General features: G+C 64.3%; 96 protein-coding genes and 1 pseudogene (1 of these 97 running past the window's edge). 30 read left to right on the forward strand and 67 right to left on the reverse strand.

The features are described 5' to 3' along the window. The 13 genes from U873_RS0123330 to U873_RS0123390 form a co-directional block, all read right to left on the reverse strand. Nucleotides 1-481, reverse strand: partial view of an ABC transporter substrate-binding protein gene (locus U873_RS0123330; protein WP_025130538.1) — the 5' portion only. It extends 479 nt beyond the left edge of the window; only the first 481 of its 960 coding nucleotides appear in the window; the start codon lies at nucleotides 479-481; the stop codon falls past the left edge of the window. Beyond that, complete coding sequence (locus U873_RS0123335) at nucleotides 478-1266, reverse strand: ABC transporter ATP-binding protein (RefSeq protein WP_025130539.1); 789 nt, start codon at nucleotides 1264-1266, stop codon at nucleotides 478-480. Before U873_RS0123335 ends, U873_RS0123330 begins: the two co-directional genes overlap by 4 nt. Before the next feature lie 41 nt (nucleotides 1267-1307). Continuing rightward, nucleotides 1308-3437: a TonB-dependent siderophore receptor gene (locus U873_RS0123340; protein WP_025130540.1), complete on the reverse strand. Its 2130-nt coding sequence runs from the start codon at nucleotides 3435-3437 to the stop codon at nucleotides 1308-1310. 152 nt (nucleotides 3438-3589) lie between these two features. Continuing rightward, nucleotides 3590-4972, reverse strand: coding sequence for a PepSY domain-containing protein (locus tag U873_RS0123345; protein WP_025130541.1), 1383 nt, complete (start codon nucleotides 4970-4972; stop codon nucleotides 3590-3592). Nucleotides 4973-5081: 109 nt separating this feature from the next. Then, nucleotides 5082-7214, reverse strand: a complete 2133-nt coding sequence (locus U873_RS0123350; RefSeq protein WP_025130542.1) for a TonB-dependent copper receptor — start codon at nucleotides 7212-7214, stop codon at nucleotides 5082-5084. A gap of 88 nt (nucleotides 7215-7302) precedes the next feature. Further along, complete coding sequence (locus U873_RS0123355; RefSeq protein ID WP_025130543.1) at nucleotides 7303-7713, reverse strand: DUF2946 domain-containing protein; 411 nt, start codon at nucleotides 7711-7713, stop codon at nucleotides 7303-7305. Nucleotides 7714-7768: 55 nt separating this feature from the next. After that, on the reverse strand, nucleotides 7769-8263 hold the full coding sequence (locus U873_RS0123360; protein ID WP_029978591.1) for a copper chaperone PCu(A)C: 495 nt from the start codon (nucleotides 8261-8263) through the stop codon (nucleotides 7769-7771). Between the two features lie 49 nt (nucleotides 8264-8312). Next, the gene (locus tag U873_RS0123365) at nucleotides 8313-8711 is read right to left on the reverse strand and encodes a DUF2946 domain-containing protein (RefSeq protein WP_025130545.1); all 399 of its coding nucleotides are present in this window, start codon (nucleotides 8709-8711) and stop codon (nucleotides 8313-8315) included. Between the two features lie 100 nt (nucleotides 8712-8811). After that, on the reverse strand, nucleotides 8812-9102 hold the full coding sequence (locus U873_RS0123370; RefSeq protein WP_025130546.1) for an addiction module antidote protein: 291 nt from the start codon (nucleotides 9100-9102) through the stop codon (nucleotides 8812-8814). 3 nt (nucleotides 9103-9105) lie between these two features. Continuing rightward, nucleotides 9106-9408, reverse strand: a complete 303-nt coding sequence (locus U873_RS0123375) for a type II toxin-antitoxin system RelE/ParE family toxin (protein WP_025130547.1) — start codon at nucleotides 9406-9408, stop codon at nucleotides 9106-9108. Between the two features lie 182 nt (nucleotides 9409-9590). Next, a complete protein-coding gene (locus tag U873_RS0123380) occupies nucleotides 9591-10319 on the reverse strand; it encodes a cobalt-precorrin-6A reductase (protein ID WP_025130548.1) in 729 nt (242 codons plus the stop codon). Then, on the reverse strand, nucleotides 10316-11413 hold the full coding sequence (locus U873_RS0123385) for a cobalt-precorrin-5B (C(1))-methyltransferase (protein ID WP_025130549.1): 1098 nt from the start codon (nucleotides 11411-11413) through the stop codon (nucleotides 10316-10318). Before U873_RS0123385 ends, U873_RS0123380 begins: the two co-directional genes overlap by 4 nt. Before the next feature lie 90 nt (nucleotides 11414-11503). Then, nucleotides 11504-12718: a bifunctional cobalt-precorrin-7 (C(5))-methyltransferase/cobalt-precorrin-6B (C(15))-methyltransferase gene (locus tag U873_RS0123390; protein ID WP_025130550.1), complete on the reverse strand. Its 1215-nt coding sequence runs from the start codon at nucleotides 12716-12718 to the stop codon at nucleotides 11504-11506. 131 nt (nucleotides 12719-12849) lie between these two features. Here U873_RS0123390 and cobG point away from each other — a divergent pair, with 131 nt between their 5' ends. Genes cobG through cobJ form a run of 4 tightly spaced genes read left to right on the forward strand, consistent with a single transcriptional unit; the run spans nucleotide 12850 to nucleotide 17240 of the window. Continuing rightward, nucleotides 12850-14190, forward strand: coding sequence for a precorrin-3B synthase (gene cobG, locus U873_RS0123395; protein ID WP_025130551.1), 1341 nt, complete (start codon nucleotides 12850-12852; stop codon nucleotides 14188-14190). Further along, nucleotides 14183-14809 carry a precorrin-8X methylmutase gene (locus U873_RS0123400; protein ID WP_025130552.1) on the forward strand — a complete coding sequence of 209 codons (627 nt, stop codon included), beginning with the start codon at nucleotides 14183-14185 and terminating at the stop codon, nucleotides 14807-14809. The genes cobG and U873_RS0123400 overlap by 8 nt, the downstream gene beginning before the upstream one ends. Further along, nucleotides 14806-15540 carry a precorrin-2 C(20)-methyltransferase gene (locus U873_RS0123405; RefSeq protein WP_177330304.1) on the forward strand — a complete coding sequence of 245 codons (735 nt, stop codon included), beginning with the start codon at nucleotides 14806-14808 and terminating at the stop codon, nucleotides 15538-15540. Before U873_RS0123400 ends, U873_RS0123405 begins: the two co-directional genes overlap by 4 nt. Then, entirely contained in the window at nucleotides 15540-17240 is a 1701-nt protein-coding gene (gene cobJ / locus U873_RS0123410) for a precorrin-3B C(17)-methyltransferase (protein WP_025130554.1), read from the forward strand. Before U873_RS0123405 ends, cobJ begins: the two co-directional genes overlap by 1 nt. A 74-nt stretch (nucleotides 17241-17314) precedes the next feature. On the opposite strand, the gene U873_RS0123415 is transcribed toward cobJ, so the two are convergent. The 16 genes from U873_RS0123415 to gcbA form a co-directional block, all read right to left on the reverse strand. Beyond that, nucleotides 17315-17758 carry an SMI1/KNR4 family protein gene (locus U873_RS0123415; protein ID WP_025130555.1) on the reverse strand — a complete coding sequence of 148 codons (444 nt, stop codon included), beginning with the start codon at nucleotides 17756-17758 and terminating at the stop codon, nucleotides 17315-17317. Continuing rightward, nucleotides 17755-18300 carry a CPCC family cysteine-rich protein gene (locus U873_RS0123420; RefSeq protein ID WP_025130556.1) on the reverse strand — a complete coding sequence of 182 codons (546 nt, stop codon included), beginning with the start codon at nucleotides 18298-18300 and terminating at the stop codon, nucleotides 17755-17757. The genes U873_RS0123415 and U873_RS0123420 overlap by 4 nt, the downstream gene beginning before the upstream one ends. A 10-nt stretch (nucleotides 18301-18310) precedes the next feature. Beyond that, nucleotides 18311-18763 carry a hypothetical protein gene (locus tag U873_RS0123425; RefSeq protein WP_025130557.1) on the reverse strand — a complete coding sequence of 151 codons (453 nt, stop codon included), beginning with the start codon at nucleotides 18761-18763 and terminating at the stop codon, nucleotides 18311-18313. Between the two features lie 36 nt (nucleotides 18764-18799). Further along, entirely contained in the window at nucleotides 18800-19396 is a 597-nt protein-coding gene (locus tag U873_RS0123430) for a MarC family protein (RefSeq protein ID WP_022642054.1), read from the reverse strand. Between the two features lie 63 nt (nucleotides 19397-19459). Then, a complete protein-coding gene (locus U873_RS0123435; RefSeq protein WP_025130558.1) occupies nucleotides 19460-22246 on the reverse strand; it encodes a hybrid sensor histidine kinase/response regulator in 2787 nt (928 codons plus the stop codon). Between the two features lie 99 nt (nucleotides 22247-22345). Further along, nucleotides 22346-23635 (reverse strand): phosphoribosylamine--glycine ligase, encoded by a 1290-nt coding sequence (gene purD / locus U873_RS0123440; RefSeq protein WP_025130559.1) that lies wholly within the window; start codon nucleotides 23633-23635, stop codon nucleotides 22346-22348. A gap of 168 nt (nucleotides 23636-23803) precedes the next feature. Beyond that, complete coding sequence (gene purH, locus U873_RS0123445) at nucleotides 23804-25411, reverse strand: bifunctional phosphoribosylaminoimidazolecarboxamide formyltransferase/IMP cyclohydrolase (RefSeq protein WP_025130560.1); 1608 nt, start codon at nucleotides 25409-25411, stop codon at nucleotides 23804-23806. A gap of 82 nt (nucleotides 25412-25493) precedes the next feature. After that, complete coding sequence (gene fis, locus U873_RS0123450; RefSeq protein ID WP_003186237.1) at nucleotides 25494-25814, reverse strand: DNA-binding transcriptional regulator Fis; 321 nt, start codon at nucleotides 25812-25814, stop codon at nucleotides 25494-25496. Beyond that, on the reverse strand, nucleotides 25811-26824 hold the full coding sequence (gene dusB / locus U873_RS0123455; protein WP_025130561.1) for a tRNA dihydrouridine synthase DusB: 1014 nt from the start codon (nucleotides 26822-26824) through the stop codon (nucleotides 25811-25813). The genes fis and dusB overlap by 4 nt, the downstream gene beginning before the upstream one ends. A 196-nt stretch (nucleotides 26825-27020) precedes the next feature. Beyond that, nucleotides 27021-28340, reverse strand: a complete 1320-nt coding sequence (locus U873_RS0123460) for a DUF3426 domain-containing protein (RefSeq protein ID WP_025130562.1) — start codon at nucleotides 28338-28340, stop codon at nucleotides 27021-27023. 30 nt (nucleotides 28341-28370) lie between these two features. Further along, nucleotides 28371-29249: a 50S ribosomal protein L11 methyltransferase gene (gene prmA, locus U873_RS0123465; protein ID WP_025130563.1), complete on the reverse strand. Its 879-nt coding sequence runs from the start codon at nucleotides 29247-29249 to the stop codon at nucleotides 28371-28373. Between the two features lie 246 nt (nucleotides 29250-29495). After that, a complete protein-coding gene (gene accC, locus U873_RS0123470) occupies nucleotides 29496-30857 on the reverse strand; it encodes an acetyl-CoA carboxylase biotin carboxylase subunit (protein ID WP_015633996.1) in 1362 nt (453 codons plus the stop codon). A 17-nt stretch (nucleotides 30858-30874) separates the two neighbouring features. Continuing rightward, the gene (gene accB, locus U873_RS0123475) at nucleotides 30875-31333 is read right to left on the reverse strand and encodes an acetyl-CoA carboxylase biotin carboxyl carrier protein (protein WP_025130564.1); all 459 of its coding nucleotides are present in this window, start codon (nucleotides 31331-31333) and stop codon (nucleotides 30875-30877) included. Between the two features lie 24 nt (nucleotides 31334-31357). After that, nucleotides 31358-31813 carry a type II 3-dehydroquinate dehydratase gene (aroQ, locus tag U873_RS0123480; protein WP_025130565.1) on the reverse strand — a complete coding sequence of 152 codons (456 nt, stop codon included), beginning with the start codon at nucleotides 31811-31813 and terminating at the stop codon, nucleotides 31358-31360. A gap of 324 nt (nucleotides 31814-32137) precedes the next feature. Next, complete coding sequence (locus U873_RS0123485; RefSeq protein WP_025130566.1) at nucleotides 32138-34099, reverse strand: methyl-accepting chemotaxis protein; 1962 nt, start codon at nucleotides 34097-34099, stop codon at nucleotides 32138-32140. Between the two features lie 53 nt (nucleotides 34100-34152). Beyond that, nucleotides 34153-35823, reverse strand: a complete 1671-nt coding sequence (gene gcbA, locus U873_RS0123490; RefSeq protein WP_025130567.1) for a diguanylate cyclase GcbA — start codon at nucleotides 35821-35823, stop codon at nucleotides 34153-34155. 291 nt (nucleotides 35824-36114) lie between these two features. On the opposite strand from gcbA, the gene U873_RS0123495 reads away from it, so the two are divergent. From U873_RS0123495 to U873_RS0123515, 5 genes are all read left to right on the forward strand, one after another. Next, nucleotides 36115-37182, forward strand: a complete 1068-nt coding sequence (locus tag U873_RS0123495) for a DUF2333 family protein (RefSeq protein WP_025130568.1) — start codon at nucleotides 36115-36117, stop codon at nucleotides 37180-37182. Between the two features lie 3 nt (nucleotides 37183-37185). Continuing rightward, nucleotides 37186-37722 carry an NUDIX hydrolase gene (locus U873_RS0123500; protein WP_025130569.1) on the forward strand — a complete coding sequence of 179 codons (537 nt, stop codon included), beginning with the start codon at nucleotides 37186-37188 and terminating at the stop codon, nucleotides 37720-37722. Between the two features lie 197 nt (nucleotides 37723-37919). Then, a complete protein-coding gene (locus U873_RS0123505; RefSeq protein WP_025130570.1) occupies nucleotides 37920-38291 on the forward strand; it encodes a translation initiation factor Sui1 in 372 nt (123 codons plus the stop codon). A gap of 222 nt (nucleotides 38292-38513) precedes the next feature. Beyond that, a complete protein-coding gene (speA, locus tag U873_RS0123510; protein ID WP_025130571.1) occupies nucleotides 38514-40427 on the forward strand; it encodes an arginine decarboxylase in 1914 nt (637 codons plus the stop codon). A gap of 323 nt (nucleotides 40428-40750) precedes the next feature. Further along, nucleotides 40751-41626 carry an alpha/beta hydrolase gene (locus tag U873_RS0123515; RefSeq protein WP_029978595.1) on the forward strand — a complete coding sequence of 292 codons (876 nt, stop codon included), beginning with the start codon at nucleotides 40751-40753 and terminating at the stop codon, nucleotides 41624-41626. On the opposite strand, the gene U873_RS0123520 is transcribed toward U873_RS0123515, so the two are convergent. Further along, complete coding sequence (locus U873_RS0123520) at nucleotides 41620-42966, reverse strand: MATE family efflux transporter (protein ID WP_025130573.1); 1347 nt, start codon at nucleotides 42964-42966, stop codon at nucleotides 41620-41622. The genes U873_RS0123515 and U873_RS0123520 overlap by 7 nt on opposite strands. A gap of 84 nt (nucleotides 42967-43050) precedes the next feature. Then, nucleotides 43051-43344, reverse strand: coding sequence for a hypothetical protein (locus tag U873_RS0123525; protein ID WP_025130574.1), 294 nt, complete (start codon nucleotides 43342-43344; stop codon nucleotides 43051-43053). A 203-nt stretch (nucleotides 43345-43547) separates the two neighbouring features. Here U873_RS0123525 and U873_RS0123530 point away from each other — a divergent pair, with 203 nt between their 5' ends. The 5 genes from U873_RS0123530 to U873_RS0123550 all read left to right on the forward strand — a co-directional run bounded on the left by U873_RS0123530 (nucleotide 43548) and on the right by U873_RS0123550 (nucleotide 47992). Beyond that, nucleotides 43548-43853: a MazG-like family protein gene (locus U873_RS0123530; RefSeq protein WP_025130575.1), complete on the forward strand. Its 306-nt coding sequence runs from the start codon at nucleotides 43548-43550 to the stop codon at nucleotides 43851-43853. Next, nucleotides 43850-44599, forward strand: coding sequence for a methyltransferase (locus tag U873_RS0123535; protein WP_025130576.1), 750 nt, complete (start codon nucleotides 43850-43852; stop codon nucleotides 44597-44599). Before U873_RS0123530 ends, U873_RS0123535 begins: the two co-directional genes overlap by 4 nt. Before the next feature lie 11 nt (nucleotides 44600-44610). Then, a complete protein-coding gene (locus tag U873_RS0123540) occupies nucleotides 44611-45219 on the forward strand; it encodes a DUF4136 domain-containing protein (protein ID WP_025130577.1) in 609 nt (202 codons plus the stop codon). A 41-nt stretch (nucleotides 45220-45260) separates the two neighbouring features. Continuing rightward, nucleotides 45261-45818, forward strand: a complete 558-nt coding sequence (locus U873_RS0123545) for a DUF4136 domain-containing protein (protein WP_025130578.1) — start codon at nucleotides 45261-45263, stop codon at nucleotides 45816-45818. 176 nt (nucleotides 45819-45994) lie between these two features. After that, complete coding sequence (locus U873_RS0123550; RefSeq protein WP_025130579.1) at nucleotides 45995-47992, forward strand: pilus assembly protein TadG-related protein; 1998 nt, start codon at nucleotides 45995-45997, stop codon at nucleotides 47990-47992. Here U873_RS0123550 and U873_RS0123555 read toward each other — a convergent pair. Both U873_RS0123555 and U873_RS0123560 read right to left on the reverse strand, forming a co-directional pair. Continuing rightward, entirely contained in the window at nucleotides 47977-50745 is a 2769-nt protein-coding gene (locus U873_RS0123555) for a PAS domain-containing sensor histidine kinase (protein WP_025130580.1), read from the reverse strand. The genes U873_RS0123550 and U873_RS0123555 overlap by 16 nt on opposite strands. Continuing rightward, entirely contained in the window at nucleotides 50742-51179 is a 438-nt protein-coding gene (locus tag U873_RS0123560) for a TadE/TadG family type IV pilus assembly protein (protein ID WP_025130581.1), read from the reverse strand. The genes U873_RS0123555 and U873_RS0123560 overlap by 4 nt, the downstream gene beginning before the upstream one ends. A gap of 74 nt (nucleotides 51180-51253) precedes the next feature. On the opposite strand from U873_RS0123560, the gene U873_RS0123565 reads away from it, so the two are divergent. Continuing rightward, nucleotides 51254-51724 (forward strand): prepilin peptidase, encoded by a 471-nt coding sequence (locus tag U873_RS0123565; protein ID WP_025130582.1) that lies wholly within the window; start codon nucleotides 51254-51256, stop codon nucleotides 51722-51724. 126 nt (nucleotides 51725-51850) lie between these two features. After that, complete coding sequence (locus U873_RS0123570; protein WP_025130583.1) at nucleotides 51851-52642, forward strand: response regulator transcription factor; 792 nt, start codon at nucleotides 51851-51853, stop codon at nucleotides 52640-52642. Nucleotides 52643-52690: 48 nt separating this feature from the next. On the opposite strand, the gene U873_RS0123575 is transcribed toward U873_RS0123570, so the two are convergent. From U873_RS0123575 to cpaB, 8 genes are read right to left on the reverse strand one after another with little or no spacing between them, the layout of a single operon-like run. Then, complete coding sequence (locus U873_RS0123575) at nucleotides 52691-52957, reverse strand: DUF3613 domain-containing protein (RefSeq protein WP_025130584.1); 267 nt, start codon at nucleotides 52955-52957, stop codon at nucleotides 52691-52693. A 2-nt stretch (nucleotides 52958-52959) separates the two neighbouring features. Next, a complete protein-coding gene (locus U873_RS0123580; protein ID WP_025130585.1) occupies nucleotides 52960-53694 on the reverse strand; it encodes a tetratricopeptide repeat protein in 735 nt (244 codons plus the stop codon). Between the two features lie 10 nt (nucleotides 53695-53704). Next, nucleotides 53705-54586: a type II secretion system F family protein gene (locus U873_RS0123585; RefSeq protein WP_025130586.1), complete on the reverse strand. Its 882-nt coding sequence runs from the start codon at nucleotides 54584-54586 to the stop codon at nucleotides 53705-53707. 1 nt (nucleotide 54587) lies between these two features. Next, nucleotides 54588-55469 carry a type II secretion system F family protein gene (locus U873_RS0123590; RefSeq protein ID WP_025130587.1) on the reverse strand — a complete coding sequence of 294 codons (882 nt, stop codon included), beginning with the start codon at nucleotides 55467-55469 and terminating at the stop codon, nucleotides 54588-54590. Nucleotides 55470-55485: 16 nt separating this feature from the next. Continuing rightward, nucleotides 55486-56760: a CpaF family protein gene (locus tag U873_RS0123595; RefSeq protein WP_025130588.1), complete on the reverse strand. Its 1275-nt coding sequence runs from the start codon at nucleotides 56758-56760 to the stop codon at nucleotides 55486-55488. Further along, entirely contained in the window at nucleotides 56757-57944 is a 1188-nt protein-coding gene (locus U873_RS0123600; RefSeq protein WP_025130589.1) for a pilus assembly protein, read from the reverse strand. Before U873_RS0123600 ends, U873_RS0123595 begins: the two co-directional genes overlap by 4 nt. Continuing rightward, nucleotides 57941-59191 (reverse strand): type II and III secretion system protein family protein, encoded by a 1251-nt coding sequence (locus U873_RS0123605; RefSeq protein WP_025130590.1) that lies wholly within the window; start codon nucleotides 59189-59191, stop codon nucleotides 57941-57943. The genes U873_RS0123600 and U873_RS0123605 overlap by 4 nt, the downstream gene beginning before the upstream one ends. Before the next feature lie 19 nt (nucleotides 59192-59210). Further along, the gene (cpaB, locus tag U873_RS0123610; RefSeq protein WP_025130591.1) at nucleotides 59211-60146 is read right to left on the reverse strand and encodes a Flp pilus assembly protein CpaB; all 936 of its coding nucleotides are present in this window, start codon (nucleotides 60144-60146) and stop codon (nucleotides 59211-59213) included. Between the two features lie 332 nt (nucleotides 60147-60478). On the opposite strand from cpaB, the gene U873_RS0123615 reads away from it, so the two are divergent. From U873_RS0123615 to U873_RS0123625, 3 genes are read left to right on the forward strand one after another with little or no spacing between them, the layout of a single operon-like run. Further along, nucleotides 60479-60685, forward strand: coding sequence for a Flp family type IVb pilin (locus tag U873_RS0123615; protein WP_025130592.1), 207 nt, complete (start codon nucleotides 60479-60481; stop codon nucleotides 60683-60685). A 55-nt stretch (nucleotides 60686-60740) separates the two neighbouring features. Then, nucleotides 60741-60947: a Flp family type IVb pilin gene (locus U873_RS0123620; RefSeq protein ID WP_025130593.1), complete on the forward strand. Its 207-nt coding sequence runs from the start codon at nucleotides 60741-60743 to the stop codon at nucleotides 60945-60947. A 57-nt stretch (nucleotides 60948-61004) separates the two neighbouring features. Continuing rightward, a complete protein-coding gene (locus tag U873_RS0123625; RefSeq protein WP_025130594.1) occupies nucleotides 61005-61418 on the forward strand; it encodes a response regulator in 414 nt (137 codons plus the stop codon). Between the two features lie 166 nt (nucleotides 61419-61584). Here U873_RS0123625 and U873_RS0123630 read toward each other — a convergent pair whose 3' ends face one another. From U873_RS0123630 to U873_RS37280, 3 genes are all read right to left on the reverse strand, one after another. Then, complete coding sequence (locus tag U873_RS0123630) at nucleotides 61585-63261, reverse strand: ShlB/FhaC/HecB family hemolysin secretion/activation protein (protein WP_025130595.1); 1677 nt, start codon at nucleotides 63259-63261, stop codon at nucleotides 61585-61587. A gap of 192 nt (nucleotides 63262-63453) precedes the next feature. Next, nucleotides 63454-64788: a collagen-like triple helix repeat-containing protein gene (locus U873_RS0123635; RefSeq protein ID WP_256244804.1), complete on the reverse strand. Its 1335-nt coding sequence runs from the start codon at nucleotides 64786-64788 to the stop codon at nucleotides 63454-63456. Next, nucleotides 64785-64973 (reverse strand): hypothetical protein, encoded by a 189-nt coding sequence (locus U873_RS37280; protein WP_256244806.1) that lies wholly within the window; start codon nucleotides 64971-64973, stop codon nucleotides 64785-64787. Before U873_RS37280 ends, U873_RS0123635 begins: the two co-directional genes overlap by 4 nt. Before the next feature lie 559 nt (nucleotides 64974-65532). Between U873_RS37280 and U873_RS0123640 the strand changes: the two genes are divergently transcribed. Then, complete coding sequence (locus U873_RS0123640) at nucleotides 65533-65982, forward strand: DMT family transporter (RefSeq protein ID WP_025130597.1); 450 nt, start codon at nucleotides 65533-65535, stop codon at nucleotides 65980-65982. Nucleotides 65983-65990: 8 nt separating this feature from the next. On the opposite strand, the gene U873_RS0123645 is transcribed toward U873_RS0123640, so the two are convergent. Both U873_RS0123645 and U873_RS0123650 read right to left on the reverse strand, forming a co-directional pair. Then, a complete protein-coding gene (locus tag U873_RS0123645) occupies nucleotides 65991-66845 on the reverse strand; it encodes a MaoC family dehydratase (protein ID WP_025130598.1) in 855 nt (284 codons plus the stop codon). A gap of 2 nt (nucleotides 66846-66847) precedes the next feature. Continuing rightward, entirely contained in the window at nucleotides 66848-68200 is a 1353-nt protein-coding gene (locus U873_RS0123650; protein ID WP_025130599.1) for a 3-oxoacyl-ACP reductase, read from the reverse strand. A 133-nt stretch (nucleotides 68201-68333) separates the two neighbouring features. Here U873_RS0123650 and U873_RS0123655 point away from each other — a divergent pair, with 133 nt between their 5' ends. Further along, nucleotides 68334-69611 (forward strand): acetyl-CoA C-acetyltransferase, encoded by a 1278-nt coding sequence (locus U873_RS0123655; protein WP_025130600.1) that lies wholly within the window; start codon nucleotides 68334-68336, stop codon nucleotides 69609-69611. Nucleotides 69612-69693: 82 nt separating this feature from the next. Here the strand turns inward: U873_RS0123655 and U873_RS37680 are convergent, their stop codons facing one another. Together U873_RS37680 and U873_RS37685 are read right to left on the reverse strand one after the other, a co-directional pair. After that, a complete protein-coding gene (locus tag U873_RS37680; RefSeq protein ID WP_371261346.1) occupies nucleotides 69694-70461 on the reverse strand; it encodes a methyl-accepting chemotaxis protein in 768 nt (255 codons plus the stop codon). A 90-nt stretch (nucleotides 70462-70551) separates the two neighbouring features. Then, a pseudogene (locus U873_RS37685) lies at nucleotides 70552-71640 on the reverse strand (cache domain-containing protein); the annotation flags it as partial. A gap of 454 nt (nucleotides 71641-72094) precedes the next feature. On the opposite strand from U873_RS37685, the gene U873_RS0123665 reads away from it, so the two are divergent. Beyond that, on the forward strand, nucleotides 72095-72991 hold the full coding sequence (locus U873_RS0123665) for a PA4780 family RIO1-like protein kinase (RefSeq protein WP_025130602.1): 897 nt from the start codon (nucleotides 72095-72097) through the stop codon (nucleotides 72989-72991). Between the two features lie 169 nt (nucleotides 72992-73160). On the opposite strand, the gene cueR is transcribed toward U873_RS0123665, so the two are convergent. The 3 genes from cueR to U873_RS0123680 all read right to left on the reverse strand — a co-directional run bounded on the left by cueR (nucleotide 73161) and on the right by U873_RS0123680 (nucleotide 76499). Beyond that, nucleotides 73161-73565 carry a Cu(I)-responsive transcriptional regulator gene (gene cueR / locus U873_RS0123670; RefSeq protein WP_025130603.1) on the reverse strand — a complete coding sequence of 135 codons (405 nt, stop codon included), beginning with the start codon at nucleotides 73563-73565 and terminating at the stop codon, nucleotides 73161-73163. Next, nucleotides 73562-75958 (reverse strand): heavy metal translocating P-type ATPase, encoded by a 2397-nt coding sequence (locus U873_RS0123675; RefSeq protein ID WP_025130604.1) that lies wholly within the window; start codon nucleotides 75956-75958, stop codon nucleotides 73562-73564. The genes cueR and U873_RS0123675 overlap by 4 nt, the downstream gene beginning before the upstream one ends. 157 nt (nucleotides 75959-76115) lie before the next feature. Further along, nucleotides 76116-76499, reverse strand: coding sequence for a hypothetical protein (locus tag U873_RS0123680; RefSeq protein ID WP_025130605.1), 384 nt, complete (start codon nucleotides 76497-76499; stop codon nucleotides 76116-76118). 145 nt (nucleotides 76500-76644) lie between these two features. Here U873_RS0123680 and U873_RS0123685 point away from each other — a divergent pair, with 145 nt between their 5' ends. Beyond that, nucleotides 76645-76842, forward strand: a complete 198-nt coding sequence (locus tag U873_RS0123685; protein ID WP_025130606.1) for a heavy-metal-associated domain-containing protein — start codon at nucleotides 76645-76647, stop codon at nucleotides 76840-76842. A gap of 93 nt (nucleotides 76843-76935) precedes the next feature. Continuing rightward, complete coding sequence (locus tag U873_RS0123690; protein ID WP_025130607.1) at nucleotides 76936-78132, forward strand: multidrug effflux MFS transporter; 1197 nt, start codon at nucleotides 76936-76938, stop codon at nucleotides 78130-78132. A 1-nt stretch (nucleotide 78133) separates the two neighbouring features. On the opposite strand, the gene U873_RS37000 is transcribed toward U873_RS0123690, so the two are convergent. From U873_RS37000 to U873_RS0123705, 3 genes are all read right to left on the reverse strand, one after another. Next, nucleotides 78134-78310, reverse strand: coding sequence for a hypothetical protein (locus tag U873_RS37000; RefSeq protein ID WP_177330305.1), 177 nt, complete (start codon nucleotides 78308-78310; stop codon nucleotides 78134-78136). Nucleotides 78311-78453: 143 nt separating this feature from the next. After that, nucleotides 78454-79467, reverse strand: a complete 1014-nt coding sequence (locus tag U873_RS0123700; protein WP_025130608.1) for a zinc-binding alcohol dehydrogenase family protein — start codon at nucleotides 79465-79467, stop codon at nucleotides 78454-78456. 30 nt (nucleotides 79468-79497) lie between these two features. After that, nucleotides 79498-79791 (reverse strand): putative quinol monooxygenase, encoded by a 294-nt coding sequence (locus U873_RS0123705; RefSeq protein WP_025130609.1) that lies wholly within the window; start codon nucleotides 79789-79791, stop codon nucleotides 79498-79500. Nucleotides 79792-79909: 118 nt separating this feature from the next. Between U873_RS0123705 and U873_RS0123710 the strand changes: the two genes are divergently transcribed. After that, complete coding sequence (locus tag U873_RS0123710; protein WP_025130610.1) at nucleotides 79910-80818, forward strand: LysR family transcriptional regulator; 909 nt, start codon at nucleotides 79910-79912, stop codon at nucleotides 80816-80818. Between the two features lie 134 nt (nucleotides 80819-80952). Next, a complete protein-coding gene (locus tag U873_RS0123715) occupies nucleotides 80953-82329 on the forward strand; it encodes an MFS transporter (protein ID WP_025130611.1) in 1377 nt (458 codons plus the stop codon). A gap of 61 nt (nucleotides 82330-82390) precedes the next feature. On the opposite strand, the gene U873_RS0123720 is transcribed toward U873_RS0123715, so the two are convergent. The 3 genes from U873_RS0123720 to U873_RS0123730 all read right to left on the reverse strand — a co-directional run bounded on the left by U873_RS0123720 (nucleotide 82391) and on the right by U873_RS0123730 (nucleotide 85724). After that, a complete protein-coding gene (locus U873_RS0123720; RefSeq protein ID WP_025130612.1) occupies nucleotides 82391-83344 on the reverse strand; it encodes an adenosine deaminase in 954 nt (317 codons plus the stop codon). Nucleotides 83345-83524: 180 nt separating this feature from the next. Continuing rightward, nucleotides 83525-84490 carry a 2-oxoglutarate and iron-dependent oxygenase domain-containing protein gene (locus U873_RS0123725; protein WP_025130613.1) on the reverse strand — a complete coding sequence of 322 codons (966 nt, stop codon included), beginning with the start codon at nucleotides 84488-84490 and terminating at the stop codon, nucleotides 83525-83527. 151 nt (nucleotides 84491-84641) lie between these two features. Further along, on the reverse strand, nucleotides 84642-85724 hold the full coding sequence (locus tag U873_RS0123730; protein WP_025130614.1) for a BMP family ABC transporter substrate-binding protein: 1083 nt from the start codon (nucleotides 85722-85724) through the stop codon (nucleotides 84642-84644). Nucleotides 85725-86050: 326 nt separating this feature from the next. Here U873_RS0123730 and U873_RS0123735 point away from each other — a divergent pair, with 326 nt between their 5' ends. Then, entirely contained in the window at nucleotides 86051-87139 is a 1089-nt protein-coding gene (locus U873_RS0123735) for a calcium:proton antiporter (RefSeq protein ID WP_025130615.1), read from the forward strand. On the opposite strand, the gene U873_RS0123740 is transcribed toward U873_RS0123735, so the two are convergent. The 4 genes from U873_RS0123740 to U873_RS0123755 form a co-directional block, all read right to left on the reverse strand. Next, the gene (locus U873_RS0123740; RefSeq protein WP_025130616.1) at nucleotides 87136-88143 is read right to left on the reverse strand and encodes an SUMF1/EgtB/PvdO family nonheme iron enzyme; all 1008 of its coding nucleotides are present in this window, start codon (nucleotides 88141-88143) and stop codon (nucleotides 87136-87138) included. The genes U873_RS0123735 and U873_RS0123740 overlap by 4 nt on opposite strands. Before the next feature lie 110 nt (nucleotides 88144-88253). Beyond that, complete coding sequence (locus U873_RS0123745; protein ID WP_025130617.1) at nucleotides 88254-89612, reverse strand: 8-oxoguanine deaminase; 1359 nt, start codon at nucleotides 89610-89612, stop codon at nucleotides 88254-88256. A 204-nt stretch (nucleotides 89613-89816) separates the two neighbouring features. Continuing rightward, nucleotides 89817-90500, reverse strand: coding sequence for an SDR family oxidoreductase (locus U873_RS0123750; RefSeq protein WP_025130618.1), 684 nt, complete (start codon nucleotides 90498-90500; stop codon nucleotides 89817-89819). 25 nt (nucleotides 90501-90525) lie between these two features. After that, nucleotides 90526-90876, reverse strand: coding sequence for a MerR family transcriptional regulator (locus U873_RS0123755; protein WP_025130619.1), 351 nt, complete (start codon nucleotides 90874-90876; stop codon nucleotides 90526-90528). Nucleotides 90877-90958: 82 nt separating this feature from the next. On the opposite strand from U873_RS0123755, the gene U873_RS0123760 reads away from it, so the two are divergent. After that, nucleotides 90959-91381, forward strand: coding sequence for a hypothetical protein (locus tag U873_RS0123760; RefSeq protein ID WP_025130620.1), 423 nt, complete (start codon nucleotides 90959-90961; stop codon nucleotides 91379-91381). 33 nt (nucleotides 91382-91414) lie between these two features. On the opposite strand, the gene U873_RS0123765 is transcribed toward U873_RS0123760, so the two are convergent. From U873_RS0123765 to U873_RS0123790, 6 genes are all read right to left on the reverse strand, one after another. Continuing rightward, nucleotides 91415-92341, reverse strand: a complete 927-nt coding sequence (locus U873_RS0123765; RefSeq protein ID WP_025130621.1) for an ABC transporter permease — start codon at nucleotides 92339-92341, stop codon at nucleotides 91415-91417. Then, complete coding sequence (locus U873_RS0123770) at nucleotides 92341-93447, reverse strand: ABC transporter permease (RefSeq protein ID WP_025130622.1); 1107 nt, start codon at nucleotides 93445-93447, stop codon at nucleotides 92341-92343. The genes U873_RS0123765 and U873_RS0123770 overlap by 1 nt, the downstream gene beginning before the upstream one ends. Nucleotides 93448-93458: 11 nt before the next feature. Continuing rightward, nucleotides 93459-95024, reverse strand: a complete 1566-nt coding sequence (locus U873_RS0123775; RefSeq protein WP_025130623.1) for an ABC transporter ATP-binding protein — start codon at nucleotides 95022-95024, stop codon at nucleotides 93459-93461. A gap of 531 nt (nucleotides 95025-95555) precedes the next feature. Further along, nucleotides 95556-96137 carry a YigZ family protein gene (locus U873_RS0123780; protein WP_025130624.1) on the reverse strand — a complete coding sequence of 194 codons (582 nt, stop codon included), beginning with the start codon at nucleotides 96135-96137 and terminating at the stop codon, nucleotides 95556-95558. Nucleotides 96138-96151: 14 nt separating this feature from the next. After that, on the reverse strand, nucleotides 96152-96814 hold the full coding sequence (locus U873_RS0123785; protein ID WP_025130625.1) for a TetR/AcrR family transcriptional regulator: 663 nt from the start codon (nucleotides 96812-96814) through the stop codon (nucleotides 96152-96154). A 165-nt stretch (nucleotides 96815-96979) separates the two neighbouring features. Further along, entirely contained in the window at nucleotides 96980-97900 is a 921-nt protein-coding gene (locus tag U873_RS0123790; RefSeq protein WP_025130626.1) for a LysR family transcriptional regulator, read from the reverse strand. A gap of 124 nt (nucleotides 97901-98024) precedes the next feature. Between U873_RS0123790 and U873_RS0123795 the strand changes: the two genes are divergently transcribed. Beyond that, nucleotides 98025-99374 (forward strand): aspartate aminotransferase family protein, encoded by a 1350-nt coding sequence (locus U873_RS0123795; RefSeq protein ID WP_025130627.1) that lies wholly within the window; start codon nucleotides 98025-98027, stop codon nucleotides 99372-99374. A 75-nt stretch (nucleotides 99375-99449) separates the two neighbouring features. Next, a complete protein-coding gene (locus U873_RS0123800; protein WP_025130628.1) occupies nucleotides 99450-100943 on the forward strand; it encodes a CoA-acylating methylmalonate-semialdehyde dehydrogenase in 1494 nt (497 codons plus the stop codon). The last annotated feature ends 154 nt before the right edge of the window (nucleotides 100944-101097 follow it).

Raw genomic sequence — 101097 nt, forward strand, 5'->3', positions numbered from 1 at the left:
AGGTGTCATCGAGGCTGGCGGGCGGGCGCTGCATGACGAAGGCGCAGGACTCGGTCAGCTCATAGACATTGATCCCCAGGGGCGCCAGGGTCTGTGGGGTCAGGTCGCCGCCGACGCGCATGCCGTAGTCCCAGCCGGCAAACAGAAAGTCGACGTTGGCGTTGAGCAGGGTCTCCACCGAGGGGTACTTGGCCGCCAGCTCCGGCAGGCCCTCCAGCAGGGTGCTCATCTCGGGTGTCACGGCCTTCCAGCCGCTGATGCCGCTGTAGCCCACCATGCGCGACTTGAGCCCCAGGGCGAGCATCATCTGGGTCATGTTGATGTCATGGCTGAGGGCGTGCTGCGGCGCTTCCTTGAAGGTCACCTGGCGGTTGCAACTGGTGACGGTCAGCGGGTAGCGGGTGGCTTCGGCGAAGGCCTGGGTGGCCCCCAGCGACAGGGCCAGGAACAGGCTGGAGCGAAACAGAAGGCGCAAGGTCATGGTTGGGTAATCCAGGTGATTCGTGGGTAGCCGGACAGGGGGTGTGCATCGATCAGTGCCTCGACCCCGAACACCTCTCGCAGCAACTCCACGGTGAGCACTTGCGCCGGCGTACCGCTGGCGACGATGCGCCCGTGGTCAAGCACATACAGGCGGTCGCAGAAGGCCGCCGCCAGGTTCAGGTCGTGGATGCTGGCTAGGGTGCCGATGCCCAGGCGCTTGACCCGCTGCAGCAGCTCCAGTTGGTAGCGTGGGTCGAGGTGATTGGTCGGTTCGTCGAGGATCAGCAGTTGAGGTTGCTGGGCCAGGGCGCGGGCCAGGATCACCCGCTGTTTTTCACCCCCGGAGAGGGTGGCGAAGGCATGTTGCTCGAAGCCCAGCAGGCCCACCGATTGCAGGGCCTCACGGGCCAGGTGCCGGTCCTCGTCGGTGTCGCCGTCGAACAGGCCCTTGTGGGGCGTACGGCCCATGGCGACCACTTCTTCCACCGTCAAGCCAAAGGCGTCGGGGAACTCCTGCAGCACCACGGCGATGCGTTGCGCGCACCAGCGTGGCGACTGTTTCCAGACATTCTGGTGACCCAGCTGCACCTCGCCCTGCTCGGGCTTGCTGAAGCGATAGGCGCAGCGCAGCAGGCTGGTCTTGCCGCTGCCATTGGGGCCGATCAGGCCGACGAACTCTCCGGGCGCCACCGACAGGCTGGCCTCACGCAGTTGGAACTGGTGATGGCAGTGGCCCTGGCCCAGGGGCGTCCAGGCCAGGTTGCAGAGGTTCAGCGAGGTCATGCCGTGTCCGTGTGGTCCCTGCGCGGTGGCCGCAGGTGAGGTTAAAAGGTGTAGTCAGCGGTGACGAACAACGAGCGTGGCTCGCCGAGTATCCACTGCTGGCCGTCATTGTATTGGCTTTGCGCGTACTGGCGGTCAAACAGATTGTTCAATTGCAGGCCCAGGGTGGTATTGGGCAGGGCCTTCCACGACAGGCTGGCATCGACCACGGTGTAGCTGGGCAGTTGGTTCTGATTGGCCATGTCGGCGTAGCGTGCGTCCACGTAGCGCACCCCGGCGCCGGCTCGCAGGTCATCGTTGATGGCCTTGCTCAGCCACAGGTTGGCGGTGCGGCGCGGTACGTCCACCGGGCGCTTGCCATCGCGGGAGACTTGCACGCCGTCGACGTCCTGCTGGAAGTCATCGTATTGGGCGCGAACGATGGCGGCGTTGGCTTGCAGTTGCCAGGCGCGGGGCAGTTGCAGGTCCAGGCTGGCCTCCAGGCCGTTGGAGGATTGCTGGCCCACTTGCTGTTTCAGGTCCGGGTCGCCCGGGACATCGGTCAGCAGCTTCTTCTTGACGATGTGGTAGGCCGCCAGGGTCCATTCGCCGCGCTGGTCCCAGAACATCTGCTTGAGGCCGATCTCGGTCTGCCTGGCGCTGGACAGGTCGAATTGCTGCTGGCTCTTGCTCAGGGAAATCAGCCCGCCGACCCCGTCGGTGCTGGTGGAGTACTGGCCGTACACAGATGTATCCGCAGTGACGGCGAACACCAGCCCGGCCTTCCAGTTGTTGCCGGTGAGGGTCTTGTCGTCACGCTCGTTCTTGACCAGGTCATCGCGATCAATATGCACGTAGTCGCGGCGCACACCGGTCACCAGGGACCAGCGCTCACTGAGCTGCAGGCGGTTTTCGGCGAACACCGACATCTGCTTGGTGGTGGTCTTGAACTGGTCGCGGTAGGGGCTGTCGCTGGCGAAGTCACCCGGGGCCGGGTGGTACAGATCCACCGGCTGGCCGTCGGTAAAGTAGTCGGTGAAGGGCGAGTTGCTCTTCATGTGGAAGCGGATGCGGTTGTAGTCGACTCCGGTCAGGGTCTGGCTGTCGAGGCCGAACACGGTGTGCTTGAAGGTGAAGGTCTGGCGGTCGCCAACCTGTTCCTGCTGGTGGCCAATACCGAAGTTGCCGCTGCGGGTCAGCTGCCGGTCCAGGCGGTTGAAGTTGTAGTTCTCGGCGTTCTGCCAGCGGCGCTGAGCCTTGAGGTAGTACAGCTCGTTGCTGGCACTGAGGTTGTCGGAAATCTGCCATTCGCTGGTCAGGCGGGTCCACTGGTCGTTGTAGTGCTGCTGGTCGTTGCGCACGTTGTAGTTCTTGTCCCGCAGGCTGTTGTGAAAGCGCCCATCGATCAGCGGCGTGCCGAAATAGTTCATCGGCTTCTGGTCGCCGTAGTCGTGGGCCAGGGTGAAGGCCAGGTCGTCACGGGCCTGCCAGCGCAGGGCGGCGCTGACGAAGTCGGCGGAGGAATCGCCTCGGTCGATCCAGCCGTTGCTGCGTTCGCGGTTGAGGTTGAGTCGGTAGCTCAGGGTGTCGCTCAGGGAACCGCCGCTGTCCAGGGCCTGCTGCTGGCGGTCGTAGGAGCCGTAGCCCAGGCGCAGGTGGTTTTCGATTTCGCCGCTGAACGGCTTTTTCGCAATGGTGTTGATCACCGCACCGGTGGCGCCTTCGCCGTACAGCACCGAGGCCGGGCCGCGCAGCACGTCGACCCGCTCCACCGCCCAGGTGTCCACCGGGAAGGTCACGGTGCCCATGCCGGTGTACATGCGGTTGCCGTCATACAGCTGCATCACCGAGCTCTGCCCGGTAAAGCCCCGTGCCGACAGCGACGTGCCGCCGTCGCCCGGGGTGCCGGTGCGGCTGATGCCGGCGCTGCGCGATACCGCGTCCTGGATGCTGCGATCGCCCCGGGCGCGGATCCGCTCGCCACTCAGGCTGTCGGTGCTGGCTGGGGTTTCCAGGGCGCTCAGGCCCAGGCGCGAACCGGCGCTGGTGGGGGTCTTCAGGCTGACGCTGCCGTCGGCCTCGCTGGCTGGGGCGGAGATGGTGCCGGTGGGCAGGGTCAGGGCGGAGTCGTCGGCCTGGGCCAGGGAAGGCAGGGCCATCAGGCAGAGGCTGGGCAGCAGGTACTTGTTCATCGGGACGGTGAATCACTTCTTCCAGAGGGTTGCCCGCAGCGGGGACTGCGGGCGAGGATCTTACACTAATTGTTATAAAGTAACATTATGGTGGTGCGCAACTGAAGCGCGCGGATTGTATCGAGCCCTCTGGAATGCGCATCTCGCCTGACTCATGTTGAAGATGAGGCGGATTCAGGATCACGGTTCCAACGTGACAGCAGCAAGCGGTCCAGCAACCACACCACGATCAGCGAAGCCCCCACCAGCGGGAAGGCCAGGGCCAGCAGGCCGATGACCAGCATCGCGGTTTTCCAGCGCGGCAGGTCGTGGCGCAATGGCGGTACGCCGAGCCGACCCTGGGGGCGACGTTGCCACCACATGACGATGCCGCTCACGGCGCCGAGCAGGATCATCAGGCACACCACCAGCACCAGAATCTGGTTGAAGCGGCCGAACATCTTGCCTTCGTGCAGCATCACCCCCAGCTCGGTGGCCCGGGCGACGTTGCTGTAGTCCTTCCAGCGCACATCGGCGAGCACCTTGGCGCTGTACTGGTCGACGTGCAGGGTGGCGTCGTGGCGCGGGTCGTCGGCGAACACGGCGATGGTGAATACCCCTGTCGCAGTGCTCGGCAGGGTGATGCTGTAGCCCGCTTCGACCTGGCGCTGGCGGGCGATGTCCTGCACCGCCTGCAGGCTGATGGCGGGGGCGGCCGGTGCTGCATTGCCAGCGTTGTGGGCCATGTGCTCGGCGTGGTCGCCGGACATCGGCATCGGGGTGTTTTCCAGGGCCCAGGGCACGGTCTGGCGGCTGGCGCTATTGAGCTCGCCAGCCTGCTGGTCGGAGGTCGGCACGTCGTTCCACATGGCCGCCGGGAAGCGGTTCCACAGGTTGGCGTACTGCTTGCCCCAGAAGCCGGTCCAGGTCATGCCGCTGAGCAGCATCAGCAGCAAGAAGGCCGAGCCCCAGAAACCCAGCACGCCGTGCAGGTCACGCCAGAACAGGCGGCCGCGAGCGCCCCAGCGTGGCCAGAGAACCCCGGCCGAAGACTTGCCCCGCGGCCACCACAGGTACAGGCCCGAGACCACCAGGACAATGCCCCAGCTCGCGGCCAGCTCCACCAACCGATCCCCCACGGTGCCGATCATCAGCTCGCCATGAATGGCCCGGGCCATGGCCTGCAGGTTGCCCTTGGCATCCTGCTCGCCAAGCACGTCGCCGTGGTAGGGGTCGATGAACACATTGAGTTCCTGGCCTTTGTGCTGCACCACGAACTGCGCGCTGCGCTCGGCGTCCACAGGGGGTAGGTACTGCTTGATATGGCCCTGGGGGTAGGCCGTTTGCACCCGCTGCAACAGCTCATCGGCGCTGAGGCTGTGGTGGCTGGCGGGCACCTTGAGCAGGCTGGAGTACATCAGCGGGTCCAGCTGCGGCTTGAACAGGTAGACGATGCCGGTCAGGGCCAGCATCACCATGAAGGGGGCGACGAACAGCCCAGCGTAGAAATGCCAACGCCAGGCCAGGTTGTAGAACGACACTTTGGGTCGATTCATCGAGGAACGCTCCGCAGGGCTGTGGATCTGTTTTTATGAGGCGCCGATGGCGGCCTGGTAGCCGGCAGGCCGGCCCCTGAACCAGGAGCCGGCCGCTGGCGTTGGGGGGTCAGAAGCTCAGGTCAACCTTGGTCCAGAGCGTGCGCCCCGGTTCCTTGATCGCCTGTGGGTCGGTCGCCGGGTAGCCGAAACCGGCATTGCCCGCCAGGTTCAGGTGCTCGGCGTAGGCCTTGCCGAACAGGTTGTCGACCCCGGTGCTGAGCTTGAGGTTCTTGGTCACCCGGTAGGCGCCGTTGAGGGAGAACACGCCGAAGCCGCCGCTCTTGCCGAAGTCCTTGCCGACCACATTGCCTTTGTTCAGGTCCACCCGGTTCTGCGCGGCGACCACGCGCCACAGGGCTCCGGCGCTCCAGTCGTCCTCGCTGTAGGTCAGGCCGAAGCGCGCATCCAGCGGCGGCATCTGCGGCAGGGCCTTGCCGTCGCTGCTGTTCTTGCCCCAGGCGTAGGCCAGGGTCGCATCGGCTTTCCAGTTGGAGGTCAGCTTGTAGGCCGCCCCCAGTTCGCCGCCCATGATCCGCGCGTCGATGTTCTCGGCCCGGGACATGCTCATGCCGCCCATCGCAGAACTGTAATCGAAGAGGATGTAGTCGCGTACCTGGCCGAGGTAGCCCGAGGCCCAGGCTTCCAGGTCTTCACCCTGGTATTGCAGGCCGAAGTCGAGCTGGGTGGTCTTTTCCGGCTTGATCGAATCGAAGGCGTTCACTGAGCCCGCCGGGCCCATTTTCGGCGAGAACAGCTCCCAGTAGTCGGGGAAGCGCTGGGTGTGGCCAAGGCCGACATAGAGCGTGGTCGGGCTGTCGGCCAGGTCATGCTCGTAGCGCACGAAGCCGCTGGGCAGGGTGTCGGCGCGGGTGTCGCCGGCGGTGGGGTTGGGGCGGCTCATCATTCCCGAGCCGATGCTCTGCCGGTAGTCCTTGGCTGAAGCGCGGTCCAGGCGCGCACCGGTGATCAGGCGGTCACGCTCGGCGGCGTACCAGGTCAGCTCACTGAACGCCCCGTAGTTGTGGAAATCCGCATCCTTGGTGCGGGGCAATTGCTTGTAGGTGTCGATGCCGCTGCTGGCGCGGTTGCGGTGTTCGTTGGTCTGGGCGTCCAGGCCGCTGATCAACTGCACATCGGCCCAGCGCCAAGTGGCCTTGATCCGTGCTCCAAGGGTCCGACGGTCGACGTTGGAGGCCATGGGGCCGGCCATCATCCCGGTGCCGGACGGGGTGCGCAGGCTGTAGTTGTCCATCACGTGGTCGGCGTAGTTGTAGTAGACCTGGGCCTCGACCTTGTCGAGAACGTCGCCGATGTTGGATTTCTCGAAGCGCAGGCCCAGGCTTTCACGCTTGAACTGCGAGCCGTCCATGCCACGCCCGGCATAGCGGGCCTCGCCATCGCCCTTGCCGGCGGTGAGCTCCAGCAGGGTGTCGGCGTCCGGGGTCCAGCCCAGGGCCACGTCACCGTTCCACTTGTCGTAGCGCGAGGCCACGGTGTCGTTGTTGCCGTCGCGGTAGTCGTCGGCGTGGGCGGTGTTGCCGATCACCCGCACATAACCCAGGGGGCCACCGGCAGCGGCGTCCAGAGTCTTGTCGAAGCGCCCGTTGGAGCCGGCCAGCAGGCTGGCATTGACCCGGGTGCCGAGTTCGCCGAAGTGTTCCGGCTCACGCTCGAAGAGCACCGTGCCGGCCGAGGCGCCCGGGCCCCAGAGCACGGTCTGCGGGCCCTTGATCACGGTCAGCTTGTCGTAGGTTTCCGGGGAAATGTAGGAGGTCGGGGCATCCATGCGGCCGGGGCAGGCGCCGAGCATCATGCCGCCGTTGGTGAGGATGTTCAGACGCGAACCGAACATGCCGCGCAATACCGGATCACCGTTGGTGCCGCCGTTGCGCACCAGGGCGAAGCCGGGAATGGTCTTCAGGTAGTCGCCGCCGTCACTGGCCGGCACCGGCTGGCGCGGGTCCTTGGGGTTGGTGACCACGGTCAGGGGCGAGCTGGGGGCGATGGCGGTGATTACCGTCGGGCTCAGCTCGGTGCTGGTGTGCCGGGAGTGGTCCATGGCGTCTTCGGCCAATGCCAGTGGCGTGAGCAGGACGCCGCAGAGCATAGCGATGGCGCTGGTGAAACGCTGGCGCGAAGGGTTCAGGGCAAAGCACTGGAGTGGCTGGGCAACGCCCAGGCGAGTGTCAGCAGAAAACATAGTTGTTCCATCGATCGGTCTTGAATGACACGGCCAGCAATACGCGTCTGTCGCGTTGACAGCCGGCCGTGTGAGATGAGCTAGCGACTCAGCTGGGGATCGGTGGGGCGCGGGTCAGGGCGCCGGGGAACACGGTCTGCCGGGCGTGGCCCAGGCGCGTGGCGGGGATCAGGAACGACTGGGTGGGAGGCGCCGACAGGGCGGCGAACGACAGGCCCGAGGGCAACGCCGGGCAATTGAACAGCAGGCTGCAGTAGCCACATTTTTCCCAGAGCACATGCTGTTCGCCCTGGGGCTTGCCATGCTCGCCGTGGCTGGGGGGCTCGTCGTGGCAGGCGGGCGCGCCGCTGCCCATGTCCATCGAAGCGGACATGTTCATCGGCATCGCGTGATCCATCGGCATCGACTGGGAAATCAGCGGGCCGATAAAGATCATCAGCATGGCGAACAGGCTGATCCAGCTGCCGCGGCGGACTCGGAGTGAGTCTCGACGCGACACAGGGTGCCTGACGCCAGGCCTGAGCGGGGCGTTCACGGTAGAGGCCGGTCAGTGCTTACTGGGCGTGCTGGTGCTCGTGCGTGTTGTCCGGTGCCTGTTTTTGCACTGCGACTTCGACGGTGACGTTACCGGCCTTCTCGAAGTGCAGGGTCAGCGGGAAGCGCTTGCCATCGCTGAGCAGGCTGCGGTCTTTGAGCTCCAGCAGCATCACGTGGTAACCCATGGGCGCAAAGGTCACCTCGCCCCCGGCGGGTACGGCGACTGTGGGCACCTGTTGCATCTTCATCAGGTCGCCCTGCATCACGTGTTCATGCAGCTCGGCCTTGCCGGCGATCGGCGTGTCGACGCTGAGCAGGGTGTCGGCAGTCTTGCCCGGATTGTGCACCACGAAGTAGGCCGCGACGGTCGGCGCATTCGGCGGCAGTTCCTGGGACCAGGGATGGGCGATCTGCAACTCGCCGGCCTTGTAGTCGTGGGCGGTGGCGAAGCAGGCAGGCAGCAGCAGGGCGGCCAGCAGCAGGGATTGCTTGACCAGGGAAGATGTGGACATGGCAGTTCTCCAGAACGATTCAAAAACGCAGATCACTTGCGAAAGGGAATCATGCCAGAGGCGGGGCCCCGGGGTTCAGGCTCGGCCACTGCTGGCGCAGGCTGAGCCATTCGAACGGCGGCTGGGGGATGCCCGGCTGGGCCTGGAAGCGCTTGAAATACAGCTGTGGGACATGCCCGGGCAGCGCCACCAGCGGGGCGGAGCCGGAGCAGCACCAACAGTGCTGCATATTCGAGTGATCGTCGTTCTGCGGGGCTTTCTGTTCAAGCTTGCCCAGGGAGATGGCCACCAGCTTGGTACCGGTGGAAGAGCAGAAGCTGCCCCACAGCAGTTGCTCGTCGACCCCTGAATCGCTGCGCTGCATGGCCCCGGAAAGCGGCATGGCAAGCATGTTGAACAGCACTGCGAAGCAGGCGATCCAGGCAAATGCGAGCCGTTGTCGGGACATGGTGGGCGATCCGTCGGTTGAGCGATCAGGCGGGTATTTAGCCTGATCGCTGTGGATAAGTAAAAAAACACTGTGTGCGGTGTGGTGTCGCAGTGCCCGGTCAAGCCAGGCCGACGTGGAGTTTCAGCCCCAGTGCCTTCATGACCTTGATGATAGTCGCGAACTCGGGATTGCCCTGGCTGCCCAGGGCCTTGTACAGGCTTTCGCGGCCCAGCCCGGTAGCCCGTGCGACCTGGGTCATGCCGCGGGCCCGGGCGATGTCGTTGAGGGCGGCACGGATCAGCACGCCGTCGCCGGTGTCTTCCTCGAAGCAGGCCTCGAGGTAGGCAACCATGTCTTCAGGGGTCTTGAGGTACTCCGCCGCGTCGAAGCGGGTCACTGGGGTGCGCATGTTTCAGCCCTCGCTCATGAGGTCGTGGGCCAGTTGCCTGGCCTGTTGGATGTCGCGTTTCTGGGTGGACTTGTCGCCACCGATCAACAGCAGGTAGATCCGTTTGCCTCGACGGGAGAAGTACACCCGGTAGCCGGGACCGCGATGGATGCGCATTTCATGCACGCCCTCGCCGACGGGCTCGCAGTCTCCGAAGTGCCCCAGTTGCGCGGCCCTCACCCTGGCCAGTACGCGAGTCTTTGCCTGAGGGTCGTTCAGGTGGAGGAGCCAGCGAGTGAACTCCCGAGTCTGCTCGAAGATCAACATAGCGACTGTATTCCTTGGGATACTGACTGGCAACCCATTTGCCAGCTTGATGCTCAATAACGTGACGATCGGTCTTGTGCCGTATCGGCGTCACTGAGGTTGTCCAGGGAGGCTAAGGCATGGGCCAAGGCGGCGCTGTCAGGGGGGTCGCCTGTGAGGGTGAGGCGAGACGTTTTTGTCTGTCAGGCTGTGTACTGTGAGTGCATCGCGGTCAGCAGTTCGGTGACGCTGCTGAACACTCGATCGGCCTCGGGCAGCTCCGGACGCTTGAGTACCAGCACCGGTATTGCACGCTCGCGGGCCACTTCCAACTTCGGCTCGGTGGCGCTGCTACCGCTGTTCTTGCTGATCAGTACATCGATTTGCCGGCGCTCGAACAGGGCGCGCTCGTCCTCGATCAGAAAGGGGCCGCGAGCACCGATCACTTCGCAGCGTTCATTGCCCGCACAGGCTTCCAGTGCACGCAGGGTCCAGAACTGCCCTGCAGGAATCTCGTCCAGGTGCTGCAAGGGTTCGCGGCCCAGGGTGAACAGCGGCCGTTTGAATTCGTCGAGGGCGTCCACCAGTTGCCCCCAATCAGCGACCTCACGCCAGTCATCCCCGGGTTGCGGTTGCCAGGCCGGACGCCGCAAGGCCCAGCAAGCTGTGTTGCTGAGGCGCGCGGCGGCCACTGCATTGGCACTGATCCGGGCGGCATAGGGATGGGTGGCATCGAGCAGCAGGCCGATCCGTTCTTCGCGAATAAACGCCGCCAGGCCATCGGCGCCGCCGTAGCCCCCGACCCGTACCTGACAGTCCAGGTCGCGGGGTACCCGGCCGATGCCGGCCAGGCTGTAGATATGCTGCGGGCCCAGGGTACGGGCGATGGCCAGGGCTTCAGTGACTCCACCCAGGAGCAGGATGCGAGTCATGAAAAGGCTCCAGCATGGCCGACAATGCCGCCCTGGCGATCGATGGCAAAGACCTCCACCTGGACCTGGGACGGCACCACGCTGCGGGCGAATGCCAGGGCGTGCCGGCACACCGCGGCCCCCAGGGCCACCCCGGCGGCGCTGGCCATGGCCAGCGCCTGCTGGCTGGTATTGGCCTCGCGAATGGCCTGTTGCAGGGCCGGATCGGCGCCCTCTTGCGCAGCCCATTCGGCCAGTTGCCCCAGGTCGATGCTGGAGTGACGGCTGTGCAGGTCCATGTGCCCGGCGGCCAGCTTGCTGATCTTGCCGAAACCGCCGCACAGGCTGAGCTTGTCCACAGGCACTTTGCGCAGGTGCTTGAGCACGGCGCCGACAAAGTCGCCCATTTCGATCAGGGCGATTTCCGGCAAGCCGTAGACGCGGCGCATGGTGTCTTCGCTGGCGTTGCCGGTGCAGGCGGCAATGTGCAGGTAGCCATTGGTCTTGGCCACGTCGATGCCCTGGTGGATCGAGGCGATGTAGGCCGAACAGGAAAAAGGCCGGACGATGCCGCTGGTGCCGAGAATCGACAGCCCCCCGAGGATCCCCAGGCGCGGGTTCATGGTTTTCAGGGCCAAGGCCTCGCCGTCGCGGACATTCACCGTGACCTCGAAGCCACCGTGATAGGCCCGCTCTTCGGCCAGGCTCAACAGGTGTTCAGTGATCATCTTGCGCGGCACCGGGTTGATCGCCGGTTCCCCTACGGCCAGGACCAGGCCTGGGCGGGTCACGGTCCCCACGCCTTGGCCGGCGACGAAGCGGATTCCCGGCTCAGGCGTCAGGCGGACCTGGGAATACAACAGCGCGCCGTGGGTCACGTCCGGATCATCCCCGGCGTCCTTGAGGGTGCCCGCTTCCGCGCCGTCCTCAATGTGACGGCAGAACTCCAGGCGCATCTGCACCTGCTTGCCCTTGGGCAGGATGATATCCACCGCGTCCGCGTCGACGCCCCCCAGCAACAGGCGAGCCGCCGCGAGGCTGGTGGCGGTGGCGCAGCTGCCGGTGGTCAGGCCGCTGCGCAGGGGCGCGGGCTGTTCTGCGGTTTCGTCACGCATGCCCTGGCTCCTGTGGCAACGAGCCTGCTGGCGCTAGGGATGACGCCCTGCTCCAGAGTGTTTTCGCGGGGCGTCCCGGGCCTGCAGTACTCATGACGCATCCAGGGGTTTGCACAGGTCCAGCAGGGTGATCGGCAGGGCCTGGCGCCAGGTGTCGAATTCGCCCAGGGGCTGGGCCTGGGCAACATGGATGCGGGTCAGTTCGCCACCGTGCCGGTCGCGCCAGTGCGCCAGGGTCATTTCACTTTGCAGGGTCACCGCGTTGGCCACCAGGCGTCCGCCGGGCTTGAGCTGTTCCCAGCAGGTCTGCAAGACGCCTTCACGGGTCACGCCGCCACCGATGAACACCGCGTCCGGGCGTTCCAGTCCGGCCAGGGCCTGGGGCGCGCTGCCGCGGATCAGTTGCAGCCCGGGCACCCCGAGGGCATCGCGGTTGTATTCGATCAGTTGCTGGCGGCCGTCATCGGCCTCGATGGCCAGGGCCCGGCAGCTGGGATGGGCGCGCATCCATTCGATGCCGATGGAGCCGCTGCCGGCGCCCACGTCCCAGAGCAGCTCACCGGGCACCGGCGCAAGGCGGGCCAGGGTGATGGCGCGCACGTCCCGCTTGGTCAACTGGCCGTCATGGCGAAAGGCCGAATCCGGCAGGCCGGCCAGGCGCGACAGGCGCGGCGCACCTGCCTCGGCCCGACACTCGATGGCCAGCAGGTTGAGGTCGGCAATCGGTGGGTCGCTCCAATCGTGGGCGCTGCCGTCGATACGGCGCTCCAGGGGGCCGCCCAGGTGCTCCAGCACGCTGATCCGGCTCGGGCCGAAGCCGCGCTCGCGCAACAGGGCAGCGATGGCCGCCGGGCTGTGGCCGTCATTGCTCAGCACCAGCAGGCGCACACCGCTGGACAGTTGGGCATTGAGCGCGGCGATCGGCCGCGCCACCACCGACAGGCTGGTCACTTCCTGCAATGGCCAGCCCAGGCGGGCGGCGGCCAGGGAGTAGGAGGAAGGAAAGGGCAGCACCTGCAGCTCTTCCACGGGCAGTTGGCGCGCCAGGCTGGCACCGACACCGAACAGCATCGGATCGCCGCTGGCCAGCACACAGACCGGTGCCCCGCGCTGACTCAGTACCGGCTCCAGGGAAAACGGGCTGGGCCACAGCTGGCGCTCGCCGCGGATGCACGCGGGCAGCAGATCCAGCTGGCGCTGGCCGCCCACGATCCGCGAAGCGCCGAGCAAGGCATGACGGGCATTCCTGCCCAGGCCCTTGAAGCCGTCTTCACCGATTCCCACTACTGTCAGCCAGGGCGACATCTAATTTCCTCAAACCGAAGGTTCCGATGGGCAAGCTTTTCATGCCTTCGGACAAAGCAGGCATAATACCGCGCCTGCGCTGACGAAGCGCTGTTCCCATACTGCCGGTTGCCCCCTTGAACGAACGCTCGATGTCCACCGCCATTCGCCCCTCGGCCTGCCCGGGGTTGCTGCGCATCGTCCCGGCGCTGGACGGCGGCATCTGTCGGATTAAGCTGGCGGGTGGCGTCATCAGCGCAGCCCAGGCGCTGGCGGTGGCCGATGCGGCGCAGGCTTATGCAGGCGGCGTGATCGAGGCCACCAACCGCGCCAACCTGCAGATTCGCGGCATAGGCACCGAGCACCGGGCGCTGATCGAGGGCTTGCTGGCCGCTGGCCTGGGACCCACCACGGCGGCCGGCGACGATGTGCGCAACCTGATGCTCAGCCCCGGCGCCGGCATCGACCGGCAGATGCTGGTCGACACCCGCCCCCTGGCGGGGCAGATCCTCGAGACCTTGCAGAGCCATCCGCGCTTCCATGAACTGTCGGCCAAGTTCGCCGTGCAGCTCGACGGTGGCGAGGCCCTGGCCATGCTTGGGCATCACCACGATCTGTGGCTGGCGGCGATGCGGCAGGACGGACGCTTGCTGCTGGCCTTCGGCCTGGCCGGCAGCCCTGTGGATAAACCGGTGGCGGCGGTGCCCCTCGAAGCCGGCCATGAGCTGCTGGTGGCGGTGCTGGAGCTGTTCCTGGAACGGGCCCGGCCGGAGCAGACGCGCATGCGCCATCTGCTGGCCGAAATGCCCCTGGAGGATTTTCTCGCGCAACTGCGCCAGCGCCTGGGCGTTGCCTTGCTGGATATCGACGGTTGGCAGCGCCCGGCGGCCGTCGAGGGCTTGCACATCGGCACTTATCCACAGCGCGTGGACCCCCTCCTCGCGACGGGCCCGGAGCGCGAGCCGGTCTATATCGGTGCGGTCACGCCCTTGGGGCGCCTTGACCCGGCGATGCTCAAGGGCGTTGCGCAACTGGCTCGGCAGTACGGTGATGGCAGCCTGCGTTTCACGCCCTGGCAGAGCCTGCTGCTGCCCGGGATTGCCTCGGCGAACGCCCCGGCGGTTACTGCGCAACTGGACCAGTTGGGTCTGCTGTGCCGTCCCGAGCAAGCCCTGGCCCACCTGATCGCCTGCACCGGCTCCAGAGGCTGTGGCAAGGCCCTGGCCGAGACCAAGGGCGACGCCCTCCGGCTGGCGGCCTTGCTGCAGGGCCATGGCCGCCAACCGGAGGTACACCTGTCGGCCTGCAGCCGCTCCTGTGCCTCGGCCCATGTGGCCCCAGCCACCTTGCTGGCGGTGGCGCCGGGACGCTACGACCTTTATTTTCGCGATGCCACGCAGCCGGGTTTCGGCAGGCTGCGGGCCCGCAACCTTACTATTGAAGCGGCAGAGGCTCTGCTCGATGCCCGCCCACGGAGCCACCTTGATGATTGATTACATCCGCGATGGTCAGGAGATCTATCGCAACTCCTTCGCGATCATTCGCGAAGAAGCCAGGCTGGATCGCATTCCGGCCGACCTGGAGAAGCTCGCGGTGCGGGTGATTCACGCCTGCGGCATGGTGGAGGCCATCGATGGCCTGCAGTTTTCCACAGGTGCCGGCAAGGCCGGGCGCGAGGCCCTGGCCGCCGGCGCGCCGATCCTCTGTGATGCGCGGATGGTCTCCGAAGGCATTACCCGGGCGCGCCTGCCGGCGAACAACCCGGTGATCTGTACCCTGCGCGACGACAGCGTGCCGGCGCTGGCCAAGGAGCTGGGCAACACCCGCTCGGCGGCCGCCCTGGAACTGTGGCGCCCGCACCTGGAAGGCAGCGTGGTGGTGATTGGCAATGCCCCCACTGCGCTGTTCTATCTCTTGGAAATGCTGGACGCCGGGGCGCCGAAACCGGCTTTGATCCTCGGTTTCCCGGTGGGCTTCGTGGGCGCCGCCGAATCCAAGGCCATGCTCGCTGCTGACAGCCGCGGCGTGCCCTTCGTGATCATGCAGGGGCGCCTGGGCGGCAGCGCCATGGCCGCCGCCGCGGTCAATGCCCTGGCCACGGAGGTCGAATGATGCAGCAGCCTGGACGTTTGATCGGCCTCGGTGTCGGCCCCGGTGACCCGGAACTGATTACCCTCAAGGCCCTGCGCCTGCTGCGCGAATCGCCAGTGGTGGCGTATTTCGTGGCCAAGGGCAAGAAGGGCAACGCCTTCGGCATCATCGAGGCCCACCTGCAACAGGCCCAGACCCTGCTGCCCCTGGTGTACCCGGTGACCACCGAGGTGTTGCCGGAGCCGCTGTCCTATGAGCAGATCATCAGCGACTTCTACGACAGCGCCAGCCAGCAGTTGGCCGAGCACCTGGATGCCGGTCGCGACGTGGCGGTGATCTGCGAAGGCGACCCGTTCTTCTACGGCTCCTACATGTACCTGCACGACCGCCTGGCCGAGCGCTATCAGGCCGAAGTGGTGCCCGGTGTCTGCTCCATGCTGGGCGGCGCCTCCGTGCTGGGTGCGCCCCTGGTGTATCGCAACCAGAGCCTGTCGGTGCTTTCCGGGGTGCTGCCCCATGACGAACTCAAGCGTCGCCTGGCAGATGCCGATGCGGCGGTGGTGATGAAGCTGGGACGCAACTTCCCCAAGGTGCGCCAGGTGCTGGAGGAGCTGGGGCTGGCGGAGCGTGCGCTGTACGTCGAGCGCGCCACCATGGCCAACCAGAAGATCGTGCCCCTCAACGAGGTAGAGCCCATGTCCTCGCCGTACTTCTCGCTGATCATCGTTCCCGGCGAAAGGTGGCAAGGCTGATGGCCCGTTCGCTTGCCGCCATCGTCATCCTGGGCCAAGGCAGCCTGGGCACGGCCCGGAGCATTCAGCGGCTGTATCCCGATGCGTTGATCTACGGCCTGGCCGAGCGGGTCGAGGGTGCGGATCGCAGCTACCAGGAGTTCGGCGCGACGTTGCGCCAGCTTTATCAACAGGACACCCCGATCATCGCCCTGTGCGCGGCGGGCATCGTCATTCGTACCCTGGCACCGTTGCTCCTGGAAAAGGGTGCCGAGCCGCCGGTGCTGGCGGTGGCCGAGGACGGCAGCGCCGTGGTGCCGCTTCTGGGTGGCCTGGGTGGGGTCAATGTCATGGCCCGGGAAATCGCCGCTGGCCTGGGCGTCGCCGCGGCGATCACCACCAGCGGTGAACTGCGCTTCGGCACCTGCCTGCTGAACCCGCCCAGCGGCTATGCCCTGGGCGACCTGGAGCTGGGCAAGCGCTTTGTCTCCGACCTGCTGGGCGGCGAAAGCGTGCGCATCGAAGGCGCCGCGCCCTGGCTGGCCGAGGCCCGGCTGCCGCAAGACCAGCAGGCCCGGCTGACCATTCGCGTCGGCTCGGCCGAGCGCGAGCCCGCCGCCAACGAATTGCTGATCTATCCCCGCAGTGTGCTGATCGCCTGCAACGGCAATATCCATGGCGCCGAGGCATTGCGCGAGGCCCTGCATCAAAAGCGCATCGCCGTGCAATCGCTGGCCTGCCTGCTGGCGGCTGACAGCGACATGGCCCATCGCGGCTTGCATGAGGCCGCTGCCGAACTGGGCGTGCCCCTGCGTTTTGCGCCGGTTGCCAGCAGCGTTGTCGAACTGGCCCAGCGCGCGGTTGCGCAACTGCTGCCGCCCCTGAGCGTGGGTGACGACATCGCCATCGCGGTGGCCAGCCAGCCCCTGGACCCGGAGCAAATCGGCCGCCCCCGTGGGCGCCTGGCCGTGATCGGCCTCGGCCCTGGCGCCGCCGAGCTGATGGTGCCGGCAGTGAAAGCCGAACTGGCCCGGGCCAACGACATTCTGGGTTATGAAACCTACGTGCGCATGGCCGGGCCGTTCCGTGCCGACCAGGTCATGCACTGCACCGACAACCGCGAAGAAATGCAGCGTGCCCGTCACGCCTTCGAACTGGCCGCACAGGGCCGTTCGGTGGTGGTGGTGTCGTCCGGCGACCCGGGGGTGTTCGCCATGGCCGCTGCGGTGCTCGAAGCCCTGCACGAGTCCAGCGACCCGGCCTGGCATCGCGTCGATCTGCAGATCCTCCCAGGCGTTTCCGCCTCCCTGGCCACTGCGGCCCAGGCCGGTGCCCCCCTGGGCCATGACTTCTGCGTGCTGTCGCTGTCGGACAACCTCAAGCCCTGGGACATCATCGAGAAGCGCCTGGACCTCGCCTCCCAGGCCGATCTGGCCTTGGCCTTCTACAACCCGATTTCCCGCTCGCGGCCTTGGCAACTGGGCCGGGCCCTGGAGATCGTGCGCCAGCATCGCACGCCGCAAACCCCGGTGGTGCTGGGGCGTGATATCGGCCGCCCGGGCCAGACCCTGCGGGTGATCACCCTGGGCGAACTGACCCCGGAGCAGGTGGACATGCGCACCATGGTACTGGTGGGTTCCTCCACCACCTGCGTGTTCCCCCGGGCCGAGGGCGGCGAGTGGGTGTACACCCCGCGCTGGTACGGCAACAAACCCGTGTAGGAGCCGGCTTGCCGGCGAAGGCGTCCGCCAGGGCCCTGCAAGGCTCAAGGGCCTCTTCGCCGGCAAGTCGGCTGCTACGAGTCGCTGGGCTCGGCAGTCAGCAGCCAGCTGATGAATTCGAAGAAGCTGGCCCATCTGGCGGGAATGCGGCCGGCGACGAAGGCTTCCCAGTCGCCCAGGTCGAAATCCCAGACACCGCCGCTGTGCTTGTCCAGCAAATAGCCGCCTTCGCCTTGCAATGAGGTGAAGGCGACGAAGTGCTGGGGCAGTTCCCAAACCTCGTGGATGAACTCGGTGGCCGCGAGGATCTCCTCGCCGGGTCCGACAAGGTCGAAGAGCATTTCGTTGCTGGCACGGCTGCTGAAGTCGGCGGGGTGGCAGGCCAGGTGGACCTGCGCGAACTCGCTGTCTTGGGCGATGCCCAGGGCTTCCAGGGCTTGGCTGACTTCGCCGGCTTCAGGGCGCGGGCGGTAGCGGGGCTGGGCTTCGATCAGGGCAATCAGGGGTGCTGGAATCATGTTGGGTACTCGGCGGCGCGAGGCCACTTGTCCAGGGGCAGGTGGTCCTGGTGGCGGGCAAAGTGTTCCCGGGCCTGGCCCAGGGTTTGATGGTTCGGTCCGCTCGGCACATCCAGCGCTTCGCTGCCGTCGTCTTCCCAATGGCACAGGTCGCAGATCTCGTACGTGGCCCGCTCCGACAGGGTTCGATAGCCACAGCAGGGGCAGGCCTCCCGGTGTTCGAGGCCTGGGCTGACGAGGTAATCGCCTAGCCCGGCTTCACGCAGGCAGCGCATCAGATACAGGTGGCTGACGCCACGGTATTCAGCGCGCAGGGCGATCAGCAGCAGCGCTGCGTAGCGTGGGTCCTGTGCCTCTTCCGGGGGCTCCGGTTGCGTCAGGATCTGTTGTTGCAGGCTGGGTGCAAGTGTCGCGAACTCAAGGTCGTCGCTGTCTATCCCCCACCAGTTCAGGAGGTGGGAGGCCCGAGCGTCAGCATTGAGGCCGGGCAGCTGGTGTCTGCTCAAGAGGTCGATGGCGGCGTTGGCGGTGAGTGTTTCCATGGGGCTCGGTTCAGGGCCAGGTCAGGGTCAATTGGTCGGGGCGCTGAATGGGGATTCGCACCCTGACCCCGGAGGTCGATTCGGCAAGGACGTACTGATCCTCAATCTCTACCCGGTTGAAGGGGTTGGTGTCCCGCAAGGCAATCAGCCAGATCAGTGCATCCGCATCTTTTTCCTGCAAGGCCAGGAAGCCATCTGCGCCATGAGCGCTGCACTCGCCGGCCCTGGCCTGCCAAGGCCCGCTGCTGGCGACGCATTGCGCCAGGGCCGCGAGGCCCTCGCAGCCCTGGCCGGCGCTGTAGTCCGAGGCCGGCATCCACCGCTTGTTGATCAGTTGGGGGTGTTCATGGGGCAGCTCGAACAGGCAGTAGAAGCCAGCGCCCAGGGAGATGGAGTTCTCCCGGGGGTAGCGTTCGTCCTGCCATTGCTGCTGGATGAGTTGGCGGTCTTCACTGCCGGGCATGTGATGTTCCTTATCCGCTGCCGGGTCGAGCCGGTGTCAGGGCACCAGATAGCCCCTGACCCCGGTAAAGATGATCTGCGCCGCCAGGGCGCAGACGAACAACCCCATCAGGCGGCTGACGATCTGCAGGCCCTGGTCGCCGAGGATCCGTTCGATGCGGTTGGACAGGTACAGCACCACGCCCACGGTGAGGCTGGCCAGGGCGATGCTGAGGATCGCGGTGAGCTTGTCGTCCCAGTGCGGCTGGCTGACGCCCATGACCAGCAGGGCGCCGATGGTGCCCGGGCCGACGGTGAGAGGAATGGTCAGCGGGACTATGGTCACGTCCTGCTGCACGTTGTCGGTCTGCACCGCCGACTTGCCCTGGGCCATGCCCAGGGCCGAGATGAACAGCACGCTGCCGGCGCCGATGCGAAAGGCGTCCACGGTGATGCCGAACACGCCGAAGATCACCCGGCCGAAGAGGTACAGCAGGACGCTGGAGACCAGGGTCGCCAGGGCGACTTTCCAGGCCAGGCGCCGGCGTTCCTTGAGGGAGTAGCCGCGGGTCAGGCTGATAAAGCACGACAGCACGAAGAACGGGCTATAGAGCACCAGCATCTTCAGGTAAACGCTGAACAGCACGTGGAGCATGGCGGGAGCTCACGACTAAGGAGGGCGAGCGAGAGTTTAACAGGCGCCGCCGAGACTGTCGGCTCAACTGGTGTGCGCGGCGTTGCGTTCGCGCAGGTCGCGCTGGGTCACCCAGTGTTCCACCAGTTCGCGCAGCTGCGAGAGCTCCACCGGCTTGGCCATGTGCCCGTCCATGCCGGCCTGGCGCGCGCGCTCCTTGTGCTCGGCAAGGATGTGCGCGGTGAGCGCCACCACCGGGGTGCGCACCCGCTGGTTGCCGACTTCCCAGGCCCGCAGTTGCTGGGTGGCGGAGAAACCGTCGAGCACCGGCATTTCGCAATCCATCAGCACCAGGTCGTAGCGCTTGGCTTTCATCGCCTGCAGGGCCTCTTCGCCATTGCTGGCGGTATCGGGCTGCAGGTTGAGCTTGCCCAGCATGCCGCGGATGACCTTGGTGGAGATGCTGTTGTCCTCGGCCACCAGGATGCTGAAGTCGCTGGGTACAGTGACCGATGCCGGGGCCGGGGGCGGATTGAGCGGCAGGTTGTAGGGCGCTGTCGGTGCCTTGTCGCGCTGGCTGAGCTCGTCGGCCAGGGTGGTCTTGAGGGTGTAGCCGGCCACTGGCTTGGCGAGGATGCGCTTGATCCCGGCATTGCGTGCAATCACCTTGCTCGGCGCATTGCTGATGCCGGTGAGCATCACCAGCAGAATGTCGTGGTTCAGGCTCGGGTCTTCCTTGATCTTGGCCGCCAGTTGCATGCCGGTCATGCCGGGCATGTTCTGGTCCAGCAATACCACATCGAAGTAGTCCCGCAGGTGCGCCTTGGTGCGCAGCAGGGCCAGGGCTTCCTTGCCCGACGGCACGGCGCTGACGTTCAGGCCCCAGGCGCTGCATTGCTGCACCAGGACCTTGCGGCAGGTGTCGTTGTCGTCCACCACCAGTACCCGGGCGCCTTGCAGCGGGCCGTCGAGGTCGGCGGTCGGGTGCTCCAGGCGCTCGGCGTCCAGGGGCAGGGTCAGCCACAGGGTGCTGCCTTGCTGGGTACCGCTCTTGATGCCGAACTCGCCGTGCATCAGCAAGATCAACTGACGGGCGATCACCAGTCCGAGGTTGCCCCCCAGGCGGGTGGTGGCGAGGAAGTTCTTGCTGTGCAGCTCGGTGTGCAGCAGGGCCTCGCGCTCTTCGGCGTCCATGGGCTGGCCGCTGTCCTGCACGGCGATGCGCAGGCGCGGCTTGCTGCTGCGCTCGTCGAGGGCAACGACGATCAGCACCTCGCCTTCGTCGGTTTTCTTCAGGGCGTTTTCCAGCAGGCTCAGCAGGGCTTGGCGCAGGCGCGTCGGATCGCCGCTGATGACCCGCGGCACTTGCGGCTGGATGAAGCTGATCAGCTCGACATTCTGCTGTTCGGCCTTGGCCCGGAAGATGCTCAGGCAGTCCTCGATCAAGGCGTTGAGGTCGAATTGCACGTCGTCCAGCTCGATCTGCCCGGACTCCAGCTTGGAGATGTCGAGGATCTCGTTGATCAGGGTCAGCAGCTCGTTGCCGGCGCTGTGGATGGTCTGCACGTAGTCGCGCTGCTTGACCGACAGTGGTGTGCCCAGCAGCAGTTCGGTCATGCCCAGCACGCCATTCATGGGGGTGCGGATTTCATGGCTGATCTTGGCCAGGAACTCGGCCTTGGCGTTGACCTCGGCGGTGCTGGCGGCCAGGTCGCGGCTGACGCTGAAGCGGTTCTCGGTGATGCTGCGCTGGCGCTCGCCCAAGGCAACGCTCATCAGCAGGCCGGCGATGCACACCACGCTGAGCAGGGTGACGATCAGGCCTTGCGGCGGTACCAGGGTCAGGCCGAGCAGGGCCGGGAGGATCACCAGGGTGCCGAGGTTGAAGATCACCATCGCGGCCACGAACAGCCGCGCCGGGCGATAGCCCTGATGCCAATGGTAGCCGCCGACGAACAGCATGCTCAGGCCGGCCAGGGCCACCAGGCCATAGGTGATGACATTCAAGGGCAGGGTGCTGACGAACAGCAGCAACAGGCCGAACAGGCTGATCAGCAGGATGTTGCCCAGCAGCAGCCGGTTCAGTGGATGCGGGCCCAGGGGGGCGAAGAAGCGGTAGGCGAACATCATCCCGCATGGGGCGGTCAGCAGCAGGGCGACATAGGCCCCTGGGGTCTGCAGCGCTTGCCAGTCCGGCAGCCAGGGCGCCAGCAGGTTCAGCAGCATCAGCAGGCTGAGGGTCAGCAGGCTCTCGCAGGCCGCCAGCCACAGGCTGCTGCGCGAGCGGGTGTAGGCGAAGCGCGTGAGGTTGTGCAGGATCAGCATCGCCAGGCAGCCGAAGAGCAGGCCGTAGATCAGCGTCTGGCTCTGGTCGGCGGCGGCCGTCACCGCCGATTGCAAGGTGATGTAGGGGCGCAGTTCGTGCTCGGACACCAGGCGCACATAGACTTCCAGGGGCTTGGCGCTTTGCGGCAGCGGTAGCATGAAATCGCTGCTGGGCAGGGGCTTTTGCGCCTGGGAACGGCTGGAGCCGGTGTTCACTTGCTCGATCAGCTTGTCGCCGTCGAGCACATAGAGATTCAGGTGGGACAGGTCGGGCGCGAAGATCCGCAGCACCTGCTCGTGGGTTCCCGGCTGGAGTTTGAAGCGCAGCCACAGGGCGCCATCGGGCTCGGCGGCGGTCAGCTTGTCCAGTTCGATCGGGCTGAATTGATTGGTGTAGCGCGGGGAGCGGATGTCACTGAGCTGCAGGTCGGCCTGTTCGTCGAGCAGCACCGCCCAGCCACTGCCTTGGGCGGCCAGGGCCGGGGTCAAGCAGAGCAGGGTCAGCAATGTGACGGTGAAGCCTAGGGCAATCCTGAGCCAGCGCACGGCGAAATCCCTTCGTTGGTTGATGCCTGATTATAACTATGCGCGGCGTAATAGCCGCCCGGCAAGGGCTTGAACCCCTTGCCGGAGGCTTGGACGGCCTTACTCCTGGCCACGCTCGCGGGCAATGGCACGGTAGCCGATGTCCTTGCGGTAGAAGCAGCCTTGCCAGTCGATCTTGGCTGCCAGGCGGTAGGCTTGCTGCTGGGCCGCATCGACGCTGTCCCCCATGGCCGTGGCACAGAGCACCCGGCCGCCGGAGGTCACCACCTGGCCGTCCTTGAGTGCGGTGCCGGCGTGGAAGACCTTGCCTTCCAGAGTGGCGGCGGCGTCCAGGCCGGTGATCGCGGCACCCTTGGCGTAGTCACCCGGGTAGCCGCCGGCGGCCAGCACGATGCCCAGGCTCGGACGTGGATCCCATTGTGCTTCGACCTTGTCCAGGGCCTGGGCCAGGGCGGCTTCCACCAGCAGCACCAGGCTCGACTGCAGGCGCAGCATCACCGGCTGGGTTTCCGGGTCGCCGAAGCGGCAGTTGAACTCGATGACTTTCGGGTTGCCGGCCTTGTCGATCATCAGGCCCGCGTAGAGGAAGCCGGTGTAGACGTTGCCTTCCTCGGCCATGCCGCGCACGGTCGGCCAGATCACCAGGTCCATCACCCGCTGGTGCACATCGGCGGTGACCACCGGTGCCGGCGAGTAGGCGCCCATGCCACCGGTATTGGGGCCAGTGTCGCCGTCACCGACGCGCTTGTGGTCCTGGCTGGTGGCCATGGGCAGGACGTTCTTGCCGTCGACCATGACGATGAAGCTGGCTTCCTCGCCGTCGAGGAACTCCTCGATGACCACGCGGGAACCGGCGTCGCCGAAGGCATTGCCGGCGAGCATGTCACGCACTGCGTCCTCGGCTTCGGCCAGGGTCATGGCGACGATCACGCCCTTGCCGGCGGCCAGGCCGTCGGCCTTGATCACGATCGGTGCGCCTTTCTCGCGCAGGTAGGCCAGGGCCGGCTCGATCTCGGTGAAGTTCTGGTAGTCGGCGGTGGGGATCTTGTGCCGAGCCAGGAAATCCTTGGTGAAGGCTTTCGAGCCTTCCAGCTGAGCCGCGCCGGCGGTCGGGCCGAAGCAGTCCAGGCCACGGGAGCGGAACAGGTCGACCACGCCGGCCACCAGCGGCACTTCCGGGCCGACGATGGTCAGGGACACGTTCTTCTCTGCAAAATCTGCAAGCTGTTCAAGGGCCAGCACGTCGATATCGACGTTCTCGCACTTGGCCTCGATGGCGGTGCCGGCGTTGCCCGGGGCGACGAATACTTTTTCGACCCGTGGGTCCTGAGCGACTTTCCAGGCCAGGGCGTGTTCACGACCGCCGCTACCAATGATCAAAACGTTCAAGTCAGACTCCTTCGGAGGAAGCTACAAGCCGCAAGCTGCAAGTGAAGAGCAATCTGGGTCGCTCTGAAGTGCGGCGTGCGGCTTTGAATGAGAAAGGCTACAAGCGCAAGCAAGGGCGACTGCGGTCGGCTCTGGCTTGTCGCTTGCAGCTTGATGCTTGTGCTGCTCTTAGTGACGGAAGTGGCGCATGCCGGTGAAGACCATGGCAATCCCGGCTTCGTCGGCTGCGGCAATCACTTCGGCATCACGCATCGAGCCGCCCGGCTGGATCACTGCGGTAATACCGACCTTGGCGGCGTTGTCCAGGCCGTCGCGGAACGGGAAGAACGCGTCGGAGGCCATGACCGAACCGGCTACCTGCAGACCGGCGTGCTCAGCCTTGATGGCGGCGATCCGCGCGGAGTTCACACGGCTCATCTGGCCGGCGCCGACACCGATGGTCTGGCGGTTCTTGGCGTAGACGATGGCGTTGGACTTGACGTACTTGGCGACTTTCCAGGCGAAGATCAGGTCGTTGATCTCTTGCTCGGTCGGGGCGCGCTTGGTCACCACTTTCAGGTCATCGGCACCGATCATGCCGATATCACGGCTCTGCACCAGCAGGCCGCCGTTGACGCGCTTGTAGTCCCAGGCTGCGGCGCGGTCAGCCGACCACTCGCCGCAGGCCAGCAGGCGCACGTTGGCCTTGGCGGCGACAATGGCGCGGGCTTCTTCGCTGACGCTCGGGGCAATGATCACTTCGACGAACTGACGCTCGACGATGGCCTTGGCGGTTTCGGCATCCAGCTCGCGGTTGAAGGCGATGATGCCGCCGAAGGCCGACTCGGTGTCGGTGGCGTAGGCCAGTTCGTAGGCCTGGCGGATGCCGCCTTCAGCGTCGGGGCTAACGGCTACGCCGCACGGGTTGGCGTGCTTGACGATGACGCAGGCCGGCTTGACGAAGCTCTTCACGCATTCCAGGGCGGCGTCGGTATCGGCCACGTTGTTGTAGGACAGCTCCTTGCCTTGCAGCTGGGTAGCGGTGGCGATGCCGACCTCGGCCGGCTTGGCTTCCACGTAGAACGCCGCGCTCTGGTGCGGGTTCTCGCCGTAGCGCATTTCCTGGGCCTTGATGAACTGGCTGTTGAAGGTCCGCGGGAACTCGCTGCGGCCTTCTGTGCTCAGGGTCTCGGCGGCCTGGTTCACGGTGCCCATGTAGTTGGCGATCATGCCGTCGTAGGCCGCGGTGTGTTCGAAGGCCTTGAGCATCAGGTCGAAGCGCTGGGCGTAGGTCAGGCCGCCGGCTTTCAGGCCTTGCAGGACGCTGGCGTAGTCGCTGGCGTTGACCACGATGGCCACGTCTTTGTGGTTCTTGGCCGCCGAGCGAACCATGGTCGGGCCGCCGATGTCGATGTTCTCGATGGCGGTCGGCAGGTCGCAGCCTGGCTTGTTGATGGTGGCTTCGAAGGGGTAGAGGTTGACTGCCACCAGGTCGATCGGCTTGATGCCGTGCTCGTTCATGATGGCGTCGTCGATGCCGCGACGACCGAGGATACCGCCGTGGATTTTCGGATGCAGGGTCTTCACCCGGCCGTCCATCATTTCCGCGAAACCGGTGTAATCCGCGACTTCCACTGCGGACACGCCGTTGTCCTGCAGCAGTTTGAAGGTCCCGCCGGTGGAGAGGATCTCCACGCCGAGGGCTTCCAGCTCCTTGGCGAATTCGAGGATCCCGGTCTTGTCGGAAACACTGATCAAGGCGCGGCGGATCGGCAGGCGGGTAGTCTGGTCGGTCATCTCAATTTCCATCAAAAGCAAAGGAGTCAGCAAAAAAGGCGACCGTTTTTTACGCGGGCGCCTTTCTGGTTTGATTGAATGCTTACAACAAATCGTACTGCTTGAGTTTCTTGCGCAGGGTGCCGCGGTTCAGACCCAGGAGTTCGCTGGCCTTGGTCTGGTTGCCCTTGACGTAGTTCATCACGCTTTCGAGCAACGGAGCCTCGACTTCGGAGAGCACCAGGTTGTACACGTCCGTGACGGCAGCGCCCTCAAGGTGGGCGAAATAATTGTGCAGCGCCTTCTCGACACTCCCGCGAAGGGTCTGGCCTTCTTCGCTGGGGGTATTGAGGTGCTGTTTCAAATTCACGTTGTCGCTCACGGGTGTAGTTCCACTCACTAAAGTCTCGGTCATCATCGTCATGCGGCCACCCCCTCTCCGTCCCCTGTCGCCAGGCTCTTGTAACGCCCGGCGAAGAACTCCCGAACGTTGGCGCATTGTGCTTCCGTATCTTCCAAACGATTGAAGTGGGCGCGAAACTCCCTGGCGCCCGGCAGGGTTGCGAGATACCAGCCCACATGCTTGCGCGCAATGCGTACGCCCATGACATCCCCATAGAAGGCATGCAGCGCGGCCAGGTGCTCTAGCAGAATACGTTCCACCTCGAACAGCTCCGGGGCCGGGAGGGTTTCACCGGTGCTCAGGAAGTGTTCGATTTCACGAAAAATCCATGGCCGCCCTTGGGCGGCCCGGCCGATCAACAGCCCGTCGGCGCCGGTAGCGTGCAATACGTGCCGGGCCTTTTCGGGTGAGTCGATGTCGCCATTGGCGAAGACCGGAATCGACACCGCCTGCTTGATCGCGGCAATGGTGTCGTACTCGGCTTCACCGGTATACAGGTCGGCCCGGGTCCGACCATGGACCGCCAGTGCCGTAATGCCTGCCTGCTCGGCGATCTTCGCCACCGTGAGGCCGTTCTTGTTCTCCCGGTCCCAGCCGGTGCGGATCTTCAGGGTGACCGGTACATCCACCGCGGCCACCACCGCCTGGAGAATCTCGTTGACCAGGGCTTCGTCTTTCAGCAACGCGGAACCGGCGGCCTTGTTGCAGACCTTCTTCGCCGGACAACCCATGTTGATGTCAATAATCTGTGCGCCCAACTCGACGTTGGCGCGGGCGGCGTCTGCCAGCATCTGTGCATCGCCACCGGCGATCTGTACCGAGCGGGGCTCGGGATCGCCTTCGTGGATCATGCGCAACCGCGATTTGCGGCTGTTCCACAAGCTCATGTCGCTGGTGACCATTTCCGAGACTACAAGGCCCGCGCCCAATTGCTTGCAAAGCTGACGAAAGGGCTGGTCGGTGACCCCCGCCATCGGGGCGAGAATCAAGCCGTTGTGCACTGTGTATGGGCCGATGCGTACCGCCGACATAGGACTTCCCTGTTGTGGGGCCGGATCATGAGAGTTCGAAAAAGGGTTGGCATGATACCCGCTCTCGATGACCGGATAAAGGCTGAATTGGATAAAATCTGAACAGTTCTTCCGTTATCGCCCCGGGATTAATCTGGGCGATGCAGTCATAAATCTGTCGTCAATCCAGAATTTTCCATCAGCTTGTTTGGCTGATTCACTCGGGCGAGTGGAAACTCAGACTGTAGTTCACAGCTTTCGGTCCTGGGTCGAGAATATCCAGGGCGATGTGAATGGGCGTCTGCGGCGGCATTTCCGCGGCATCCTGCAAGTCGCCACCCAGGTATTCCCCAGGCTTGAAGCTGCGGCTGGCAATCAGATGGCCATTGAGGTCGGCGAAGCGCAGTTCCAACAACGGGAAGGGCTGGGAGAAGGGCGCGCGGTTGTAGATGATGGCGTCCACCACCAGGGCCCCGCTGAACTCCGGATGGCTGCGCACCACCAGGTTGCTGCTCTTGATCCGGGTGATATCGACCCGGGACGGCACTGTGCAGCCCAGTTCCGGGCACAGTTCCTGGAACCAGGGGCGGTACTGGTCCTGGCGCGCCAGTTCATCGAAGTGATAGGCGACGTACTGGCCTACCAGGCCACCGGCAGCCAGCAGGATCAGCAGCAACCAGAGCAGGCGTCGGCCCCAGGGCGAACGTCGCTTTTGCCAATCGAGGTGCAGCGGGTCGTCCACCAGGTCCAGCAGCACCTCTTCCTTGACTCCGGGCTCGTTGCGCTCGCGGCGCTTTTTGCCTTGGGCGGCTGGCTCGGGCGGCTCGTCCTGTTCGCTGGGGTCGGCTGCAGGATGAGCGGCCAGGGGTTCGAGGTCATCATCCAGGCGCAACCGTGGAGCCTGGGGCTCGTCATCCAGGTCCGCCAGGTTGAACGACAGCGACGGTTCGGTGCGGCTGGGCTTGGGTGGCTCGGGGCTGGTCTCGGTGTCGCTCGCTTGCATCTTGAGGGGCGAGGGCTCGTCTTCGTCCTGTTCGGCGGCACTGCCGAACAGCCCATCGGGCCAGTTCGCCTCATCGGCATCCCGGGTATCGCGTCGGGCGCTGAGGCTGCCTTCCTTGTGCTCGCGTTCCTGGCCAAAGGTCTTGGCCGGCTGGATCTCGCGCTGTTCGAGCTTGGCCAGTTCTTCGTCGAGGTCCAGGTGATCCAGGTCCATCTCGGCGGCCGACCACTGTTTCTGGCTGATGGCACGCTGAGGGGGGGCGGGCGCGGTCGGCGGCGGCAGATCCGTTTGGGGCGCCGCGGCTGCCGGTGTTGCCGGCACCGCGGGAGCGACCGGCGGTACTGCCGGTTTGGCAGTGGCTTTCGGCGTGGCAGCGTCCCTGGCCGCCCGTTGCTCGAGCAACTGCCGCGCGGCGTTGAACACCTGCAGGCAGGAGCCACAGCGAACCACCCCGCGGGCCACGCTCAATTGAGCGTGGCTGACGCGGAACCTGGTTTGGCAATGCGGGCACTGGGTGACGAAGCTGTCGGTCATGCGGCCATCCGGATTATGCAGGCGGCCATTCTAGCGCCGACGGCCGGTGATGCGCACCCAGCCATCGAGGGTGGCGATCGGGTCCAGATCGAAGTCCTGGGCATAAGCGGCAGCCACTTCTTCGCCTTGTTCGGCGAGGATGCCCGACAGCGCCAGGCGCCCACCGGACTTGACCAGGCCCGATAGCTGCGGGGCCAGGGAAACCAGGGGGCCGGCGAGAATGTTGGCCACCAGCACGTCGGCCTGGACCTGGGGCAGTTGTTCCGGCAGGTACAGCGGGAACAGAGCCTCGGCAATGTTGTTGCGCCCGGCGTTGTCACGGGAAGCTTCCAGGGCCTGCACGTCGATATCGGTGCCGACGGCCTGCCTGGCTCCCAGCAGCAGGGCGGCGATGGCGAGGATCCCCGAGCCGCAGCCGAAGTCCAGTACGTCGCAGCCCTTGAGGTCCTGGCCGTCCAGCCATTCCAGGCACAGGGCGGTGGTCGGGTGGGTGCCGGTGCCAAAGGCCAGGCCCGGGTCCAGCAGCAGGTTGACGGCCTCCGGCTCCGGCGCGGCGTGCCAGCTCGGGACAATCCACAGGCGCTGGCCGAAGCGCATGGGCTGGAAGTTGTCCATCCAGCTGCGTTCCCAGTCCTGGTCTTCGATGACTTCGCTGTGGTGCTCGGGCAGTGGGCTGCCGGTCAGCAGCTCGAGGTGAGCGAGTACGCTGGCGGCTTCGGTGCCGCCTTCGAACAGGGCCAGCAGGTGGGTGTGGGACCACAGCGGGGTGGTGTTGAGTTCGGGTTCGAAGATCGGTTGATCCTCGGCGTCCATGAAGGTCACCGAGACGGCGCCGACTTCAAGAAAAGCGTCTTCGTAGGTTTCGGCTTGTTCTGGGCTGATGGCGAGACGGACTTGCAGCCAAGGCATGGCGGGCACCTTTGAAAAATGTGATGTGCAGCCTAGCGGGCCGCGAGAAGCGCGCAAGTTTACGCGAGACGACCCGTGGGAGCGAGGGGGATGCCTGGTTCTTGCTTGCGATAGCGGCTGATCAGGCAATCTAGGCAATGGCGCGCTGCGCGGTTCGCGAGCAGGCTCGCTCCTACAGGGCGCGGGGAGACAAGCAGATACGACAAGGCCGCTCGAAAGCGGCCTTGGCGGTGTGGCGGTTGCCGATCAGTGTTGCTCGGCCAGCTTGTGCTCGAGGTAGTGAATGTTCACGCCCCCTTTGCAGAAGCCTTCGTCACGGGTCAGGTCGCGGTGCAGCGGGATGTTGGTCTTGATCCCGTCGACGACGATTTCGTCCAGCGCATTGCGCATGCGCGCCATGGCTTCGTCACGGGTGGCCCCGTAGGTGATCAGCTTGCCGATCAACGAATCGTAGTTCGGTGGAACCGCGTAACCGCTGTACAGGTGCGAGTCGACGCGCACGCCGTTGCCGCCCGGAGCATGGAAATGCTTGACCGTGCCGGGGCTTGGCATGAAGGTTTTCGGGTCTTCGGCGTTGATCCGGCATTCCAGCGCGTGACCACGGATGACCACGTCATCCTGGGTGAACGACAGCTTGTTGCCGGCGGCGATGCTGAGCATCTCCTTGACGATGTCGATACCGGTGACCATTTCCGAAACCGGGTGCTCTACCTGCACGCGAGTGTTCATCTCGATGAAGTAGAAGCGGCCGTTCTCGTAGAGGAACTCGAACGTGCCGGCGCCACGGTAGCCGATGTCGATGCACGCCTTGACGCAGCGGGCGAAGACTTCCTGGCGAGCGGTCTCGTCGATGCCCGGTGCCGGCGCCTCTTCGAGGACCTTCTGGTGCCGACGCTGCAGCGAGCAGTCGCGGTCGCCCAGGTGAATGGCATTGCCCTGGCCGTCGGACAGTACCTGGACTTCCACGTGACGTGGGTTGGTCAGGAACTTCTCCAGGTAGACCATCGGGTTGCCAAACGCCGCGCCCGCTTCGGAGCGAGTCAGCTTGGCCGAGGCGATCAGGTCTTCTTCCTTGTGCACCACGCGCATGCCGCGACCACCGCCGCCGCCAGCGGCCTTGATGATCACCGGGTAGCCGACTTCACGGCCGATGCGCAGCGCGGTTTCCTCGTCTTCCGGCAGCGGGCCGTCGGAACCTGGAACCGTGGGTACGCCGGCGGCGATCATGGCGTGCTTGGCAGAAACCTTGTCGCCCATCAGGCGGATGGTCTCGGCTTTCGGGCCGATGAAGGCGAAGCCGGAGTTTTCCACCTGTTCGGCGAAATCGGCGTTTTCCGCGAGGAAGCCGTAGCCGGGGTGGATAGCGGTGGCGCCAGTGACTTCAGCGGCGGCGATGATGGCCGGGATGTGCAGGTAGGACTGTGCGGCTTGCGCAGGCCCGATGCAGACGGACTCGTCCGCCAGGCCCAGGTGCATCAGCTCCTTGTCGGCCTTGGAGTAGACGGCGACGGTCTTGATCCCCATTTCCTTGCAGGCACGCAGGATCCGCAGGGCGATTTCGCCGCGGTTGGCGATCAGGACTTTTTCCAACTTCGCAGGCTTCAACATCAAAGACTCTCCGCGGTTCAAACGATGGTGAACAGCGGTTGGTCGTACTCAACCGGCTGGCCGTCTTCGACAAGAATGGATTCGATTACACCGCTGGTTTCAGCTTCGATGTGGTTCATCATCTTCATCGCTTCGACGATGCACAGGGTGTCGCCTTTCTTCACGCTTTGGCCGACTTCGACGAAGGCTGGCGAGCTAGGCGAAGATTTGCGGTAGAAGGTACCGACCATCGGCGAGCGGGCCACGGTGCCATTCAGTGCCGGAGCGGCTGGGGCGGCAGGTGCAGCGGCAGCGGCTGGAGCGGCGGCAGGTGCAGCTACGGGGGCGGCTACCGGAGCCGGTGCGTAGTACTGCTGGGCTGGAGTCTTGCTGTGGCGGCTGATGCGTACGGACTCTTCGCCTTCCTTGATCTCCAGCTCGTCGATGCCGGACTCTTCCAGCAGTTCGATCAGTTTCTTAACTTTACGGATATCCATGAATCATCAACTCCCAAGGGTCGGTCAGGGGCGTTTAGCTTGTTGTTCAAGCTGCTCTAGTGCGGCCTCCAGGGCCAGTCGGTAACCGCTGGCGCCAAGGCCGCAGATCACTCCCACCGCAACGTCGGAGAAGTAGGAGTGATGGCGGAAAGGTTCGCGTTTGTGCACGTTAGACAAATGCACTTCGATGAATGGGATGCTCACCGCCAGCAGCGCGTCACGTAATGCGACGCTTGTATGCGTAAAAGCTGCTGGATTGATCAGAATGAAATCCACGCCTTCATCCCGTGCGGCATGGATGCGCTCGATCAATTCGTACTCGGCGTTGCTCTGCAGGTACTGCAGATGGTGCCCGGCATCACGGGCCCGCTGCTCCAGATCCTGATTGATCTGGGCCAGGGTGGTTGCACCGTAGACCCCCGGTTCACGGGTGCCGAGCAGGTTCAGATTGGGTCCGTGAAGAACCAGTAGGGTGGCCATCGGTTGTTCCTTGTTATCGGGGTGCTGTTGTCAGAACCCGGCGACTATGCCGGAAAGACTTTATGACTGTCCAGTTCTCGGCAATAGCCAGCACGATGACCGATGTTTGCGCAAAATATGTGACCAAGCGATTAAATCCGGTCATTTGCCTGCAAGCCATGTGGAGGGGCGTGTTTGCCGTGGGTTTCGCCGATGTTGCGCTCCAGTGCTGTCAGGCTGGGCGCCGCGGGCGAAGCGGGCAGTTTCAGCCCGTCTCCAGGTATTTCATGCGGCGAGGTCCTCGCCCGAGGCGTCGAGGCCGGTCTCGGCCGGGCGTGACCGGGGTCAGACGCGGAAGGCTTGCACTGCCGTGTGCAACTGGCCGCCCAGGTCCAGCAGGTTGTCGCCCTGGGCCCGGCCTTCGCCGATGCGTTGCAGGTTGTCGCCGCCCAGTTGATGGATACGCTCACTGTGGTCGCGGATCTCGCTCACCGCGCCGCTTTGCTGGGCGGTGACATCGGCGATCCGCACGGCGGTCTCGGCAATGGTCTGGATCGCCCCGACGATTTCGTCCAGGGCACCATCGGCAGCCTGGGCCTGGCTGGCGGTGGCCTCGGCATGCTCCACCTGGGCACGCATGCCCTGCACCGATTGCTGCGCGGCGCTCTGCAGGCCGGCGATCAGGCTCTGGATCTCTGCGGTGGCCCCGGCGGTGCGCTGGGCCAGGGTACGCACCTCTTCGGCGACCACCGCAAAGCCGCGGCCCATTTCGCCGGCGCGGGCGGCTTCGATGGCTGCGTTGAGGGCCAGCAGGTTGGTCTGGTCCGCAATCGAACGGATCACCGTCAGCACGCCGCCGATGGTGGCGGACTCCTGTGCCAGGTGTTCGATCATCTGCGCATTGCCCTGCACCTCGCCCACCAGGGCGTGCAGCCCGGTCAGGCTCAGGCCAATGACTTTCTGCCCTTGTTGCACTGCCAGCCCGGCGCTGCGGCTGGCATCGGCGGCCTGGCTGGCGTCGCCGGCCACTTGCTGGATGGTGGCTTCCAGTTCGCCCAGGGCATCGCGGATCTGCGCAGTATCGCCAGCCTGGCGCTCGGCGCCGCTGTGCAGGCCGCTGCTGAGGTCGGCCAGGGCGCGGCTGCTGCCGGCCACCTGTTCGGCGTTCTGGCGAATGGTGCCCACCAGGTCCACCAGATAGGCCCGCAAGCGGTTCAGGGATTCTTCGATGGCGTGCAGTTCGTAATTGGTCTTGCCCAGCTGGATCGGCCGGCTGAAGTCGCCATCGGCCCAGGTCGACAGCGCCGGGGCCAGGTTGGTCAGGACCCGGGCCAGCCGGCGCTGCAAGGTGTCGATCACCAGGGCGATCAGCAGGATCAGGCCGATCATCAGGCCCTGCATCAGTCGTACCTCGCCCTGGATCTGCCCGTGCTGGGCGCGCACCGCCGGTTCCAGCTCGGCGATGGCCTGGCGTACGGCAGTAATCTTCAACAGGGTCGCGGCGCTCAGGTCGGCACGCTTCTGGATCTGTTGCCGGGTGCGCTCAAGTTCTGCGGGATAGCGGTTGAGCAGGCTGTTGAGTTCGCGCTTGAGGCCGACGCCGACGTCTTCGGCAGCGGCCTTCTGGGTGTTTTCCAGCCCCATCAGGGCGGCGAAGTCGTCGGTGCCGGACTCGCTGCTGGCGGTCACGCCCAATAACGGCAGGGCCTCGATCAGCTCGGCCTGGGCGCGGATGTTGTTCACTTCGCGCTCGACGTCGGCAGCCAGTTCGCTGCGGCCACTGCTCACCAGCTTGTCCCGGGCCAGGGACAGCTTGCCCAGGTGCTGCGAAGCCGTCAGCAGCAATGGCAGGTAGGCTGCGGCATCGGTTTTCCCGGTGCCACTGGCGTACTGGCTGAACTGCTCCAGGTTGGCGCTCAGTTCCCGCTCGGCCTGCAGCAGCAGGGCCTGCGGATCGCCCGCCAGCTTGCCTGCCGCCAACAGGTCGGTCTTGCTGAACTCGTCGAGGCTGGCCAGGCTCGGGCGCAGGCTTTGCGCCAGCTGCGGTGGCAGCTCGGCCAGTTCGCTCTGCAGGGTCTCGATCGCCTGGGTGGCACTGCTCAGGCGCAGCGCGTCGCCACTGGCCAGGTAGTCCTCGATATTGCGCGCCACTTGATTCTGAAACTGCTGGGACAACCCCAGGTACCGCTCCATCAGCAGGTAGGGGCGCTCCAGGGCTCGCTGCGACCACCAGAGCGTCGCCCCCAGGGCCAGGCACACGGCAACTAATAGCAGGGTGTTGAGATTGGTCAGCAACTTCAGGCGCATCGGGGCTCTACCAACGGCTTAAATGGTAAGCGCCCGAACTTATTGCGTTTGTATTACAAGGTTATGACCGAATCAGTGGATTCGGATGAAAAAGTGGCACTTTGACTTGATTGCCGCGCGGCCTGCACCCGGTTGCGTCCGCCGTGCTTGGCGCGGTACAGGGCCTCGTCCGCCTGGCTGGCCATCATCAGGCTGTCGGAGTCTTGCTGCATTTCCACCACCCCGGCGCTGAAGGTGCACCACAGGTCCTGGGGCTGGGCCGGGTAGTGGATCTCGGCAAAGCGCTGGCGGATTTCATCGAGCACCTTGCAAGCGGCTTCCTGGTCGGTGTCGGGCATGACGATGGCGAACTCTTCACCGCCGTAGCGGCCGATGAAGTCGGTCTTGCGCAGACGCTGCTTGAGGAACAGCGCCAGGCTCTTGATCACTCGGTCGCCCATGGGGTGGCCGTGGCTGTCGTTGACCCGCTTGAAGTGGTCGATGTCGAGCATGGCGAAGCTCAGTGGCTTGCCCTCGCGGCGAGCGCGGAAGCTGCAGTCTTCGAGCAGTTGCAGGATGTGGGTATGGTTGTACAGCCCGGTGAGGCTGTCGCGGACCATCCGCGCCTTGAGGTTGCGCGCCCGGGCCGCGCGGTTGCGCACGGTGGTGATCAGGTGGCGCGGCTTGATCGGTTTGGTGAGAAAGTCGTCGCCGCCTTCGCTCATGGCGTCGAGCTGCTTGTCCAGGTCGTCCTCGGCCGACAGGTAGATGATCGGCACGCTGACGTAGCGGTCGTTGTGGCGGATCACCTTGGCCAGCTCGGTGCCGGTGCAGGCCGGCATGTACATGTCGAGGATGATCAAGTCCGGCTGGAAGTCCGCCAGCTCGGCCATGGCCTGTATCGGCTCGATCAGGGTACGGGTAACGATCCCGGCGCTGTTGAGCAGGCGCTCGGTGTGCAGCGCCTGGGCCCGGGAATCGTCGATGATCAGCACTTTATAGGGCTCGTACTGGGCGACGCAGGTCAGCACTTCGATCTTTTCCAGCAGGCTGGAGGCTTCCAGGGTGCCGGTGAGAAACTCCTGGCCACCGGCGCGCACGGCCGCCAGGCGGGTCGGGGTATCGGTTTCATGCAGGCTGAAGAACAGCAGCGGCAGCTTCTGCTCCAGTCCGAGCTGGGCCTCATCGGCCAGGGTCAGGCCGATGCCGGGGCCGCAGAAATCCACATCGATGACAATCGCCGCCGGCAGGCGCTCGACCATGGATGAGCGAAACGCCGCGACGCTGTCCAGGGATTGGGCGCTGAGGCCGAAGAACTCCAGTTGCTTGGCCAGGCGCTCGGCCCGGTCGTGATCCTGCAGCATCACGTAGATCGGTTTGCGCAGCGGTGGCAGGAAGGTTTGTTCCAGCTGATCGCCGTGACGCAGCCCGGTACGCGACAGGCGTTGCATCAAACGGTTGAGGTCGGTGATCAGGTTGCTGCTCAGGCGCCCGCGGTTGGCATCCACGGCTTCCAGCGACTGGCTGATGCTGCGGGCCAACTGAGTGTGTTCGGGTTGTTCGAAGCGTTCGGCGAACCGCAGCAGGCGCAGATTGGCCTCGCACAGTTCCGACATGTCAGTGGTCGACCATTCGCTGCGCTGCAGACGCTGCCATATCTCAAGAATCTGACGTGCCTGATGAATTACCCGCTGGGCAAAGTGGTGCTTGAGGCGCTCACGGCTGGGGTCTTCTGGCTCGGTCATATCCTGACTACTAGTTAGGGTGCATGCTGAGATCGACTGGTGGCTCTATGCTAGCACCACTTTTGCGTCCCATGAGTGTCGTACGTCAATAATGTGCAAGGCGAGCCGATTCAGTTCCTGACCGGCTGGTCGCATAGGCTTCGGGACTGTGCTTCATTTATAGTGGCTGCCTGATTCGCAATCATTGCGCGGCGCGCATTTGCCGGAAGAGATATCCCGTCAAGGCAAGGCACGATGGAGTAGGGTTGTGGTCGAACCGATGAACCCAAAAGTGATTGAAAGGACATAGCCATGCTGGATTGGAAGAATCGCGCAGGCAGCGCGCCGGATCGGGCTGCCGAACCCAAGTCGGCGACACGCAGCTATTTCGGTGGCCTGCTGTTCAGCCGCGCCCTGGCCACCTTGCTGGGCCTGTACTTGTTGGTCACCGGTGCCCTGGGCTGGTACTGGAGCCAGGAACCGGCGCTGTTCCCGGTCCAGCAGAACGCCCAGATTGCCGCCGAGAAGGAAGGCCGGCAGATGGTGGTGGGCTACACCACTGTGGAAACCCTCAAGACCGTGGCCGGTACCCTGCTGGACAAGCCGGGCGGCTATATCTCCAACGACCGCTTCCCGCCGGGCCTGTGGATGGACAACATGCCGAGCTGGGAATACGGCGTGCTGGTCCAGGTCCGCGACCTGACTCGTGCCCTGCGCAAGGACTTCGCCCGCTCCCAGTCGCAGTCCGCCGAGGATGCCGACCTGGCCAAGGCCGAGCCGCGCTTCAACTTCGACAACAAGAGCTGGGTGCTGCCATCCAGCGAGTCGGAGTATCAGGACGGCATCAATTCCCTGAGCCGCTACCAGGCGCGCCTGTCCGACCCGAACCAGAAGACTGCGCAGTTCTATGCCCGTGCCGACAACCTCAACAACTGGCTGGGTGATGTCGGTACGCGCCTGGGCTCGCTGTCCCAGCGGCTCTCGGCCAGCGTCGGCCGGGTCAAGCTCAACACCGCGCTGAAAACCGAAACCCCGGCCCCGGGCCAGGCGCCGCAGGTGGACGAGGTGGTGGAGGAAACCCCGTGGATGCAGATCGACAACGTGTTCTACGAGGCCCGTGGCCAGGCCTGGGCGCTGTCGCACCTGTTGCGGGCGATCGAGGTGGATTTCGCTGACGTACTGGCGAAAAAGAATGCCACGGTCAGCGTGCGCCAGATCATCCGTGAACTGGAGGCCTCCCAGGAACCGGTCTGGAGCCCGATGATCCTCAACGGCAGCGGTTTCGGGATTTTGGCCAACCACTCGCTGGTGATGGCCAACTATATTTCCCGGGCCAACGCGGCGGTCATCGACTTGCGCCAACTGCTCAATCAAGGCTGATCCATGGTCGCAACCACCAATGAGGCGGCCCATCGCGCCGCCTCCGACGCAGAACAGATCGCCTGGGTCGATGGCGAAGACCAGTTGCTGGGTGCCATGGTCCGTTCCGAGCTGCGCGAGCGCGGCCTGATCGGCCGGGGCACCTACATCATGCTGTTCAACTCCGCCGGTGAGCTGTGCGTGCACCGGCGCACCCTGAGCAAGGCCATCTACCCGGGCTACTGGGACGTCGCCGCCGGCGGCATGGTCCTGGCCAGCGAGAGCTATGCCGAGTCGGCCGCCCGGGAACTGGAAGAAGAGCTGGGGGTGAGCGGGGTGGAACTGGTCGCCCACGACCACTTCTTTTTCGAGGACACCGGCAACCGTCTCTGGTGCTCGGCGTTCAGTGCCGTGTGGGATGGCCCGCTGCGCCTGCAGCCTGAAGAAGTTCTCGAAGCGCACTTCCTGCCACTGGATCAGGTGCTGCGGGAAATCCACGAAAAGCCCTATTGCCCGGACTCTCTGGCCGCCTTGCAACGCTATCTGGCCCGACGTCGCTAAAGTTGCATAAATTGGTGCTGATTGGCTCTTAGCAAGTGGGCTTTTTGCCGTTACACTGCGCGCCTTTTCAAGCTGAGCCGGCGTTGTCTTTTATCCGCCGTCGGCCCAGTAGCGCTGCCCCTGCCTGAGTGGGGCTTCGCGGTCGATGGCAGCGCCATATGCTTCGACCAGTCTTTGTCCTCCCAAGAGGATTGCCGGTGGCCAAAAAAGCCGCATCCTTCGCCGCCCTTGGTGGCCTGGTGTTTTCCACCGACGCAGGTCGACATTGCCCGGACTGTAGCCAGCCGGTGGCCGCCTGTATCTGCAAACAAACCCTGATTCCGGCCGGCGACGGCATTGCCCGCGTGCGCCGCGAAAGCAAGGGCCGTGGCGGCAAGACGGTGACCACCATCACCGGCGTGCCCCTGGCCGAGGACGCCCTCAAGGAGCTGGCCGCGACGTTGAAGAAACGTTGCGGTACCGGTGGCGCCTTGAAGGACGGTGTCATTGAGATCCAGGGCGATCACGTCGAGCTACTCTTGGCGGAGCTGGTCAAGCAGGGATTCAAGGCGAAGAAGTCCGGCGGCTAGCAGCCTCTGTGAAAACCACCTCTGACTGGATGCGGTCCCGGGTTGCCCGGGATGCAGGCGGCGTCTCCATGGTTTTCACAGAGCCTGTTCATGAACGGTTTCTAAACTCAGTACTGCGAGCGCGGTCTATTGCCCTTGCAGGCTAATCGTCATTTTCATTCTTTAGACTGCGCCAGCCCTGGATTGGGGCGGCGCTCTATGACTTCTTTATAGGGGACTTCGATGTCCGTACGACGCACACGTAAAGACGATGGCAGCCAATGGACCGTTGCGGACAGCCGCAGTGTCTATGGGATTCGCCATTGGGGGGCCGGGTATTTCGCGATCAATGACGCCGGTCGCGTCGAAGTTCGTCCGAACGGCCCGAGCAGCTTGCCCATCGATCTGTTCGAACAAGTCGAGGAGCTGCGCAAGAGCGGCTTGTCCCTGCCTTTGCTGGTGCGCTTCCCGGACATTCTCCAGGACCGCGTGCGCCAGCTGACCGGCGCCTTCGATGCCAACATCGAGCGCCTGGAGTACCAGAGCAAATACACCGCGCTGTACCCGATCAAGGTCAACCAGCAGGAAGCGGTGATCGAGAACATCATCGCCACCCAGAACGTCTCCATCGGCCTGGAAGCTGGCTCCAAGCCGGAGCTGCTGGCGGTCCTGGCCCTGGCGCCCAAGGGCGGCACCATCGTCTGCAACGGCTACAAGGACCGTGAGTTCATCCGCCTGGCGCTGATGGGCCAGAAGCTGGGCCACAACGTGTTCATCGTCATCGAGAAAGAGTCCGAAGTGGGCCTGGTGATCGAGGAAGCGGCATCCCTCAAGGTCAAGCCACAGGTGGGCCTGCGGGTGCGCCTGTCGTCCCTGGCGTCGAGCAAATGGGCCGACACCGGCGGCGAGAAATCCAAGTTCGGCCTGTCGGCGGCGCAGTTGCTGTCGGTGGTCGAACGCTTCCGCGCTGCCGGCCTGGACCAGGGCATCCGCCTGCTGCACTTCCACATGGGTTCGCAGATCGCCAACCTGGCGGACTACCAGCACGGCTTCAAGGAAGCCATCCGCTACTACGGCGAGCTGCGCAACCTCGGCCTGCCGGTGGATCACATCGACGTCGGCGGTGGCCTGGGCGTGGACTACGACGGCACCCATTCGCGCAATGCCAGCTCGATCAACTACGACATGGACGACTACGCCGGCGTGGTGGTGGGCATGCTCAAGGAATTCTGCGATGCGCAGAACCTGCCGCACCCGCACATCTTCTCCGAGAGCGGCCGCTCCCTGACCGCCCACCACGCGATGCTGGTGGTACAGGTGACCGACGTCGAGAAACACAACGACGACGTGCCGCAGATCGACAACAAGGCCGAGCTGCCGGAAACCGTGCAATGGCTGGTGGACCTGCTGGGCCCGACCGACATCGAGATGGTCACTGAAACCTACTGGCGCGCCACCCACTACATGAGCGATGTGGCCGCCCAGTACGCCGACGGCAAGCTGACCCTGGCTGAAAAAGCCCTGGCCGAGCAGTGCTACTTCGCCGTGTGCCGCCGCCTGCACAACTCGTTGAAGGCTCGCCAGCGCTCCCACCGCCAAGTGCTCGACGAACTCAACGACAAGCTGGCCGACAAGTACATCTGCAACTTCTCGGTGTTCCAGAGCCTGCCGGACACCTGGGCCATCGGCCAGGTGCTGCCGATCCTGCCGCTGCACCGTCTCGACGAAGAACCACTGCGCCGTGCGGTGCTGCAGGACCTGACCTGCGATTCCGACGGCAAGATCAAGCAGTACGTCGACGAGCAGAGCATCGAGACCAGCTTGCCGGTGCATGGTCTCAACGAAGGCGAGGACTACCTGCTGGGGATCTTCCTGGTGGGCGCCTACCAGGAAATCCTCGGTGACATGCACAACCTGTTCGGTGACACCGACTCGGTGAACATCTACCAGCGGGCCAATGGCAGCGTGTACCACGCCGGCATCGAGACCCACGACACCATCGAGGACATGCTGCGCTACGTGCACTTGTCGCCGGAGGAGTTGATGACCCACTACCGCGACAAGGTGGCCAGCGCCAAGATCAGTACGGCCGAGCGCACCCAGTTCCTGGACGCCCTGCGCCTGGGCCTGACCCGCTCGTCCTACCTGTCTTCCTGACACCCTGGGCATCCCCGCTGATGCCTGTTGGTCCATGAAAAACGCCGCGTCCTGTCCATCAGGAGGCGGCGTTTTTTTGTACCCGCTGCCCTATCGCTTGGTGGCCAGGAAGCTTGCTCCTGTTCGGTCGCGTCGCGGGCGTGAATCCTGAATCCGATCTTCCCCGGTCACCACCCCACGGCGCCCAGCGCGTGCCGGCCCCCTCGCCACCTGTATGCGCATGACCGGCCTCATCCCGTTCTGTTGCTTGTCAGCGCCCACAACTCAGTCTTTGCAGCTAGCCTGCTGGAAGCGCTCCGCGGTGGAGGCACAGAGGGTTGGCGATGCCTCATCGATCAAGGAACACCTTGCGTCTACTGTTCAGCGGACTGTTGATCAGCCTGCTGGCAGCCTGTTCGCCGCTCAAGGTACTCAACTCCCTCACCCCCGGCAGCAGCTTCACCAAGACCTCGGGCATTGCCTATGGCAGCGACCCGCGGCAACGGCTCGATGTCTACCGGCCCAGGCAGGCCGCGCCCGGTGCACCGGTGGTGGTGTTCTTCTACGGAGGCAGTTGGAACAGTGGTTCACGCAGCGACTACGACTTTGTCGGCGAAGCCCTGGCTTCCCGGGGCATGGTGGTGGTGATTGCCGACTATCGGCTTTATCCCCAGGTGCGCTACCCGGCGTTTCTCCAGGATGGGGCCCGGGCCGTGGCCTGGACCCATGAACATATCGCCGACTTTGGGGCCGACCCGCAGCGCCTGTACCTGATGGGCCATAGCTCGGGGGCCTACAACGCGGCGATGCTGGCCCTGGATCCTCGGTTGCTGGCAGAGGTCGACTTGACGCCGCGGATCATCAAGGGCTGGGTCGGTCTGGCCGGGCCCTATGACTTTCTGCCCATTCGCAACACCGAGGTGCGCCCGGTGTTCTTCTATCCCGACTCGCCGCCGGACTCGCAGCCGATCAACCATGTCAGCCACGACGCTCCGCCGGCGCTGCTGATGGCCTCCAACGATGATTCCCTGGTCAATCCGCAGCGCAACACCGGCGGCCTGGCCAGCAAGTTGCGGGCGGCAGGCGTGCCGGTGCAGGAGTTCTATTTCTCCCGTACCAGCCACGCAACCTTGGTTGCCGCTTTGTCCCGGCCGCTGCGGAGACTGGCCCCGGTGCTTGAGCGGATCAGTGGTTTCGTCGAGTCGACAGCGGTTCAGTGAGCACGAGCAAACCAGCCGTCGCGGCGGTCCAGGCGCCAGGCGAAGGCGCCCAGGGTCAGGCTGCGCAAGAGCATGAACAGTAGGAACGTCAACCACAGGCCATGATTGCCCAAGCCTTGCAGGGCCCAAGCGAACGGTGCGAGCAGTAGCACGCTGAGGAGCATGCCGTTGCGCATTTCCCGGGCCCGGGTGGCGCCGATGAACAGGCCGTCCAGCAGGTAGCTCCAGACCGCAATCAGCGGCAGCACGGCGAGGTAGGGCAGGTAGGTAAAGGCGGTCTGGCGGACTTCGGGGATGTTGGTCTGCATTTCGATGAACAGGTGGCCGCCCAGCAGGAACAGGACGGCGAACCCCAGGCTGGCCAGCAGCGACCAGCCGCCGGCCACCACCAGCGAGCGGCGCAGGGCCTGGCGGTCATGGGCACCGATGGCATGGCCGCACAGTGCCTCCACCGCGTGGGCCAGGCCATCCAGGGCGTGGGCGGTGAGCAGCAGACCATTGAGCAGCAGGGCATTGGCCGCCACCGTCGCATCGCCGAGGCGCGCGCCCTGGACGGTGATCAGGAAAAACACCGATTGCAGGGCCAGGCTGCGGATGAAGATGTCGCGGTTCACCGCCAGCAACGGGCGCCAGCTCTGCCAGCGCCGCAAGGCGGCCCAGACGATCTGGCCCGGGTAGGCGCGCAACGCCGGGCGGGTCATGGCCAGGCCGATCAGCGCGCCACTCCATTCGGCGATGACCGAGGCCCGGGCCGAACCGGCCACGCCCCAGTCCAGCCCGAGGACGAACCACAGGTTGAGGGTGATGTTCAGCAGGTTGGTGCTGAGCAGGATGATCAACGGTGCCCGGGCGTTCTGGGTGCCGAGAAACCAGCCCACCAGGGCGAAACTGGCCAGGGCGGCGGGCAGGCCCAGCAGGCGGGTGTGGAAAAACGTCCGGGTCATCTGCTCCAGCTCTGCCGAGGGTTGCATCAGGTGCAACGCTGCGCCGCTCAGCGGCACCCCGATGCTCCCCAGTAGCAACGCCAGGCCCAGGGCCAGCAGCAGGCCCTGCAACAGGATCTGTCGCAGCGCTGCTCCATCGCCGCGTCCTGCCGCCTGGGCGGCAAAACCGGTGGCGCCCATGCGCAGGAAGCCCATGGCCCAGGCAAGAAAGGTATAGAGGCTGGCGCCGACCGCCACGGCTCCCAACTGATGGGCATGGGGCAGGTGGCCGATGACGGTGCTGTCCACCAGGGCCACCAGGGGCACGGAAATGTTCGACAGGATCATCGGCGCGGCCAGGGCCCAGACGCGACGATGAGTGGGGCGATGACGCCAATCGGTGATCAGGGGGGACATGCGGGCTCCTTGCGAGAGCGAGCATTGTAGCCCGGCGCGCGGTGGCGCCGAGGGTGAAGTAGAGGGATCAGGGACAGCAGGCAATCAATGGATGATCCAGCTCAGCAGCCAGAGGCCGAGTACCAGCCAGATCAGCCCGAGGATGATCGAGGCGCGCATGAAGGCGCGGATTGCCGAGTAGAGGAACATCAGGCCGATGATCAGGGTGATGATGCTGATGATCGAGGCGTCCATGCCCAGGGCCCGGGACAGCCCGTCGATAAAATTGCCTCCGGCGTGGGTCAGGGTATTGAACAACCCGCTGAGCAGGTCGACGATAAACCGGATGACCGAGCCGATGGCCTGGCCGAGCCATTCGAAGAAGCTTTCTACCTGCATGTGTACGTCCTGATGAAAGAGAGGCGGGGTGCCGAAGCTCAACCTTGGGCCACGGATGCCTGGGGCGAGTTCCCCATCAGCATAGAAGCTGGCGGCTGGGTACATTCTATAGGAGCGCCCGGAGGATGTTGCACCTGCCGGCGCATGCCGCCCTTGCGTCCCGTGCCCATCCCCCGGAAGCTATACGCCTTCAGGAGACCCCGATGAACCTAGAGCAACTGACCCAACGCCTGCACGCCATTCGTGATCGCAACGATTGGCGGCCATTCCACAGCCCGAAGAACCTGGCCATGGCCGCCAGTGTCGAGATGGCGGAGCTGGTGGAAATCTTCCAGTGGCTGACCGAAGACCAGTCGCGGCAACTGCCGGCCGACCAGTTGGCCCACGCCGGGCAGGAGATTGGGGACATCGTCCTCTACCTGTTGCTGCTGTGCAGCGAGTTGGGGCTGGACCTGGACCAGGTGGTGCGCAGCAAGCTGGCGGACAGCGAACGGCGGTTCTGCTCATGAGCGATCGTCACTTCGATCAGTTGGCGACCCGTTTCGCCGAGAAAATCTATGGCGGTGCCAAGGGTGCGATCCGCCTCGCCGTGCTTCAGGCCGATCTCAAGGAAAGCCTGCCGGAACGGCCGTTGCGGGTGCTGGATATCGGTGCCGGCCTGGGGCACATGTCCTTGTGGCTGGCGCAGCGCGGGCACCAGGTGACCCTGGCCGAACCGGCGGCGCCGATGCTTGAAGGCGCACGCCAGCGCTTTGCCGAAGCCGAGCAGCAGGCGACCTTCATCCAGGCGCCCTGGCAGGAGTTGCTGGGGCAACTGACCGAGCCTTATGACCTGGTGCTGTGTCACGCGGTGCTGGAATGGCTGGCCGAACCCCACGCGATCCTGCCGGTATTGCACCAATTGACCCGCGCTGACGGTTGGCTGTCCCTGGCTTTCTACAACCGCGATGCCTTGGTGTACCGCAACCTGCTCAAGGGCCACTTTCGCAAGATGCGCAAGAACGACATGGCCGGTGAGAAGCAGAGCCTGACCCCGCAACAACCGCTTGATCCGCGCGAGCTGGCGGCGCAACTTGAGGGCTTGTGGCAGGTCGAAACCCAGAGCGGTGTGCGGGTGTTCCACGATTACATGCCGGTGGAGTTCCAGGCTCGAGCCGAACTGACGGATCTGCTGGAGATGGAGCTGGCCCACCGTCGACACCCAAGTTTTGCCGGGCTTGGGCGTTATCTGCATTGGCTGTGCCGGCCGGTCTAACGGAGTGTGCAATGAAACGCCGCCTGGGTCTGATTCTTGTGTGTGCCGGGCTTGCCGCCTGTCAGGGCAGCAACCCCTATGTCGCCAGTTCCAATCCCTTGCCGCCGGCCCCGCCGCAAGCGGCCACGACCTTTGATCGCAGCGCCTACCCGGCGCCGACCCGAGACTACGGCCGCTACCGCAGTTGGGCCTGGCTCAACGGCCGCCTGCCCAGTGGCTCGGCCTGGGCCGATTCGGCGCAGATCGCCGAAGCGGTGAGCAATGCCCTGGATCAACGTGGGCTGCGCCCCCTGCATGACCAGCGGCCGGCGGATTTGTGGGTCAGCGCCGACCTGCATCTGGAGAAACGCCTGCGCCAGGTCCAGGACGATTACGGTTACGCAGGCTATGGCGGCTACAACCGCTACGGACCGGGCTACGGCATGTACGGCAGTGTGCCGGTGGTGCGCACCTATGAAGTGGAAGTGGTGGTGGTGCGGGTCAACCTGTATGACGGCGCCAATGGCCAGCCGGTATGGAGTGCCAGCGCCGAAACCAGCAGTCGCGGCAGCCTCGGCGAGCGTGCCGATGCATTACGTGAGGCGGTGGAAAAAGCCATGGCCGCCTATCCTCCCAGTTAGCGGTCCCTGTTCAGGCCTCAGCCATGAAGTGGAGAAACAGCATGTTCCATCGAGTCGTTTTACTGGTGTGCATCGCGCTGCTCGGCGCCTGTGCGTCCGACCAGGTCAACCATGATTTCGACGCCAGCCGGGACTTTGGCGCCTACCGCAGTTGGAGCTGGAAAGAACCCGCCCTGCAGTACCGTCCCGATGATCCGCGGATCAAGAGCGACTTGACCGAGCAGCGCATTCGCCAGGCCGTGTCCGAGCAACTGGATCAGCGTGGCCTGCGCCCTGTCCAGGCTGGTGCAAGGGCCGATGTGAACGTCCAGGCCTACCTGATCGTCGAAGACCGCCAGCAACAGGTCACCACCAACTACGGCGGAGGCTGGGGTGGTCCGTGGAACGGCTACTGGGGCGGGCCGATGTACAACGAGACCCGCAACATCACCTACAAGGTGGCGACCATCCAGATCGACCTGCTGGACGGCAAGGACGGCAAGCTGGTCTGGCGTGGCAGTGACGAGCAGATGCTCAGCAGTTCGCCCAACCCTGCGGACCGCAGCGCCGCGGTCCGCGCCACGGTCATGCGAATCCTGCAGAACTACCCGCCTCATTGAGGCCATTCCTTCTCCTGTCATCCGGGGCACGGCAGCACCTTGAGGTGCCTGCGGTGCTCTTGCCCGCCGCCAGTCAGCCGGGCTGGCCTCCTGCCAGCGTGCCCTCCAGGCATTGACTACACTGCTTTCATCCTTGGAGATAGCGCTCGGCTGCGAGCCGGTAAAGGAGTGCCTCGATGTCTCCCCTGAAGCGGTTTTCCGGCCCCGCCCACCAGCGCGGCGCCATTGGCCTGATGGCGGCGGTGACCTTTGCCCTGGCGCTGTTGCTCATGCTTCTGGTGGTGGACAGCGGCCGGCTCTACCTGGAGCAGCGCAGGTTGCAACGGGTTGCGGATAACGCAGCCCTGGAGGCGGTCAGCCGCGGTGGCAATTGCCAGGCCGGCCTGAGCGCCGCCGCCTATGCCGGGCAGAGCGCGACCCGCAACGGTTTTGTCGTGGCCACCGGCAGTACCCTCACCACCACCTGCGGTTCCCTCACCACCGGGGCCAACGGCCTGCGCACCTTCAACGCCAATGCCACGCAGTCTGTAGCCGTGCGGGTGGTTGCCAGCAACACCGTGCCCATCAGCGTCGCCTCGGGAGTTGCCGCGCTGTTTTCTCCTGGGCCGATCAACCTCACCACCCAGCTCAGTGCCACGGCTGTCGCGGCGGCACCGACCCCGACTGTGGCGCAACTGAGCATTCGCAGCACCCTGGCCACGGTCAGCACCGCGCAGTCGAGCATTCTCAACCCGCTGGTGGGAGGAATGCTCGGGGGCAGCCTCAGCCTGAGTGCGGTGGGGTGGAATGGTTTGCTCAACACCAACATCAACCTGCTGAGCTACCTCAATCAACTGGCGATCAACCTGGGCGTGGCGGCGGGCAACTACACCCAGTTGCTCAACACCACCACCAGCGTGACGCAACTGATCCAGGCCGCGATCACCGTGGTCCAGGCCAATGGTGCCACCGCCGATGTGCTGACCGCCCTGGGCAATCTGCAAATCGCGGCGATCAATGCCGCTCCGCTGAAACTGGGGGACATCCTGCAACTGCAGACGGGCTTGCCGAGCACGGCCCTGGACGCCAGCGTGCAACTGTTCCAGTTGCTGCAGGCGGTGGTGCAGTTGTCCAACAGCAACAGCGCGGTGGCGGCGACCTTGCCGATCAACGTGCTGGGGCTGGCCAATATCACGGTGCAGACCAAGGTCATCGAGCCGCCGCAGTTGTCGGCCATCGGCAACCCTGCCCTGGCCAAGGCCAACCCCACTGGGGCCAATCGCATTTATGTGCGTACTGCACAAGTGCGAACCCTGGTGCGGATCAACCTGCCGGTGCTGTCCGGGGTCTCGGGGCTGAGCACGGCGGTGAGCAATCTGGTGGCGCCGCTGACGCCGTTGTTGAACAGCCTGCTGAGCCTGAACCTGGTGGCGACCCTGAGTTCGACGCTGTGCCTGTTGGGCGCCGGGTGTGAGCAACTGTACCCGGCACTTGCGCCTTCTTCGGAGATCGACCTGAGCCTGGATGCAGGAGGGGCAATCGCCTATGTCACCGACTACAGTTGCCCGGTGAACAACAGCGGGACCAAGAGCCTGACCGCCCACACCATTACCTCCATCGCCGACCTGAAAGTCGGCCAGATCGACCCGACCAACGCGTTCTCCTCATCCGCCGAGCCCACGGTGACCCCGCTGCCCCTGGTGGATCTGGGAGTCCGTACCTGTTACCAGTTCCTGATCCTGCCGGGCCGCTGCGATCCGGTGGTGCACTACGCGGGAGGGGGAATCGCGGTGATGGTCAACACCAGCGTGGCGCAGAACACCCAGGACCTGGTGTTCTCCAGTACGGCTTCGCCTTTCCCGGTGCCCCCCAACGTCAACCAGACCCCGAGCTACCAGACGGCGGCGCCGACCACCAATATCATTTCCAGCCTGGCGAGTACCCTCTCGGGCATCAATCTGATTGTCTACAAACCCGTCAACAACAACCCCCTGGGGGCCATCGTCACGGGCCTGGCCTCGGCCATCAGTGGCGTCAGCAACTTGCTGACGCCGGTCATCACCGGGCTCTTGAGCCCAGTGCTTGATCCATTGTTGAACAACTTGCTGTCGGGACTGGGAATCAACCTGATGGATGTCGAAGTAGGCGCCAACCTGACCTGCGGGCAGACCGGCAAGGCCTACCTGGTGATCTGATCCGGCGGGGCGATCGGCAATTCGATGCAGAAGCGCGCGCCTTCCTGGCCGTTGCTGACGCTCAGGCGCCCGCCCATGTTCTCGACGATGCCATAGCTCACCGACAGCCCCAGTCCGGTGCCGACCCCTACTGGCTTGGTGGTGAAGAACGGCTCGAAGATCCGCTCCAGCAGCCGCGGGTCGATGCCGCCGGCGTTGTCCTCGACCCACAGCCGCAGCCACTGTTCGTCACGTTGCCCATGCACGGAAATCCAGGGTTTGAAGTCGGGCTGTTTTTCCCGCTGGCCCAACAGTGCGTCCCGGGCATTGACCAGCAGGTTGATCAGCACTTGTTCCAGCTGGTCGACAAACCCCAGCACCCGGACATCGAAACCCAGCTCGCTGATGCGCAGGTCCAGGCCTTTGCCACGCATGCCTTCGGCCAGCAGCGAGAGCGTGCCCTCGATGGCCTGGGCCGGATCGAACGGCTGTTGCTCCACCTCCGAGCGTCGGCCAAACACCCGCATGTGGTCCACCACTCGGGCAGCCCTCTGGACCTGGGCGTCGATGCGGTGAAGCTTTTCGGTGAGGTAGTCGACCTGGATATCGCCACTGTTCACACGCTTGAGCACATTGACGATGGCCATGCGCATCACGTTCAGGGGCTGGTTGATTTCATGGGCCAGCCCGGTGGCCATTTCCCCGAGGGTGGCCATTTTCGCGCTTTGCGTGAGCTGTTGCTGGGAGCGCCGTACCTCGGTGTTGTCGCGCCCCACCGCCTGGATCTCAAGGAGTTGGCCCCGATCATCGAACACTCCACGGTCCGACCAGACCCACCAGGCATGTTCCCGCCCGGGCAGTTGCAGGTTGATTTCTGCGGTGCTGACCGGAAACTCCGGGCTCAGCAGATTGATCCGGCGCGCGAAGCCTTCGCGCTGCTCGGCGGACAGCCACTGTCCGAGATTGCTTCCTGGCAGATCGGCAGCGGCGCACTCCAGGTAGGCGGCCAATGGCCGGTTGCCGAAGGTCAGGGTCAAGTCCGGGCGGTAGCGGCAGATCATCGCTGGTGAATCCTCCACCAGGATCCGATAGCGCTCCTCGCTCTGGCGCACCTGCTCGGTGGCCAAGGTGGCTTCGGTGACATCCAGCCACAGGCCGACCGCCTCGACCGGCAGGCCGAGGTCGTCACGCAGCAGCCTGGCTTCGTCCAGGACCCAGTGGTAGTTGCCCTGGCGATCTCGCAGGCGATAGCGGCTGTGGACATGGCCTGCGCGCAGCAACTGGCGGCAGCGCTGGAAGTACAGGTCGCGGTCCTCGGGGTGCAGCCAGTCCACTAGCCGGTCCTCCGCGCAGTCTTCCAGGGTCCAGCCCAGCAGAGGCTGCAGGCTGGCGCTGAAGAAACTCGGTTGCAATGCACCTTCGAGGTAACGCTGGACATAGATCACTGCCGGCGAACTGGCGATCAGGTTGTCCAGGCGGGCGTGGGCCGCGGCCGCTTGTTGCTGCTGGTTCTTGATGTCGCTGATATCGAGCATGAAGCCCACCAGGCGCTGGTTTTCTCCCCGCCCCAGGGCCTGGCCCTGCAGGCGATACCAGCGTGCTGGGAATGTCGGCTCGGGGCTGTGCAGGCGCACGCAGAGCAGCAGGGGCTTGCCTTGCTTCAACTCCTGCAGGCGGCTGCCGAGCTCGGCCCGATCGACGGGATGAATCAGCTCCAGCCACGCCTGGACGCTCAGTCGGGTATTGCCCTCGGGTACCTGCAGGGATGCCGCCAGTTGGCTGGCCAGGAGGATCTCGGCGGTGCCTGGGCACAGCTCCCACCACCCGGCCCCCAACAGGCCTTGCAAGGCTTCCAGGCGTTCAAGGTGCAGGTGATGGCGGTGTTCGCGCAGGCGACTGAGCAGCGGCCCGGCGAGGGCTGCGGTGAGCATCAGCCAGTCGCGGTCCAGCAGGTTGGGCGCGTGCTGTTGGCTGCTGTAGCCACCGCACAGGAGCCAGGCGGCGACGCCGTGATCATCCCGGTAAGGCACCAGGAACCCTTCGCGGTGAGCGAAGATGGCCTGCAGGCGCGGGTGTTCATTCAAGCCGGGAACCTGATTCAGGCGCAGGGGCATGTTGCCGCTCAGGCTGTCGAGGCCGATGCCCAGGGCCTGGCCGTCCTGCCACAGCTGTGGTGCGTCGTGGGCGTTGCAGCAACTGTGGATCAGCCAGCTTTGCTCTTGCTCATCCAGCAGTGCCAGGCCGACGCAGGGGATGTGCCAGAAGCGAGCCAGGTCGAGCAGTTGCTCGTGCAGCACCTCCTTCAGGCGCGGCAGGCCGCACAGGCGGATCTGTTCGCTGATCTGCGCGGCAAAGGCCTGGCACTGTTCGCGACTGAAGGCCTGTTCGCGTTGCAGGATCAGGTCGCCGATATCCAGGAGCTGCAGATGCCATTCCTGGGCCTGACGCTGGACCCAGCCGCGCAGGTGCAGGGTCTTCACCCCGAGCCCGCGAAAATCGAGGTCCAGGACTTGCCCGCTCCAGTCGGCGGGGCGGCCTTCGAGCGCCTGGGTGCTGCCGGGCACCACATAGTCCCGCAGATGGGCTGGTTCGGCACTCGGCGGGAGCTGGGCCAGGGCATGGCGCAAGGGCCCGCTGGTGGTCAGGATCCGACCCTGTTGATCCAGTACCAGCAACAGACCGATGGCCTGGGGCGCGGCGGTTGCCTGGGGTTCGTCAGCGACCGCTGGCTGGCGGCCCAGGAGGCGACCGAAGAGCTTGTCGCCAGAGGTCAAAACTGCAGACTCGAAGTGACGGAAAGGTTGCTGGGCAGGTTGGGCACGGTGCCGATAACCGGCAACACCAGCAGCGGCAGCACCTGGTTCAGCTTGCTGGTGGGATAGTTCACCGAGACCGTCAGCACACCGGCGCTGTACACCGCGCTGTAGTCGGTGGCGGCAAAGTTGAAGGCCGCTGGAATCCACTGGGTCTGGGTCTGTATCACGCTGTTGGCGAGGTTCTGCACCGTGGTGGCATAGTTGGCGCTGTTGGGATCGACCATCACCGCACGGCGGATTGCCTCGGCGGTGGCTTGATGGAAGGACTGCATCATCAGCAGCGGCACGCTGTAGCTGACCAGGCCATAGAACACCGCGAAAAAAATCACGAACACAGCAGCAAACTCGATCGCTGCAGCGCCTTTCTGCTTTCTAGGGAGGCCCGGTTTCATCAGTGCGTCTACCCTGACAACCACTATGTTCATTAAGCATAGGATCTTTCCGGAAAAAGGGACCGTTTCGGCCGATGCATTTATTGGTTTTGTGGATCTGGTTGGCAATCTGCGCGCTGCAGGATCTGCGTCAGCGGCATATCGCCAACGCTTTGACCCTGGGCGCTGCGCTGCTGGCCACTCTCTACCTGTCATGGACCGGCACTACCTGGCTCGGGAGCAGTGCCGCGCAAGGTGGCTGGGCCCTGCTGCTGGCCTTGCTGTTCACCTTGCCCGGGTATGCCACGGGAAGAATGGGCGCGGGGGATGTGAAGCTGATGGCGGCCCTGGGGCTGGCCACCGATACCCAGCATCTGCTGGGCGCGTTTATCGGGGCCGGGCTGTGCAGCCTGCTGTGGCTGCTGATCGCTGCCAGGCTCGACCTACAGCCAAAACAAGGGCTTGAGCCCTCGACCGGGGAGCCGGCAAAGCACTTGTCAAAAAAATACCCCTTTGCCCCTTTTGTCCTGCTCGGAATGGTCTTAACTGTGAGCGTGATCCACTAGTCGCCGGGCTGATTAATGCGATGTACATAGTCGGAAAGTAGGTCTAGGTTTTAAGTTGTAGCTGCCCGGATCATGCGTCGCAGCACAGGAGTGGCCCGTCATCGATGGGCCCGCACGGAGTAGCACGTGAACAAGCTCACCTCACAGATGAAAGTGCTCGTGGTCGATGATCAGCCACTGATTGTCGAAGAACTTTGCGAGTTTCTTGAAAACAGTGGTTACCGTTGTGTTCCTTGCCAGTCCAGCCGCGAGGCCGTGGAGTGCTTCAACAAGGATCCGGAAATCTCCCTGGTGCTCTGCGACCTGCACATGCCAGGCCTGGACGGTATCCAACTGGTGCAGGAGCTGCAGCGCATTGCCGGCAAGCAGCGGGTGTTCGAGGCCATCATGTTGACCGGCCAATCCGACAAGCAGGATGTGATCAAGGCCCTGCGTGCCGGGATCGCCGATTACTATCAGAAGCCCATCGATCTGGACGAACTCCTGGAAGGCTTGCAGCGTCAGGAAGTCGCCTTGCAGGAACGGCAGAAAAACCTGCACCTGGGGCACCTGAACCAGAAGCTGCAGTTTCTCTCGGAATCCATCGACGATCTGTATCAGGACCTGGACAAGGTCCGGGGTGCACCAGCCTCCAGCCGCAACGAAGAACCCCGGGGCGAGGGCGGCGGCGATGCCGACAGCATCGAAATCCCGACGATCTTCAATCAGCTTTCGCCACGGCAACTGGATGTCGCGCGCCTGGTGGGCAAGGGCCAGACCAACTACCAGATCGCCTGTGAGCTGGGGATTACCGAAAACACCGTCAAACTCTATGTTTCCCAGGTGCTGCGGCTGACCCACATGCACAATCGCACCCAGCTGGCCCTGGCGCTGTCTCCGAGCAATTCGGGGTTGCGCCAGCGGGTGACGGCACACTGACTGCGAAGCACTGGCGGTGCCGGGTTCACCGCCAGCTGTAGCTTGCGACTATTTGCTTTCCACCTTGCCGCCCGCGTCCGGGTCGTAGAGATCCGGAATCTCGTACTTGTATTTCTTCAGCCAGCGTTGCAACGCCAGCTCGCGTTCGGTGGGGGTCGCCGTCTGTGGTTGCGGCGAGGCTGCCAGGTTGCGGTTCTGCAACAGCAGCCAGCCTTCGGTTTCCTGCTGCTGGGGAGAGGACGGCCCGGCATCGATGGCCTGCGCGACCAGCGGCAGTGTCAGCAGGGCAGTGCAGCAGAGCATGGGCAGTTTCATCTTCAGCGCTCCTTGGCTGGTGCGGCATCAGGCTGCAGGGTGGTGGTTCCTGTAGCCACCTGGGTCACGGGGCCGGTGGTCTTCGACGGGGTCTTGAGCTGTTCGGCACGGGCCTGGGCCTGGGCGAACTGCTGCGGGCTCAAGCTGGCCTGGCTGACCACTTGCGCCGCCTGCTTCCAGTCGTCCTGATAGAGCAGCAGGGTCACCATATTGATCGCCGCCAGCGGCTCGGACTGCTTGAGCTCGATGGCGGTGAGGAACTCGAAGCGGGCCTCTTCGATCCGCAACTGGTTGAGGTAGACCACACCCAGATCATTGCGGATTTTCTCGTTGGTCGGAGCCAGGCGCGCCGCCCGTTGCAAGTGAGCCTGGGCCTGGCCGTTATCGCCCCGGGCTGCTGCCAGCTGACCCAGGCCGTGCTCGCCTTCGGCTGCCAGGCACGAGCCCAGCAGGCTGCGGTACAGCGGTTCGGCCTCGCTGCGTCCCAGCAGCCGGTAGACCCGGGCCTTGCGAACCCGGACTTGCGCCAGGTTGTCCGGCAGGCTCTGCAGGTTGGCCAGGCTGGCGTGCAGCTTGCCGTCGTTGGCCATTTCATCGGCAAGGCTGACTGCCAGTTCCTGCTCGGAGCTGAGTTTGGCGCAACTGCTGGAGTTGGTCAGGGCCGCCCATGGTGGCTGGCCGTTGCTGGCGCATCCGCCGAGCAGCAGCAGGCTTGCAGCGACAATCATGGCTTTCATCAAATTCCCTCTAGGAAGCAAAGGCCCGGGCAATGGCGGTGAAACCCGGCCCGGCCAGCACGATCAACAGGGCGGGGAAGAGAAACAGCATCATCACCACCGACATTTTGGCCGACATTTTCGAGATGTATTCCTGCAGGCGTGTCAGGCGCCGGTCATCGAGCAATTGCTTGAGCGCCTGCAGCGACTTCATCGCACCGCCACCCTGCAGGATCAGTTGCTGGAGGATCACGCAGGTGTCGGTGAATTCGTCCACCGCCAGCAAGGTCGCGGTCTTGTTGATCTCTTGGCCCAGCTCCAGGCCCGAGTCGACTCGCGCCAGGATCAGGCGCAGCTCGTGGGTCAATTCCGGCAGCAGCTTCTGAGCCTCGTTGCCCAGCACGCGCAAGGCCTGTTCCACGGCCATGCCTGATTCGAACAGGATGCGCAGCAGGGGGATGAAGGTGGAGATCTCCACGGCGATGTGTTTCTGCCGGCGTTGGGCGGCGTAGGCCAGCATCCGCTTGGGCAGCAAGTAGCCAGCCCCCAGGGCGAGCATCGGCATCAGCCATTTGCTGGCTTGGGGAAACGCCACCTCCTGGATGAAAAACACCAGGCATGCCAGCAGCACCGGGGTGGCGATCTGGCTGGCGGCAAACAGTGAGCGCTGGCTGGCGCGGCGCCAGCCGAGGCGGTTGAGCAAGGTCTGGGTTTCGCTGTCCATGCTCACGGCGCGCTGGCCGAAACGGCTGTCGCCCAGCAGGCGCAACCAGCTGCCCAGGCGGTTGTCGCGGGTCATGTTGCCTTGCAGTCGCTGGGCAACCTGGCGTTCGCGCCGGCGTTGCTCAAGCAAGCCGTTGCCCAGCAGGAGCAAGGCGGCGAGAAACAGCAGCGCAGCGGCCAGCAGAAGCATCTCAGATACTCCTCAACATGCGCCAAAGGGCGAGGCAGCCGAAGATCTGCAGGCACACGGCAGTGATCAGCATTTTCTGTCCGGCGGAGTCGTGCCACATGCCGAGCATGTAGCCCGGATTGGTGGCCATGAAATAGCTCACTAGAATCAGCGGCAGCAGCCCCAGGACCCAGGCCGTCATGCGGGTCTCCCCGGTCATCGCACTCAATTGCCGGGCCCCTTGCTCACGTTCGCGGATCAGTTTGATCAGGTTTTCCAGCAACTCGCTGGCATTGCCGCCATAGCGGTGATTGACCTTCAAGCCGAGTGCGAACATGCGCAGTTCGTCCTGCTCGTAGAACTCGGCAAAATCACTGACCGCCTCCGGCAGGTTGACCCCCAGTTGCACGTTGCGCTGGACCCGGCCCATGGCCTGCTTCAGTGGATCGTTGCTGGCCTCGATGGCGCCGAGTACCGCATCGGCCAGGGTGCGGCCGGACTTCAGGCTGCGCACGCTGTGGTCGAGCAAGGCGGGCAACTGCTCGATCATGCGCTTGAGCCGGCGCTGGTACAGCCAGGCGATGCACAGCCGCAGGAGCAAGGGCGGACCGAGGAGACCGCCCAGCAGGCCGAGCCAATCCGCCATCAGGTAGCCCAGCAGCGCCAGCGTCACCCAGACTGCCAGCCACAGGCCCAGGCGTTCATTGGGCTGGCCCAGGCCGGCACGGGCAAAGGCTCGCTCCAGGCCGCTCCAGGAGCTGCGTTGCACCTTGAGGTCGGGTTGCCCTTCGGCCAGCCGATTGAGAACCCGCTCACGCTCGGTCTTGCGCACCCCGTGATAGAACAGCCATCCGGAAAGCCCCAGCAGGAGCAGGCAGATCAAGGTAAGCAGCAGGCCGATCATGGGCCACCTCGTCGTTTCAATTGACGCCCAGCCCGCTCTCGCGCCGCAGTTTGTCACCGGCCGGATTCAGCGCCTCGCGCTGGAAGCCGAAGCCGCTGCGTCGGTCCAGGCGGAACAGCGTATTGGTGACATAGATGTCTTCGCGAATGCCCACTACTTCCACGACCTCGCTGACACAGCGCCGGCCGTCGGGCAGGCGGGTCAACTGGATCACCACGTCCAGCGCCGCACAGATCATCTGGCGCAGGGTGCGCTCGGCCACCTGGCGTCCGGTCAGGCCCACCAGGGTTTCCAGGCGCAGCAGGGCGTCCTGGGCGTTGTTGGCGTGCACCGTGCTCATGGAACCGTCGTGGCCGGTGTTCATCGCGGTCAGGACGTCGAGCACTTCCACGCCGCGAATCTCGCCGAGGATGATCCGGTCGGGACGCATCCGCAGGGCGTTGCGGATCAGGTCGCTGGCCTTGACCTCGCCATGGCCCTCGGCATTCGGCGGGCGGGTCTCCAGGCGTACCACGTGGGGGTGCCCCAGCTGCAACTCGGCCACGTCTTCGATGGTGACCAGGCGCTCGTAGGGGTTGATCAGCTGGCTGAGAATGTTCAGCAAGGTGGTCTTGCCGGTACCGGTACCGCCACTGATGAGGATGTTGCAGCGCTTGCCCACGGCCTCCTGGATGAACTCGAAGATCGCCTGGTCAATGGTTTGCATGGCGATCAGGTCGCTGCTGTTGAGCATGTCCTTGCGGAATTTACGAATTGACAGGCAGGGACCGTCCAGGGCGATCGGCGGGATGATTGCATTGACCCGGCTGCCGTCCGGCAGGCGGGCGTCGACCATTGGCGAGGACTCGTCGAGGCGGCGGCCCAGGGGCGCGAGAATTCGCTGCATCACCCGCTCCACATGGTGGGCGTCGATGAAGCGCAAGTCACTCTGGTGCAGCACGCCCTCGCGCTCGACGAACACCCGGTGCGGGCCATTGACCAGGATCTCGGTCACCGCCGGGTCACGCAGCAGCACTTCCAGAGGGCCGAAGCCGGTCAGTTCATCGACGATTTCTTCCGCCAGGCGCTCCATCTCGTAGCGGGAAATGGCCAGGTGCATGCGCGCGATGTATTCCGCCACCTTGTCGATGACGAACTGCGAGAGGTTCTGCCGGGAGCTTTCCAGCAGGTTTTTCCCCGACTCTTCGATGGCATCGATGATGTAGCGGTGCAACACCAGTTTCAGGCCTTCGTGGTCACTGTTGCCCGGGGCCGCGCGAGTGGTGGCGCCAAAGAGTTTTTCGCCGCTCATTTGCCCCCCATGATCCGATTGAGCCAGCCGGCCTTGGGCTGGGGCAGGCCTTCGGAGCGCTTGGCCAGTCGCTCACCCAGGGTTTTCAGGCTTTGGGTCAGGGCCTCGCGGGGGGCCAGTTCAAACAGGCTGACGCCCTGGTTCTTGGCGTTCAGGCGGACTTCCGGGCTGTAGGCCAGTACCGCGATCACTTCCAGGGCGAAGGTCTTGCCCAGGGTTTCGGAGTCCGGCGCGACTGCGCGCAGGTAACGGTCCACCAGCAGGCGGGCATGTTCGAGCTTCATGCCTTTTTCCCGCCAGTGGTTGAGCACCGTCAGGTTGCGTCGGCAGTCGAGCACGCTCTGGTCGGTGCGCCAGAGCAACTTGTCGCAATGGCTGACGAAGGTGCGCAGGGCTTCGCTGTCCGGTTGCCCGGCAAGGTTCACCACGATGTGCTGGAAGTGCTGGCGCAAGGCGCTGAGCAACATGTACAGCTCTGCCGCACTGGTGTGTTCCAGGGGCTCGTCGTGACTGGCGTAGGCGAGGATCCGCAAACCCGAGTCGGTACTGGTGAAGGCGCTGTCGATCAGGGTCGCGTCCAGGCGCCGCAGATGCCTGAGGGCATCGCCAAAGTGGAACGAGCTTTCCAGTCCCATCAGGGCCAGGCTGTCGCCCCGGGGCAGGCCGAGGTCCAGCAGCAGGGTTTGCTGGCCGCTTTTTTGCACCACCAGCGCCAGGTGCCCGGCCAGTAATGCGCCGTCGCCGTCGCTCTGGGTGCCGTAGAGCACGGTCAGCCCCCCCAGCTGGGTACTGGGCGTGACCGCCGGCAGGCGTTTGCTCAGGCGCCTGACCAGGCCGGCAACCTCGCTGGAGCGTGAACCGTAGGCCACGAAGTCTCGAGCGCCAGCACGCATGGCGTTGAGCACCAGTTGGTTGTCCATGCCATCGCCCAGGGCGACGATCGCCAGCATCGGCTTGGCTTCCAGGGCGCCCTCGATCAGTGCTGCCTGGGCCACCACGTGTTCGCGATCGAGGCCGACGAACACCAGGTTGGCGAAGGTCACGTCCACCAGTGCCAGCAGTTCGTCCAGGCTGCCAGCGGTCCCCACGACCTGGCCCAGGGGCGCCAGGGCCCCTTGCAGCCACTCGAGATCGGTGCTGTTGCGGGTGATGGCGAGGAATGTCTGGCTCAGGCTCTGGCTCATTGCGACAGCCCACTGCGCTTGTCGAAGTTGCCGTTCTCGAGGAAGAACATGCGATAGAAGTTCGGGTCGTAGCTGCGCAGGCGTTCGCCGGGCAGGGCGGGCAGCTTGGCGTCGGCGGCCAGGGGCTGGACCAGGTGGGGGGTGACGATCATCAGCAACTCCCGTTCCTCGCGATTGATCGAGGTGTCGCGGAAGAAGGCACCGATGACCGGAATGTCCCCCAACCCTGGAAACTTGTTCACCTGGGAGCTGTTGCGGGTGCTGATCAAGCCACTGATGACGAAGCTTTCGCCGTCGGCCAGGGAAATGCTGGTATCGGTGCGGCGAATGGTCAGGGCCGGGACTTGGGTCCCGGCAATGTTCACGGTGTTGCTGTAGTCCAGCTCGCTGACCTCGGGGGCGACTTTCAGGGATATGCGGCCACGGTCGACGATGGTCGGGGTCAAGGTCAGGCGAATGCCGAACTCCTTGTATTCGATGGTCACGCTGTTGCTGCCGGTACTGGGCACCGGGATCGGGATTTCACCACCGGCGAGGAAGCTTGCGCTCTGGCCACTGAGGGCCACCAGGGACGGGCGGGCCAGGGTGTAGGCGAAGCCGCTGCCTTCCAGGGCATTGATCAGTGTCAGCACCCGGCCATTGCCGAAGCCGATGTTGAAGGTGCCATTGTCCAGGGGAATGCTGTTGCGCCGGCCGCCGAAGGTCGGAGTGACGTTACCGGAAGAGCCGCTGGTGGTCGGGGCGGTACCGGGTGCACCGAACAGGAAGTTGTTGCCATGACCGAAGATCGAGACGCTGGCCTCCTTGAGTTTGGTGCGGCTCACCTCGACGAAGCGAATGTCGGTCTGTACCTGGCTGGGGAGGAGCGGGTCGTCCGTCATGGGCAGGCCGGTGGTGGCCATGTCGGCAGTGGCCCGGCCCTGGACGAACACCATGCTCTGGCGTGGAGTGCCGGAGCAGGGAGTCCAGACCATCAGGCTGGTGGCGCCAGGGGCCATGCCGGTGAGGAGAAAGGCATGGTTGCCATTGGCATGCACGTCGGCGATCTTCGGATCACCAATGGCCAGGCGGGTAATGGCCACCGGGGATTGCAGTTCCTGTTGCAAGCCTTCGCCAACCTCCAGTACCGCTGGCAGGGGGGCAAGGTTCGAGCAGCCCGCCGGTGCGGCCAGGGCCTGATTCCAGAACAATTGACCCAGGCCCAGGGTCAGCAGAGCGGTGAACAACGGCATGGAACGACTGCGCATGTAGTGCATCCTTGCTCAATCAGGGAGTTTGTTGAGTGACCTGGTTGCCACGGATCACCTCCACCGCCGATCGGGGGGCGCCACCGTGGGCGACCGGACTGCGGGGAGCGCTGCCGAGGGCCAGTTGAGTGAACTGGAACAGGTTGCTGTTGGCTGCATCGAGGTGTTCACCGGCGTCCGGGGTGCCGGCCCAGTAGTGAGCCAGGCGCTGCTCCTCGCTGCTGCGTACTGCCAGGCGCAGGACACCGACCTGGGTGGCCAGCATCAACCGGCTCAGGAGGGCTTCGGGAACCGCCAGGACTACCGTCCGGGCCGCCATCCGGCGCTGGTCCTGCTTGAGCTTCTCGTCGCTGCTCAGGGTGGGGGAGGCGGGCTGTCCGTCATTGGTCAGCCCCAATTGCTCGCCCACGGCCAAGACGCGCATGGCCGGCACCGCGATCTGTGCCGACTGCTGCGGGTTGCTGGTGTCCTGGCGCAGGAACAGCAGCACGTCGACATAATCACCCGGGCTCAGTTGGCCGGCTGCGCCTATCACTTCATCGACCGCAACCGCCATGGCTCGCTCATCACCGTGGATCATTCGCGCCAGGGCGCCGCCGCTGTCGAAGCTCTGTTCGTTGAGCCAGGTCCCGGCATTCAATTGCCGCCAGGGCGTGCGACCCACGGCCTGGCTGATGGCGGTAAGGCTGCCGGCAGGGGCGGTGCGCAGTTTTTCCAGCGCCAGATCGGTGGCGCTCAGGGGGACAAAAGGCGGCACATCGCGCACCAGGACCACCACCGGTTGGCGGGTCTGGTCTTCGGCACTGGCAGTGGTTTGTTCGATGACGCTGGGGGGCGCCGGTTGGGGCGCTGGTGTCGGTGCAGGCTGGCGGCTGAGTACCAGGCCCCAGTAGCCGAAAAACACCGCACCCACCAGCAGAAGCCCGGCCAGACCCATGGTGACGCGACTGTTCATGAAGGCTCTCCCTTTCCTGCTGCACCACCAACGCCCGTGCTTCCAAATGAGTCGATTTCGCAATCAGGCAGCTATGAACATGCAACTATTTCGCTATGTGAAGGTAGTAGAGCTAGGACGAAATGCCATTAACTGGCCAAAAAATAGCTATCGAAAGTAGAGGTGATGTCATAGCGGGTGGATTTTTGGCGTTAACCTTCCAATTAATACTTAATGATTAATTCGTTCTTACAGTTGCTGGCCCGTCCTTTGTTGACAATGCTCAGATGGCACCGGGGAAATTCATGCCGGTGCGGTTTTATCGGCGCCGTCTGGCGCTAAGGAGAGCTAGGATGATCCTTCAATATCTGTATCTCAGGGCGCGCCTGTTTTTTGACCGTACCGAAGGCGCTTCAGCCATCGAATACGCAATCGTGGTCGCCATGGTGGCCGTGGTCGTGGTGGCGTTCGTGACTCCGCTGGGTGCTCGGGTACTGGCCATCTTCAACAACGTGCTGGTCGCCTTGGGAGGGACCGCCGTCACCCGTCCAACACCGTGAGTACGCTAGGCAAGGCATGGTTGCCTAGTGCTGCGATTCATGACGGAGGTGCATCATGCTGATTGAATACCTGTTGCTGCGTGCTCGATTGTTCCTGTCCGGGACTGAAGGCGCCTCGGCGATTGAGTACGCGATCGTGGTCGCGATGGTGGCCGTGGTCGTGGTGGTATTCGTGACCCCGTTGGGCGATAGAGTCCTGGCGGTCTTCAACAACATCCTCACGGCCCTGGGAGGTACTGCGGTTACGCGACCTACACCTTGAGGTTCTTGGTTGCTCTTGCAGTACCGACCGCCGGACAGTCCGCTCAAGGTAACGTTAATGAACACGCCCCCCACCCCACGCCAGCAACTTCTTCTTGTGGATGACGAAGAGGACGCGCTGATGGAACTTGCCGAGTTGCTGGAAGGTGAGGGTTTTTGCTGCTTCACCGCGACCTCGGTGAAGCTGGCACTGGAGCATCTCACTCGCCACCCTGACATTGCGCTGGTCATCACTGACCTGCGCATGCCGGAGGAAAGCGGCCTGTCGCTGATCAAGCGCCTGCGCGAACACACTTCACGCCAGCACCTGCCGGTGATCGTCATGTCGGGACATGCCGACATGGACGACGTCAGTGACCTGTTGCGCCTGCAGGTGCTGGACCTGTTCCGCAAACCGATCTATCACGTGCGCCTGCTGGAAACTCTCAACAACCTGTTTCCCGAGCCTCGCCTGCATGTGGTTGGCCCCTGAGTTCCAGCTCCGCTCAAGGCTTGGATCGCCCCTCCTCAGTAGGTTCCTCTGCTTTCGGCTCAGCCGTGGCCCGGTTTTGGCTCCTGTGGGTTGAGCCTGACGCCGAGCCTGTGGCTGGCCGTGCATGAGACCCACTCGACAGCAGGCCTCATGCATGGGCTGTCGCTCAGAGTTGGTAGCTGAAGCTCAGGGTGTAGCGCGGCCGGCGGTTGTAGGTGTCCAGGGCTTCGTCGGACATGGCCTTGGCTGCTTCCAGGGCGATGTTGTAGTGCTTGGCGTCGCCGAAGCGCAAACCGAAGGCCGCGGAGGACAGGCTGCTGCCCTTGACCGGTAGCTGGTTGAACCAGGTCTTGGAGCGGTCGAACACCACGTAGGGTTGCAGCACCCGCACCCAGGGGCCTTCACGGTTGAAGCTGTAGTTCACTTCATAGGCCACGCCCCAGCCCTTGTCGCCGGTAGCCTGGTCATCGGGATAGCCGCGGGCGAAGTTCTGGCCGCCGAAACTCGCGCGTTCACTGTCGGGCAGGTTGTCCTGGCTCCAGTACAGGGCGCCGGACAGTACCCCTTGCCAGTTGTCGAAGAAACGGTTGCTTTGCACCCCGGCCAGACGCAGGCGGAAGAAGTCCAGGTCGTACAACGCGTTGTTGGTCTTGGCGCCCATGCTGTCCAGGCCCCGGTACAGACCGGCACTGAGGATCCGCAACTGGCGGGGGTCTGATTTGCTCCAGTCACTCTCCAGCGCCAAAGCGCGGATATCGGTTTTTTCTTCCAGGGTCAGCGGGGCGCTGGTGAGCTTGTAGCGGGTCTTGTCATTTACCGCATACAGACGTGTGCCGACGGTGAGCATTTCAGTGGGTGAGGCAATGAAGGGGTGGCTGACTCCGATGGAGGCGCGGTCGTTCTCGCGATGGGGTTCCAGTTCGAGGCCGTTGTCCAGTTGCAGGTTGCTGTGAGGGTCGCTGCGGTAGCGCGCGCCACTGAGGGTCAACTGGGTCCCTTCCGAACCCAGCAACTGGCTGTAGTCGAGGCGGTAGTAGTGTTCCTTGTCCTTGCCAGGGGGGAACAGGCCGCTGAGGCTGAGCTGCTCGCCCCAGGCGGTTTGCGAGTTGCTGGTGATGCCCACCAGGGCCTGCAGCCCATTGCGGTTGTCGTCGGTGCTGTTGAGGGTGGTGGCGATGGACTTGCGGCTGGCCACGGCCACCAGGCGGGTTGCGCCGTCGGTGGTTCCGGGCGGGGGAACCACGGCCTGCAGGGTCACTCCGGGAACCCGGCTCATCAGGGTTGTGTAGCGTTCGAAGGTCTTGCGCGTCAGCGGTCGCTCGGCCTTGAGCTTGCTTACCAGCTTGTCCAGGTAGGCGGATACCGGACCGATGTCGCCCTGCAGTTGGTAGTCACGGATGTAGCCTTCCACCAGCACCACGCGCAGGGTGCCCTGGTCTAGATTCTGCTGCGGCATGAAGGCATAGGAGAGCAGGTAGCCGTCGTTCTGGTAGCGGCGAGTGATGCTGCGAGTGGCTTCGATCAGTTGGCCGAAGCTGGTCTCATGCCCGATCAGGGGCTGGTAGATCGCTGCCAGTTCTTCCAGGGGGTAGAGGGTGCCGCCTTCGATCTGTACCTGGCGCACCGTGACCTTGGTACCCATCATCAGCGGCTGCTGTCCCTGGGCGGGCCCGGGCTGGTCGGGCAGTTGCAGTTGCGGAGTTGCCGGGCGGTAGGCGTCTACCGGAAGGTTCGGTATCGGCAGGTTGTTGATACTGTCGTTGCTGTTGAGGAAGCGGGGAAGAGAGTCGGCAAAAGCGGAAGTGCAGCATCCAAGTAACAACAAGCCGGCCAACGTGCGCATAGGACACTCCATGGTCAATCTGCGGCGGTGCTAAACATCCTCATGCCAAGTGTCGCTCGGGGGCTGGGCCCGGATCTGACACCGGGATGTCATGCTCTGGATAAACAAAAAGGCGAGAGACTCACTTGAATCTCTCGCCCTCAACCAAGCGTAGGCGCTGTAGGTGAGGCCGTCGAATCGGCCAGGTGCAAATTATTTTTTGCTGCCGCCCAGGGCGCCGGTCAAGCCACCCAGCACTCCACCCAGGCCGCCGCTGGCTCCGGCGGATGCGCTGCCGCTGGCACCGGCGCTGGCGCCGACACCCACACCCAGGCCACCGAGCAAGCCGCCGCTAGGGGCTGTGCCGCCGTTGACCAGGCCGCCGACCGAGGCCACGGTGCCGCCCACTGCGCCCAGGGTGCTACCCAGGGCAGTGCCTACCTGATTGGTGCCGGTGCTGCCGGCAACATTGCTGCCGACGTTGCTGACGGCGCCGCCGACCTGGCCCAGCAGGCCGCTGACCGGTGCGCCAAGACCTGTGGCTGCTCCCACTTGCTGGGTCAGACCGGTGACCGAGCTGGTCACTGGATTGAGCGCCGAACCCAGGCTGACGCCAACGCTGGCCAGGGGGGCGGAAACCACCAGGTTCGGGGTGCCGCTGCCGCCGAGGGCTCCGCCTACCGAGGCAATCAGACCGCCCGCGGCACTGCCGGTGACGCCGCCGGCACTGACGGTACCGTTGGTGTTGCCGGCGTTGAGGCCGTTGCTCAGGTTGGCCACGGCACCGCCGACGGTTTCCAGCAGGCCGTTGTTGCCGCCGATACCACCGATACCGCCGGTGCCACCGCTGCCTGTGCCGCTGCCACTTCCGGCGCTCACATAGCCGCCTGCGGCGCCCACTGCGGTGCTGCCATTGCTTAGGGCATTGCCCAGCAGGTTGGTCACAGGGTTGCCGTTGCCGGTGCCACTGATTTTATCGCCGGTGCTGTCCACGGCCCCGGCCACGCCATTGAGCAAGCCTTTGACCGGAGTGCCCAGACCAGTAGCGCTGCCGACATTGCCGGTCAAGCCTTCCGCCAGGCTCACCACCGGCACCAGTACCTGGTCGCCTACGCCATCGGTCAGGGTGCCCAGGGGGCCGCTGCTGGTGACGGTGCTCAGGGTATTGCCGAGCATGGTCACCCGAGCGCCGACGCCGCCGAGTACCGGTGCGACCTTGGTGACTACGCCGCCGACCACTGGAACGCTCTGGGTAGCGGTAGCCAGCTTGCCACTTAGATCAGTGACTCCGGTGCCCACGTCGCTGACCACATTGCCAACGGTGGCGGTGGTCTTGCTCAGGGCCTTGGGATCGGTGCCCAGCTTGCCGAGGCCGTCGGTCAAGCCATCGCCCACGGTGTCCACTACGTTGCCGGTGGTGTTGACGGCGCTTTGCACGACACCGCCGACCACTGGAACAGTCGACAGGGAGTTGCCCAGGTTGCTAACGCCTGTACCCACGCCGCTGACGGTGGTGCCCAGGTCGGATACCAGAGTGCTGGTGGTCAAGGTTGTGCCGGTGGTACCACCGCCAGTACCTCCAGTGCCGCCACCGGTCCCACCTCCAGTGCCACCCGTGCCGCCACCGGTCCCGCCCGTACCACCACCTGTACCGCCAGTGCCGCCTCCAGTGCCACCAGTGCCACCACCCGTACCGCCAGTACCACCATCAGTGCCGCCGCCGGTTCCACCATCAGTTCCTCCTCCCGCGCTGGCAGGGGACGAGCTGCTGGAACTGCTCTTATGGCCGCCGCCACCGCCACTGCAGCCTGCCAGGCTGAGGGTCAGGATCAGGGCCAGTGCTGTACATGCTTTCCATCCGAATTGAGTTTTCATGAGAGATATTCCTTGCACCTGTTACAACGTTCGTTGTTTCGATAGCCCCCCAGTTCTTGTGCTGGAGATGCCTTCGTCCGTTGTCTACATAAAAGGCTCGGGAAAGAGTTTGAACAATTATGAGCTTGGTATTAATGACTTATTCTTGGGGGGGTTATTGCCCTACAAGTAGCTAGTAATAAAGTATTGGTTGATGGCTTTTGTTTTAAGAGATGCTTTTTAAATCAATATGTTGATTGTTTTTGTTGGGCCTGATGCAGGCCTGGCCAACTAAAGTTGTATATATACAATTGATGGGCTTTGCTCCTGGCGTTAACGGCCGGTTATAACTTTCTACCCGTCGACTAGTTTTGTTGAAAGACTTCCCGAACATGTCCTGATCTATACTGCACGACCGAAGTTTCCTTGGAGTTCATGATGCCGAGCCCTGTCTGGTGGCTGTTGTGCCTGCCATTTTTTGCCGGCGCCTTCCTGGCCCTGCAAGCCGGGATCAATGGCCAGTTGGCCAAGCAGGTTGGCAGTGTGCTGGCCGCTGCGTTGATTTCCTTCTTGGTTGGCACCGTAGCGTTGCTGGTGCTGGTGTTGCTGCAGCGCGAAATGCCGACACTGAGCGCCCTCAAGGAGCTGACCTGGTGGCATTGGTGCGGCGGTCTGCTAGGGGTGTTCTTTATCACCACCGCCGCTTTTGCCGGCCCCAGGATCGGTGCCTTGCTGTTCATGGCACTGGTGCTGGCTGGCCAACTGGGTATGGCCCTGGCCCTGGATCACTTCGGCTGGGTAGGGTTTCGCGAGGCGCCGGTCAGCCTCGGCAAGATTGCCGGATTGCTGCTGATCGTCGCGGGTGTGGTCTTGATCCGCAGGGGCTGAGGGGCCTGTCAGGCGATTGGCTGCCAACCACCCTGCATGTGCTGCAGGTCGCCGTTGCCCATCAGTCGCAGTGCACCGCTTGAGCCGGCCGCGCTGGCTTGCAAGCGTACCTCGCCTGGCAACAGCACCGGCTTGATGAACTGCACGCGGATGTCCAGGTTCGCTGCCGGCAGGTGTTCGCTCAGCGCTGCCAGGGTGCGTGCCTTGTTCCACAGGCCGTGGGCGATGGCCTGGGGAAAGCCGAACAGTCGAGCACTCCAGGCGCTCAGGTGGATCGGGTTGTAGTCGCCGGAGACCTTGGCGTAGCGCCGGCCAATATCGCTTTCGGCCCGCCAGTGGCTCAGGTCATCAAGCCCTGCGGTCGAGAACGAGGGCGGCTGCGCAGGCTCTCCTGGCAGCTGGACGCCACGACAGAGCATCCGGCTTTGCGCCTCCCATAGCGGACCCAGCAGGTCGTCCACGGTTGTCACCAGGTCGAACACCGCGCCTTTGGCGTGAGGTTGCAGATTTTCCACATGGACGCCGACCCGCACACTGCTGACATTGCCCATGGGCCGCATCACCCGAATCCGGTTGGCCAGGTGAATCAGCCCCAATAGCGGAAAGGGAAAGTCCCGGGCAGTCAGCAGTTGCATCTGCAAGGGGAAGGCCAGCACGTGGGGGTAGGTGGCGGGCAGCAAGCCGTCGTCGGTGAAACCACAGACCTTGCGGTAAGCCAGCAGTTGCCTGGGGTCCAGGCTGATCCAGCAGCGCAGGCCCTGGTCGGGCAACTGCGTGCCGTTGATCCGCCGGCGCATGGCTGCCTTGAGATACAGCGGGGGCAGGGGCGAAGGAATATTCAGTTCGTGCCAGTGGTTTGTCATGTTCAGGCTCCCAGGACGCTCTGGCCGCAAACCCGCAGGGCTTGTCCGCTGACCGCGCCGCTGCCCGGCTGGGCAAGCCAGGCCACGGCCTCGGCGACATCCTGGGGCAAGCCGCCCTGGCCCAGGGAGCTCATGCGACGCCCGGCTTCGCGCAGGGCGAAGGGCACTTTGGCGGTCATCTGGGTCTCGATGAACCCCGGTGCCACGGCGTTGATGCTGATGTCCCGGTCCTGCAGCTGCGGTGCCCAGGCCTGGGCCAGGCCGATCAAGCCGGCCTTGCTCGCAGCGTAGTTGGTCTGTCCGCGGTTGCCGGCGATGCCGCTGATGGAGGCCAGCAGAATCACCCGCCCGTGCTCATGCAGGCGGCCGCTGTCCAGCAGGGCCTGGGTCAGCACCTGGGGCGCATGGAGATTCACCGCCAGCACGGCGTCCCAGAATTCCGGGGTCATGTTGGCCAGGGTCTTGTCCCGGGTGATACCGGCGTTGTGCACCAGGATGTCGATGCCCTCAGGCAGTTGTTCGATCAATTGGCTGGGGGCGTCTTCGGCGCAGATGTCCAGGCTGATTGCACGCCCGCCGAGACGGGCGGCGAGGGCCTCGAGGTCGGCTTGGGCCGGGGGCACATCGAGCAGCAGCACCTGGGCGCCGTCCCGGGCCAGGGTCTCGGCGATGGCCGCGCCGATGCCCCGCGCGGCGCCGGTGACCAGGGCCTTGCGTCCGGCCAGTGGGCGGCTCCAGTCCCGGACCTGCGCGGTGCACGGCTGCAGGCGGATCACCTGCCCGGAGATGAAGGCGCTCTTGGGGGAGAGAAAGAACCGCAGGGCTCCTTCCAACTGGTCTTCGGCACCGGCTCCCACATACAGCAGTTGCAGGGTGGCACCGTCTCTCAGCTCCTTGGCCAGGGAGCGACTGAAGCCCTCCAGGGCCCTTTGCGCGCTGGCAGCAAAGGGCGTCTCCTGGGTTTCCGGGGCGCGCCCGAGGATCACCAGGTGCGCGCTGGGCTCGAGGTTTCTCAGCAGCGGCTGGAAAAACTCGCGCAACTGTTTGAGCTGGTCGGTGTGCAGCAGCTCGCTGGCATCGAACACCACCGCCTTGAGCTTGGGGCCATGTCCGGGAATCCAGGGGGTGGCCAGGGCGGGTTCGATGCCATAGCTGTAGATCCCCTCCGTCAGCCGTGGGGCCAGGCTGCTGACCTGCTGGGCCAGACGGCCACCGCCGATCAGCAAGGCGCCTTCGATGGGGCGCAGGCGGCCGGCCTGCCAGCGCTCCAGGCGTACCGGTGACGGCAGGCCAAGGGCCCCGACCAGGCGCTGGCCGATGGACGAGTTGGCGAAGTCGATATAACGGTCAGACATGGAACGCACTCCGAAGGCTGGGGTTCAAAGTGTGGACCATGAATGGCCCCGGGTCGTTCGATCAGCCAGATCCCTCCTACGCTTGTGGAGGAGGTACTCACCGTAGTCGCACTCACACAATAGGGAGCTTTCCATGACACAGCTGCGTCGCGTCGCGATCATCGGCGGTAACCGCATCCCCTTTGCCCGCTCCAATGGCCCCTACGCCACCGCGAGTAACCAGGCAATGCTCACCGCCGCCCTGGAGGGCCTGATCGAGCGCTACAACCTGCATGGCCTGCGGATCGGTGAAGTGGCGGCCGGGGCAGTCCTCAAGCACTCCCGGGATTTCAACCTGACCCGGGAATGCGTGCTGGGCTCGCGCCTGTCGCCCACCACCCCGGCCTACGACATCCAGCAGGCCTGCGGCACTGGCCTGGAGGCGGCGTTGCTGGTGGCCAACAAGATCGCCCTGGGGCAGATCGACTGCGGCATTGCCGGGGGCGTGGACACCACCTCGGATGCGCCGATCGGTGTCAATGAAGGGTTGCGCAAGATCCTGTTGCAGGCCAACCGGGCCAAGAGCACGGGCGACAAGCTCAAGACTCTGCTGCAACTGCGGCCTCATCACCTCAAGCCGGAGCTGCCGCGCAACGGCGAACCGCGCACCGGCCTGTCCATGGGCGAGCACTGCGAGCAGATGGCCAAGACCTGGAACATCCCCCGTACCGAGCAGGATCAGTTGGCCCTGCAAAGCCATCAGAACATGGCTGCCGCCTATGCCGAGGGCTGGCAGGATGACCTGCTCACGCCGTTCCTCGGCCTGACCCGGGACAACAACCTGCGCCCGGACCTGACCCTGGAAAAACTCGTCAGCCTCAAGCCGGCCTTCGACCGCAGTGGCAGCGGCACCCTGACCGCCGGCAACTCGACGCCGTTGACCGATGGCGCCTCCCTGGTGTTGCTGGGCAGTGAGCAATGGGCCAGGGAGCGCGGGTTGCCGATCCTCGCCTATCTGCGTGACGGCGAGGCCGCGGCGGTGGACTTCGTCAACGGCGCCGAAGGCCTGCTGATGGCGCCGGTGTACGCAGTGCCGCGCTTGCTGGCGCGCAATGGCCTGAGCCTGCAGGACTTCGACTACTACGAGATTCACGAAGCCTTCGCAGCCCAGGTGCTGTGCACCCTCAAGGCCTGGGAGGACCCCGAATACTGCAAGACCCGCCTGGGCCTCGACGCCCCCCTGGGCAGCATCGACCGGGCCCGGCTCAACGTCAAAGGCAGCTCCCTGGCGGCGGGGCATCCCTTTGCCGCCACCGGTGGGCGCATCGTTGCCAACCTGGCGAAGCTGCTGAGTGTGGCGGGGCAGGGCCGCGGGCTGATCTCGATCTGTGCGGCGGGCGGGCAAGGCGTTACGGCGATCATCGAGCGCTGAGGTTCGAGGCATTCGCCGGCCAGCGGCTCCTACACAGAAATGCCGATAATCCGTAGGAGCCGGCTTGCCGGCGAAAGCGTCATCAGGTCTTGAAGCGCCGCACCAGGCTGTCCAGTTCGTTGGACAGCCCGGCCAGGCTCTGGGAGTCCAGGCGCGCCGAGTTGGCCAGTTCCGCCACCAGTTGCGCATCGCCATGGATCTGGCTGATGTGCCGATTGATGTCTTCCGCCACCTGGTGCTGCTCCTCCGCAGCCGTGGCGATCTGGGTGTTCATGTCGCGGATCACGTCCACCGATTCGCGGATCTGCCCGAAGCTGTTGCGTGCCAGGCCGATGCGGCTCACCGATTGCTGGGACACTTCCAGGCTGGCATGCATCTGCTGCGTCACGGCACTGGTGCGCTTGGCCAGGTTGCCGAGCAAACCGTCGATCTCGGCAGTGGAGTCGGCCGTGCGCTTGGCCAGGGCCCGCACTTCGTCGGCGACCACGGCGAAGCCGCGTCCTTGCTCGCCGGCCCGGGCCGCTTCGATGGCGGCGTTGAGGGCCAGCAGGTTGGTCTGCTCGGCGATCGAGCGGATGGTGCCGAGGATCGACTGAATATCGTTGCTGTCGCGCTCCAGCTGTTGCATCGACTGCGCCGACTGTTCGATTTCCTGGCTCAGGCGGTCGACGCTGTGCACGGCGTCGTCGATCTGCTGCTGGCCTTCCCGGGCCTGGCGCTGGCCACTGTCGGCCGACTCGGCGGCCTGGCTGCAGGAGCGGGCCACCTCGTTGGCGGTGGCGACCATTTCGTGGAACGCGGTGGACACCATGTCCACGGCTTCGCGCTGGCGCCCGGCGGCCTCGGCCATGTCGTTGGAGACCTGGGTCGAGGAATGGGAGGTGGCGAGGATCTTCTGCGCTGCCTGACCGATGTTCTGGATCAGGTTGCGAATGGCCGCGAGGAACTGGTTGAACCAGCTGGCCAGTTGCGCGGTTTCATCGCTGCCGCGGATATTCAGGTCCCGGGTCAGGTCGCCTTCACCCTGGGCGATGCCTTCCAGGCCGCTGGCGACGCTGCGGATCGGGCGCACGATCAGGCTGGCGAAACTGGCCCCGACCACCGCGAACACCAGCGCCAGGACCCCGGCAATGATGCCGATGATCCAGGTCAGCTGGGTGGCCGAGCCCATGACTTCGCTCTGCTTGATCAGGCCGATGAAGGTCCAGCCCAACTGCTCCGAGGGCCAGACGTTGGCCATGTAGTGCTCGCCGTTGATCTCCACGTTCACCAGGCCCTTGCCGGCCTTGGCCAGTTGCGCGTAACCGTCGCCGAGGCTGTCCAGGGTCTTGAAGTTGTGCTCCGGTTGCTTGGGGTCCACCAGCACCGTGCCGTTGTTCTCCATCAGCATCAGGTAGCCGGATTCGCCGAGCTTGATCTGCTTGACGATCTCGGTGAGCTGCTTGAGGGTCACGTCGATGCTCACTACGCCGCCGGGGCTGCCCAGCTTGTTGGCTACGGTGCGCACGGTGCTGACATAGGTTGCGTTGTCGGTGGCCCAATAGTAGGCCGCGGTACGAAACGACTTGCCCGGGTTGGCCATGGCCGCCTTGTACCAGGGGCGCTGGCGCGGGTCGTAGTTGTTGAGCTTGGGATCATCCGGCCAGGACACGTAGCCGCCGGCCTGGGTGCCGATGATCGCGTAGGCGTAGGCCGGATGGCTGGTGCCCAGGCGCTCCAGCAAGGCAAATACCTGCTTGTCCATCTCGCCCTGGGGGATCTGCTCGGCATCGGCGCTGCCGTAGTTCTTCAGGCTGGCGTCAGTGTTGGCGATCAGGGGTTGGGAGGCCAGGTAGTCGACGTTCTGGCTGATGCCATCGAAGAAGATCTGCATGGCATTGCTGACCTGGCGAATCTCCCGGCCACTGTTGTCGACGAAGCTGTCCCTGGCATCGCTGCGCAGGTTCATTACCACCAGCGTGGCGACCAGCACCACGGGCAGGCAGGCGATGACGGCGAAGGCCCAGGTGAGTTTCTGCTTGATGTTCATCCGCGCTCCTAATTTTTGTATGACCACGAAGTGCTGGCGACTCGCGGATTATGGGCAGCTTGAAAGATGGCGCTGATTGCAGTCCCTGAGAACGAGGCCGAGCAGGCAAGGATCGAACCTTGGCCGGTTGCTGGCGTCTTTATTGGATTGTCGGACAAACTCCCTCTGTCTCTGATGACTTCGGCGGGTGCGGCGGAATGTTGAGCCGCCCGGAGAAAAAAACTTGCCGAGGGAGTCGAGGGCGGGCCTCGGGCGGCGGCAAACTTGCTGCCTTGGCCGGGGCTTGCAGGCTGGAGTCTCGGCTATGATCTTCGGCGGTGTCGATGGATTGATCTGGCACATTGAGTGCATTGCTGTCGTTCGGTGGTCGGCAGCCCTTTCCCGTCGTGGGAGGATTGCCGTATAACGAGTGACTTTCGCGTGTTTGGTAACAAGGGACCCACAATAAAAGCTGATGAAGACTCCAAAACGCATTGAACCGCTGATCGAAGACGGTCTGGTAGACGAGGTGCTGCGCCCACTCATGAGTGGTAAAGAGGCAGCTGTGTATGTGGTGCGCTGCGGCAACGAGCTACGTTGCGCCAAGGTCTACAAGGAGGCGAACAAACGCAGTTTCCGTCAGGCGGCGGAGTACCAGGAGGGCCGCAAGGTCCGCAACAGTCGCCAGGCACGGGCCATGGCCAAGGGGTCCAAATTTGGCCGCAAGGAAACCGAGGACGCCTGGCAGAACGCCGAAGTGGCGGCCCTGTTTCGTTTGGCCAATGCCGGGGTCCGGGTACCCAAGCCGTTCGACTTCCTCGAAGGCGTGCTGCTCATGGAGCTGGTGTCCGACGAGTACGGCGATGCCGCGCCGCGGCTGAACGATGTGGTGCTGGACGCGGAGCAGGCCCGTGAATATCACGCCTTCCTGATTTCCCAGATCGTGCTGATGTTGTGTACCGGACTGGTGCACGGTGACCTGTCCGAGTTCAACGTGCTGCTGGGCCCCGACGGCCCGGTGATCATCGACCTGCCCCAGGCGGTGGATGCGGCCGGCAACAACCACGCGTTCAGCATGCTCGAGCGTGACGTCGGCAACATGGCTTCCTACTTCGGGCGTTTCGCCCCGGAGCTCAAGCGCACTCGTTATGCCAAGGAAATGTGGGCCTTGTACGAGGCTGGCACCTTGCACCCGGGGAGCGTGCTGAGCGGCGAATTCGATGACCCTGAAGAGCTGGCGGATGTCGGCAGCGTGATCCGCGAGATCGAGGCTGCGCGTCTGGACGACGAGCGCCGCAGGGCGTTGCGTGCGGCTGACGAAGTGCCGCCAGGCAAAGCCGAAGAACCACCGCCTCCGCCCTGGATGCAGTGAGCATGAAAAATCCGGCCTTGGCCGGATTTTTTATGCGCTGAAACTGTCCCGCGGGGGGCCCTGAGACCCCGCGCCGCGCTGCCGTAGAGCGCCCCAAGGCCCTGCAGGCAACGGCCGCAGCGAGGCTGGTGCCCGGGCCTGCAGCACGCCCGCCGGGCCCCGGGCATGTTCAGGAGTGGCAGCAACTGCCGGAGGCCAGTTCCTTGAGAATCGGGCAGTCCGGACGGTGGTCGCCCTGGCAGTGTTCCACCAGGTCCTGCAGGGTGTCGCGCAGGCCGGCCAGTTCGCGGATCTTGCGGTTCAGTTCATCGATGTGCTGGCGCGCCAGGGCTTTCACATCAGCGCTGGCCCGCTGGCGGTCCTGCCACAGGGTCAGCAGCTTGCCGACCTCTTCCAGGGAGAACCCCAGGTCTCGGGAGCGCTTGATGAACGCCAGGCTGTGCAGGTCGTCGTCGCCGTACAGGCGATAGCCGCTGTCGCTGCGGTGCGCCGGCTTGAGCAGGCCGATGGACTCGTAGTAACGGATCATCTTGGCGCTCAGGCCGCTCTTTCGGGCTGCTTGGCCGATGTTCATTCGGCGTTCTCCAGGTCTTTGGGCTTCCAGGTTTTCAACAGTAGCGCATTGCTCACCACGCTGACGCTGGACAGGGCCATGGCGGCCCCGGCCAGTACCGGGTTGAGCAGGCCGAAGGCCGCCAGCGGAATGCCGATCAGGTTGTAGACGAAGGCCCAGAACAGGTTCTGGCGGATTTTTGCGTAGGTCTTGCGGCTGATCTCCAGGGCGGCCGGGATCAACCGCGGGTCGCCGCGCATCAGGGTGATACCGGCTGCGTGCATGGCAACGTCGGTGCCACCGCCCATGGCGATGCCGATGTCCGCTGCGGCCAGCGCCGGGGCATCGTTGATGCCGTCGCCGACCATCGCCACCACCCCGGTCTTCTTCAGCTCGGTCACGGTCGCGGCCTTGTCCGCCGGCAGCACTTCGGCATGTACGTCGGTAATGCCCAGGGCCTCGGCCACCACCTTGGCGCTGCCGCGGTTGTCACCGGTCAGCAGGTGGCTGCTGATGTGTCGTGCGCTAAGTTGTTGCACCGCCTGCAGGGCGCCCGGCTTGAGGGTATCGCCAAAGGCGAACAGGCCCAGCACCCGGGGTTGCGGGCTCTGTTCGATCAGCCAGGACAGGGTCCGGCCTTCGTGCTCCCAGTCCTGGGCCGCTTGCGCCAGGTCGCCCGGGTTCAAGCCGCTTTCTTCCAGCAGGCGCCGGTTGCCCAGGGCCAGTTGGCGGCCGTCCAGGGTGCCGGCGATGCCGCGTCCGGTCAGGGACTGGCTGGCACTGACATCGGCCACCGGCAGTTGGCGTTCCTGGCACAGGTCCAGCACCGCCTTGGCCAGGGGGTGTTCACTGCCGCGCTGCAGGGCGCCGGCCTGTTGCAAGAGGGTGCCCTCGTCGCCTTCCACCGCTTGCAGGTGGGCAATGCGTGGCGTGCCCGAGGTCAGGGTGCCGGTCTTGTCGAAGACCACCGAGCTGACTTCATGGGCCCGCTCCAGGGCTTCGGCGTCCTTGATCAGGATGCCGTGGCGAGCGGCGACGCCGGTGCCGGCCATGATCGCGGTGGGCGTGGCCAGGCCCAGGGCGCAAGGACAGGCGATCACCAGCACTGCCACGGCATTGATCACCGCGGTTTCCAGCGGTGCGCCGTACAGCCACCAGCCCACCAGGGTAAACAACGCCAGTACCAGCACCGCCGGGACGAACACTTGGCTGACCTTGTCCACCAGCTTCTGGATCGGAGCCTTGCCGGCCTGGGCGTCTTCCACCAGGCGAATGATGCGTGCCAGGACGGTTTCCGCCCCCAGGGCCTGGGTCCGAACCAGCAGGCGCCCTTCGCCGTTGATGGCGCCACCGGTGACGGTGTCGCCGGGCTGCTTGGGCACCGGCAGGCTTTCACCACTGATCAGCGCCTCATCGGCGTGGCTCTGGCCTTCGATGACCGCGCCGTCCACCGGGAAGCGTTCACCGGGCTTTACCAGCACCAGGTCACCCAGGCGCAGGGCGCTGATGGCCACATCCTGCTCACGACCGTCGATCACCTGGATCGCCCGCTCGGGGCGCAGGGCCTCCAGGGCGCGGATGGCACTGGCGGTCTGTCGCTTGGCCCGGCTCTCCAGGTACTTGCCCAGCAGCACCAGGGCGATGACCACCGCTGAGGCTTCGAAGTACAGGTGCGGCATGCTGCCGACCGGGGCGGTGGCCCATTCGTACAGGCTCAGGCCGTAGCCGGCGCTGGTACCCAGGGCTACCAGCAGGTCCATGTTGCCGCTGCCGGCGCGCACGGCCTTCCAGGCCGCCACGTAGAAGCGCGCACCGAAGATGAACTGCACCGGAGTGGCCAGGGCGAATTGGGCCCAGGCCGGGAGCATCCAGTGCAGGCCGAAGGGTTGCACCAGCATCGGCAGCACCAGGGGCAGGGCCAGGAGGATGGCCAGCACCAGGCTCCAGCGTTCACGGCGCAAGTGCTGCTGCGGGTCGTCGCTGTGAGCCTGTTCGGCCTGCCACAGGCTGGCGGAGTAGCCGGCCTTGGTCACGGCATTGATCAACTGCGCCGGATCGAGTTGGCCGAGCCCTTCGATGTGGGCCCGTTCGGTGGCCAGGTTGACGCTGGCGTTGCGGACCCCGGGCACTTTGTTCAAGGCCCGTTCGACGCGCCCGGCGCAGGTGGCGCAGGTCATGCCGCCGATGGTCAGTTCAAGGCTCTGCACCGGCACGCTGTAGCCGGCGTTTTCCACCGCTTCGAGCAAGGCGGGCAGACTGTCGCCCGGGGCTTCGACCCGAGCCTGCTCGGTGGCCAGGTTGACGCTGACGGCGCCGGTGCCGGCCACCTTGCCCAGGGCGCGCTCCACGCGCCCGGCGCAACTGGCGCAGGTCATGCCGGCAATCGGCAGGTCGAAGGTGATTGATTCAGGCATGGCTGGCACTCCCTGTAAATGTTGCCCACAGGATCAACCTTGCCACGCAGGCAAGGTCAAGGGGGCATTTTACAGGTGCTTCACTTTGTCCCAGGGGCGCTGCCAGGGAGGGCAGGGCTCGGGGGCAACGGGCCGGAAGCCTACAGGGCAGGGGGCGTCAGTATTCCAGGGCGGCCGGCTTGAGGTACATGCCCGATTGGCCCATGGCGATGCGGAACTTCAGCACGTCGCCAGCGCGCAGGCTGATGTCCTGGGAACCCGGGGCCAGCAGGCCTGGGTTGCAGCCCGGAGCCTGGCCCGGCAGCAGCTTCAGGCGCAGTGAGACTTTTCCCGGCGGCAGGTTGAAGGAGACGCTCTGTTCCTGGAACAGCCGGCCGGAGAGCTGGTCCTGGATGTACAGGCCGATCTCGCAGGAGGTGGCGACTTCCAGGCGCTCCCTGGAAATGATCAAGACCCCGTAGTCCTCTCCGGCGGCCAGTGCCGATGGCGCTGTCGCGAACAGGCCAAGGAGGCCGAGGAGGCTGAACGTTGACCAGCGCATGGCTGAATCTCCTGCTGTGATGTCGTAAGACGTGCAGCTTGGCCGAGCGCGGCGATGATTTCCAGCCCGGCAGATTGATCCGGAACTTGACCTTGCCATGGTGGCAAGGACAAGACTGCGCTCAACCCAATACAGGAGAAGCACGATGCAAGTATTCAATGTTCAAGGCATGTCCTGCGGCCACTGCGTGCGAGCCATCACCCAGGCACTGCAAAGCAAGGACCCGGCGGCCACCGTGCGGGTGGATCTGGCCGCCAAGGAAGTCGGGGTCGAGAGCCGTCTGTCCAGCGACGAAGTCATCAGCCTGATCAGCGAGGAAGGCTACGCGGTGCAGGTTGCCTGAGTCTTTTTAATAGTTAGCGACCTATCGGAATGTTCAAGGCGTCCAAGCGCGGCTAGACTGTCGCACCGCTGACCCGACGTTCGTTTGGATGCCATGAACCTCCGTACAATCCTGATTCTCGGCGCCCTGAGCGCGTTCGGCCCTCTGGCCATCGACTTCTACCTGCCGGCTTTCCCGTCGATGGCCCTGGCCTTCGGCACCGATGAAAAACACGTTCAGCTGACCCTGGCGGCCTATTTCCTCGGCCTGTCCATCGGCCAGCTGGCCTATGGCCCGGTGGCCGACCGTTTTGGCCGGCGCCTGCCGTTGCTGGTCGGGGTGGGGCTGTTCACCCTGGCATCCCTGGCCTGCGCCTACGCGCCCAACCTTGAATGGCTGATTGGCGCACGCTTCGTCCAGGCCCTGGGCGGTTGCGCCGGCATGGTGATTTCCCGGGCGGTGGTCAGCGATAAATGCGATGCGGTGGGTTCGGCCAAGGTGTTCTCCCAGCTGATGCTGGTGATGGGCCTGGCACCGATCCTGGCACCGATGCTCGGCGGCCTGCTGGTCAACCTCTACGGTTGGCAATCGATCTTCATCATGCTCACGGTGTTCAGCGCCCTGTCGGGATTGGCGGTGGCCCTGGGCCTGCCGGAAAGCATGCCGGCCACTCGCCCGCGCCTACCGTTGTCCGGAGCGTTGCGCCAATACGGCCTGTTGCTGGCGGACCGGGTGTTTCTCGGTCACGCCCTGACCGGCGGCATCGCCATCGCCGGGATGTTTTCCTACATCGCCGGTTCGCCCTTTGTCTTTATCAAGCTCTATGGCGTGCCGGCGGAGCATTTCGGCTGGTTCTTCGGGATCAATGCCGGTGGCTTCATCCTGGTCGCGCAGATCAATGCACGGCTGTTGGCCAAGCGTGGCCCGGCCTTCCTGCTGGCGCGCACCGTATGGATCTACCTGGCGGCCGGGCTGACCCTGCTGGGGATCAGCGCCTTGCACACCAGCGCGCTGTGGCCGCTGCTTCTGCCGCTGTTCGTGTGCATCGCGAGCCTCGGCTGCATCATTCCCAATGCCGCTGCCTGTGCCATGAATGGCCAGGGGGCACGGGCCGGCAGTGCCTCGGCGATGCTCGGTTGCCTGCAGTTCAGCGTGGCCGCGGGCGCGGCCTATCTGGTGGGTGTCCTGCACGATGGCAGCGCCATGCCGATGGCCATGGTCATCAGCCTGTGCGGTGTGCTGGCGGTGAGCATGGCGGTCATGACCCGGCGCTTGCAAAATGCCCGGGCGCTAAAGGCCGCCGAGCTCTGAGTCAGCCTGCGGCGCGCTGGCTCTGGGGAATCTGGTGGGGGGCTTGCAGACGGCTTTGCAGGGTCTGGGTGAAGGCCCGGGCCTCTGCTTCACTGCGGAATGTCACCACATGCTGGTCGAGGCGAACCTGCCATTGAGAGCCTTGGGGTTTTGCCAATTCTTTTATCAGGATCTTCATTGCTGACCTCCTAACGGTAAAAGACTGCGCTGCAAGGGACCCCAGTGTAGACCTGAATACGGTCACAAATATGACCGAAATCAACTCTCGGACTGACGGCAGCCGCCTCTTGTCAGCCAAGGGCGGCGCCGTCTGTCACGGCCTTAGAAGCCTTCCAGAACGATCTTGCCCTGGGCCTTGCCGCTCTCCAGCAGGGCGTGGGCCCGACGCAGGTTGGCGGCGTTGATCTGGCCGAAGTGCTCGCCCACGGTGGTCTTCAGGGTGCCGGCGTCGATCAGCTCGGCGACCCGGTTGAGCAGCCGGTGCTGCTCTTGCATGTCGGCGGTCTCGAACAGCGAACGGGTGTACATGAACTCCCAGTGCAGCGACAGGCTCTTGCGCTTGAGCTGGGTCACGTCGAGGTGTTTCGGGTCGTCGATCAAGGCCAGCTTGCCCTGGGGCGCGAGGGCTTCCACCAGTTGCTCCAGGTGAGCGTCGGTCTGGGTCAGGCTGGCGACATGGGTCACCGGATACAGATCGAGGCGCTTGAGCTCGGTGCTCAGGGGCTGGCTGTGGTACACCACCGCATGGGCGCCGAGCTCGCGGACCCAGGCCTGGGTCTGTTCGCGGGAGGCGCTGCCGATCACCTTGAGGCCGGTCAGTTGACGGGCCAGTTGGGTGAGGATCGAGCCGACCCCGCCCGCGGCGCCGACGATCAGCAGGCTCTGGCCCAGGTCGGTGGTTCCCTGGGGGATCTGCAGGCGTTCGAACAGCAGCTCCCATGCCGTGATCGCGGTCAGCGGCAGGGCCGCGGCCTCGGCAAAGCCCAGGCTCTTGGGCATGTGGCCGACGATCCGCTCATCCACGGTGTGCAGTTGGCTATTGCCCCCGGCACGGGCGATGGAGCCGGCGTAGAACACCCGGTCACCGACCTTGAACAGGCTGACGTCGCTGCCCACGGCCTTGACCACCCCGGCCACGTCCCAGCCCAGTACCTTGGCTGCACCGCCTTCGGGCTGGACGTTCTGGCGCACCTTGGTGTCCACCGGGTTGACCGAGATGGCCCTGACCTCCACCAGCAGGTCGCGGGGGCCGGCCACGGGCTCGGGCAGCTCGATGTCTTGCAGGGACTTGGGATCATCGATGGGCAGGGAAGTGTAATAGGCGATGGCTTTCATGGTGAATTCCTGATCAGTAGGGAAAAAGGCTCAGACGATCAATTGCAGGCGCTTGAGCGCGAAGTGCTCGATCGCCTCGCGGGTCTGGGCGAGAAAATGCTGGAAGTGCGCGGTGTTGTTGTGAAACTCCAGGGCTGCCTCATCGTCCCAGCGCTCCAGCACGTAGAAGCAGCCCGGCTGCTCGGCGTCCTGGTGCAGCTCGTAGTACTGGCAGCCGCTTTCTTCGCGGCTGGGCTGGACCAGGGCGCTGAGCTCGCGCTTGAGAACGTCTTGCTGCTGGGGCTTGGCGATCAGGGTGGCAATTGCGGTGAAGGCGTGGGACATGTGGGTTTCCTCAGGGAGTTGGGTGATGGCAGGAATGATTGGCTATTTTTCCTGAAGATAAAATCGGCTAAAAGAGCAGGCTCTTTCAATATTTTTTTGATAATCCAGGAAAGCCCCCATGCTGCGATTCGATGACCTGCAGTTGTTCGTGCGTGCCGCAGACCTGGGCAGCCTGTCGGCAGCGGCCCGGGTCATGGACCTTTCACCGGCGGTGGCCAGCGCTGCCCTCAAGCGCATCGAGGAACACCTGGGGGCGCGCCTGCTGGCCCGCTCCACCCGCAGCCTGCGCCTGACCGCCGAGGGCGAGGGCTTTCTCGACTACGCCCGGGCGGCCTTGAGCAGCCTGGATGAAGGGCGGCGGCTGCTGGCCAGTGGTCAGGATCAGGTCAGCGGTGTGTTGCAGCTATCTGCCCCTTCGGATTTTGGCCGCAACCTGCTGTTGCCCTGGCTCGACGAGTTCCAGCGCGAACATCCCCAACTCAGCGTGCGCCTGTTGTTGGGGGACCGGATTGCCGACCTGTTCCGCCAGCCGGTGGACATTGCCCTGCGCTACGGCGAACCGGAGGACTCCAGCCTGGTGGCCCTGCCAGTGGCCCCGGACAACCGCCGGGTGCTGTGTGCCGCCCCCAGCTACCTGGCCCGCTACGGCGAGCCGCGCCAGCTGGAGCAACTGGCCCAGCACAACTGCCTGCTGTACATGCTCGACAGCCGGGCTCACGACCTCTGGAGCTTTCATGACGGCAAGCGTGAGGTGAGCCTCGCCGTCAGTGGCGACCGCCTGAGCGACGATGCCGATGTGGTGCGGCGCTGGGCTGTGGCCGGCGCAGGGATCGCCTACAAGTCCTGGCTGGATGTGGCTGCCGATGTGCTGGCCGGCCGCTTGCAGATCCTGCTGCCGGAGTTGCGCTGCGAAGGTGCGTCATTGAACTTGCTGTGCACCCACCGCGCGCACCTGAGCAAGCCGGTGAAGCTGCTGCGCGACTTGCTCCAGGCCCGCTGCGCCCAGATCAGCGCCCGCCGCCCGTAGGAACCCGCTTGCCGGCGAGCCCGGGCGCCACGCTCCCGCGTCGCTGGTGGACGCGAACAGGTCGCCCTCGGCAATCAGCCCCGGCCTCGATCCCGCACACTCCAACGGTCAAGCATTCAACCGGGGGAACGGGCATGGGCATACAGGGATACAGCGCCGCAGAGCGCCTGGAACGGCTACCCATCAGCGGCTATCACCGGGTGATTTTCATCATCATCGCCCTGGCGTTTTTCTTCGACTCCATGGACCTGGCGATGATGACCTTCCTCCTCGGCTCGATCAAAACCGAGTTCGGCCTGAGCTCGGCCGAGGCCGGCCTGCTGGCCAGCTCGAGTTTCTTCGGCATGGTCCTGGGCGCCTCCCTGTCGGGCATGCTCGCCGACCGCTTCGGGCGCAAGCCGGTGTTCCAGTGGAGCATCGTGCTCTGGGGCCTGGCCAGCTACCTGTGCTCCACCGCCCAGAGCGTGGACAGCCTGACCCTGTTCCGGGTGCTGCTGGGAATCGGCATGGGCATGGAGTTTCCCATCGCCCAGTCGATGCTCTCGGAGATGATTCCGGCTCAGCGACGCGGGCGCTATATCGCCTTGATGGACGGCTTCTGGCCCTTGGGCTTCGTCGCCGCCGGGGTGCTCTCGTACTTCCTTCTGCCGCTGATTGGCTGGCGCGACATCTTCCTGGTCCTGGCGATCCCGGCGGTGTTCGTGCTGGTGATCCGCTTCTTCATTCCCGAGTCGCCGCGCTGGCTGGAACAGGCCGGACGCCACGCCGATGCGGATCAGGTGTTGCGGGGCATCGAGGACAAGGTACGGGCTTCCCTGGGCACCGCCGAACTGCCCGAACCGGTCCGCCTGCCGCGTATCGAGAGTGCGCCGGGGCATTTCTTTTCGGCCCTCAGGCAGATCTGGTCGCCGCTGTATCGCCAGCGCACCTTGATGATCTGGAGTCTGTGGTTCTTTGCCCTGCTGGGGTTCTACGGGCTGACTTCCTGGCTCAGCGCCTTGCTGCAGCAATCCGGTTTTGCGGTGACCCAGTCGGTGTACTACACGGTGCTGATTTCCCTGGGCGGGATTCCCGGGTTTCTCATGGCCGCCTGGCTGGTGGAGCGCTGGGGGCGCAAACCGGTGTGCATCGTCACCTTGCTGGGCGGCGGCGTCATGGCGTTCTTCTACGGGCAGAGCGCGGTGTTTGGTGGCAACGTCAGCCTGCTGATCGGCACCGGGTTGCTGATGCAGTTCTTCCTGTTCGGCATGTGGGCGGTGCTTTACACCTATACGCCGGAGCTGTATCCGACCTCGGCCCGGGCCACGGGCTCGGGGTTCGCTTCGGCGGTGGGGCGCATCGGTTCGCTGCTGGGGCCGCTGGTGACCGGGCTGGTCTTTCCAATCACCGGGCAGGGCGGAGTCTTCGCCCTGGGGGCGGCGTGCTTTGTGATTGCCGCAGGGGTGGTCTGGCTGTTCGGGATGGAAACCCGGGGCAAGACCCTGGAAGAGTTGAGCGAGGCGGGAAACTGAGGTTCGTCGGCAAGCCGGCTCCTACACGAACCTGTAGGAGCCGGCTTGCCGGCGAAGGCCGTTACGGCTTGACCAGCCGTGCATCCAGGCTGTTCTGCGCCAGGCGCCGGGCCTGGTCCTGGGTCATCCCCAGGTGGGTGTGCAGGGCATCGAAGTTCTCGGTGACGTAGCCGCCGAAGTAGGCCGGGTCATCGGAGTTGACCGTGACCTTCACCCCCCGCTCGAGCATCTCGAGGATGTTGTGCTGGGACATGTGGTCGAACACGCAGAGCTTGGTGTTGGACAGTGGGCACACGGTCAGCGGGATCTGCTCGTCGATGATCCGCTGCATCAGCCGCTCGTCCTCGAAGGCGCGCACGCCGTGGTCGATGCGCTGGATCTTCAGCAGGTCGAGGGCTTCCCAGATGTACTCCGGCGGGCCTTCTTCGCCAGCGTGGGCCACGGTGAGGAAGCCTTCGCTGCGGGCCCGATCGAAGACGCGCTGGAACTTGCTCGGCGGGTGGCCCATTTCCGAGCTGTCCAGGCCCACGGCGACAAAGGCCTCGCGAAATGGCAGGGCCTGGTCGAGGGTCTTCTGCGCTTCGTCTTCGCTCAGGTGGCGCAGGAAGCTGAGGATCAGGCCGCTGGTGATGCCCAGTTGCTGTTCGCCGTCCTTGAGTGCGCTGGCGATGCCGTTGAGCACCACTTCGAAGGGCACGCCGCGGTCGGTGTGGGTCTGGGGGTCGAAGAAAGGTTCGGTGTGGATCACGTTCTGGGCTTTGCAGCGCAGCAGGTAGGCCCAGGTCAGGTCGTAGAAATCCTGGGAAGTGCGCAGCACGTCGGCGCCCTGGTAATAGAGGTCGAGAAACTCCTGCAGGTTGTTGAAGGCGTAGGCCTTGCGCAGGGTTTCGACGTCGCTCCAGGGCAGGGCGATCTTGTTGCGCTCGGCCAGGGCGAACAGCAGTTCCGGTTCCAGGGAGCCTTCCAGGTGCAGGTGCAATTCGGCCTTGGGCAAGGCATTCAGCCAGTCATACATGGTGGTGTCTCATCAGGTGCAGGCGGGGGCTGCGAGAGTGGCGCGATGTCCCGGCGATACGCCTCTGCGGGCGGATTGGCCGTGTTTCGCGGATCTTGCCGGGATTTCACCGGGCCCGAAAAAGCCGCCATTCTACAGCCGGCGGCGCAAATGTTCGGTAAAACCTGATCGGGGGCGCGATCAGGCCTGCTCCAGCTCTCGGCGATAGGCGTAGGTGTCGGCGAAGCGCGACAGCAGGAACTCGGCGCAGGTGGTCACCGGGTACTTGGCCGGGTGCGCGGCGTCCTGGCAGCCGGGCAGGCACTCGATACGGGTGTCCGGGTGCGGTTCGGCGAAGAACGGCATCGAGTAGCGATCGACCCCCAGCGGGCTGATGACCCGGTGCGGAGTCGAGAGATAACGGTCGTTGCTCCAGCGCGCCATCATGTCCCCCAGGTTGACCACGAAGCTGCCTTCGATGGGCGGTGCATCGATCCACTGGCCCTGGACGTTGCGCACCTGCAGGCCGCCGGCGGCGTCCTGGTAGAGCAGGGTGATGCAGCCATAGTCGGTGTGGGCCCCGGCGCCTTGCTGCTCTTCGGAGCTGGCCGTGTGGCGCGGCGGGTAGTGAATCATCCGCAGTACGCTGACCGGTTCCTGGAAGCGGCGGTCGAAGAAGTCGCGCTCGATGCCCAGGGCCAGGGTCATGGCTCGCAGCAGAGTCTGGGCCAGGGCCTGCATGTCCTGGTAATGCTGCTCCAGCAATGCCTCCCAGCCGGGCAGATCGGGATGACGGTTGGGCCCGCGCAAGGGCTTGCCCGCGAGGACCTCGGGATGCTCGGCCGGCAGGTGCAGGCCCATATCGAAGGTTTCCTTGAGATCGCTGGGCCGGTGCGGGTCGAGCTGCTCGGTGGCGATGGCGCCGTAGCCTCGATGATGACGAGTCTGGGTAATGTCGATCCTGAGTTTTTCGGCGCTGGGCAGGGCAAAGAACTGCCGGGCGCTGTCGAGCAAGTGCTCGATGCGTTGCGGGCTGATCGGGTGGCCCTTGATATAGAAGAACCCCCACTCGCGGCAGGCCTGGTCGATGGCCCTGGCGACACGTTCCCAGCCTGGTTGCTGATCCTGGTACAGAGGGCTGATGTCGATGATCGGCAGTTGGTTCATGAAAATGCTCCCATCCTGTTGGCGGTCGGTCGCCGCTGTCGTACGCAAGGCACGGCCTGGTCGGCATTGCGTGCGAAGCAGGCGCTGTTCTTGAGCCTGGCGTTCGGACCGGCTCGTCCGCACGCGCCCTAGCTTGTGCGTTGGCTACAGGTCACTTGGGGATATCGGCCTGCATGCCTTGCACGTAGTAATTCATCGCGGCCAGTTCGGCATTGCTGGCACTGACCCCGGCGGCGAGCCTCTCGACCCCGGCCTGATCCTTGATCGGGCCGGTGAACGGGTGGAACTCGCCGTTCTTGATGCTGGCGATGATCTGTTCGGCTTCGCTCTTCACCTGGGCCGGCAGCAGGTCGCTCAGGGGTAGCTCGACCGTACCTTCTTTCAAGCCGCCCCAGTAGTCCTGGGGTTTCCAAGTGTGGTCCATCACGCCTTGGGCTGCCTGGATGTAGTGCGGCCCCCAGTTGTTGACGATGGAGGTCAGCACTGCCTTGGGACCGAAGTGGGCCATGTCCGAGGCATAGCCCACGGCGTACACGCCACGCCGCTCCGCGGCCTGGATCGGTGCCGGGCTGTCGGTGTGCTGGAAGATCACATCGGCGCCCTGGTCGATCAGGGCGTTGGCGGCGTCGGCTTCCTTGCCCGGGTCGAACCAGGAGTTGACCCACACCACCTTGATCTCGGTGCCCGGGTTGTATTTGTTCAGGGCCAGCTGGATGGCGTTGATGTCGCGGATCACTTCCGGGATCGGGAACGAGGCGACGTAGCCGATCTTCTTGCTCCTGGTCATCTTCGCCGCGAGGAAGCCGCCGACGTAGCGGCCTTCATAAGTGCGCGCCAGGTAGGTGCCGAGGTTCTTGTCCTGCTTGTAGCCGGTGGCGTGTTCGAAGGTCACCTTGGGGAACTGCTTGGCGACCTTGAGGGTGGGGTTCATGTAGCCGAAGGAGGTGGTGAAGATCAGGTCGTAATTGTCCTTGGCCATGTTGCGGATCACCCGCTCGGCATCGGCGCCCTCGGCGACGTTCTCCACATAGTTGGTGGTGATCTGCTCGCCGAATTTCTCCATCAGCGCCTTGCGCCCCTGTTCATGCTGATAGGTCCAGCCGTGGTCGCCGATGGGGCCGATGTAGACGAAGCCGACCTTCAGTGGATCGGCGGCGCTGGCGGCGAGGCTGGCACTCAGGCCGGTGGCGGCGAGCAGGGCGCAGAGCAGCTTGTGCAACGGGCGTGTATGCATGAATTGAAGCTCCATCTTGTTGTGGGGGTTGGCTGGGGCGGCAAGCGCTGCAGGGCAATGCAAATAGCTGACCAACAGGACAACAACGCGGGGGGCTGCGCTGGCGAGGCGGTTTCTATGGGGGTTTGGCGCGCGCTTTTCGCTGGCAAGCCAGCTCCTACAGGCTCGGGTGTAGGAGCCGGCTTGCCGGCGCAGCGCTTTTCAGGAACCAACCCGGTGCGTGGCGCCTGAGACTGGTGCACTAAGATGTAACGAAACATTAGTGACTCGACGCAGTCTTCAACTCATCTCCTGTGCTCGTTTTTTATTTCCGCCAAAGGACTGCAATGCTTACTTCTCTCAAGCAAGAACGGCTGTTGCTGCTTGCGCTGCTGGCCGCCGTGGCCGCCTATCCCCTGGAACACCTGCTGCTGGGCAGCGGCCAAGGCATTGCCCTGGCCGCCGGGCTGGTGCTGATCGGTTTTATCGTCATCGCCTCGATGCGTGTTGCCCACCACGCCGAACTGCTGGCGGAAACGGTCGGCGACCCCTACGGCACCATGATCCTGACCCTGGCCGCGGTGCTGGTGGAGGTGGTGATCCTGGCGATCATGATGAACAACGAAGCCTCGCCGACCCTGGTGCGCGACACCATCTATTCGGCGGTGATGCTGGACATCAACGGCATCCTCGGCCTGGCGGCGCTGATGGGCGGCATCAAGCATGGCGAGCAGCCCTACAACGATGACTCGGCGCGTACCTACAGCGTGATGATCCTGACCGCCATGGGGGTTTCCATGGTGGTACCGGAGTTCATTCCCGAATCTGACTGGAAGGTGTACTCGGCCTTCACCATCGGTGCGATGGTGGTGCTCTACACCTTGTTCCTGCGGATGCAGGTCGGGCCCCACAGCTACTTCTTCAGCTACAGCTACCCGGAAAAGCGCCGTGGCAAAGAGGCCCAGCAGCAGCCCGAAGCCATCAATCTTGTGTGGAGCATCGGCATCCTGGTGTTCGGCGTGGTGGTGATCGGAGCCCTGGCCGAGGTGATGTCCAAGACCCTGGACCTGGGCCTGGAAGGCACGGGCGCGCCGCCGGTGATCACGGCGATCCTGGTGGCGGCAATTTCCGCCGCGCCGGAAATTCTGACCGCCTTGCGCGCCGCCCTGGCCAACCGCATGCAGTCGGTGGTCAACGTGGCCCTGGGGGCGTCCTTGTCGACGGTGATCCTCACGGTGCCGGTGATGGAGGCCATGGCCCTGTACACCGGCCAGCCGTTTCAGATGGCCATGACCCCGGTGCAGACGGTGATGGTGTTCATCACCCTGATCGTCAGTGCGATCAATCTCAATGACGGTGAGACCAATGCCATCGAGGGCATGACCCACTTCGTGCTGTTTGCGACCTTCATCATGCTGTCGCTGCTGGGCCTTTAAAGCGCTTGCGCCGACTGGATGGCGCAGCGAAAGCTCACACCGGGGGCATTCCAGGCCGCTAGTGCCCCCCAACGCCAACGACGCACGGTACTGGCCGAAGGCGAAAAGGTCGGGTCGTTGGCAAACTCGTTGTTTGCTCCACGTTGCGCCCGATAAATGCCGGTTTCAGGCCCCTGCGGGTTCTCGACGGGTGATTCGCGATAGTAGTGTTTATCGTACCAATCGTTGACCCATTCACTGGCATTGCCGGTGAGGTTGTAGAGCCCCAGCGGATTAGGCACAAACCGGTCCACGGCGAAGGTTTTGTTGTCGTCAGGCGCCGGAAAGTTGCGGCCGTAGTCCAGGTTGCCGTTGTCGGTGGCAAACATGACCGGCTGGCCACGGTTGCGTGCCGCATATTCCCACTGGGCCTCGGTCGGAAGATCCACGGGGTAGCCGCTGAGGTCCGCCAGCCAGCCGCAGTAATCCTTGGCTTCTTGCCAGTCTCGTGAAGCCGGGGCGGGCAGGTTTGCCTGGTAGAGATGCTGCATGTCGGCGCGCTCGCGCAGTTTCGCGTCGAACGGCGGCTTGCCTTGCGCGAGAAAGAACAGGTCGAAATCGCCCAAAGTGGTTTGCAGCGAGGACAGGTAATAGCTGCTCAATTTGACCGGGTGAACGAAGTCGTCATCGACGTCGAGGCTGATCCGCTCCATTTCTTCCGGGGCCACGCCACAGGGCCATTGGCACAAGGCCTGTGGGTCGAAGCGTCGGGGCCAGCCGAAGTCGCCCATCTGGAATTCGCCACCTTCGATCAGCACCATGTTGTCCAGCGAGCGAACGACCGTGTTCAGCACGGCATCGCGAACTTGCAGCGAAAGGTCCGGGTATTTGTGGTTGATGGTCGAAGCAATTTCCGCAACTTTTCCCGGTGACAGTACTTTGCTGGCGGGGCCCGCAACCTCCTGTTTCCCACAGCCCGAAATCAGCAGCGCGACGCAGAGCGCCAGTCCGTGCCTTGGTTTCACGTAATGTCCCTGTAACGGCTCGTTTGAGCGCGGGAAATTAACATGTTTCCTCAAGCTGATTGTGCTCAAAGACGGCGAGGGACCCGCTCCCTCGCCATCGGCGGCAAAGATCAGGTGCCGGCGATCAATTGCCGGGCTGCCTGGCTGTGATCGGCGATCAGGTTTTTCAGGTCCAGCCCTTCGACCTGCCCGTCGATCACCCGCCACTTCCCGCCGATCATGACCCGGTCCGCCCGATCCGCACCGCACAGCAGCAGCGCCGAAACCGGATCATGGCTGCCCGAGAAACGCAGTTCGTCGAGCTTGAACAACGCCAGGTCCGCCTGCTTGCCCACCGCCAGTTCGCCGATGTCGGTGCGGCCCAACAGGCTCGCCGAGCCCCGGGTCGCCCAGCCCAGCACACGCTCCGGGGTGATCTTTTCGGCGCCGTAGCGCAGGCGTTGGATGTACAGCGCCTGGCGCGCTTCGAGGATCATGTTCGACGCATCATTGGACGCCGAGCCGTCCACGCCCAGGCCCAACAGCGCTCCCGCATCGGTCAGCTCGATACTGGGGCAGATGCCGGACGCCAGGCGCATGTTCGAGCTCGGGCAATGGCAGATGCCGGTGCCGGCCTGGCCGAGGCGGGTGATTTCGTCCGGATTGAAGTGGATGCCGTGGGCCAGCCAGGTACGTGGGCCGAGCCAGCCGACGCTGTCCAGGTAATCCACGGTGCGCAGGCCGAAACGCTGCAGGCAGAAGTCTTCTTCATCCAGGGTCTCGGCGAGGTGGGTGTGCAGGCGCACATCGAGCTGGTTCGCCAGCTCGGCGCTGGCCGCCATGATTTCCGGGGTCACCGAGAACGGCGAGCAGGGTGCCAGCGCGATCTGGATCTGCGCGCCGTCGCCGCGCTCGTGGTAGGCGTGAATCAGGCGCTGACTGTCGTCGAGAATCACCTGGCCCTCCTGCACGGTCTGTTGCGGTGGCAGGCCGCCGTCCTTTTCGCCCAGGCTCATCGAACCGCGGGTGAGCATGGCGCGCATGCCCAGTTCACGCACGCTTTCAACTTGCACGTCGATGGCGTTTTCCAGGCCATCCGGGAACAGATAGTGATGGTCGGCGGCGGTGGTACAACCGGAGAGCAGCAGTTCGGCCAGCGCCACTTTGGTCGCGAGGGCGAGTTTTTCCGGGGTCAGCCGGGCCCAGACCGGGTACAGGGTCTTCAGCCAGGGAAACAGCGGCTGGTTGACCACCGGGCCCCAGGCGCGGGTCAGGGTCTGGTAGAAGTGATGGTGGGTATTGATCAGCCCCGGCAGCAGCACGTGCTCGCGGGCGTCGAAGGTGTGTTGGCAAGGGCTCGCAGGTTGCTGGCCGAGGCCGAGCACTTCAACGATCAGGCCGTCTTGCAGCACCAGGCCGCCGCGGGCGTCGAGGGCATTGCCGGTGAAGATGGCCAGGGGATTTTTTAACCAGGTACGGGTCGCAGGCATGGTTGCCGGCTCCTCTGAAAGTGGGTTCAGGTTAGCCAGCTCAGTGATGCCCTGTCTGCTGATCCAGGGTCGCCTTGGGGGCGAGGTGCGCAGTCTAGCGAAAGATGTGCCGGGGGACAAAACTTGCATTTTGCCCCCCCGTTCCAGAGCCTTCGCTGGCCTGTGCAAGCGCTGCCCGGGACAGCCGTTGCACAGGGGACGGGCTTACCAGGGGATGGTTTCACCCTTGTAGTTGACGAAGTGATGACCGCCCTTGCCGGTGTAGGCGTTGACCTGGGCGATCAGGCCACGGGTGCTGGTCTGCACATCGATTTCCGCGTTTTCGCCACCCATGTCGGTCTTCACCCAGCCCGGGTGCAGCGAGAGCACGGTGAGCTTCTGCTCGAGCTGGTTCACGAAACTGTTGGTCATGGAGTTCAGCGCAGCCTTGCTGGCCTTGTACAGGGCCAGCTCCGGCGCGTCCGGTATGGTCACGCTGCCCAGTACCGAGCTCATGAATGCCAGCACGCCGCTGTCGGCGCGGATCTGCCCGATAAAACGCTGGGCCAGGTTGATCGGCGCCACAGCGTTGGTGAAGAACAGCTGGCCGACTTCGGCCAGGGTCGCGTGGCCGGGGAGCTGGTTGTCCGGGCCCTTGACTCCGGCGTTGACGAACAGCAGGTCGAATACCTGGCCCTTGAGCTTCTGGCTCAGGGCGATCACAGCTTGCTGGTCGTCCATATCCAGCTGTTCGATCTGGACCTTGCCCAAAGCTTGCAGCGCCTCGGCCTTGTGCGGGTTGCGCACGGTGGCGGTGACCTGCCAGCCATCTTCCAGCAGGCGCTGGACCAGGCCCAGGCCCAGGCCTCGGGAGGCGCCGATGATCAGTGCGTTTTTTGCCATGGACATGATGAGGTTCCTTGATAAGTGAGGATCACGGATTCAATGGGCAGGCTTGCCCCAGGCGTTGTTGCAGTTCCTGGCGCAACAGGCCCAGTTCGTTGATACGGGTTTCGATCAGGGTCAGTTTGTCTTGCAGCAGTTGGGTCACGGCCAGGTCCGGTTCGGCACTGTGCCACAGGGCACCGACGCTGCTGCCGATCTCCCCAAGGCTGAAGCCCAGGCGTTGCGCGGTCTTGATGTAGAGCACCAGTTGGACCATTTCCGCCGGGTAGTGGCGATAGCCATTGGCACTGCGCTGGGAGGCGATCAACCCGCGCTGCTCATAGAAGCGCAACGTGTCACGGCTGACGGCGCAGGCTTCGGACAGTTCTCCAATGCGCATGACGGGGTCTCAAAAGGGCTTGACCCTGGAGCATACTCCAGGCTTTAGCCTGCGCGCTCCTTGAATCGATGGAGCGACAACGATGTGGACGATTGAACAGTATCGAAAGCTGGTACGGGCCAGTGGCTGGTATGACTTGCTGGTGACCCTGGCCTTTGTCACGCCCTGGACCTTCCTGGCGCTGCACGGGTTGATGCAGAACACCGCCCTGGCTTTCGACTTGCCGGGCAGCCTGCCGCCGTTCGAGCCCATGCACCTGTTGATGGCCAACCTGATGGGCTCGATTGTCTGCGTATGGTCGGTGCTGCGCATCCGCGATCCGCAGGTGGCGTTCGGTCACTATGACGCGGTGGGGCGCATTCTGTTTGCCACCTGGCAGATCTACGCCCTGGCACACGGCGCCACGGCATTGATCGGGGTGATCCTGTTCTTTGAACTGGCCTGGTGCGTGGCCCAACTGTGGCCGATCCGGCGGCCAGCCGCACTCGCGGCGAGCGCGGCCTAAGCGGGTTGCACGGCGGCTATCCGTTGCTGCCGCTCAGTGCCCGGCACGCCAGGGCTGTCCCAGGGAGACCGGTGCATACAGGCGGGTGCGCAATCCATCCCGGGACAGCAGCACCAGCACGCCAATGGTGGCGACATAGGGCAGCATCGCCAGCAGGTTGGACGGGATCGCCAGGCCCAGGCCCTGGGCCACCAGATGGAGGATGCTCGCCAGGCCGAACAGGTAGGCCCCGAGCAGCAGGCGCCACACCCGCCAGCTGGCGAATACCACCAGGGCCAGGGCGATCCAGCCACGGCCGGCGCTCATGTTCTCGGCCCACATTGGCGTGTAGGCCAGGGACAGGTAGCCCCCCGCCAGCCCGGCCATGGCACCGCCGAACAGCACCGCCAGGGTTCGCACCCGCAGCACGGGCAGGCCCATGGCGCTGGCGGCGTCGGGGTTTTCGCCGACGGCCTGGATGATCAGGCCGATCCGGCTGCCGAGAATGACCCAGGCCACCAGGGCGAACAAGGCAAAGGACAGGTACACCAGCAGGTCCTGGGCGAATAGCATGGGGCCGATCAGCGGGATCTGACTCAGCCAGGGAACGGCCACCGGCTCGAATCCCGCCAGCGGCTTGCCGACCCAGGCCGCGCCGACAAAGCTCGACAGGCCCACGCCGAAGATGGTCAGGGCCAGCCCGGTGGCCACCTGGTTGGCGTTGAACACCAGCGCCACCAGGGCGAACAGTGCCGATAACAGCATCCCCGCGACCATGGCCAGCAGCACGCCGAGCCACAGCTGACCGCTGTTGAGGGCGACGATGAAACCGATCACCGCACCGAACAGCATCATGCCCTCCTGGCCCAGGTTGAGCACGCCGCTCTTTTCGCAGATCAGTTCCCCCAGGGCCACCAACAACAGCGGCGTGCCGCAACGGACCATGGCATAGAGGATATTGCTCAGCAGATCGATGTCCATCACAGGGCTCCGACGGTAGCGGTGGCAGGGGCGGTGCGGCGGGTCCAGCGCAAGTTCAGGCGCGGCCGGTAGAGGATCAGCACATCACTGGCGAGGAGGAAGAACAGCATCATTCCCTGGAACAACTGGGTGATGGCCTGGGGCAGGTTGAGGCTCATCTGTGCACTTTCACCGCCGATGTAGAGCAGCGCCATCAACAGGCTGGCGAACACGATGGCAATGGGGTTCAGGCGCCCGAGAAAGGCCACGGTGATCGCCGCATAGCCATAGCCGGGCGAAACCTGCGGCACCAGTTGACCGATCGGCCCGGTGACTTCGCAGACCCCCGCCAGGCCCGCCAGTGCGCCGCTGATCAGCAGCGCCAGCCAGATCAGGCGCTGCTGGCGAAAGCCGACGAAAGCGGCGGCTCGCGAATCCAGGCCAAGCACCTTGATCTGGAAACCGACGAAGCTTTTCTGCAGCAGCACCCAGACCGCCACCAGCGCCAGCAAGGCGAAATACACCCCGGCGTGTACCCGCCCATCCTCCATCAACAACGGCAGGCGGCTGGCATCGCCGAACATCGCCGACTCGGGGAAGTTGAACCCCGCCGGATCCTTCAGCGGGCCGTGGACGCAATACAGCAGCAGGTTCAAGGCGATGTAATTGAGCATGATGCTGGTGAGGATTTCATTGGCGTTGAAGCGTGTGCGCAGCCAGGCCGTGAGCCCGGCCCAGGCGGCCCCGGCGAGGGTGCCGGCGAACAGGATAAGGACCAGTGCCCAGCGGCTTTGCAGGTCGATGAGGTTGACCGCCAAGGCGCTGCCGGCGAGGGCGCCGAGCAGCAGTTGACCTTCGGCGCCGATGTTCCAGATGCGTGCTCGGTAGGCCACGGCCAGGCCCAGGGCGCAGAGCAGGATCGGCAACGTCTTGACCAGCAGTTCCGAGAGACCGTAGAGGTCGCTGATCGGAGCGATCAGCAAGGTGTGCAAGGTCAGCAGCGGGGCGTGCCCCAGGGCCATGAACAGCAGTGCGCCGCAACCCAGGGTCAGCAGTGCGGCCAGCAGCGGTGAGCACCAGAGCATCAGGCGCGATTGGCGGCCGCGGGGTTCGAGTGAAAGCAGCATGGACGACTCCGTTACACCGGCAGGGCGGTGGGGGATGGGCAGGCTTCGAAGTGGCCGGCCATCCAGCCGCCGACCTCGATCAAGGACGTGTCGGCACAGGCTTTCAAGGCCGAGAGGCGGCCACTGCACAGGGCGCCGAGGCGGTCGCTGATCTGGAACAGTTCATCCAGGTCCTCGGAGATCACCAGGATCGCGGTGCCGGCATCACGCAGGGCAATCAAGGCCTGGTGAATGCTGGCCGCCGCGCCGACATCCACGCCCCAGGTCGGGTGAGCGGCAATCAGCAGACGGGGTTGCTGGAGGATCTCGCGGCCAAGGATGAACTTTTGCAGGTTGCCGCCAGACAGGCTGCGAGCCGGGCTCTGGGCATCGACGGTCTTCACTCCAAAACGCTGGATGATCTGCTCGGCCAGGGCCCGTACTTTGTGCCTTTGGATCAGCCCGTTGCGCACCAGCCCCTGCTGGAAGGCGGTGAGCAGGGCATTGTCTTCCAGGCTCAGTGCCGGCACAGCGCCGTGTCCCAGGCGTTCGGCGGGAACGAAGGCCAGGCCTTGCCCGCGTCGGGTATCGGGGGGCAGGTGGCCCACGGCCTGGTCGGCAAAACAGATGCGTTTGGCCTGATTGCCGGGCAGGCGCTGCTCGCCGCTGAGCAGGGCCAGCAGTTCGTCCTGGCCATTGCCGGCGACCCCGGCGATACCGACGATTTCCCCACTGCGCACCTGCAGGTTGATGCCCTGCAGAGAGCAGCCGAAGGGATCGGGGTTGTGCCAGTTCAAATCGGTGATCTGCAAAAACTCCCGGGTGCCGCTGGCCTTTGTGTAATTGGCGTCCTGGCTGGCAGCGTCGCCCACCATCAGCCGCGCCAACTCCCGGTCCGTGCATTCGGCCGGGCGGCAATACCCCGCCACTCGGCCAGCACGCAGTACCGTAGCGCTGTGGCACAGCGCGCGGACTTCGGCGAGCTTGTGGCTGATGAACAGGATGCTGCAGCCTTCGTCGGCCAGCCGACGCAGGGTGATGAACAGCTCATCGGCCTCCAGGGGCGTGAGCACCGAAGTGGGTTCGTCGAGGATCAGCAGGCGGATGTCCTGCATCAGGCAGCGCACGATCTCCACCCGCTGGCGTTCGCCAATGGACAGGCCGTGCACCAGCCGCCGGGGTTCCAGGGCCATGCCATAGCGCTGGGATACCTCGCGGATCTGCTCTTCCAGCTGGCTCGGGGGGCCGGCTGCCGCGCCCATGGCCAGGGCGATGTTCTGCGCCACGCTGAGGGTCTCGAACAGCGAGAAGTGCTGGAACACCATGCCGATGCCCAGGCTGCGGGCCTGGGCCGGGCTGCTCATGACCTGGCGCCGGCCCTGCCAGATCAGCTCTCCCGAGTCTGCCTGGGTCACGCCGTAGATGATTTTCATCAGGGTGCTCTTGCCGGCGCCGTTCTCGCCGAGCAAGGCCTGGATTTCACCGGGGGCGATGCACAGATCGATGGCATCGTTGGCCAGGCAGCCGGGGTAGCGCTTGCTGATCTGGCGCAGTTGCAGGCGCGGTGTTTGCCCGATGGGCTCGGCGGTATTTGGCATGGCAGGCTCGGGGGGTTGGAGTTGTGCCTGTGGATAAAGCAATTTCCTGGCCAGGGGGTCAGGAAAGCCGGTCAAAGGCCCAAGGCTTGAACCTTGGGCGGCGCAGACGAGCGAAGCAGGGCACCACTTCGGGGCAAAGTGGTTGAAATGGCTCTGTTTTTGTTCGAGGACTGTTGAACAAAAAACGATCAGTTGCCTGCAGGCCCTGTGCAGTCAGTGGCTGGGGCAGCCTTGCACGGGTTATCCACAGCTTGCTCCACAGTATTTGTGTGCAAGCCCGTGGCATGGCTATAAGCGCTCTGCACTTGAAGTCCAAGCGCGATAAAGCGACCTAACCTGCTGTTTTAGGTTGCAAAAAAACTTGTGGGCAGGTCATTGAACAAAAAATGTACAAAGCCCGCAAAACCACGTGACAGAAGGGTTACAGCGCTGTGTGCTCAGGTTATCCACAGCTGGGTGCACAGTAGATGTGGGCAAGTGCGAGAGGTATTGGCCGGTTATGCACAAGGGCGTGGTGCCGGGTTGGTGCACTCAGCGCTGCAAGAGAATGCGTCCGCGGCTCAGGTCAGCCAATTGCTGTTGCAGGGTGTCGATCTGCGCTTCACCGAGTGCCAGTTGCAACTCCACGCCGTTGGCGGTGAATTCTTCCTCCACCAGCAACCCGCCCAGTTCGGTGATGCGCAGCTTGACCAATGCCAGTTCACTGAAGGCGCAGGCACAGCGCAACGGCACGCGGTTGATCAGGGCGACGCGTTCGGCGCCTTGCAGGCATTTGTTGGCACCGCCGCCATAGGCCCGGGCCAGGCCGCCGGTGCCCAGTTGGATGCCGCCGTACCAACGGATCACCAGCACCGCCACCTGGTCGCAGTCCTGGGCTTCGATCGCCGCCAGGATCGGGCGTCCGGCGGTGCCGCCGGGTTCGCCATCGTCGTTGCTGCGGTACTGGTCGGCGAGCTTCCACGCCCAGCAGTTGTGGGAGGCGTTGAGGTCGCTGTGCTGCTGGATGAAGGCTTGGGCCTCGGCGGCGCTGCTGATGGGCGCGGCGAAGGTGATGAAGCGGCTTTTGCGAATCTCTTCGCGGTATTCGCAAAGGCCGGCCAGGGTAAAGGGCATGCGTGTCGGTCTTTTTAAGAGGCTGGGGTCAGGCCGCAGCCTTTGAGGATGATGCGGATCAGGTTGTTGGTGGCGTTTTCGATGTCTTGCTTGGTCAGGCGGCTACGCCCGGTGACGCGGCAGATCTGGGTGGCGAAGTCGGCGTAGTGCTGGGTGCTGCCCCACAGCAGGAAGATCAGGTGCACCGGATCCACCGGGTCCATCTTGCCGGCGTCGATCCAGGCCTGGAAGACATTGGCCCGGCCCTGGAACCAGGCGCGATAGTCCTGGCTGAAGTACTCGCTGAGGCACTCGCCGCCGCTGATGATTTCCATGGCGAAGATCCGTGACGCCTGGGGCTGGCGACGGGAGAATTCCATCTTGGCGCGAATGTAGCGGGTCAAGGCCTCGGCCGGATCGTCCTCGGCAGTCAGGGTGTTGAAGGTACTGTCCCACAGTTCGAGGATGTTGCTCAGCACCGCGACATAGAGCCCGAGCTTGTTGGTGAAGTAGTAGTGCAGGTTGGCTTTGGGCAGACCGGCCTTCTGCGCGATGGTGTTCATGCTGGTGCCTTTGAAGCCGTGACGGGCGAACTCGTCCTCGGCGGCCTGGATAATGGCCTCCTCGTTTTTCTGGCGGATTCGGCTGGCGGGTTTTCCGGGGTGAGGGGCGCTGTGGGCGGGGACTTCAAAGGTCATGGAGGTTTCCGAGCAAGTCTGTGGGTGCAACCTGTGCGTTGATAGCGCACCCAGGTTGATCAGACAAGCCTTGGCGCCACAAAAGCCTCAAAGGACCTTTAAGGTGTCGCTTTCCAGGAACGGATTTGCGTCAACCCGAGAAGGAATACGCGACTTGGTCGTTTGCTAGCGTGTCGCCGCGAGGCTTTCCAGGAAGCTTTCCAGTACCAAATGAGGGCGCCGGCCTTTGCGCGTGACCGATGACAGGCTCAGGTCATAGAAGCGCGACCGAGGCTTGAGCGCTCGCAGCCGGCCTTGCTGTACCCAGAGGCTGGCGTAGTGGTCCGGCAGGTAGCCGATGTAGCGCCCGGTAAGAATTAGAAAGGCCATGCCTTCGCGGTCGGACGCGCTGGCGGTGCAGTTCAGCGCCTGGTAGTGGGCCTGGATCTCCGCTGGCAGGCGAAAGGTTGGGGCAATGGCGTCCTGGTCGTTGAGGCGCTGATCGTCCAGTTGCTTGTCATCCACGTAAAACAGCGGATGGCCCACGGCGCAATACAGCAGTGAGCGCTCGTCGTACAGCGGCTGGTATTCCAGGCCGGAGAGGGCGCTGGCCTGGGGCACCACGCCGACGTGCAGGCGGCCGTCGAGCACCCCTTGCTCGACTTCGTTGGGGGCGATCATGCGGATCTGGATCTGCACGTCCGGCCCGCGCTCCTTGAGCTGGGCCAGGGCGTGGGTGATGCGCATGTGGGGCAGGGTCACCAGGTTGTCGGTGAGGCCGATGATCAACTCGCCCCGCAGATGGCGATGCAGGCCATTGACCTCGGTACGAAAGCTTTCCAGGGCGCTGAGCAGTTGCAGGGTCGACTGGTAGACCTCGCGGCCCTCTTCAGTCAGGGAGAAACCGGCACGTCCGCGTTGGCACAGGCGCAGGCCGACCCGTTGCTCAAGATCGCTCATCTGCTGACTGATGGCCGAGCGGCCAATTCCGAGCACAGTTTCAGCAGCAGAGAAACCACCGCACTCCACCACGCTGCGAAAGATCCGCAGCAAGCGGATATCAAAGTCGCTGACTTGTGCCAGCGGGTCGGCTCGACGGCTGCTCATAGTTTAGTGGGTGCCAGACTGAAGGTTATTAAAGTTGGATTTCACCGACTTTATAGCCGTGGCAACTTAGCTGCAACAACACTGTTTTTCCTACGCCGCTTCATTGCCTTGCGAGGTTTTGCTCATGAACATGCCGGAAACCGCCCCACAGTCCCTGGCCAGCCAGCTCAAGCTTGATGCCCACTGGATGCCCTACACCGCCAACCGCAACTTCCAGCGCGACCCGCGCCTGATCGTCGGCGCCGAAGGCAGCTGGCTGGTGGACGACAAGGGCCGCAAGATTTATGACTCCCTGTCTGGTCTGTGGACCTGCGGTGCCGGTCACTCGCGCAAGGAAATCCAGGAAGCGGTCGCCAAGCAACTGGGCACCCTGGACTACTCCCCGGGCTTCCAGTACGGCCACCCTCTGTCCTTCCAACTGGCAGAAAAGATCACCGACCTGACCCCGGGCAACCTGAATCATGTGTTCTTCACTGACTCTGGCTCCGAGTGCGCCGATACGGCGGTGAAAATGGTGCGCGCCTACTGGCGCCTGAAAGGCCAGTCGACCAAGACCAAGATGATTGGCCGCGCCCGTGGCTACCACGGGGTGAACATCGCCGGCACCAGCCTGGGTGGCGTCAATGGCAATCGCAAGCTGTTCGGTCAGGCAATGATGGATGTCGATCATCTGCCTCATACCTTGCTGGCCAGCAACGCCTATTCCCGCGGCATGCCGGAGCAGGGTGGTATCGCCCTGGCCGATGAACTGCTGAAACTGATCGAGCTGCATGACGCTTCGAATATCGCCGCGGTGTTCGTCGAGCCTCTGGCAGGCTCCGCCGGCGTACTGGTGCCGCCGCAGGGCTACCTCAAGCGCCTGCGCGAAATCTGCGACCAGCACAGCATCCTGCTGGTGTTCGATGAAGTGATCACCGGTTTCGGTCGTACCGGTGCGATGTTCGGTGCCGACAGTTTTGGCGTGACCCCGGACCTGATGTGCGTGGCCAAGCAGGTCACCAACGGTGCGATCCCCATGGGGGCGGTGATTGCCAGCTCCGAGATCTATCAGACCTTCATGAACCAGGCGACCCCTGAGTACGCGGTGGAATTCCCCCACGGCTACACCTACTCGGCGCACCCAGTTGCTTGTGCGGCGGGCCTGGCGGCACTGGATCTGCTGCAGAAGGAAAACCTGGTACAGAGCGTGGCTGAGGTCGCTCCGCACTTCGAGAATGCGCTGCATGGCATCAAGGGTTCGAAGAACGTGATCGACATCCGTAACTATGGCCTGGCCGGAGCGATCCAGATTGCCCCCCGTGATGGCGATGCCATCGTGCGTCCGTTCGAGGCGGGCATGGCTCTGTGGAAAGCCGGCTTCTATGTGCGCTTCGGCGGTGACACCCTGCAGTTCGGCCCAACCTTCAACAGCAAGCCGCAAGACCTCGACCGCCTGTTCGATGCCGTTGGCGAAGTGCTGAACAAGCTCGACTGATTCGATCCTTCTTATATATAGCGGCAGGCGCGAAGTGGTTCGCGCCTGTGCCTTCCCTCTTTCAGGAGTTCCCGCATGAGTCTGATTCAACACCTGATCCACGGTGAGCTGGTAAGCGACAGCGGCCGCAGTGCTGACGTCTTCAATCCATCTACCGGTCAGGCGATTCATAAAGTGCCGCTGGCCAGCCGTGAAACCATCCAGCAAGCCATCGACTCGGCCAAATCGGCATTCCCGGCCTGGCGCAATACGCCACCGGCCAAGCGCGCCCAGGTGATGTTCCGCTTCAAGCAACTGCTGGAGCAGAATGAAGCCCGTATTGCCAAACTGATCAGCGAAGAGCACGGCAAGACCCTGGAAGACGCTGCTGGTGAATTGAAGCGCGGTATCGAGAACGTCGAGTACGCCTGCGCCGCACCGGAAATCCTCAAGGGTGAGTACAGCCGTAACGTGGGCCCGAACATTGACGCCTGGTCCGACTTCCAGCCGCTGGGTGTAGTCGCGGGTATCACCCCGTTCAACTTCCCGGCCATGGTGCCGTTGTGGATGTATCCGCTGGCGATCGTCTGCGGCAACTGCTTCATCCTCAAACCGTCCGAGCGCGACCCAAGTTCGACCTTGCTGATTGCTCAGTTGCTGCAGGAAGCCGGTTTGCCCAAGGGCGTGCTGAACGTGGTGCACGGTGACAAGACTGCGGTGGACGCGCTGATCGAGGCACCGGAAGTCAAGGCTCTGAGCTTTGTGGGTTCGACCCCGATTGCCGAGTACATCTATGCCGAAGGCACCAAGCGTGGCAAGCGTATCCAGGCACTGGGCGGAGCGAAGAACCACGCGGTGCTGATGCCCGATGCCGATCTGGATAACGCCGTCAGTGCGTTGATGGGGGCTGCTTACGGCTCTTGCGGCGAGCGTTGCATGGCAATCTCGGTAGCGGTGTGCGTGGGCGATCAGGTCGCTGACGCCCTGGTGGCCAAGTTGGTGCCACAGATCAAGGCGTTGAAGATTGGCGCTGGCACTTCCTGCGGTCTGGATATGGGGCCGCTGGTGACTGCCCAGGCTCGCGACAAAGTCAGTGGTTATGTAGAGGACGGCGTTGCTGCCGGTGCGCAGCTGGTGGTGGATGGTCGTGGCCTGAGCGTGGCCGGTCACGAAGACGGCTTCTTCCTGGGCGGTTGCCTGTTCGATCGCGTCACTCCAGAGATGCGCATCTATAAGGAAGAGATCTTTGGCCCGGTACTGTGCATCGTGCGAGTCAACAGCCTGGAAGAGGCCATGCAACTGATCAACGATCACGAGTATGGCAACGGCACCTGCATCTTTACCCGTGACGGTGAAGCGGCTCGTCTGTTCTGTGACGAGATCGAAGTGGGCATGGTTGGCGTCAACGTGCCGCTGCCTGTGCCTGTGGCTTATCACAGCTTCGGTGGCTGGAAGCGCTCGCTGTTCGGCGACCTGCATGCCTACGGTCCTGATGGCGTGCGTTTCTATACCCGCCGCAAGGCCATCACCCAGCGTTGGCCGCAGCGCGCGAGTCATGAAGCCTCGCAGTTCGCCTTCCCCAGCTTGTAATAGGTGAGGGATAAAGGCCGGCCCCTTGGGGCCGGCCTTTGCTTTTATAGGCTTTTCTGACCGATATGACAGTTTTATGAAATTAAGGGTTGACGGCAGATTCTACAGGTCTATAATTCGCCCCACTTCCGGCGCAGTCGAAACGGAAAACTCC

Source organism: Pseudomonas sp. PH1b (genome assembly GCF_000633395.1).
Lineage (GTDB): Bacteria > Pseudomonadota > Gammaproteobacteria > Pseudomonadales > Pseudomonadaceae > Aquipseudomonas.

Bases quoted from the DNA above. Each gene is read 5' to 3' on its own strand.
- U873_RS0123335 (WP_025130539.1), bottom strand. From the start codon at position 1,266: ATGACCTCGCTGAACCTCTGCAACCTGGCCTGGACGCCCCTGGGCCAG.
- U873_RS0123340 (WP_025130540.1), bottom strand. From the start codon at position 3,437: ATGAACAAGTACCTGCTGCCCAGCCTCTGCCTGATGGCCCTGCCTTCC.
- U873_RS0123345 (WP_025130541.1), bottom strand. From the start codon at position 4,972: ATGAATCGACCCAAAGTGTCGTTCTACAACCTGGCCTGGCGTTGGCAT.
- U873_RS0123350 (WP_025130542.1), bottom strand. From the start codon at position 7,214: ATGTTTTCTGCTGACACTCGCCTGGGCGTTGCCCAGCCACTCCAGTGC.
- U873_RS0123360 (WP_029978591.1), bottom strand. From the start codon at position 8,263: ATGTCCACATCTTCCCTGGTCAAGCAATCCCTGCTGCTGGCCGCCCTG.
- U873_RS0123365 (WP_025130545.1), bottom strand. From the start codon at position 8,711: ATGTCCCGACAACGGCTCGCATTTGCCTGGATCGCCTGCTTCGCAGTG.
- U873_RS0123370 (WP_025130546.1), bottom strand. From the start codon at position 9,102: ATGCGCACCCCAGTGACCCGCTTCGACGCGGCGGAGTACCTCAAGACC.
- U873_RS0123375 (WP_025130547.1), bottom strand. From the start codon at position 9,408: ATGTTGATCTTCGAGCAGACTCGGGAGTTCACTCGCTGGCTCCTCCAC.
- U873_RS0123380 (WP_025130548.1), bottom strand. From the start codon at position 10,319: ATGACTCGCATCCTGCTCCTGGGTGGAGTCACTGAAGCCCTGGCCATC.
- U873_RS0123385 (WP_025130549.1), bottom strand. From the start codon at position 11,413: ATGCGTGACGAAACCGCAGAACAGCCCGCGCCCCTGCGCAGCGGCCTG.
- U873_RS0123390 (WP_025130550.1), bottom strand. From the start codon at position 12,718: ATGTCGCCCTGGCTGACAGTAGTGGGAATCGGTGAAGACGGCTTCAAG.
- cobG (WP_025130551.1), top strand. From the start codon at position 12,850: ATGTCCACCGCCATTCGCCCCTCGGCCTGCCCGGGGTTGCTGCGCATC.
- U873_RS0123400 (WP_025130552.1), top strand. From the start codon at position 14,183: ATGATTGATTACATCCGCGATGGTCAGGAGATCTATCGCAACTCCTTC.
- U873_RS0123405 (WP_177330304.1), top strand. From the start codon at position 14,806: ATGATGCAGCAGCCTGGACGTTTGATCGGCCTCGGTGTCGGCCCCGGT.
- cobJ (WP_025130554.1), top strand. From the start codon at position 15,540: ATGGCCCGTTCGCTTGCCGCCATCGTCATCCTGGGCCAAGGCAGCCTG.
- U873_RS0123415 (WP_025130555.1), bottom strand. From the start codon at position 17,758: ATGATTCCAGCACCCCTGATTGCCCTGATCGAAGCCCAGCCCCGCTAC.
- U873_RS0123420 (WP_025130556.1), bottom strand. From the start codon at position 18,300: ATGGAAACACTCACCGCCAACGCCGCCATCGACCTCTTGAGCAGACAC.
- U873_RS0123425 (WP_025130557.1), bottom strand. From the start codon at position 18,763: ATGCCCGGCAGTGAAGACCGCCAACTCATCCAGCAGCAATGGCAGGAC.
- U873_RS0123430 (WP_022642054.1), bottom strand. From the start codon at position 19,396: ATGCTCCACGTGCTGTTCAGCGTTTACCTGAAGATGCTGGTGCTCTAT.
- purH (WP_025130560.1), bottom strand. From the start codon at position 25,411: ATGACCGACCAGACTACCCGCCTGCCGATCCGCCGCGCCTTGATCAGT.
- fis (WP_003186237.1), bottom strand. From the start codon at position 25,814: ATGACGATGATGACCGAGACTTTAGTGAGTGGAACTACACCCGTGAGC.
- dusB (WP_025130561.1), bottom strand. From the start codon at position 26,824: ATGTCGGCGGTACGCATCGGCCCATACACAGTGCACAACGGCTTGATT.
- U873_RS0123460 (WP_025130562.1), bottom strand. From the start codon at position 28,340: ATGACCGACAGCTTCGTCACCCAGTGCCCGCATTGCCAAACCAGGTTC.
- prmA (WP_025130563.1), bottom strand. From the start codon at position 29,249: ATGCCTTGGCTGCAAGTCCGTCTCGCCATCAGCCCAGAACAAGCCGAA.
- accC (WP_015633996.1), bottom strand. From the start codon at position 30,857: ATGTTGAAGCCTGCGAAGTTGGAAAAAGTCCTGATCGCCAACCGCGGC.
- accB (WP_025130564.1), bottom strand. From the start codon at position 31,333: ATGGATATCCGTAAAGTTAAGAAACTGATCGAACTGCTGGAAGAGTCC.
- aroQ (WP_025130565.1), bottom strand. From the start codon at position 31,813: ATGGCCACCCTACTGGTTCTTCACGGACCCAATCTGAACCTGCTCGGC.
- U873_RS0123485 (WP_025130566.1), bottom strand. From the start codon at position 34,099: ATGCGCCTGAAGTTGCTGACCAATCTCAACACCCTGCTATTAGTTGCC.
- gcbA (WP_025130567.1), bottom strand. From the start codon at position 35,823: ATGACCGAGCCAGAAGACCCCAGCCGTGAGCGCCTCAAGCACCACTTT.
- U873_RS0123495 (WP_025130568.1), top strand. From the start codon at position 36,115: ATGCTGGATTGGAAGAATCGCGCAGGCAGCGCGCCGGATCGGGCTGCC.
- U873_RS0123500 (WP_025130569.1), top strand. From the start codon at position 37,186: ATGGTCGCAACCACCAATGAGGCGGCCCATCGCGCCGCCTCCGACGCA.
- speA (WP_025130571.1), top strand. From the start codon at position 38,514: ATGTCCGTACGACGCACACGTAAAGACGATGGCAGCCAATGGACCGTT.
- U873_RS0123515 (WP_029978595.1), top strand. From the start codon at position 40,751: ATGCCTCATCGATCAAGGAACACCTTGCGTCTACTGTTCAGCGGACTG.
- U873_RS0123520 (WP_025130573.1), bottom strand. From the start codon at position 42,966: ATGTCCCCCCTGATCACCGATTGGCGTCATCGCCCCACTCATCGTCGC.
- U873_RS0123525 (WP_025130574.1), bottom strand. From the start codon at position 43,344: ATGCAGGTAGAAAGCTTCTTCGAATGGCTCGGCCAGGCCATCGGCTCG.
- U873_RS0123530 (WP_025130575.1), top strand. From the start codon at position 43,548: ATGAACCTAGAGCAACTGACCCAACGCCTGCACGCCATTCGTGATCGC.
- U873_RS0123535 (WP_025130576.1), top strand. From the start codon at position 43,850: ATGAGCGATCGTCACTTCGATCAGTTGGCGACCCGTTTCGCCGAGAAA.
- U873_RS0123540 (WP_025130577.1), top strand. From the start codon at position 44,611: ATGAAACGCCGCCTGGGTCTGATTCTTGTGTGTGCCGGGCTTGCCGCC.
- U873_RS0123545 (WP_025130578.1), top strand. From the start codon at position 45,261: ATGTTCCATCGAGTCGTTTTACTGGTGTGCATCGCGCTGCTCGGCGCC.
- U873_RS0123550 (WP_025130579.1), top strand. From the start codon at position 45,995: ATGTCTCCCCTGAAGCGGTTTTCCGGCCCCGCCCACCAGCGCGGCGCC.
- U873_RS0123560 (WP_025130581.1), bottom strand. From the start codon at position 51,179: ATGAAACCGGGCCTCCCTAGAAAGCAGAAAGGCGCTGCAGCGATCGAG.
- U873_RS0123565 (WP_025130582.1), top strand. From the start codon at position 51,254: ATGCATTTATTGGTTTTGTGGATCTGGTTGGCAATCTGCGCGCTGCAG.
- U873_RS0123575 (WP_025130584.1), bottom strand. From the start codon at position 52,957: ATGAAACTGCCCATGCTCTGCTGCACTGCCCTGCTGACACTGCCGCTG.
- U873_RS0123580 (WP_025130585.1), bottom strand. From the start codon at position 53,694: ATGAAAGCCATGATTGTCGCTGCAAGCCTGCTGCTGCTCGGCGGATGC.
- U873_RS0123585 (WP_025130586.1), bottom strand. From the start codon at position 54,586: ATGCTTCTGCTGGCCGCTGCGCTGCTGTTTCTCGCCGCCTTGCTCCTG.
- U873_RS0123590 (WP_025130587.1), bottom strand. From the start codon at position 55,469: ATGATCGGCCTGCTGCTTACCTTGATCTGCCTGCTCCTGCTGGGGCTT.
- U873_RS0123595 (WP_025130588.1), bottom strand. From the start codon at position 56,760: ATGAGCGGCGAAAAACTCTTTGGCGCCACCACTCGCGCGGCCCCGGGC.
- U873_RS0123600 (WP_025130589.1), bottom strand. From the start codon at position 57,944: ATGAGCCAGAGCCTGAGCCAGACATTCCTCGCCATCACCCGCAACAGC.
- U873_RS0123605 (WP_025130590.1), bottom strand. From the start codon at position 59,191: ATGCGCAGTCGTTCCATGCCGTTGTTCACCGCTCTGCTGACCCTGGGC.
- cpaB (WP_025130591.1), bottom strand. From the start codon at position 60,146: ATGAACAGTCGCGTCACCATGGGTCTGGCCGGGCTTCTGCTGGTGGGT.
- U873_RS0123615 (WP_025130592.1), top strand. From the start codon at position 60,479: ATGATCCTTCAATATCTGTATCTCAGGGCGCGCCTGTTTTTTGACCGT.
- U873_RS0123620 (WP_025130593.1), top strand. From the start codon at position 60,741: ATGCTGATTGAATACCTGTTGCTGCGTGCTCGATTGTTCCTGTCCGGG.
- U873_RS0123625 (WP_025130594.1), top strand. From the start codon at position 61,005: ATGAACACGCCCCCCACCCCACGCCAGCAACTTCTTCTTGTGGATGAC.
- U873_RS0123630 (WP_025130595.1), bottom strand. From the start codon at position 63,261: ATGCGCACGTTGGCCGGCTTGTTGTTACTTGGATGCTGCACTTCCGCT.
- U873_RS37280 (WP_256244806.1), bottom strand. From the start codon at position 64,973: ATGGTGGAACCGGCGGCGGCACTGATGGTGGTACTGGCGGTACGGGTG.
- U873_RS0123640 (WP_025130597.1), top strand. From the start codon at position 65,533: ATGCCGAGCCCTGTCTGGTGGCTGTTGTGCCTGCCATTTTTTGCCGGC.
- U873_RS0123645 (WP_025130598.1), bottom strand. From the start codon at position 66,845: ATGACAAACCACTGGCACGAACTGAATATTCCTTCGCCCCTGCCCCCG.
- U873_RS0123650 (WP_025130599.1), bottom strand. From the start codon at position 68,200: ATGTCTGACCGTTATATCGACTTCGCCAACTCGTCCATCGGCCAGCGC.
- U873_RS0123655 (WP_025130600.1), top strand. From the start codon at position 68,334: ATGACACAGCTGCGTCGCGTCGCGATCATCGGCGGTAACCGCATCCCC.
- U873_RS37680 (WP_371261346.1), bottom strand. From the start codon at position 70,461: ATGGCCGAGGCCGCCGGGCGCCAGCGCGAAGCCGTGGACATGGTGTCC.
- U873_RS0123665 (WP_025130602.1), top strand. From the start codon at position 72,095: ATGAAGACTCCAAAACGCATTGAACCGCTGATCGAAGACGGTCTGGTA.
- cueR (WP_025130603.1), bottom strand. From the start codon at position 73,565: ATGAACATCGGCCAAGCAGCCCGAAAGAGCGGCCTGAGCGCCAAGATG.
- U873_RS0123675 (WP_025130604.1), bottom strand. From the start codon at position 75,958: ATGCCTGAATCAATCACCTTCGACCTGCCGATTGCCGGCATGACCTGC.
- U873_RS0123680 (WP_025130605.1), bottom strand. From the start codon at position 76,499: ATGCGCTGGTCAACGTTCAGCCTCCTCGGCCTCCTTGGCCTGTTCGCG.
- U873_RS0123685 (WP_025130606.1), top strand. From the start codon at position 76,645: ATGCAAGTATTCAATGTTCAAGGCATGTCCTGCGGCCACTGCGTGCGA.
- U873_RS0123690 (WP_025130607.1), top strand. From the start codon at position 76,936: ATGAACCTCCGTACAATCCTGATTCTCGGCGCCCTGAGCGCGTTCGGC.
- U873_RS37000 (WP_177330305.1), bottom strand. From the start codon at position 78,310: ATGAAGATCCTGATAAAAGAATTGGCAAAACCCCAAGGCTCTCAATGG.
- U873_RS0123700 (WP_025130608.1), bottom strand. From the start codon at position 79,467: ATGAAAGCCATCGCCTATTACACTTCCCTGCCCATCGATGATCCCAAG.
- U873_RS0123705 (WP_025130609.1), bottom strand. From the start codon at position 79,791: ATGTCCCACGCCTTCACCGCAATTGCCACCCTGATCGCCAAGCCCCAG.
- U873_RS0123710 (WP_025130610.1), top strand. From the start codon at position 79,910: ATGCTGCGATTCGATGACCTGCAGTTGTTCGTGCGTGCCGCAGACCTG.
- U873_RS0123715 (WP_025130611.1), top strand. From the start codon at position 80,953: ATGGGCATACAGGGATACAGCGCCGCAGAGCGCCTGGAACGGCTACCC.
- U873_RS0123720 (WP_025130612.1), bottom strand. From the start codon at position 83,344: ATGTATGACTGGCTGAATGCCTTGCCCAAGGCCGAATTGCACCTGCAC.
- U873_RS0123725 (WP_025130613.1), bottom strand. From the start codon at position 84,490: ATGAACCAACTGCCGATCATCGACATCAGCCCTCTGTACCAGGATCAG.
- U873_RS0123730 (WP_025130614.1), bottom strand. From the start codon at position 85,724: ATGCATACACGCCCGTTGCACAAGCTGCTCTGCGCCCTGCTCGCCGCC.
- U873_RS0123735 (WP_025130615.1), top strand. From the start codon at position 86,051: ATGCTTACTTCTCTCAAGCAAGAACGGCTGTTGCTGCTTGCGCTGCTG.
- U873_RS0123745 (WP_025130617.1), bottom strand. From the start codon at position 89,612: ATGCCTGCGACCCGTACCTGGTTAAAAAATCCCCTGGCCATCTTCACC.
- U873_RS0123750 (WP_025130618.1), bottom strand. From the start codon at position 90,500: ATGTCCATGGCAAAAAACGCACTGATCATCGGCGCCTCCCGAGGCCTG.
- U873_RS0123755 (WP_025130619.1), bottom strand. From the start codon at position 90,876: ATGCGCATTGGAGAACTGTCCGAAGCCTGCGCCGTCAGCCGTGACACG.
- U873_RS0123760 (WP_025130620.1), top strand. From the start codon at position 90,959: ATGTGGACGATTGAACAGTATCGAAAGCTGGTACGGGCCAGTGGCTGG.
- U873_RS0123765 (WP_025130621.1), bottom strand. From the start codon at position 92,341: ATGGACATCGATCTGCTGAGCAATATCCTCTATGCCATGGTCCGTTGC.
- U873_RS0123770 (WP_025130622.1), bottom strand. From the start codon at position 93,447: ATGCTGCTTTCACTCGAACCCCGCGGCCGCCAATCGCGCCTGATGCTC.
- U873_RS0123775 (WP_025130623.1), bottom strand. From the start codon at position 95,024: ATGCCAAATACCGCCGAGCCCATCGGGCAAACACCGCGCCTGCAACTG.
- U873_RS0123780 (WP_025130624.1), bottom strand. From the start codon at position 96,137: ATGCCCTTTACCCTGGCCGGCCTTTGCGAATACCGCGAAGAGATTCGC.
- U873_RS0123785 (WP_025130625.1), bottom strand. From the start codon at position 96,814: ATGACCTTTGAAGTCCCCGCCCACAGCGCCCCTCACCCCGGAAAACCC.
- U873_RS0123790 (WP_025130626.1), bottom strand. From the start codon at position 97,900: ATGAGCAGCCGTCGAGCCGACCCGCTGGCACAAGTCAGCGACTTTGAT.
- U873_RS0123795 (WP_025130627.1), top strand. From the start codon at position 98,025: ATGAACATGCCGGAAACCGCCCCACAGTCCCTGGCCAGCCAGCTCAAG.
- U873_RS0123800 (WP_025130628.1), top strand. From the start codon at position 99,450: ATGAGTCTGATTCAACACCTGATCCACGGTGAGCTGGTAAGCGACAGC.